The organism is Saccharibacillus sp. O23 (assembly GCF_002205895.1).
Classification (GTDB): Bacteria; Bacillota; Bacilli; order Paenibacillales; family Paenibacillaceae; genus Saccharibacillus.
This window is the reverse complement of the sequence record NZ_NJDE01000004.1, coordinates 57,672-173,014: the sequence shown is the minus strand read 5'-3', so window position 1 is coordinate 173,014 and position 115,343 is coordinate 57,672. Positions and strand designations below refer to the sequence as shown.

General features: G+C 55.1%; 96 protein-coding genes (2 of these 96 cut by a window edge). 70 read left to right on the top strand and 26 right to left on the bottom strand.

All coding sequences use genetic code 11. The annotated features are described in order from the left end of the window. The 6 genes from CDO73_RS07175 to CDO73_RS07150 form a co-directional block, all read left to right on the top strand. Positions 1–409: the 3' portion of a DUF1266 domain-containing protein gene (locus CDO73_RS07175; RefSeq protein ID WP_088487831.1), read on the top strand. Its footprint begins 263 nt before the window's first position; only the last 409 of its 672 coding nucleotides appear in the window; its start codon lies off the left edge, out of view; it ends in the stop codon at positions 407–409. A gap of 156 nt (positions 410–565) precedes the next feature. Beyond that, positions 566–1,069: a GNAT family N-acetyltransferase gene (locus tag CDO73_RS07170; protein ID WP_373446971.1), complete on the top strand. Its 504-nt coding sequence runs from the start codon at positions 566–568 to the stop codon at positions 1,067–1,069. A 92-nt stretch (positions 1,070–1,161) separates the two neighbouring features. Continuing rightward, positions 1,162–1,764 carry a DinB family protein gene (locus CDO73_RS07165; RefSeq protein ID WP_088487830.1) on the top strand — a complete coding sequence of 201 codons (603 nt, stop codon included), beginning with the start codon at positions 1,162–1,164 and terminating at the stop codon, positions 1,762–1,764. A 252-nt stretch (positions 1,765–2,016) separates the two neighbouring features. Further along, positions 2,017–2,577 (top strand): ECF-type riboflavin transporter substrate-binding protein, encoded by a 561-nt coding sequence (locus tag CDO73_RS07160; protein ID WP_088487829.1) that lies wholly within the window; start codon positions 2,017–2,019, stop codon positions 2,575–2,577. Between the two features lie 128 nt (positions 2,578–2,705). Beyond that, positions 2,706–4,412, top strand: coding sequence for an ABC transporter ATP-binding protein (locus tag CDO73_RS07155; protein WP_088487828.1), 1,707 nt, complete (start codon positions 2,706–2,708; stop codon positions 4,410–4,412). Continuing rightward, positions 4,412–5,242, top strand: coding sequence for an energy-coupling factor transporter transmembrane component T family protein (locus tag CDO73_RS07150; protein ID WP_088487827.1), 831 nt, complete (start codon positions 4,412–4,414; stop codon positions 5,240–5,242). Before CDO73_RS07155 ends, CDO73_RS07150 begins: the two co-directional genes overlap by 1 nt. 85 nt (positions 5,243–5,327) lie before the next feature. Here CDO73_RS07150 and CDO73_RS07145 read toward each other — a convergent pair whose 3' ends face one another. After that, positions 5,328–6,086: an SDR family oxidoreductase gene (locus tag CDO73_RS07145; RefSeq protein WP_088487826.1), complete on the bottom strand. Its 759-nt coding sequence runs from the start codon at positions 6,084–6,086 to the stop codon at positions 5,328–5,330. 177 nt (positions 6,087–6,263) lie between these two features. Between CDO73_RS07145 and CDO73_RS07140 the strand changes: the two genes are divergently transcribed. Both CDO73_RS07140 and CDO73_RS07135 read left to right on the top strand, forming a co-directional pair. Beyond that, complete coding sequence (locus CDO73_RS07140) at positions 6,264–7,283, top strand: AraC family transcriptional regulator (protein ID WP_088487825.1); 1,020 nt, start codon at positions 6,264–6,266, stop codon at positions 7,281–7,283. 119 nt (positions 7,284–7,402) lie between these two features. Beyond that, positions 7,403–13,633, top strand: coding sequence for a metallophosphoesterase (locus tag CDO73_RS07135; protein ID WP_088487824.1), 6,231 nt, complete (start codon positions 7,403–7,405; stop codon positions 13,631–13,633). 109 nt (positions 13,634–13,742) lie between these two features. Here the strand turns inward: CDO73_RS07135 and CDO73_RS07130 are convergent, their stop codons facing one another. Further along, entirely contained in the window at positions 13,743–14,645 is a 903-nt protein-coding gene (locus tag CDO73_RS07130; RefSeq protein WP_088487823.1) for an ArsR/SmtB family transcription factor, read from the bottom strand. A 276-nt stretch (positions 14,646–14,921) separates the two neighbouring features. On the opposite strand from CDO73_RS07130, the gene CDO73_RS07125 reads away from it, so the two are divergent. The 13 genes from CDO73_RS07125 (at position 14,922) to CDO73_RS07065 (ending at position 27,558) form a co-directional block, all read left to right on the top strand. Further along, the gene (locus tag CDO73_RS07125; protein WP_373446970.1) at positions 14,922–16,181 is read left to right on the top strand and encodes an extracellular solute-binding protein; all 1,260 of its coding nucleotides are present in this window, start codon (positions 14,922–14,924) and stop codon (positions 16,179–16,181) included. Positions 16,182–16,299: 118 nt separating this feature from the next. Beyond that, positions 16,300–17,178, top strand: coding sequence for a carbohydrate ABC transporter permease (locus tag CDO73_RS07120; RefSeq protein ID WP_088487821.1), 879 nt, complete (start codon positions 16,300–16,302; stop codon positions 17,176–17,178). 32 nt (positions 17,179–17,210) lie between these two features. Continuing rightward, positions 17,211–18,092 carry a carbohydrate ABC transporter permease gene (locus CDO73_RS07115; RefSeq protein WP_088487820.1) on the top strand — a complete coding sequence of 294 codons (882 nt, stop codon included), beginning with the start codon at positions 17,211–17,213 and terminating at the stop codon, positions 18,090–18,092. A gap of 118 nt (positions 18,093–18,210) precedes the next feature. Beyond that, entirely contained in the window at positions 18,211–19,197 is a 987-nt protein-coding gene (locus CDO73_RS07110; protein WP_088487819.1) for a glycoside hydrolase family 43 protein, read from the top strand. 168 nt (positions 19,198–19,365) lie between these two features. Beyond that, complete coding sequence (locus CDO73_RS07105; RefSeq protein ID WP_088487818.1) at positions 19,366–20,175, top strand: TIM barrel protein; 810 nt, start codon at positions 19,366–19,368, stop codon at positions 20,173–20,175. Next, positions 20,172–20,849 carry a response regulator transcription factor gene (locus tag CDO73_RS07100; protein ID WP_088487817.1) on the top strand — a complete coding sequence of 226 codons (678 nt, stop codon included), beginning with the start codon at positions 20,172–20,174 and terminating at the stop codon, positions 20,847–20,849. The genes CDO73_RS07105 and CDO73_RS07100 overlap by 4 nt, the downstream gene beginning before the upstream one ends. Then, positions 20,846–22,252, top strand: a complete 1,407-nt coding sequence (locus CDO73_RS07095) for a sensor histidine kinase (RefSeq protein WP_256972598.1) — start codon at positions 20,846–20,848, stop codon at positions 22,250–22,252. The genes CDO73_RS07100 and CDO73_RS07095 overlap by 4 nt, the downstream gene beginning before the upstream one ends. A gap of 193 nt (positions 22,253–22,445) precedes the next feature. Next, positions 22,446–23,564, top strand: coding sequence for an ABC transporter permease (locus CDO73_RS07090; protein WP_088487816.1), 1,119 nt, complete (start codon positions 22,446–22,448; stop codon positions 23,562–23,564). After that, entirely contained in the window at positions 23,561–24,340 is a 780-nt protein-coding gene (locus tag CDO73_RS07085) for an ABC transporter ATP-binding protein (RefSeq protein ID WP_256972597.1), read from the top strand. Before CDO73_RS07090 ends, CDO73_RS07085 begins: the two co-directional genes overlap by 4 nt. 128 nt (positions 24,341–24,468) lie before the next feature. Further along, positions 24,469–24,666 carry a hypothetical protein gene (locus tag CDO73_RS07080; protein ID WP_088487815.1) on the top strand — a complete coding sequence of 66 codons (198 nt, stop codon included), beginning with the start codon at positions 24,469–24,471 and terminating at the stop codon, positions 24,664–24,666. Positions 24,667–24,734: 68 nt separating this feature from the next. After that, complete coding sequence (locus CDO73_RS07075; protein ID WP_088487814.1) at positions 24,735–25,571, top strand: endonuclease/exonuclease/phosphatase family protein; 837 nt, start codon at positions 24,735–24,737, stop codon at positions 25,569–25,571. A 304-nt stretch (positions 25,572–25,875) separates the two neighbouring features. Further along, entirely contained in the window at positions 25,876–26,634 is a 759-nt protein-coding gene (locus CDO73_RS07070) for a MerR family transcriptional regulator (protein WP_088487813.1), read from the top strand. A 186-nt stretch (positions 26,635–26,820) separates the two neighbouring features. Beyond that, positions 26,821–27,558 (top strand): Bax inhibitor-1/YccA family protein, encoded by a 738-nt coding sequence (locus tag CDO73_RS07065; RefSeq protein WP_088487897.1) that lies wholly within the window; start codon positions 26,821–26,823, stop codon positions 27,556–27,558. Between the two features lie 153 nt (positions 27,559–27,711). On the opposite strand, the gene CDO73_RS07060 is transcribed toward CDO73_RS07065, so the two are convergent. The 4 genes from CDO73_RS07060 to CDO73_RS07045 all read right to left on the bottom strand — a co-directional run bounded on the left by CDO73_RS07060 (position 27,712) and on the right by CDO73_RS07045 (position 32,035). Beyond that, positions 27,712–28,776, bottom strand: a complete 1,065-nt coding sequence (locus tag CDO73_RS07060) for a hypothetical protein (RefSeq protein WP_088487812.1) — start codon at positions 28,774–28,776, stop codon at positions 27,712–27,714. A gap of 71 nt (positions 28,777–28,847) precedes the next feature. After that, the gene (locus tag CDO73_RS07055; RefSeq protein WP_088487811.1) at positions 28,848–29,441 is read right to left on the bottom strand and encodes a hypothetical protein; all 594 of its coding nucleotides are present in this window, start codon (positions 29,439–29,441) and stop codon (positions 28,848–28,850) included. Positions 29,442–29,665: 224 nt separating this feature from the next. Next, a complete protein-coding gene (acsA, locus tag CDO73_RS07050; RefSeq protein ID WP_088487810.1) occupies positions 29,666–31,423 on the bottom strand; it encodes an acetate--CoA ligase in 1,758 nt (585 codons plus the stop codon). Between the two features lie 222 nt (positions 31,424–31,645). Continuing rightward, the gene (locus CDO73_RS07045) at positions 31,646–32,035 is read right to left on the bottom strand and encodes a tautomerase family protein (protein WP_088487809.1); all 390 of its coding nucleotides are present in this window, start codon (positions 32,033–32,035) and stop codon (positions 31,646–31,648) included. 240 nt (positions 32,036–32,275) lie between these two features. On the opposite strand from CDO73_RS07045, the gene CDO73_RS07040 reads away from it, so the two are divergent. Together CDO73_RS07040 and CDO73_RS07035 are read left to right on the top strand one after the other, a co-directional pair. Then, complete coding sequence (locus CDO73_RS07040) at positions 32,276–32,908, top strand: GNAT family N-acetyltransferase (RefSeq protein WP_088487808.1); 633 nt, start codon at positions 32,276–32,278, stop codon at positions 32,906–32,908. 58 nt (positions 32,909–32,966) lie between these two features. Further along, on the top strand, positions 32,967–34,148 hold the full coding sequence (locus tag CDO73_RS07035) for an acetoin utilization protein AcuC (protein ID WP_088487807.1): 1,182 nt from the start codon (positions 32,967–32,969) through the stop codon (positions 34,146–34,148). Positions 34,149–34,521: 373 nt separating this feature from the next. On the opposite strand, the gene CDO73_RS07030 is transcribed toward CDO73_RS07035, so the two are convergent. Further along, on the bottom strand, positions 34,522–35,613 hold the full coding sequence (locus CDO73_RS07030) for a helix-turn-helix transcriptional regulator (protein WP_088487806.1): 1,092 nt from the start codon (positions 35,611–35,613) through the stop codon (positions 34,522–34,524). A 233-nt stretch (positions 35,614–35,846) separates the two neighbouring features. Here CDO73_RS07030 and CDO73_RS07025 point away from each other — a divergent pair, with 233 nt between their 5' ends. From CDO73_RS07025 to CDO73_RS07000, 5 genes are all read left to right on the top strand, one after another. Then, the gene (locus tag CDO73_RS07025; protein WP_088487805.1) at positions 35,847–36,908 is read left to right on the top strand and encodes a class I SAM-dependent methyltransferase; all 1,062 of its coding nucleotides are present in this window, start codon (positions 35,847–35,849) and stop codon (positions 36,906–36,908) included. Beyond that, complete coding sequence (locus tag CDO73_RS07020; RefSeq protein ID WP_088487804.1) at positions 36,905–38,095, top strand: saccharopine dehydrogenase NADP-binding domain-containing protein; 1,191 nt, start codon at positions 36,905–36,907, stop codon at positions 38,093–38,095. The genes CDO73_RS07025 and CDO73_RS07020 overlap by 4 nt, the downstream gene beginning before the upstream one ends. A gap of 133 nt (positions 38,096–38,228) precedes the next feature. Then, positions 38,229–39,653: an NAD-dependent succinate-semialdehyde dehydrogenase gene (locus CDO73_RS07015; RefSeq protein WP_088487803.1), complete on the top strand. Its 1,425-nt coding sequence runs from the start codon at positions 38,229–38,231 to the stop codon at positions 39,651–39,653. 222 nt (positions 39,654–39,875) lie between these two features. Continuing rightward, positions 39,876–40,298 (top strand): MaoC family dehydratase, encoded by a 423-nt coding sequence (locus CDO73_RS07005; protein ID WP_088487801.1) that lies wholly within the window; start codon positions 39,876–39,878, stop codon positions 40,296–40,298. Between the two features lie 192 nt (positions 40,299–40,490). Further along, on the top strand, positions 40,491–41,729 hold the full coding sequence (locus CDO73_RS07000; protein ID WP_179218613.1) for a DUF418 domain-containing protein: 1,239 nt from the start codon (positions 40,491–40,493) through the stop codon (positions 41,727–41,729). A gap of 201 nt (positions 41,730–41,930) precedes the next feature. Here the strand turns inward: CDO73_RS07000 and CDO73_RS06995 are convergent, their stop codons facing one another. After that, a complete protein-coding gene (locus tag CDO73_RS06995) occupies positions 41,931–42,482 on the bottom strand; it encodes a helix-turn-helix domain-containing protein (RefSeq protein WP_088487799.1) in 552 nt (183 codons plus the stop codon). A 189-nt stretch (positions 42,483–42,671) separates the two neighbouring features. Here CDO73_RS06995 and CDO73_RS06990 point away from each other — a divergent pair, with 189 nt between their 5' ends. Continuing rightward, positions 42,672–43,460, top strand: a complete 789-nt coding sequence (locus CDO73_RS06990; RefSeq protein ID WP_088487798.1) for an SDR family oxidoreductase — start codon at positions 42,672–42,674, stop codon at positions 43,458–43,460. A gap of 196 nt (positions 43,461–43,656) precedes the next feature. Next, on the top strand, positions 43,657–46,779 hold the full coding sequence (locus CDO73_RS06985; RefSeq protein WP_179218612.1) for a chitobiase/beta-hexosaminidase C-terminal domain-containing protein: 3,123 nt from the start codon (positions 43,657–43,659) through the stop codon (positions 46,777–46,779). 167 nt (positions 46,780–46,946) lie between these two features. On the opposite strand, the gene CDO73_RS27150 is transcribed toward CDO73_RS06985, so the two are convergent. The 3 genes from CDO73_RS27150 to CDO73_RS06970 all read right to left on the bottom strand — a co-directional run bounded on the left by CDO73_RS27150 (position 46,947) and on the right by CDO73_RS06970 (position 48,449). After that, positions 46,947–47,579: a DUF2538 family protein gene (locus tag CDO73_RS27150; protein ID WP_256972595.1), complete on the bottom strand. Its 633-nt coding sequence runs from the start codon at positions 47,577–47,579 to the stop codon at positions 46,947–46,949. Positions 47,580–47,667: 88 nt separating this feature from the next. Beyond that, positions 47,668–48,042, bottom strand: a complete 375-nt coding sequence (locus CDO73_RS06975; protein ID WP_143536090.1) for a hypothetical protein — start codon at positions 48,040–48,042, stop codon at positions 47,668–47,670. A 29-nt stretch (positions 48,043–48,071) separates the two neighbouring features. Continuing rightward, positions 48,072–48,449 (bottom strand): hypothetical protein, encoded by a 378-nt coding sequence (locus CDO73_RS06970; RefSeq protein ID WP_143536089.1) that lies wholly within the window; start codon positions 48,447–48,449, stop codon positions 48,072–48,074. 261 nt (positions 48,450–48,710) lie between these two features. On the opposite strand from CDO73_RS06970, the gene CDO73_RS06965 reads away from it, so the two are divergent. After that, a complete protein-coding gene (locus CDO73_RS06965; RefSeq protein WP_088487794.1) occupies positions 48,711–50,204 on the top strand; it encodes an MDR family MFS transporter in 1,494 nt (497 codons plus the stop codon). A gap of 139 nt (positions 50,205–50,343) precedes the next feature. Here the strand turns inward: CDO73_RS06965 and CDO73_RS06960 are convergent, their stop codons facing one another. From CDO73_RS06960 to CDO73_RS06950, 3 genes are all read right to left on the bottom strand, one after another. Continuing rightward, a complete protein-coding gene (locus CDO73_RS06960) occupies positions 50,344–50,910 on the bottom strand; it encodes a flavin reductase family protein (protein ID WP_088487793.1) in 567 nt (188 codons plus the stop codon). A gap of 85 nt (positions 50,911–50,995) precedes the next feature. After that, the gene (locus tag CDO73_RS06955; protein WP_088487792.1) at positions 50,996–51,349 is read right to left on the bottom strand and encodes a hypothetical protein; all 354 of its coding nucleotides are present in this window, start codon (positions 51,347–51,349) and stop codon (positions 50,996–50,998) included. Continuing rightward, on the bottom strand, positions 51,340–53,016 hold the full coding sequence (locus CDO73_RS06950) for a DUF6138 family protein (protein WP_088487791.1): 1,677 nt from the start codon (positions 53,014–53,016) through the stop codon (positions 51,340–51,342). Before CDO73_RS06950 ends, CDO73_RS06955 begins: the two co-directional genes overlap by 10 nt. A gap of 283 nt (positions 53,017–53,299) precedes the next feature. Between CDO73_RS06950 and CDO73_RS06945 the strand changes: the two genes are divergently transcribed. The 8 genes from CDO73_RS06945 to CDO73_RS06910 all read left to right on the top strand — a co-directional run bounded on the left by CDO73_RS06945 (position 53,300) and on the right by CDO73_RS06910 (position 60,435). After that, positions 53,300–54,340: an SMI1/KNR4 family protein gene (locus tag CDO73_RS06945; protein ID WP_088487790.1), complete on the top strand. Its 1,041-nt coding sequence runs from the start codon at positions 53,300–53,302 to the stop codon at positions 54,338–54,340. An 84-nt stretch (positions 54,341–54,424) separates the two neighbouring features. Next, the gene (locus tag CDO73_RS06940) at positions 54,425–55,156 is read left to right on the top strand and encodes an alpha/beta hydrolase (protein ID WP_088487789.1); all 732 of its coding nucleotides are present in this window, start codon (positions 54,425–54,427) and stop codon (positions 55,154–55,156) included. A gap of 119 nt (positions 55,157–55,275) precedes the next feature. After that, on the top strand, positions 55,276–55,920 hold the full coding sequence (locus CDO73_RS06935; protein WP_143536088.1) for a hypothetical protein: 645 nt from the start codon (positions 55,276–55,278) through the stop codon (positions 55,918–55,920). A gap of 153 nt (positions 55,921–56,073) precedes the next feature. Continuing rightward, a complete protein-coding gene (locus CDO73_RS06930) occupies positions 56,074–57,108 on the top strand; it encodes an SPFH domain-containing protein (RefSeq protein ID WP_088487787.1) in 1,035 nt (344 codons plus the stop codon). Further along, a complete protein-coding gene (locus CDO73_RS06925; RefSeq protein ID WP_256972594.1) occupies positions 57,105–58,106 on the top strand; it encodes a diacylglycerol kinase catalytic domain-containing protein in 1,002 nt (333 codons plus the stop codon). Before CDO73_RS06930 ends, CDO73_RS06925 begins: the two co-directional genes overlap by 4 nt. Before the next feature lie 130 nt (positions 58,107–58,236). Continuing rightward, positions 58,237–58,941 (top strand): hypothetical protein, encoded by a 705-nt coding sequence (locus tag CDO73_RS06920; protein ID WP_088487786.1) that lies wholly within the window; start codon positions 58,237–58,239, stop codon positions 58,939–58,941. 69 nt (positions 58,942–59,010) lie between these two features. Then, positions 59,011–59,298 (top strand): hypothetical protein, encoded by a 288-nt coding sequence (locus CDO73_RS06915; protein WP_088487785.1) that lies wholly within the window; start codon positions 59,011–59,013, stop codon positions 59,296–59,298. A gap of 249 nt (positions 59,299–59,547) precedes the next feature. After that, on the top strand, positions 59,548–60,435 hold the full coding sequence (locus CDO73_RS06910; RefSeq protein WP_088487784.1) for a fumarylacetoacetate hydrolase family protein: 888 nt from the start codon (positions 59,548–59,550) through the stop codon (positions 60,433–60,435). A gap of 148 nt (positions 60,436–60,583) precedes the next feature. On the opposite strand, the gene CDO73_RS06905 is transcribed toward CDO73_RS06910, so the two are convergent. Further along, entirely contained in the window at positions 60,584–62,140 is a 1,557-nt protein-coding gene (locus tag CDO73_RS06905) for an ABC-F family ATP-binding cassette domain-containing protein (protein WP_087797204.1), read from the bottom strand. 130 nt (positions 62,141–62,270) lie between these two features. On the opposite strand from CDO73_RS06905, the gene CDO73_RS06900 reads away from it, so the two are divergent. The 3 genes from CDO73_RS06900 (at position 62,271) to CDO73_RS26690 (ending at position 64,197) form a co-directional block, all read left to right on the top strand. After that, positions 62,271–63,695, top strand: coding sequence for an SMI1/KNR4 family protein (locus CDO73_RS06900; protein WP_088487783.1), 1,425 nt, complete (start codon positions 62,271–62,273; stop codon positions 63,693–63,695). Beyond that, entirely contained in the window at positions 63,692–63,919 is a 228-nt protein-coding gene (locus CDO73_RS06895; RefSeq protein ID WP_088487782.1) for a YuzB family protein, read from the top strand. Before CDO73_RS06900 ends, CDO73_RS06895 begins: the two co-directional genes overlap by 4 nt. A 119-nt stretch (positions 63,920–64,038) precedes the next feature. After that, a complete protein-coding gene (locus tag CDO73_RS26690) occupies positions 64,039–64,197 on the top strand; it encodes a hypothetical protein (protein ID WP_179218611.1) in 159 nt (52 codons plus the stop codon). Positions 64,198–64,334: 137 nt separating this feature from the next. On the opposite strand, the gene CDO73_RS06890 is transcribed toward CDO73_RS26690, so the two are convergent. Both CDO73_RS06890 and CDO73_RS06885 read right to left on the bottom strand, forming a co-directional pair. Beyond that, complete coding sequence (locus tag CDO73_RS06890) at positions 64,335–64,880, bottom strand: hypothetical protein (RefSeq protein ID WP_088487781.1); 546 nt, start codon at positions 64,878–64,880, stop codon at positions 64,335–64,337. A gap of 395 nt (positions 64,881–65,275) precedes the next feature. Then, positions 65,276–68,599 carry an alpha-mannosidase gene (locus CDO73_RS06885; RefSeq protein ID WP_088487780.1) on the bottom strand — a complete coding sequence of 1,108 codons (3,324 nt, stop codon included), beginning with the start codon at positions 68,597–68,599 and terminating at the stop codon, positions 65,276–65,278. A gap of 340 nt (positions 68,600–68,939) precedes the next feature. On the opposite strand from CDO73_RS06885, the gene CDO73_RS06880 reads away from it, so the two are divergent. The 6 genes from CDO73_RS06880 (at position 68,940) to CDO73_RS06850 (ending at position 79,899) form a co-directional block, all read left to right on the top strand. Next, positions 68,940–70,928, top strand: a complete 1,989-nt coding sequence (locus tag CDO73_RS06880; RefSeq protein WP_256972593.1) for a sensor histidine kinase — start codon at positions 68,940–68,942, stop codon at positions 70,926–70,928. A 48-nt stretch (positions 70,929–70,976) separates the two neighbouring features. Then, entirely contained in the window at positions 70,977–72,635 is a 1,659-nt protein-coding gene (locus CDO73_RS27145; protein WP_256972592.1) for a response regulator transcription factor, read from the top strand. A gap of 469 nt (positions 72,636–73,104) precedes the next feature. Beyond that, positions 73,105–74,034 (top strand): ABC transporter permease, encoded by a 930-nt coding sequence (locus CDO73_RS06865; RefSeq protein ID WP_088487779.1) that lies wholly within the window; start codon positions 73,105–73,107, stop codon positions 74,032–74,034. A gap of 18 nt (positions 74,035–74,052) precedes the next feature. After that, positions 74,053–75,000 (top strand): carbohydrate ABC transporter permease, encoded by a 948-nt coding sequence (locus tag CDO73_RS06860; protein WP_088487778.1) that lies wholly within the window; start codon positions 74,053–74,055, stop codon positions 74,998–75,000. A gap of 48 nt (positions 75,001–75,048) precedes the next feature. Next, on the top strand, positions 75,049–76,566 hold the full coding sequence (locus CDO73_RS06855; RefSeq protein ID WP_088487777.1) for an ABC transporter substrate-binding protein: 1,518 nt from the start codon (positions 75,049–75,051) through the stop codon (positions 76,564–76,566). Positions 76,567–77,088: 522 nt separating this feature from the next. Beyond that, on the top strand, positions 77,089–79,899 hold the full coding sequence (locus CDO73_RS06850; protein WP_088487776.1) for an endo-beta-N-acetylglucosaminidase: 2,811 nt from the start codon (positions 77,089–77,091) through the stop codon (positions 79,897–79,899). Positions 79,900–79,915: 16 nt separating this feature from the next. Here CDO73_RS06850 and CDO73_RS06845 read toward each other — a convergent pair whose 3' ends face one another. The 8 genes from CDO73_RS06845 to CDO73_RS06810 form a co-directional block, all read right to left on the bottom strand. Further along, positions 79,916–82,324, bottom strand: a complete 2,409-nt coding sequence (locus CDO73_RS06845) for an FtsX-like permease family protein (RefSeq protein WP_088487775.1) — start codon at positions 82,322–82,324, stop codon at positions 79,916–79,918. Next, a complete protein-coding gene (locus CDO73_RS06840; protein ID WP_088487774.1) occupies positions 82,293–83,087 on the bottom strand; it encodes an ABC transporter ATP-binding protein in 795 nt (264 codons plus the stop codon). The genes CDO73_RS06845 and CDO73_RS06840 overlap by 32 nt, the downstream gene beginning before the upstream one ends. Before the next feature lie 167 nt (positions 83,088–83,254). Then, entirely contained in the window at positions 83,255–84,814 is a 1,560-nt protein-coding gene (locus CDO73_RS06835) for a sensor histidine kinase (RefSeq protein ID WP_088487773.1), read from the bottom strand. Beyond that, entirely contained in the window at positions 84,805–85,515 is a 711-nt protein-coding gene (locus CDO73_RS06830; protein ID WP_088487772.1) for a response regulator transcription factor, read from the bottom strand. The genes CDO73_RS06835 and CDO73_RS06830 overlap by 10 nt, the downstream gene beginning before the upstream one ends. 90 nt (positions 85,516–85,605) lie before the next feature. Beyond that, positions 85,606–86,334, bottom strand: coding sequence for a peptide-methionine (S)-S-oxide reductase MsrA (gene msrA / locus CDO73_RS06825; protein ID WP_218821617.1), 729 nt, complete (start codon positions 86,332–86,334; stop codon positions 85,606–85,608). 109 nt (positions 86,335–86,443) lie between these two features. Continuing rightward, on the bottom strand, positions 86,444–87,694 hold the full coding sequence (msrB, locus tag CDO73_RS06820; RefSeq protein WP_218821616.1) for a peptide-methionine (R)-S-oxide reductase MsrB: 1,251 nt from the start codon (positions 87,692–87,694) through the stop codon (positions 86,444–86,446). A 59-nt stretch (positions 87,695–87,753) separates the two neighbouring features. Further along, complete coding sequence (locus tag CDO73_RS06815) at positions 87,754–88,293, bottom strand: redoxin family protein (protein WP_218821615.1); 540 nt, start codon at positions 88,291–88,293, stop codon at positions 87,754–87,756. A 34-nt stretch (positions 88,294–88,327) separates the two neighbouring features. After that, positions 88,328–89,056 carry a cytochrome c biogenesis protein CcdA gene (locus CDO73_RS06810; protein ID WP_088487769.1) on the bottom strand — a complete coding sequence of 243 codons (729 nt, stop codon included), beginning with the start codon at positions 89,054–89,056 and terminating at the stop codon, positions 88,328–88,330. Positions 89,057–89,297: 241 nt separating this feature from the next. Between CDO73_RS06810 and CDO73_RS06805 the strand changes: the two genes are divergently transcribed. The 17 genes from CDO73_RS06805 (at position 89,298) to CDO73_RS06730 (ending at position 110,567) form a co-directional block, all read left to right on the top strand. Continuing rightward, the gene (locus CDO73_RS06805; RefSeq protein ID WP_143536086.1) at positions 89,298–91,958 is read left to right on the top strand and encodes an AraC family transcriptional regulator; all 2,661 of its coding nucleotides are present in this window, start codon (positions 89,298–89,300) and stop codon (positions 91,956–91,958) included. Between the two features lie 109 nt (positions 91,959–92,067). After that, the gene (locus CDO73_RS06800; protein WP_088487767.1) at positions 92,068–92,373 is read left to right on the top strand and encodes a YtxH domain-containing protein; all 306 of its coding nucleotides are present in this window, start codon (positions 92,068–92,070) and stop codon (positions 92,371–92,373) included. Between the two features lie 127 nt (positions 92,374–92,500). Next, entirely contained in the window at positions 92,501–92,806 is a 306-nt protein-coding gene (locus CDO73_RS06795; protein ID WP_143536085.1) for a hypothetical protein, read from the top strand. A gap of 33 nt (positions 92,807–92,839) precedes the next feature. Then, positions 92,840–92,977 (top strand): stalk domain-containing protein, encoded by a 138-nt coding sequence (locus CDO73_RS26450; RefSeq protein ID WP_143536084.1) that lies wholly within the window; start codon positions 92,840–92,842, stop codon positions 92,975–92,977. Positions 92,978–92,997: 20 nt separating this feature from the next. Then, positions 92,998–93,774 carry an RNA ligase family protein gene (locus CDO73_RS06790; protein WP_088487765.1) on the top strand — a complete coding sequence of 259 codons (777 nt, stop codon included), beginning with the start codon at positions 92,998–93,000 and terminating at the stop codon, positions 93,772–93,774. A gap of 410 nt (positions 93,775–94,184) precedes the next feature. Further along, positions 94,185–94,811, top strand: a complete 627-nt coding sequence (locus tag CDO73_RS06785; protein ID WP_088487764.1) for a hypothetical protein — start codon at positions 94,185–94,187, stop codon at positions 94,809–94,811. 434 nt (positions 94,812–95,245) lie between these two features. Beyond that, entirely contained in the window at positions 95,246–95,515 is a 270-nt protein-coding gene (locus tag CDO73_RS06780; RefSeq protein WP_088487763.1) for a CPCC family cysteine-rich protein, read from the top strand. A 65-nt stretch (positions 95,516–95,580) separates the two neighbouring features. After that, positions 95,581–96,138, top strand: coding sequence for a hypothetical protein (locus CDO73_RS06775; protein WP_088487762.1), 558 nt, complete (start codon positions 95,581–95,583; stop codon positions 96,136–96,138). A 220-nt stretch (positions 96,139–96,358) separates the two neighbouring features. After that, positions 96,359–96,685 (top strand): hypothetical protein, encoded by a 327-nt coding sequence (locus CDO73_RS06770; RefSeq protein ID WP_088487761.1) that lies wholly within the window; start codon positions 96,359–96,361, stop codon positions 96,683–96,685. Positions 96,686–96,732: 47 nt separating this feature from the next. Then, complete coding sequence (locus CDO73_RS06765; protein WP_088487760.1) at positions 96,733–97,032, top strand: hypothetical protein; 300 nt, start codon at positions 96,733–96,735, stop codon at positions 97,030–97,032. 18 nt (positions 97,033–97,050) lie between these two features. Beyond that, a complete protein-coding gene (locus tag CDO73_RS06760; protein WP_088487759.1) occupies positions 97,051–97,569 on the top strand; it encodes a hypothetical protein in 519 nt (172 codons plus the stop codon). Between the two features lie 250 nt (positions 97,570–97,819). Further along, positions 97,820–98,788 carry an ABC transporter permease gene (locus CDO73_RS06755; protein WP_088487758.1) on the top strand — a complete coding sequence of 323 codons (969 nt, stop codon included), beginning with the start codon at positions 97,820–97,822 and terminating at the stop codon, positions 98,786–98,788. Between the two features lie 31 nt (positions 98,789–98,819). Continuing rightward, a complete protein-coding gene (locus CDO73_RS06750) occupies positions 98,820–99,695 on the top strand; it encodes a carbohydrate ABC transporter permease (RefSeq protein WP_088487757.1) in 876 nt (291 codons plus the stop codon). 30 nt (positions 99,696–99,725) lie between these two features. Continuing rightward, positions 99,726–101,348 carry an extracellular solute-binding protein gene (locus CDO73_RS06745; RefSeq protein WP_088487756.1) on the top strand — a complete coding sequence of 541 codons (1,623 nt, stop codon included), beginning with the start codon at positions 99,726–99,728 and terminating at the stop codon, positions 101,346–101,348. Between the two features lie 82 nt (positions 101,349–101,430). After that, complete coding sequence (locus CDO73_RS06740; protein WP_088487755.1) at positions 101,431–104,175, top strand: heparinase II/III domain-containing protein; 2,745 nt, start codon at positions 101,431–101,433, stop codon at positions 104,173–104,175. Positions 104,176–104,482: 307 nt separating this feature from the next. Beyond that, entirely contained in the window at positions 104,483–107,776 is a 3,294-nt protein-coding gene (locus CDO73_RS06735; RefSeq protein WP_088487754.1) for an alpha-mannosidase, read from the top strand. 172 nt (positions 107,777–107,948) lie between these two features. Continuing rightward, positions 107,949–110,567: a diadenylate cyclase gene (locus CDO73_RS06730; protein WP_179218610.1), complete on the top strand. Its 2,619-nt coding sequence runs from the start codon at positions 107,949–107,951 to the stop codon at positions 110,565–110,567. Positions 110,568–110,702: 135 nt separating this feature from the next. Here CDO73_RS06730 and CDO73_RS06725 read toward each other — a convergent pair whose 3' ends face one another. Further along, positions 110,703–111,503, bottom strand: coding sequence for an SDR family oxidoreductase (locus CDO73_RS06725; RefSeq protein ID WP_088487752.1), 801 nt, complete (start codon positions 111,501–111,503; stop codon positions 110,703–110,705). Positions 111,504–111,767: 264 nt separating this feature from the next. Here CDO73_RS06725 and CDO73_RS06720 point away from each other — a divergent pair, with 264 nt between their 5' ends. From CDO73_RS06720 to CDO73_RS06700, 5 genes are all read left to right on the top strand, one after another. Next, on the top strand, positions 111,768–113,015 hold the full coding sequence (locus tag CDO73_RS06720) for a DNA polymerase IV (RefSeq protein WP_088487751.1): 1,248 nt from the start codon (positions 111,768–111,770) through the stop codon (positions 113,013–113,015). After that, complete coding sequence (locus tag CDO73_RS27140) at positions 113,012–113,356, top strand: YolD-like family protein (RefSeq protein ID WP_088487750.1); 345 nt, start codon at positions 113,012–113,014, stop codon at positions 113,354–113,356. Before CDO73_RS06720 ends, CDO73_RS27140 begins: the two co-directional genes overlap by 4 nt. 58 nt (positions 113,357–113,414) lie before the next feature. Then, positions 113,415–113,822, top strand: a complete 408-nt coding sequence (locus tag CDO73_RS06710) for a YhjD family protein (protein WP_088487749.1) — start codon at positions 113,415–113,417, stop codon at positions 113,820–113,822. Positions 113,823–113,943: 121 nt separating this feature from the next. Then, positions 113,944–114,996: a phosphotransferase gene (locus CDO73_RS06705; RefSeq protein WP_088487748.1), complete on the top strand. Its 1,053-nt coding sequence runs from the start codon at positions 113,944–113,946 to the stop codon at positions 114,994–114,996. 206 nt (positions 114,997–115,202) lie between these two features. Next, positions 115,203–115,343: the beginning of a MarR family transcriptional regulator gene (locus CDO73_RS06700; RefSeq protein ID WP_088487747.1), read on the top strand. The gene runs 375 nt beyond the window's last position; only the first 141 of its 516 coding nucleotides appear in the window; the start codon lies at positions 115,203–115,205; its stop codon lies beyond the right edge, outside the window.

Here is a 115,343-nt window from a genome sequence, read left to right as displayed (position 1 = left end):
TCAGCGGCAGGCTTACGTCGAAAGTTATCGGGAGCGCGAGCAGTACGGAGAGCTGTACACCGTGAATCTCTACATGGATCGGCTTACGCCTGCGGGAATCGCGGCTTGGGATCTGGGACGGCTGGCTTTTTATCTTCGCTGCGCGAGGTTGGAACAATACATCACCGAAGCCGAAGAAGAAGCTTATCTGCTGCATACGGCGGTTCGCGCGCGCTTTTCCTACAGGAGTTGGCCGGATTACGCGGTGGCTTATATGGCGGGACGCCAATTCTGGGCCGGTGACTTGTCGGAAGAATGGTCGGAGATCAACTACGGCATTCTGCGCGGCCTGCTGACGGAAGAATCGACGCCTTGGCGCGAGCTGGAATGGGAGATCGATTTGCCCGAACCGCCGGTATTAGTACCTTGACCGCCTTGAATCTAAGGTTTGAGCCTTTCGGAAACACGCACGGTTCAAGCGGGTTTCCGGAGGGCGTAACCTAACCTCTTAAGCGGTCAAGGTATTGGATTTTTGATACGATCGCAGCGGAATTTCCGAACACGCTGCATAAACGGAGGGAAGCCCATGACAACCGAACCGACGATTACGATCGAACCTTACTTTGCCGAAGGCGAACGCCCGGAAGCGGTCTCCGCGATGATTCTTCATATCCAACAGAACGAATACGGCATCCCGATCACGTTGGAGCAGCAGCCCGACCTTATGGACATCGAGACTTTTTACCGGCAGGGATCGGGCAACTTCTGGACGGCGATCGCCGAAGGCGAAGTCGTCGGCACAATCGCGCTGCTGGATATCGGGCAAGGACGGTCGGCGCTGCGAAAAATGTTCGTCAAAAAAGAATTTCGCGGCGGAGGTCTGTCCGTCTCGCGGCGTTTATTGGATACGGCCTTTGCTTGGGCGAAAGAACGCGGAGTGTCGGAGATCTGGCTAGGCACCACCCCCGCGTTCAAAGCGGCTCATCGTTTTTACGAAAAAAACGGATTTGCCGAAGTGTCGAAAGCGGAACTGCCTTCCGGTTTTCCGGTGATGGAAGTCGACAAGAAGTTCTATCGAAAGACCGTCTAGCGATCGGAATTTCGAAGAACGATGCGATCGAATCGGCGCTGTCTTTGACCTGACCCGCGAAATCGCGGGCCGAAAATACGGGAGGGACCAGCATGAACGCGAACACGCGAAACGAAGTGTTATCATGGATACACGGGATCGAAGACGAGTTGAATCAAACGCAAAACGACTTGAACACATGGTTCGACGGCGAGCCGGCGTTATTGGCGTATACCCCTCGCGAAGGTTGGAGTGTGCCGCAGATTCTGGAACATGTATCGCTGACCAATCATTATCTGCTGATTCTGATCCGCAAAGGTCGCGCCAAAGCGCTTGAATTGGCCGCCAAGCCGGGCAAACTCGAAGCGGCGTTGTCCGAATTCCGGCCGAACGCGGCGCGGCTGGACGCGATCGCGGATCCCGGCGCGTTCGAATGGATTCGCCCGGAACATATGGAGCCGACCGGCACGGCGAATTTGGATGAAGTATCCGGGAGACTGGACGACCAATTCGCGGAATGTCGGCAGGCGCTGTCCGATCTGGCGCGCGGAGAAGGGCTGCTGTATCTGACGACGATGACGGTCAACGGTCTCGGCAAATTGAACGTGTACGAGTACGTCATTTTCCTGTGCCGGCATGCGCAGCGGCATTTGGAGCAGCTTCGCAAGGTGGAGCGGGAGTATCGCCGGACGCAAGAACCGGATAAACTCCGTTAAAGAACGCGCATCCGCCAGAGATCGAACAAGCGGAAGCGGACATCGATAGACGATCGGGAATTTCCCGGTCGCCTTTTTGTTTGCATGGCGTTATTTTTCGTATTTTTATGCATACCTCATAAATCCTATGAATAAAATAAGGATTTCGCAAAAAACGATGGCGCTCCGCGGAATCTCCCGGTATAATCAACGCAAAGAAAGCAAGTCGTTCTCGGCGACCTGCTTACGAATCAGAAGAAAAGAGGGGAAGTTATGCAATCTTCGAAAGGATTTTCGGTCAAAACGATCGTGGCGATCGGGATAGGCGCCGCTTTGTTTATCGTGCTTGCGCGTTTCGGATCGATTCCGACCGGCATTCCGAACACGAATATTCAAACGAACTACGCGATTTTGGCTTTGTTCGCGCTGCTGTACGGCCCGTGGGCGGGACTCTTGATCGGATTGATCGGTCATACGTTGGCCGACTTGATCTCCTACGGCGCGCCTTGGTTCAGTTGGGTGATCGCTTCGGGCGTAGCCGGCTTGGTGTACGGGCTGCTGTCCAGAGGGATGCGTATTCACGAAGGCGAATTCGGCGTCCGCGAGATCGTTCGGTTCAATATCGCCCAGATCGTCGGCAATGCGATTGCCTTTTTCGCCGTCGCGCCGGTGCTGGACATCTTGATCTACGCCGAACCTTCGAACAAAGTGTTCACGCAAGGTTTCGCCGCGGGCGGGATGAACATGGTCACTGTCGCGATACTGGGCACGCTGCTCGCCGTCGCGTATTCCAAGACGCGAACCAAGCGCGGAAGCTTGACGCGGGAAGCCTAGCATGTGAGAATTGAAGCAGAAGCAAGCCGAAGAAAAGCCGGTGCATCCAGCCGGCTTTTCCTTGTGTTCGCGCCTTTTTTGCCGCTTGGCGCAAAAAGGGGAAGATCGGGAACGGGAAAGGAAACACGATGAGAAAACCGGTGATCGAATTCGATCGTTTTACGTTTCAATATCGCGCGCAGAGCGAACCGACGCTGCACGGGATCGACCTGACCATTTTCGAAGGCGAAAAAGTGCTGGTCGTCGGTCCTTCGGGATCGGGCAAAAGCACGCTGGCGCATTGCATCAACGGCTTGGCGCCGCATTTTTATCCGGGAGAACGCTCGGGAAGCCTGAAGATCATGGGCGAAGACGCTTCGGCGCTCGGAATCGCGGAGCTGTCGGACACGGTCGGCACGGTGATGCAGGACCCGGACGGGCAATTCGTAGGCTTGACCGTGGCGGAAGACATCGCGTTCAAGCTGGAAAACGACGGCGTGTCCCGCGAAGAAATGATTCGCCGCGTCAGAGCGGCGGCCGAAGAAGTGGAAGCGGAAGCTTATCTGAACGCTTCGCCGCAGGAACTGTCGGGCGGACAGAAGCAGAAGACGACGTTGGCCGGAGGTCTGGTCGGCGGCGCGCCGATTCTGCTGTTCGACGAGCCGCTGGCCAGCCTCGATCCGTATGCCGGACGGGCGACGGTCGAACTGATCGATCGTTTGCACCGCGATTCCGGCCGTACGATCATCATCGTCGAACATCGGCTGGAAGAGATGCTGCATCGTCCGGTCGACCGGATTATCGTAATCGACGAAGGACGCATCGCCGCCGATCTGCCGCCCGACGAGCTGCTGTGTTCCGGGCTGCTCCGGGAGAAAGGCATTCGCGAGCCGCTGCATCTGGCCGCGCTGCGATACGCGGGCTGCGCGTTGAGTCCGGAGATTCGGCCGCGCAGCGTAGAAACGGTCGATCTGGAAAAAGGAGGACGCGCGGAGCAGCTCCGCCGCTGGCACGACGCCAACGCTCCCGCGCTCCGGCCGACGGACCGCGAGCCGCTGCTGGAGATCGAAAGACTGACGTTCGGTTACGATTCCGCCGATCCTGTCGTCAACGACGTTTCGCTGACCGTGGGCCGCGGCGAAATCTTATGCATAGCAGGGCGCAACGGAGCAGGCAAATCGACGATCTCCCGGCTGATCTGCGGGTTCCATCGTCCGCAGTCCGGTACGATCCGGCTGGGAGGACGCGATATCACGCGCGATACGATTCGCGAGCGGGCGGAAACGATCGGGTTCGTCATGCAGAATCCGAATCATATGATCTCCAAGCCGCTGTTATACGACGAAGTGGCGCTCGGGCTCGTCAACCGCGGCGTGCCGGAAGCGGACATCCAAGACCGGGTGCACGAGACGCTGCGCGTATGCGGCCTGTATCCGTTTCGGAGCTGGCCGATCTCGGCGCTGAGTTACGGACAGAAGAAGCGGGCCACCATCGCGTCGATTCTGGTGCTGCGCCCCGATATCCTGATTCTGGACGAGCCGACGGCGGGTCAGGATTTCCGCCATTATAACGAAATGATGAACTTTCTGCTGAAGCTTAACGCGGACGGGATGACGCTGATCCTGATCACGCACGATATGCATCTGATGTTGGAATACGGACAGCGCGCGGTGATCTTGTCGGAAGGCCGCAAGATCGCGGAAGACGCGCCGGCCCGGATTCTGGGCAACGCGGAATGGACGGAAGAAGCGCATTTGCAAGAAACCTCGCTGCATCGTCTGGCGCGCCGCGTCGGCATTTCGCCGGAAGACGAGTTCGTATCCCGATTCATACGCGCGGACAGGGGGATGAACTGATGGCGGCCAAGCTGCTTGCTTATTCCGATACGGGATCTCCGGTCCATCGCCTGAACGGCGTGACCAAACTGGCGGTCTTTCTGCTGATCGCGGTGACGGGCATGGTCATCTACGATACGCGCTGTCTGCTGGTCATGCTGGCGATTTCGCTGTATGTCTTTTTCTTGTCGAAAGTGCCTTTCAAACAGTATTCGTTCGTGCTCTATCTGATCATCGTTTTCTCGGTATTGAATCAGCTGGCGATCTTCTTGTTCGCGCCCGATCAGGGAACGGTCATCTACGGAACTCGCCACGAGCTGCTGCCGATCGCCGGACGGTACTCCGTGACGGCGGAGCAGCTGTTCTACCAGTTTAACGTGCTGCTGAAATACGCCGTGGTCGTGCCGCCCGCGCTGTTGTTTCTGCTGACCACCGATCCCAGCGAGTTCGCGGCTTCGCTGAACCGGATCGGCGTGCCGTACAAGATCGCTTACGCCGTCTCGCTGACGATGCGTTATATCCCCGACGTTCAGCAGGAGTACGTGAATATCTCGACGGCGGCGCAGGCGCGAGGCATCGATTTGTCGAGAAAAGAAAAGCTCGGCCGGCGATTGAAAAATATGATCTCCGTTCTGCTTCCGCTCGTTCTGGCGACCTTGGAACGGATCGAGAAAGTCAGCGCGGCGCTGGAACTGCGGGGATTCGGCAGAGGCCGCAAACGGACCTGGTACAAAGGACGTTCGCTGACGCGAAAAGATTGGATCGTGTTGGCCTGCGCGGTTCTGCTGTCGGCGGCGGCTTTCGCGATCACGTTCGGGAAAGGGTCGAGATTCTACAATCCGTTCGTCTAACCTCTATTTCATACCAAAACAGACTCGGCCATCGGGCGGCGCGAGTCTGTTTTAGTGCATCCTAAATTCGCTTCTTGCTTGTCCGTCACACGAAACCGCCGTTTACGCGCAGCGTCTGCCCCGTGATCCAGCGCGCTTCTTCGCTTGCCAGAAACAGCACGGCGCCGGTGATGTCTTCGGTTTCGCCGAGACGACCGAACGAATTCATGCCGACGATGCCCGCCACCTGCTGCTCCGATTTGCCTTCGAGAAACAGCTCGGTATTGACCGGACCCGGCGCGACGGCGTTGATCGTGAGGTTTTTCGGGCCCAGTTCTTTGGCGAGTTGGCGGGTAAACTGCTCGACCGCGCCTTTGGTTCCCGCGTACACGCTGTAGCCGGGGAACATCGCGCCCGCGACCGACGTCGAGAAATTGATGATCCGCCCGCCCGGATTCAGATGCTCGGCCGCGGTCTGGCAGGCGAAGAAGGTACCTTTGACGTTGACGGCGAACTGCCGATCGAACTCTTCTTCGGTGACCTGCGCTAACGGGACCGTATGCATGATTCCCGCATTATTGACCAGAATATCGATGCCGCCGAACGTCTCGACCGTCTGTTCGAACAGCGCGCGGATCTCGGCCACCCGGCTGACGTCCGCTCGGATCGCCGCGGCCCGTCCGCCTTGCTCTTCGATCCGCCGGACCACTTCTTCGGCTTTGCTTTGACTGCCGCTGTAGTTGACGACGACGTTGGCTCCGGCGGCGGCGAACGCTTCGGCGATTCGGCTGCCGATGCCGCGCGACGAGCCGGTAACGATTGCCGTTTTGCCCGCGAACGCGCCGGAATGGAAAGTAGGATTCATCAAAAATTCGCTCCTTTTGCAGATGGAATAAAGGCTTGGCGTGCTTATACCCGTATTATGCGCGGCTTGAAGCGCAAAGCGGTAGAATGATTCCCGACGATCCTTGCCTAATCCTCTAGAAAAGCGCATGATGGAAAAAGAACATCGAATTCTATTCGCAAGGACGGGGGGAATTGCATGCCGCAGGATACGCAAGATAAGCAGCATCCAAACGCGGAGGATCGTTTACGAGATCAGACAGAAAGTCGTTCGATCGACGAGCGCAACCGAAACGGGAACCGGGAGCTGACGCAGCTGCTGCTGCGCCATGCGCCGCAAGAAGGACCGCAGACGACCGCGATTCCGGAACTACGCCTGATCCGCCAGACGGGAACGCAGCTTCTGGTCCATTCTCTTTACCGTCCTTCGCTGTGCATCGTGGCGCAGGGGGCGAAGCAGGTGGTCGCGGGCAAGCGCAGCTATACGTACGATCCGTCTTCGTATCTCGCGACTTCCGTCGAACTGCCGATTCAGGGAAGAGTCGTTCAAGCTTCGCCGGAAGCGCCTTACTTGAGTTTGCAGCTCTATTTCACGGCGGATCAGATCGTGCGGCTCGGCGGAGGGACGGCAGGTTCCGAACCGCTGGGCAAAAGGGTAGCGGAACCTGCGATCGGTCTCGGACGGATGAACGAGGCTTTGACGGAGGCGACGCTGCGGCTGGTCCGTCTGCTGGATACGCCGAAAGACATCGAAGCGTTGGCGCCTCTTGCCGTCAGCGAGCTGCTCTACCGCGCCCTGCAAGGCGAATTGGGCGGAATGATCCGACGCTTCGCGGCTTCCGGCACGTCGGCGCAGCGCATCGCGGGCGCGGTACGCCGTCTGCAAACCGAATACGACCGGACGCTGAGAGTCGAAGAACTGGCGGCGCAGGCGAATATGAGCGAATCTTCGTTTTATGTCCGTTTCAAGGAGACGACGGGACTGACGCCGATTCAATACCAGAAACGGATCCGGCTTCAGGAAGCGCGGCGTCTGCTGCTGTCGGAGACGGGGGAAGCGGCGGACGCGGCTTACCGCGTCGGTTACGAGAGCCCGTCGCAGTTCGGCCGGGAGTATGCGCGCATGTTCGGATTGCCGCCCGCGCAGGATATGAAGCGGATGCGGGAGGCGTTGATGGCTTGGGATTTAAGAGAGAGCTATAGGAAAAAGGATAAATAAGAAAATTCAAATGAGATATATTTTGATGGTTTGAGAATAGTGTTATGATATAGGTGTTTAGAAGAAATTACACGCTTGATAGGTATAGATAGTTACTTTTTATTGAAGGAGAAATTCAAATGAGAATTGTACATATTTCGGATTTTCATTTATCGAAAAACGATGTTTTTAACACAAAAAATGTAATTATGAAGGCTTTAGTTAAAGACTTGCTGGTCTACCATGAGCAAAAAAAGATTGATCTTATATGTTTTACTGGCGATGCCATCGACAAAGGGGGACAAAGCTTTGGAAATGCCGAACAAGCATTTGATACTTTTAAAGATTTGGTCATTCAGCCCTTGCTTAGTGAACTTAATCTAGAAACCAAACAATTTGTTTTTGTTCCAGGCAATCATGATATTAATAGAAATGCTGATAGTCAAATAGTTGAGAGCGGGTTGATTAAAGAACTACATGATGTTAATTCTGTAATGAATTTCATGAATAGCGAAAATAACGAAGGGACGAAAAGGTTAAATGAGTTCAAAAGATTTGAGAGAGAATTCCATAATTATAATTTAGATCATATAACTAACTATCAATCTAACTATATATTAGAAGCTTGTAACAAAAAGATTGGAATAACCTGTTTTAATACGTCCTGGCGTTGTTATGATAATCAAGATGATGGGAAAATTTTAATGGGAGTCCAACAAATTTATAATTCGAATGCGATACTAGAAGATTGCGATATTAAAATTGCATTAATGCATCATCAATTTACTGCGCTTCAAGACTTTGATATTGAAAGCTGTGAAGCATTAATGCAAAAGGAATATGATATTATTTTAAGTGGTCATGTGCACACAGGAAGCCATTCTCAGAGAATCACAGTAGTTGGCGAAGCCTTTAGTTGTGTTGCAGCAGGGAACATGTCTTCTAACATTTGGAATGAAAGCAAAAAATATGTGAACGGGTATGCTGTAATTGACTATTTTGATGATGAAAAAAGAATAGATGTATATAGCAGAGAATTTTCTGATACGAGAAATGAATTTATAGAAAATTCGAAAAATACTCAGAAAAATGGAAAGGCTGAGTATTATTTAAACAGTTCGAATTCTAAAAGTAAAAAAAAACAGGATATGAGTCTAACTAAACTTCATCTTTTAGATACACCCGTATCATTAGAAAATACCGATAGTAACAGCAGTTTAGCCGAAGGTTATATAATTGATAAAGAGAAGACATCTATAGAGTTGCACAATGATGAAAGTGATTATGTTTTTTTTAATAGTTCTAAGTTTTATAACAACCTTAGTAGTATCTTTAGACAAACGGAACAGCTTGATGTCTTAAGCAAAATCAATAATTATGTTTTAATGATTGATCGCTTATTATATGTAGAGCCTCAAGTCTTACAAATCAAAAAATTAATTGAAGAGTTCGAAACAAATCAATTTTTAAATAACTTAAATGTTTCATCTATATTTGAGTTGCTGGAAATTTGGTATGGAGTAATATTTAATTTAATTAATCCCAAAGAAAACATAAATCAAAATACTCTTCAAAAAGACAAAATTATTCACTTTATTGATTTAGTTTCAAGTCAGTTCGAAAAGAATGCATGCAACGAAAGAGTTAATTATCTACTTAACAAGAGTAAAAATACATTCGCAAATATTAAGTCACAAAACGATGTTTGGATTTCTTACGAAAATAAGGATACCGTTTTCCAAGAAATTATAATGAACTTCACGGTTCCTGTAATTATTTTTTATGAAGAAATTAAACTTAAACTTTCTAATCAAAAAATTGGTTCCAATATGCTTTACGAGAATTACAATTTGTTAGAACTGATCAAATCAGAATACTATGATCAAAAATTCACAGAGTATAGAAGGGATTCAGAATATCAAAATGTTATCGACGCTTTGAAGGCAAATAAAATAGTGCTTTTGAGAGGTGCTAATGAAGTAGGTAAAACTCATATAATTTCGTGTGTACTAAAAAAAATAAAATTAAATAATACATGTAATACATTGGTATATTCATTCAAGTATTCTAATAATTTTACTGAATTTACTAAAGCGATCGTGCAACAATGCAACGATTATATGGTCAATAAGCTATCAATCTCAAGCATAGAATCCTACATAAATAGAAATTTTGAAAATGATTTTGACGATGTAAATAGACCATCTAAGTTTGAAGTTTTAAAAAGGTATTTTGCTGAAGCTGTAAAAAGATTAGTTACAGAAACAGGAACTGTGATTATAATTATTGATTCAATCGAAATGCTGCAAGATCAAAAAAATATAATCAATGAACTATTAAACTTATGTCCTGAAGAATGTCGTATTTTACTCTCTACTAGCGATAATGAAGATTCGTATAGTTATGATCACAAAATAATAGTAAATGATTTGAGTAGAGAAGACATACCCGTTATCACTGGAATAAAAGAAGAAGATGAGTTAGAAAAAAACTTGAATGTCCTTTTTTTTGAAAAGACTAAAGGAAAGGTAAAAAGTATAAATAGGCTTCTTTTAGCTCTTGATAAAAGTGATGGAAAGAGCAAAGAAATTGTAATAGAAGAATTCGAATATCAATTTAGTGAGGTTCCTATATATCAAGAACTTGCTGAGTATGATTCTTCGAATGAGGTGTTTGAGGAAATTCTATTGATGCTCTCGATATCAAAAGGAATTCAAGCTCTTCATATTGAACAAATTCAGTCGTTTATTAGGCATAGAGGTAAGCTCCACAGACTTCCGCACATAAATAGAGAATTAAAGAAGATTCAGAATTATATTAGCGAAATAAGATTTGATAGAATAACTTTAGTTGATAACCAATTTGCTGAATACATCTTAAAAAAACATTTTAGTCGTATTGACGTAGAGGAATTTATAAATTATTTATTTGAATGGATGGCAACTGATAAAACTACAAGCATTGATTTTACAAGCGAATTCTTTAGAAAGATGAAAAATCATTCTATTATTCCTGAAAACAATTTTAATAAAGGTATTGATATTTTCTTAAAATCTGCTAATGATGCACGTTTATTCTCTGTAGGTTTTGATCTATATTCTCAAAGCGAACAAGAACCATTTAATGATCTTTCTCTAAAGTTAATCGAAAAAGCAGCTTTCAATAAATATACAGAGGCTCTGTCATTTTTAGGTTTTATATACTCTTTAGGTAAAGGAGTGGGGAAAGATACTCGGAAAGCACTGGATTTTTTAGAAAAAGCAGTTGAGTTAGAGGATTCTAAAGCTATGTTGGTTTTAGGCTGTATGTTTTTAGATGGAGATGAAGTAGACGAAGATCTAGTAAAAGGGGAGTTACTACTTAGAAAAGCAGCAGAGTTTGAAAATCAAGCTGCAAAGCTAGAACTAGCTATAAGACTTCTTCTTGGTAAAACAATACCTAGCGACATACCAACTAGTGATAAGATTTTTCAAGAATTGTTAGAAATGGAGAATGAATGGGCGCTTTATATAATGGGTACGCGGTATTTTCAAGGTGAGGCTGTAGAGAAAAACATTGAATACGGTAAAAATCTTCTGGAAAGATCGATCAAGAAAGGCAATCGTGTGGCGAAAATTAATTTAGCAGAATTCTTGATAACTGAAAATAAAGACCCCGAATTAATAAAGCAAGGAGAAAATCATCTTCAAGAATTGATGAATGAAGGTTATGATAATGCTTTGATGCTTTATTACAATCTGCTGAAACATGGGAAAGGAATAGATAAAAATATTCCCAAGTCACTTGAGATATTAGATGAAGCAAGAAAGAGTAAATCTAAGAAAGCAGATCTAGAATACGTGAGACTATTATTTGAAGGCGTGTATATTCCTAATGATATTCTAGAAGCTCAAAAAATATTAGATGATCTTGTTTCTTCTGATTTTTGTGCTGCGATGGCCTATAAAGCGGATCTTTTGATCGATGGAAAGTATTACACCCAAAATACGGAATTAGGTTTAGCTTTACTTACTAAAGCAGCATCAACTGAAGAGATCAAATATGGTAATCTTCTCGCACTAAGATATATTCAAGGTTATAATGTTCCGCAAGATATTGAAAAAGGAATGGAGATATTTGAGTCATTAATCAAAAAAGGGGCCTCTTCATCAAAATATCTATATGCGAGAAGTATAATTAGTTTAAAACAGCTCAACAAAAATCAAATTCTCGTAAAAAAAGCAATAAGCTTACTGAAAGAGGCTACTTTCTATGGCCATGTAAAAGCTTTTACTTTTCTGGGTGAGCTCTATGTAGAAGGAGAATTTGTCGAAAAAAATATAATCAAAGGAGAAGAGTTACTAAAAAAAGCGGCAGAGTCTTTAGATCCAGAAGCGCTTAGAGAGCTAGGACATTATTATATTATTGGCGATGAAATTCCTAAAGACATCAAGAAAGCTGAAACATTATTGGTACAAGCTTCGGAACTAGGAGATTTGATCGCTAAGACTATTCTTGCAAATAATATTTTGTTAGGAGAAAGTTCGCTTTATGATACTGATCAGGCAGTTGAAATGTTAGAAACTGCTGCTGAGAAGGAAACGAATGCGCAACGGATTTTAGGTTCTTACTTATTAAATGGAGTATTTATGAAACAAGACGTTGAGCGAGGAAAAAATTTATTAAAGATTGCCATGAATGAGGGCGATGCCTCAGCGAAATTAAAATTAGCTCGAATATTGTTGGATGGAAAAATTGTAAAAGGAAAAATAGAAGAAGGAGAAAAACTACTAATTGAATTGGTGGAAGAAAAAGACGAAGAAGCCGAGATTGAATTCGCTGAAAGATTATTTAATGGAAAAGGCATTGGTAAAAATGTCGCAAAGGCAATAAGCTATTTAGAAAGTATTTCGGAGAAAAATCTTGATGCAAAGCATAGATATGCTTGTAAATTATTGCTAGGCAGTCATGGAGTGGTGAAGAATGTTTTTAAAGGAGAAAAATTACTAAGAGAAAGTCTAGAGAAAGGACAAGCAGATTCTAAGAGAGTATTAGCGGAATTAGTGATCAAAGGAATTATAAAGAGTGAAACTATAACGTCTGCCATTAAAATACTAGAGGAATGTGTAGAAAACCACGATCCAATAGCGATGAATTCACTCGGAAATATATATTTAGAGGGAAGCGAAGTAGAAAAAGATATTGACAAAGCAACGACTTATTTTGAAATGCTTTTAAAGGAAAAGAATCAAGCTTTAAAAGTAGACTATGCTATGAGACTTTTGGAAGGGCGAGAAATAAATTCCGATTTTAAAAAAGCTATTTCTATCCTTGAAGAATGTTCGCTTAAAGGGAACTTGAATGCTAAATATGAGTTGGCCTTAATTTATATTCAAGGAAGCTATAATCAAGCTCACTTGGAGTCAATGGGAATTGAGATGATTTTACAACTATACCATAATGGTTATGCCGAAGCAGAGCTTTTTTATGCTAAAAATATATTATATGGAAATTATTTTGATGAGGATGAGGAAATAGCAATAGAAATATTCGAAAAGCTATGTGAAGATGATTATAAAAAAGCTATAATTTCTTATGCAGAAATTTTGATTAACGGATATTACGTGCCAAAAAATGTTTTTAAAGCTGAAAAATTATTAAAACAATTAGGAAAGATAGATAACGATCAATCAAGTTACTTGCTCGGGAAATTTTATTTAGAACAGAAAGGTGCTAGAAAACAAGTAAAAAACGGAAAATCATACTTGCAAAAAGCATCATCTCAAAATCTTCCTATTGCTATGCTTGAATATGGAATAATGTTAAAGAAAGGACTTCGATTTAATAAAGACGAACGAAAAGGGAATCAGTTGATAGAAACAGCTATAAGAAAGGTTAATGTACAGGGTTTGCAGAATTTAGGAATTGCGTCTTATAATTTAAAAGAGTATGAATTGGCCACTCGCTTGTTCGTAAATGCTTATGAAAAAGGAGTGGAATCGGCAGGTGTATCGCTTGCTTATTTATTAAGAAGGAACGAAATTCAAGGAGATTGTTTGTATAACAACATTTTTTCATTATTACAATCTAGTCTTTTAAGTGGTAGTGATACAGCTATTATCAATTTAGCATTATCATTAGCCGAAAATCAAAATAATGAAGAAGATTGGATCAAAGCCGATTTAATTGTGCAATCTTTGGGATATTGTTATGAGGCAGTAGATTGGTGGTTAGGTGTTTTAAATAGTCATAATGACATTGAAGGAAAACTAGTATTAGGATGGTTAGCCAAGCATAAAAAAATAGAAAAACATCATTTTATAAATGTTGAGGAGTTTCTGACAGAGGCTTCATCGAAATGGGAATTCGCATCTTGGTTGCTAGATAGATAAGAAATTTTCAGCCAAAGAGTCCTATATTCACTAGTTGTGAATATAGGGCTCTTTAGTATAGGTGCTCTTTTACTTGAAGTACATCATAAGTTTCTGTGAAACTAAGCCCTTACAAATAATACATCTTGAACAAAATATCTTGATTGTGATTCCCGAACTTCTTGCCGAAGATCGTCGCGCCGCCGACGTTCTCGGCGTCTTCTTTGACTTCGATGCGCAGCGTCCAGCGGTCGCAGTTCGTGTCGAGATCCGCGATCGAAATATCGGACATCGGATCGCCGTCGACGTAGGTGCCGTGGCCGGTAATGCGGATCGTCTTGAGCAGGCCGTACTGGTTCAGGTTATGCGGCCACCATTCGGGGGTAAGCTTGCCTCTCGTGTCGGCGAAGTCGCCGGGGCTGGTCCAAGTGCCGAGTTCGATGCCGTTGAGCGTGAACGTGATATCCGAAGGCCAGACATCGTTCGAGAACGGAAACTCCGAAGACAATTCCATGCTGATTTCGAACTGCTGAAGCTTTTCTTCTTTTTTGAGAAAGTTCGCGACGCTGTACTGCACGAATCCTTGAGTGAACCACAAGATTTCCGCTTCCATCCGTTTCGGGTCCATGAAGTACTTCGGATCGTCGACCGGACCGATAAAGTCTTTTTCGGACGCCAGCCCGCAGGTCGGTTTGAGATCGAAGTCCGTGTAATGCCCGACCGGAACGGAAGTTTCGTAAGAATCGAAAGAATGGAAGATCTTTTTCGGAAAGTTGATTTCGATATGGTCCACTTTGAGAATCGACAATTTCTGAAGCCCCGACTTGCCCGGCACTTTCTCCGTCTTGATGATGCCCGCGTCTTCCAACTTCTTAATGTGCTTGATCACGATCGGACTGCTGATCCCCAACTCCTGAGCCAACTCTTTGATATTCATCTTGTTTTTGGACAACAACTGAATGATCTTGATGCGCACTTCGCTGGCCAACGCTTCATAGACGACGAGGGAGGACTGATCGATTTCCAACTGCATCTTATCCCACTTCTTTCGCTTGGTTTCGGTCATTCGAGTAAGGTTTTCAAAAGTCAAATTAATAATACCATAAAGATTATTAATATGTATATAAATTAATGAAATACGTACTCTTCAAACAAAAAAGCGATTACAAGAAGAATTTAAGTTAATTATAATGTTAACTAAGATCATATAAATTAATTAAAGTTTATCAAAAAGTTATTGACACCGTTTTCAGATTGGCGATATACTAAACACGAGTTAAGGGCTTGCAAAGACAGGAGGAGAATGGTTTTGAAGAAAAAATTGGGGGCACTCATAACGGGCACGGCCGTAGCGGCTTCGCTGCTCGCAGGATGCGGAAGCAGCAACGCCAACGATCCGAATACGATTACGTTTTGGACGCCGTTGACCGGCGACGACGGCGCGTACATGGACAATCTGGTGAAGGAATACAACGCGACCAACCCGGCGATCAAAGTGAAGCATGTGGTAACTTCCGACATGTACACGAAGATCTCTACCGTGCTCAGTTCGGGCAAAGGGGTTCCGGATCTGGCGATCATTCACGCCGACCGCGTACCGGGTTACGTGAAACAGAAGCAGCTCGAACCGATGACGACAGTCATGCAAGCGCAACCAGAGTTGAAGGAAGCCAATTACCTTCCGCAAGCTTGGGGAGCCGGCAATATCGACGGTACGCAATATACGATTCCTCTCGATATTCACAGCAACGTCATGTATTACAACAAGGACCTGCTGAAGAAATACGGAGCAGAGAGCTTCCTTGACGACAACAACGTCACGATCGACGAGATTCTGAGCCTGAAAGGCAAACTGCCCGCGGACGAATATGCCGTCAACGACGCGCTTGTCGGTTGGGTGCTGCTCGGTCAGATCCAGAATCTCGGCGGCGATATTCAGCAGGACGGCAAGCCCGCGGTCAACACGCCGGTCATGAAACAAGCGATCGAAGATATCAAGAAGATCAACGACGCGGGCTTGATGACTCCGTTCGGCGAAGACGGTTACCTGATGTTCCAATCCGGCAAAGTCTTGTTCTCGACCGACGGCACGTGGAGTTCCACGGCGCATGCCAAAGTCGAAGGCTTGAATTTCGGCGTGACGAACGTCTACTCCGCAAGCGCGGACAAATTCACGAACCGCGCGTCTTCCCATATGTTCGCGATGTTCAATAACGAGAAGCGTACGGACGAGAAAGAAAAAGGCGTGGCGGCGTTCTTGGAATTCATCCGCAGCCATTCCGTCGAATGGGCGAAAGCCGGCCAGATTCCGGCAAGTAAAGAAGTCGTCGAAGGCGCCGATTTCAAAAATTACATGCAGTCCTTCTTCACGTCGGACGAGAAAGAGACGAAGTCTCTGTACATCTATACTTACGAGTACTATCCGTACATCGCGGAAACGGTCGACAAATACGTCGGCGATCTGATCCGCGGCAACGTGCCGATCGACGATACGCTGCAAACGATGCAGAAAGAAGTCGAAGACAAGATCACGGAAGCGAACGGCGCGGCCGCGAAGAGCGACAAGTAATCGCGGCAAAAGGAACGAAGCGATATGCCCGATCCGGGCATATTGCTTTTTCCGAGCGGCAAGGCCCGGAAGCCGAATCGCGGATTCGGGGCAGCCTTGAGAGGAGAATGGAAAGCTTATGAAAAAGAAGCTGAATTTGGCCCCTGTTTTCTTCGTGGGACCGCATCTGATTTTGTTTCTCGTGTTCGTCGTCATTCCGACGATCTACGGCATCTACGTTTCGTTCACGCAGTGGAATCTGGCCGGCTCGCCGAACTGGGTCGGATTCTCCAACTACAGCACCATCTTGTTCGATACGTCGTCGACGTTCCATACCCAGTTCTTCAACGGTCTCAAAAATACGCTTCTGTTCGTCCTGTTCACCGTTCCGCCGCTGATTATTCTTCCGCTGGCGATCGCGGTGGCTTTGTCCCACAAAAAAGTCAAAGGCAAAACGTTGATCCAGTCCGTATTGTACGTGCCGGGCTTGATCTCCATCTCGGCCTCGGCTTTGATCTTCGCGCTGATCTTCAACAAGCAGCTCGGGATTACCGCCAACGTATTCGGTTCGACGGTGGCTTGGGCTACCCATCAACCGTTTGCTTGGATCACGATCATCGTCCTGACGATCTGGGGCGGGGTCGGCGGCAACATGATCATCTATCGCGCTTCGATCAGCGGCGTATCGGAAGAATTGTACGAATCGGCCGAGCTTGACGGCGCAGGTTCGATTCGCAAGTTCTTCAGCATCACGCTGCCTTCGATCAACTTCCCGTTGATCTTCACGTTCGTCATGACGACGGCCGGCGCCTTCAACGTGTTCGGCCAACCGCTGATGATGACAGACGGCGGTCCTCAGCAGAGCACCTCGGTGCTGATGATGTATATTCGCCAGCTTGCGTTCGGCAGCGGGGAATCGATCGCGGGGATGGCCTCGGCCATGGCGGTATTGCTCGGCCTCGTGATTCTGGTCATCTCGGCTCTGCAGTACTACGTCATGAATCGCAACTCGAACTGATCAAGGAGGAGTGCACCGTGTCAAATTCGGTCATGGATTTGGATAAAAGCGCGCTGGCCGTCAGCCGGAAGCGCGCGAAAATCAGCGTTTCCCAGATTGTCGCTTACGTATTTCTCGGATTGCTCTGCGTCATCTGGATCATTCCCGTCATCTTCGGGATCACGACTTCGTTCCGGTCGCAGACGGAAGTCGTCAGCACCGGGTTCCGTCTGCTTCCGGTCAATTGGATCATGGACAACTATACGGCCATTCTGGAGAATACTTCGACCGCGCCGATCATGCGCTGGTTGATGAACTCGATCGTGATCGCGACGTCCCATACGCTGCTTGTCGTCGTGGTCATCTCGATTACGGGTTACGGCTATTCGCGGATGAACTTCAAAGGCCGCAATGCTTTATTCTTCACGCTGCTGGGCATTTCGTTTTTCCCGGGCGTCGTCAACTTGATTCCTTCGTATAAGATCATCGACGCGCTCGGCTGGGTGAATACGTCGTGGGCCATGATCATTCCGGGCCTTGCGGGGATGGGAAACATCTTCCTCGTGCGCCAGTTCATGATGGGCATTCCCAAAGACCTCGACGAATCGGCCAAAGTAGACGGAGCCAGCCATTTCCGGATCTATTTCTCCGTCATTCTGCCCTTGATCAAGCCGGTCCTGATCGTCTGCGCGCTGTTCTCGTTCACCGGTTCGTGGAACGACTTCCTCTGGCCGGTCATCGTCTACACGGACGTGGACAAGATGCCGGTAACGGCAGGTCTTCTGCTGCTGCAAGACATCTACGGCAACTACCGCATGATCGGTCAATTGATGGGTTCCGCGATTCTGGCGATCATCCCGACGCTGCTGCTGTTCTTGTTCGCGCAAAAATATTTCGTCCAGTCGATCAACTTGAATTCGGGCATCAAAGGCTGACCCTCAGCCTTTGCGCCCGCCGAAATTCGCATTTTAATCAAACGCAACCTTATACCTATACACAGAAACTCGAGGCGGGCCGCCGGTCCGACCATCGAGTCGACAGGAGATGCAAACCATGACTTATACCGACCTTCCCAATCCTCTGATCGAACAGAGAGCCGATCCTTTCGTCTATAAGCATACCGACGGCTACTATTATTTCACCGGCTCGGTGCCGGAATACGATCGCCTCGAACTGCGGCGTTCGGCGACGCTGGAAGGACTTCGCGGCGCAGAGCCGAAAAATATCTGGCATAAGTACGACAGCGGACCGATGAGCGCCAACATCTGGGCGCCGGAGATTCATTATATCGACGGAAAATGGTACGTGTATTTTGCGGCTGCACATACATCCGAGACCAAAGAAGGCCTGTTCGACCATCGCATGTTCGTCATCGAAAACGATTCCGCCAATCCGCTCGAAGGCGAATGGGTCGAAAAAGGACAGATTAAAACCAAATGGGAATCGTTCGCGCTCGACGCCACTTCGTTCGAACATCGCGGCACGCGTTATTACGTATGGGCGCAGAAAGATCCCGAGATCGACGGCAATTCCAATCTGTACATCTCCGAGATGGAGAATCCGTGGACGCTGCGCGGCGAACAGGTCTGCATCTCGACGCCGGAATACGATTGGGAGAAGATCGGATTCTTGGTGAACGAAGGTGCGGCGGTGTTGAAGAAAAACGGCCGTTTGTTCATGACCTTCTCGGCCAGCGCTACGGATCACAACTACTGCATGGGTCTGCTGACCGCCGACGAGAACAGCGATCTCATGAATCCGGCTTCGTGGGTCAAAACGCCGGTGCCCGTATTCGTGACCCACGAAACAAACGGACAATACGGACCGGGACATAACAGCTTCACCGTGTCCGAAGACGGAACGCAGGATCTGCTCGTTTTCCATGCGCGAAGCTATAAAGAGATCGTCGGCGATCCGCTGTACGATCCGAACCGTCATGCGCGCGTTCAAGCGATCGCTTGGAACGAGGACGGCACGCCGAATTTCGGCGTCCCGAGACCCGATACGCAGACCGGCGAATTGGCGGAGACCGGCCGCTAAGCGGCATTGATCCGGACAAGCAAGACCCTCTGCACGGCAGGAACCTCGCGTTCCCGGCCGGCGAGGGTCTTTTTGCGCGCCGAAAGAAACGGCTTTGTACGGCGGACTCGTTTTCGTTAAGATAAGAAAAGAGAAGCAAGCACGCCGGCGTGCAGGAGGAGAACAACCATGCGTACAGGAATGCGATTGAAAGGCGGCATCGACGAACGGAGTTTTGCCGATCGGTTAAGTTACGATCCCGAGATCGTCGAGTTGTATCTGACGGAGCAGGATATGGAGCGGACGGAACTGATCCGCGAGCGGATTCGCGAGCTTCGTCGCAGAGGCATCAAAGCGTATATGCATCATCCGTCGAAATATCGCGGCGAATATCTGGACATCTTAAGCGAAGAACCCGCGATGCATGATTATTACCGGGCGTCGACCGCCGAGCTGCTGAAGATCTGCCTTGAGGAAGACGCCCGATGCGTGATCCACGCTCATTACGTCGGCATGGGCAAGCTATCCGACGAACGCGAAGCGACGCTGCGGCTGCGTGAAGCGGTTCAAGCGATTCCCGGCTGGAACAGCGGAAGGCTGCTCTGGGAAGATTCCACGGAAGGGCTGTTCTGCTACAGCAATCCTTATCTGATCGACGAGCTGATCATTCCGCTGAACCTGCCGCTCAACGTCGATGTCAGCCATACGTTTATCGGATTCCGCGGCGACAACGACAAGTTGTGCGAAGTCTTGGAGCGAACCGCGCCGTATGCGCGTTATTACCATCTGGTCGACAGCATGGGCCAGCGGCACGATTCGCTTCCGCTCGGCGAAGGACGAATCGATTGGGCGCGCGTGAAGCCGTATGTCGAAGGCAAAGATTATATTTTCGAGATCAATCTGCCCGGAGACCATACGGACTGCGCGCCGATGGCAGACAGCGCCGTTTATTTCTCGAAGATCGGCACGGGAAAGAACGATGAAGGAGGCCGAGCATGAAAAAAATACTGATCGCCGACGACGACGGCCATATCCGCGCGCTGCTTCGCGCCGTGCTGACGCAGGAAGGCTACAAGGTGATCGAAGCGAAAGACGGGGACGAAGCGGCGCGGCTCATGGCCGAAACGCCGGTCGATCTCGCCGTGCTGGACGTGATGATGCCGGGGCAGAACGGACTGGATCTCTGCACGGAAATCCGTTCGCTCTACGATATTCCGGTCATTCTGCTGACCGCGCGCGAGCAGCTTGCCGATAAGGAAGCGGGTTACGCGCACGGAACGGACGATTACATCACCAAGCCGTTCGAACCGAGAGAGCTGCTGTTTCGCATGAATGCGTTGTTCCGACGTTATTCGCTCGCTTCCAGCGAGAAGATCCGCTTGAACCGGCTGACCGTCGACCGCAAAAATCATGAAGTGACCGACGGCGAAACGACGCTGCTGCTTCCGCTCAAAGAATTCGAGCTGCTCGCGCAGTTGGCCCAATACCCGGGACGTCTGTTCGAACGCGGCGAATTGATCCGTCTGGTCTGGGGCGCGGATTACGAAGGCGACGAGCGGACGGTGGACGTGCATATCAAGCGGCTTCGGCAGCGCTTCGCCGACTATGAAGACGACTTTGCGATCCGGACGGTACGCGGCATCGGCTATAAGCTGGAGGTGCGGCGCAAGTGAAAAGGCGGTGGACGACCGGACGCGCGGGCAAAAGTCTCTATATCCGCGTGTGCTTGACAACGCTGCTCGCCGTGACGATCGGGGCGATGCTCGGTTTTCTCGTCTCCAACGTGTATTATCACGCGCAGCTTAAGCCGTTCAACGACGCGAAGCTGACGAAGATCGCGTACGAAGTCCGCCGGATGGCCGAGCTTCGCCCGGATGCCGCGGAGGATTATCTGAAAAACGCGGCAGGGCTGGGTTACGAGCTGTACGTGACGGACGGCGGTGATTACGAAGCGTTCTACGGACGGGCATTCCGCGAACATGACTTAAGCGCCGAAGCGGTACGGGAAGTCGTAGCGGGCGGAGAATATCACGGCGTAGCGGATTTCCCGAACCGTCCTTTTATTACCGGGTTCTTCGATAACCGTCTGGGCAATACGGTCGGCGTGCCGCTTACGCTCGAAGGGCGGCAGGCGGCTCTGTTCCTGCGTCCCGACGTGATCCTGCAGTTCGGGGAGCTGCGGAGCTTCTTCGCGATGATCGGGGTGTTCACGATCGTGTTCAGCATCGCGATCCTGCTGATCGCGACGCGTTATCTGGTCAAGCCGATTACCCGGATGACGGCGGCCACGCAGCGGATCGCGGACGGACGTTACGATATCGAACTGCCGACCAAGCGGCGCGACGAGATCGGCCAATTGGCGGGACATTTCATGACGATGAGCCGCAGCCTTTCGCGGCTCGAAGAATCGCGCCGCGAATTCGTGGCGAACGTCTCGCACGAGATCCAATCGCCGTTAACCTCGATTCAAGGATTCGCGTCGGAACTGGCTTCCGCGGATCTGCCCGAAGCGGAGCGGCGGCGGTTCGCCGAGATTATCGGCGAAGAAAGCCGGCGTTTGTCCGCGCTCGGCCGCCAACTGCTGCTGCTCTCGTCGCTCGACCGGATGGAAGACGGACTCGTGCGCAACCCGCTGAATCTGAAAGCGGAGATCCGCCGGACGATCGACGTGCTGGACTGGCAGCTCAGCGAAAAAGGCTTGGCGCTGCGGTTCGCCGTGCCGGACGATCTGCTCGTCATGGGGGATGCGACGCTGCTGGATCAGGTATGGATCAATCTGCTGTCCAACGCGGTCAAACATATTCCCGAAGGACGTTCGATCTCGGTCACGGCCGAAACCGAAAGCGGCGAGCACGTTCTCCGGTTCTCCGATACCGGCGACGGGATCGCGCCGGAGAAACTGCCGCTGCTGTTCGACCGGTTCTATCGGGGCGATCCGTCGCGTTCGGGCAGCGGAAGCACGGGATTGGGGCTTGCGATCGCGAAAAAGATCGTCAACCTGCACGGCGGTACCATTACGGTCGAAAGCGAGATCGGACAAGGCTCGACTTTTGTCGTGCGGCTTCCGAAGCTGTAGACGCGCCGAAGCCGATCGACCGAACCGACCGGCCGATCCGTGCAAGCAGGCGTGATTTGTAATTTGACGTTCATACTCCGTTCATTTTCCGGGACTAGACTAAGGGCACGGATCGAGAGAACCGCGACTCGGGCAGACGGATTCGGCAGGCCGAACGGCTCGCCCCGGTCGATGAACTGGAGGGAGAACATTTATGTTTTTGGCGCTTCGAGAAATACGCTTTTCCCGAACCCGTTACGTGCTGATCGTGACCATCATGCTGCTGGTATCGTTCTTGGTCTTGTTCGTGACCGGACTTGCCAACGGGCTCGGCAACGCGACTTCGTCGGCGGTCCGCAATATGCCGGCTGATCATTTCGTCGTTCAGAAAGACTCCGACGACCGCTTCGCGCGTTCTTCGCTCAACAGCAAGCAGATCGAAGAAGCGAGGGCCGTCGCCGGAACCGAAGGGTCGGAACCGCTCGGCGTGCAGATGACGACCGTAACCAAGAAAGACTCCGACAGCAAGATCGATATTGCGCTGTTCGGCGTTCGAGCGGACGGTTGGGTCGTGCCGAAAGCGGTCGAAGGCGATACGCTGACGGATTCGGGCAAAGGCCGGGTCTTGGCCGACCGCAATCTGGCCGAATCCGGCGTGGCGATCGGCGACACGATCGTCGACACCGCGACCGGCATGGAATGGACGATCGCCGGATATACGGAGAATCAATCTTACAGCCATATGCCGGCGCTGTGGATGAACGACGCCGATTGGGCGGCTTACCGTTCGGAACTGATGGAGGCGCGCGGCGGCGAGCAAGACACGTCGTATAACGCGATCGCGCTGCGGGTCGACGGCGATCAAGTCAAGCAGTTGAACGCTTCGCTTACGGACGCGAGCGTCATCTCCAAATCGCAGGCGATCATGGCGATTCCGGGCCACAAAGCCGAGCAGTCTTCGCTGCTGATGATGATCGCGTTCCTGTACGTGATCTCGGCGTTCGTGCTGGCCGTGTTCTTCTACGTCATCACTATTCAGAAGACCGGCCAATTCGGCATCCTCAAAGCGATCGGAGCGAAGACCCGTTATCTGGCGGGCAGCGTCGTCGCGCAGATACTCGTCTTGTCGATCGGCAGCCTGGCCGTCGGCGTGGCGCTGGTGCTGGTCATGAAAGCGATGCTTCCGGCCGCGATGCCGTTCTCGCTCGGCGGAGATACGATCCTGCTGAGCTGCGGATTGTTCTTGGCCGTCGCGCTGATCGGCGGATTGGTCTCTGTCGTCAAAGTCGCCAAAACGGACGCGCTCGACGCGATTGGGAGGGCTGGAGCATGAGTACGAACACGATGCAGAAGCAAACGAAAGACGCGGCGGCCGTAACTTCGGCTTCCGCGAAGCAGCAGCGGACCGGCGCGGGAACGCCCGCGCAGCCTGCGCAGGCCAAACTGCGCCTGAGCGGCGTGGCGCATCAATACGGCGACGGCGAATCCGTGCTGAACGTGCTGGACGGTCTGTCCTGCACCGTCTCGGCCGGCGAATTGGTAGCCGTGGTCGGCCCGTCGGGCTCGGGCAAGAGCACGTTCTTGTCGATCGCCGGAGCGCTGCTGACGCCGAGCAGCGGCGAAGTGCAGATCGGCGGCCGCAGCCTGGCCGGCCTGAACGCGCGCGAACTGGCCGATCTTCGCCTGCACGAGATCGGTTTTATCTTCCAAGGGGCCAATCTGCTGCCCTACCTGAAGGTGGAAGAACAGCTTCGCTTCGTGGCGAAGCTGGGCCGAGCGGATAAGCAGCAGGCCGCCCGCCGGGCGGACGAGCTGTTAGAGCGGCTCGGTCTGACGGCGCGCCGCCGTCATTACCCGGATAAGCTCTCCGGAGGCGAACGCCAGCGCGTCGCCGTGGCGCGGGCGCTGATGAACGATCCGTCGGTCATCTTGGCCGACGAACCGACGGCGAGCCTCGACGCCGATCGCGGGCGCGACGTGACCCGCCTGCTCGCCGAGCGGGTCAAAGCCGAAGGCAAAGCGGGCGTGATCGTGACGCACGACGAACGGATTCTGCCGTACTGCGACCGCGTGCTTCGGCTGGAAAGCGGGCGGCTGCGAGAAGACTGATCGGAAGCCCGCGCGATTTATTCGCTCAAGAAAAGAAAAAGACGAAACGTTCGCAAACAACGGACTTTCGTCTTTTTTGCGTGCGTATTCCGAATGAGTTAAAATGGAAATAAGAAGGAGGTTTTTCTATGACTGAAAACTTGGACAAGAAAAAATGGGGCATCTTGGTCGCGATCGTGCTGCCGCTCGGGATACTCGGGATGATCTTCCTTCCAAACCCTTATCGCGGCTGGGTTGTGCCGGTATTTCTAGTACTGTTTTGGGCAAGTTATTATATATGGGTCGGCTCGGAAAAGCGCAAAAAGAAACTCGCCAAAACGAATTGAAAGGGGTATCATAACATCGTAGAAACGTTTCGATCATTTGGATAACCATTATTCGGGGGGACGGAAACATGAGTCGACAGGCAGGAACGGAATCGTCGGGGAACGAACAAATCTTGAAAGTCATGACTTTTAATCTGCGGACGTATACGGCATATGATGCCGGCAACGAATGGGCGCAGCGCGCGCCGTGGGCGGCGGAGACCATCGCGGCTCACGCGCCGTCGATCGTGGGGGTACAGGAAGCTTATCTGCTGATGTTGGAAGAACTTCAGCCGGACCTGCCGCATTACGGCCGGATCGGCGAAGGCCGCCGCGGGGGAATCGAAGACGAATACTGCGCGATTTTCTATCGGCAGGATCAGTTCGAAGTGGTGGAAGAAGGACAGTTCTGGCTGTCGGAAACGCCGGAGGCGGTCGCTTCGCTCGGTTGGGACAGCGATTATCCGCGGATCTGCACATGGGGACGTTTCCGCGATCTGGAATCGGGCGAAGAACTGCGCGTCTACAATACTCATCTGGATCATATCGGCGAGCGCGCGCGGATCGAAGGAGCCAAGCTTGTCGCTTCGAAGATGCTCCGGCATGCGGCGGAGCATCCGGACAGCGCGGCCGTATTGATGGGCGATATGAACGGCGAACCGTCCGACGCGCCGCTGCGTTATCTGCGCGGCGAGCTGCCGGAGCAGGGGCCCGTGCCGGACTTGCAGGATGCGTATACCGAGCTGGAAGGCGAATCGGGACGCACCTTCCACGATTTCCGAGGCGGAATCGAAGGCGAGCCGATCGATTATATCTTTGCGGCCGCGCCGCTTCGCGTACGCCGCGCGGAGATCGATCGCCGCGACTTCGGCGGCAAATATCCGTCCGACCATTATCCGCTGATCGCCGAGCTTACGCGGGGATAACCGGCGCCGCGCCGATTCGGCGACCGCCGTGCGGTCGCGGAACACGGAGAGGCGATCGGCAAGGGCAGCAGCGATTTAGCGAAAAACGTGTCCGTTCGGCCGTTTCGACCCGATCGAACCGCTTCGCATGACAGTTCTTGCCGCCGTCCCGCTGCTTTTCGATTTTCGGGCTGTCCGTTCGCGCGAGTGTACCGCGCGAACGGACAGCTTTTTGCGTTACCGAAAATTCCGACGAAAAAGCGCTTGACCCTCACGTTACGTGATGATTTATGCTCGAAGCAGAGCAGAAAGGAGGGAGACGATCTTGGGGTTTAGAGTCAAAGAAGCATCGAAGCTTGCGGGGGTCAGTATCCGCACGCTGCATCATTACGACGAAATCGGCCTGCTCAGACCGGAAACCGTATCGAAAGCGGGCTATCGGCTGTATGCCGACCGCGATCTGGAACGGCTTCAGCAGATTTTGTTTTTCCGGGAGCTTGGATTTCCGCTCAAGGAGATCGGCCGGATGCTGGATCATCCCGAGTTCGACCGGTTGGAAGCTCTGGAACTTCAGCGGAGGATGCTGCAAGAGAAGATGGAACATACGCGCCGCATGATCGCCAATATCGACCGAAGTCTTTTGCATGCCAAAGGAGAGATCGAAATGACGAACGAACAACGATTCGAAGGACTCGATTTTACGAATAACCCGTACGAACAGGAAGCGAGAGAACGATGGGGCGACGCCGCGATCGACGAATCGAAGCGCAAGCTGGCAAGCCGAACCGGAACGCCCGAACTTCAGGCGGAATTGCAGCAGGAATGGGATCGGCGGATGCAGGCTTTGGCCGAAGCGCGCCGCGAAGATCCGGCTTCGCCGAAAGCGCAGACGCTGATCGGCGACTGGTACGATTTCCTGCGCAATTTCGGCACGTATTCGTACGAAGCGTTCGCCGGACTCGGCCGGATGTACGCGCAGGACGAACGGTTTACGCAAAATATCGATAAATATGGCGAAGGCTTGGCGAAGTTCATGAGCGAAGCGATGGGCGTGTATGCTCGGGATCGCGGATTCGCAGGGTAAGACGGACGGTTCGGTCTTCGCAGACGAGGCCGTTCGGGCACAAACAGCGGCGCGGCAGAAAGGGCAAAACCCGGCTGCCGCGCTTTTTTGCCGAGTTCAAGCCCAAGTTCTGTTACCTTATGCTTCTTTTGACGTATAAGGAGACAGAGAAGGCAGCTGTTCATTACGAAAAAGAGGATGGTACAGATGGAATCGAGAAACCCGGTATTCGGCAAAAAAATGTTCGACCGCGCGCGAGAAGACCTGATCGGTTCGGGAGCGATGTCGCTCGGCGGCACGGTGCATAAAACGTTTATCCTGCTGCTATTGTTGATCGGAGGCGCGGCGTATACGTGGTACCGGTTCGATCAAGGGCAGGACGTGTACGGCATCATGATCGCGGGCGTGGTATTAGGATTGATCGCGGCGCTGGTCACGAGTTTCGTGCCGAAGATCGCGTTTATTACCGCTCCGCTGTACGCGATCTTCGAAGGTCTGGCGCTCGGCGCGATCTCGGCGGCGTTCGATCTGGAATATCCGGGTATCGCGCTGAACGCGGTGCTGATCACGGTCGGGACGTTATTCGCGATGCTGCTGCTCTACGTGACGAGAATCGTGAAAGTCACGCCGGGATTCCGGACCGGAATCATCATGGCGACGCTGTCGATCATGCTGGTGTATCTGTTCGATTTCGTCTTGGGCTTTTTCGGAGTGAACGTGCCGTTCATTCACGAATCCGGTCTGATCGGGATCGGCATCAGTTTGTTCGTGGTCGTGATCGCGGCGCTGAACCTGCTGCTGGATTTCGACTTCATCGAGCAGGGCACGCGCTCCGGCGCTCCGAAGTTCATGGAATGGTACGGCGCATTCGGCTTGATGGTGACGCTGGTCTGGCTGTACTTGGAAGTGCTGAAGCTGCTGTCGAAGTTCGCCAAACGGGACTGATTTTCTGTCGGAGACAGCAAGCGGAAAAAGAAACTTATCTACGCTGAAAAGGAAAGTCAGCCGACCATACGAAAAGCCCGAATCCGCATAGCTGCGGGTTCGGGCTTTGTTTGGCGATTCCGCGCGAAGATCCGTTTGCAACCGCCGAACTATTCAAGGCTTTTTCCGGCTATGGAATTCCGCGACGGCCGCGGCCAGCTTGCTCCTAGCCTGCACGAGTTCGCTCGGCGTGCTGCCGCGCTTCACCACCAGATTCGCTTCGTTGATCGCCCGGCGCAGATCGCCGAAAGCGGAAGCCGGATACTGGCCGGAACGGATGCCTTTGGGCAGATCGAGCAGTTTGCGCGCGGCTTCGAGCTCGGCGGCCAAAACGGCCTGCGGATTGCCGGAGGTCGGCAGCGTCTCGTAAGCGGACTTGACCTGCGCGAACGCGGATACGACCGCCTCTTGATCGCCGGAAGTCGCGAGCACGGCCTCCAAGCGCGAAACGGCATCGTCGAACCCGGCCGTCTGCGCTTCTGTCAGCGTGCCGGCGGTAAGGCGGTTCAGCACGTCGGTCCGATATTGGAACGTCTGCGCGAAGATCTCTTTCCGTCCGCTGCGGCGGTCTTCGAGATCGGCTCTGAAGTTGAGATATTTCCAGAAGATCTCCCAAGTCTCAGGCTCCCAACGCGAATCGGCGGTCAGCGCGTAGATCCGATCCCGCATCAGCGCGATCTCGTTCATGGCGTATTCGGCATCCGCTTCGCTCCATTGTCCCGGTTCGCTGCCGAATTCGAGATACAGATGAAGCTGCAATTCCATTTCGAACAAGGTGTCGTCGATGCCGTAATCCCCGTTGCCGATATACAAATCGATCGAAGGGAAGCCGTCGAACTTCTGCAAAGCGGCCGTCAGCTCTTCGCGGGTCGCGGCCGGATCGAAGGCGGCGTCGAACGCGTCGAGGCTGTCCTGCTTGAATACGGGATAATAAGGTTCGTAATCGTAGCCGTTTTTGTAAAATTCGTTGAACGCATACATGGCTCTGGCTTGCTTGAGCAGCAGCGAACGGTTCTCGTCGTCCAATCCGATTCCGGACGGCGGACGAATCTCGGAAGATTCGGCGGAAACGGACGGAAGACTTCGCGGCGCGGCGGCGGCGAGAGAGCCGAAAAGCAGCAGGACGGCGAGCAGCGAAACGGCCAACCGGCCGGATTTTTTGCGGACCGAAACGTTCAATAAATTCCCCTCCTAATCGAATAAAAATCGAAGGTGCGTAGACCATGCGATTCGTCTGTTCGTCTGTTCGTCTACGGATTCGGATGAGCGTAAAATTCTTCGGCTCCGATGATATATTCCTTGAAAATGGCATCGCGGTTTTCCCCGGCATTGACTCTGGCCAGAAGGGCTTCGTTTTGCTGAATATAAACATCGAGTTTTGCTTGCGAATATCCGCCGGGCGCGTCGCTTACAGGGAAATGCATGTAGAGATAGGTGAGTATTTTATGAAGGATGTACCAAGTGTCGGGGTTGCCTTTTTCGATATAATCGTCGAGGGAAAACTGGACGTATTTGAGAGCGCGGGACAACTGCGAAGGCGTGGAGTTCGCGCTTTGCGCGATCGAGGTCGTCTCGGAGATGATCCGGTCCGCATATTTCATTTGATAATCATCGCTTAACGATCCCCACATCGAAGACGGAGACATGCTGACGGACGCACGTTCGAATATCGAAATTTCGTACAGAAGCTGTTTACGGGCGGGATCGTCGGGCGAAGCGGGAGCTTCGCCTGCCGCATGCGCGATTCCGACGGACAAGGCCGGCGGCAGCGGAGCAAGCAGCAGCGGCAGGGCCAAGGAGACCGTAACGAGGCTCAGCAGCGTCTTTTTTTCTAACCTATTCAATTGGACATTCCTCCCGAAACTATGTATTTTAGTGCTTTAATAAACAAAAGGTTTTTCTTAGAAACATAAAAAGTAAAAAATAAAATCATATTCCATATCGGAAACAGATAAGATGGGTCGAACCGCGCGAATATGCCGTTATGCAAACGAAACAGCCCGTCCGCCGGGTCGGCAGAACGGGCTGTTTCTCATGTATGATAGGGCGACGCCGCGATCTTTTCCGGTCAATCTTCGATCGTCGACAAATCTCCGGCCGGAAGCTTAAGTTCCCAAGCCTTCAGCACGCGCCGCATGATCTTGCCGCTTCGGGTCTTCGGCAGTTTATCCTTGAATTCGATCTCGCGCGGGGCGGCATGGGCGGACAAGCCTTCTTTGACGAACTTGGTGATCTCCGCTTTGAGTTCGTCCGTCGCTTCGTAGCCTTCGCGCAGCGAAATGAACGCTTTGATCACTTCGCCGCGCACCGGATCGGGCTTGCCGATCACGCCGGCTTCGGCCACGGCCGGATGCTCGACCAGTTTGCTCTCCACTTCGAACGGGCCGACGCGCTCGCCGGACGTATTGATGACGTCGTCGATCCGGCCTTGGAACCAGAAATAGCCGTCTTCGTCCATATAAGCGGAGTCGCCGGAGATATACCAACCTTCGATCCGCGTGTATTCTTCGAACTTGGCGGGGTTGTTCCAGATCTTGCGCATCATGGACGGCCACGGCGTACGGATCGCCAGATTGCCCATCCGCAGCGGCGGCAGTACCTTGCCTTGATCGTCGATGATCGCCGCTTCGACGCCCGGAATCGGTTTGCCCATCGAACCCGGCCGGATATCCATCGACGGATAGTTGCAGATGAGCTGCGCGCCCGTCTCGGTCATCCACCACGTATCGTGGATACGCCGCTGATAGACCCGGTGTCCCCAACGGATGACTTCGGGGTTCAGCGGTTCGCCGACGCTCAGCACATGGCGCAGCGAAGACAGGTCGTAATCTTTGACGGCTTCGTCGCCCGCGCCCATCAGCATGCGGAAAGCGGTCGGCGCGCTGTACCAGACCGTGACTTTATAGCGCTGAAGCGTCTCGTACCAATCCTGCGGACTGAAACGGCCGCCGCGGATCACGTTGGTGACGCCGTTCAGCCACGGAGCGAAGATGCCGTACGAAGTTCCCGTTACCCAACCGGGGTCGGCCGTGCACCAATAGACGTCGTCCGGACGCAGATCGAGCACGATCCTTCCGGTATAAGCATGCTGCACCATCGCGCCGTGCACATGGTAGACGCCTTTGGGTTTGCCGGTCGAACCCGACGTGTAATGCAGGATCAGTCCGTCTTCGCGGTCGACCCATTCGATCTCGGCTTCCGTCGAAGCTTCGCGCATCAGCTTATTGAAGTCGGCAAAAGGCGAATCTTCCGGCAGCATGCTGCGGTCTTCGGCCGTCTCGCCGGTCGTCGACGAATCGACCAGAATCACATGCTTCAGCTCCGGCAGCTCGTGCGCGGGCACGCGTTCGGCCAGCTTCGGCGTGGTGATGATCGCGACCGCGCCGCTGTCCTGCAGGCGGTCTCGCACGGCCGTTTCCATGAACGCTTCGAACAGAGGACCGGCGATCGCGCCGATCTTGATGATGCCGAGCAGGGCGAAATACAGTTCCGGCGTGCGCGGCATGAAGATGAACACGCGGTCGCCTTTGCCGATGCCGAGGCTTCGCAGCATGTTGGCGGCCCGGTTCGATTCCTGCCGCAATTGCTCGAACGTATACGATTCGCTGCGCTGCGGGTCGCTGTAATGCAGGGCGATTTTGTCGCCCAAGCCTTCCTTCGCATGCCGGTCGATCGCTTCGTACGCCAGATTGATCCGGCCCGTCTCGTGCCAACTGAAACGCTTCTCTTCGTCCGCCCAATCGAACGCGCGCCGGGCCTCTTCGTAGTCGCCCAGATTGGACGTTTGCGTTTCGACGCCAATGATTTCTACCGTGTCCTTTTCCATAAGAGCCTCCAGTCGCCAAGAGAATAAGGGTTGCTGCCAAGCAAGCTTTCTTACAATCCTTACAAATGTAGCGCTTACAAGTAAAACGGTAAACGATAAAGCCGCGATGCGCAAGAGCGCGCCGATCTCCGAAGCGAAGAACGGCGCAGATCTCGGTTCCCTAACGTTTCCGGGCATGCATCGAATTTTCTGTATTATAACACAATCGCAGGCAAAATAAATTTACACGTTGACGCGGTAATTCAGCTTCAATTCGTCGCCCGGCACGCCGCGTATGCCCCAGTCGGATGCGGGGGTCTCGAAGATCGCGATCTCCAGATCGTTCGGGTGCAGACCCAAGTCTTCGGACGCGCGCTTGAACAGCAGTTCGATCAATTTCTTTTTGCTTTCCGCGGAACGTCCTTCGAACAGGCTGATCTCGATAATCGTGTAAGCTTCGGAACGATCGTCCGGAAACACGAAATCTTCGCGGTCCATCGGGAAAAAGCGATGAAACTTTTTCTCGGCAGGCAGCTTCAGCGCGTCCGTCATGCACGAATGCACGATCTCCGACAGCCTTTTTTTGTTGGCGTTCAATATTTCCCCGACGCCGTAAATCTTTACTTGTCCCATATTCTCCGCTCACCTTTCTCTTCTCGTCTCGGCTGGTCTTTTGCTTGCAAGTTTTGCTTGATTTCTCGTATACGAGTATAGCCGCTTGCGCCCGCGTTGTCATCCTTTGCGGCGGAGATGGCGTTCGCGAAGCAAACACGCTATGATAAAACCAGAATAAGGAATAAGCCGGGCGCCGATCCGCCTTACGGTTGCGGAGAGTCCGGTTCGACGTTTGCCGTCCGGGCGAAAGGAGGCCGCATGGAGCATATCAAACTTTTCTGCGAAAACACGATCGGAAGCTCGGAAGAACCGTTGGTCGTACAAGGGCCGATTCCGCCGGAGCGGTTGAAAAAGATGACGCTGCATCCGCAGCTCGACGCTTTTCGCCGTCCGAACGAACAGCACGAAGCTCTGGTCGAAATCGCGGAGCTGCCGGAAGGACGGATCGTGGCGGCGACTTCGGGCGATATCGTGGTCGGTTACGTGACGTTCCATTATCCCGACGAGTACGAACGCTGGTCGGAAGGGAAGATGGACGATCTGGTCGAACTCGGCGCGATCGAAGTTGCAAACGATTACAGAGGCCGAGGGATCAGCAAAAAACTGCTCGAGATCGCGTTTCGCGGCGGGCAGCTCGACAACGTCATCGTATTCACGACGGAATATTATTGGCATTGGGATCTGGAGAGCACGAAGCTCAGCGTCTGGGATTACCGCAAGATGATGGAAGACCTGATGAAGAACGTGGACATGGTCTGGTTCGCGACGGACGATCCGGAGATCTGCAGCCATCCGGCCAACTGTCTGATGGTGCGGGTCGGCAAAAAAGTGCCGCAGGAGTCGGTTGAAGCGTTCGATCGTTTGCGTTTCCGGCAGCGGTTCATGTATTAGGTAGGTTAGTTTGACGGATGCGTACAGAAACCGACAGCCGGAAGGAGGGAGCCGCAGCATGCGGGATGCCGTTTATATGTTTCATCCGAACTTTCTGAATTACGTATTTCATCAGGATCACCCGTTCGATCAGCGCCGAATCACGTTGACGCGGGATCTGCTGCGGACGGCGGGAGCTTTCCCGACGGAAGCGGAAGTGCTGCCGGTGAAGGACAGTCTGGACGAAGAACTGCTGCATGCGGTGCATGTGCCGGAATACGTCGAGCGGGTCAAAGCGCTGAGCGAACCCCGTCCGAGCGACGGAGCGATCGGCGACGCGCATAAATACGGACTGGATACCGAAGACACGCCGTATTTTCCGGGCATGCACCGAAGCGCGGAGATCGTCGCGGCGGCTTCCGTGGAAGCGGCGAAACTGGTTATGGAAGGCCAGACCCGGCATGCCGTCAATCTGGCGGGCGGGCTGCATCACGCGATGCCGCAGCGCGGTTCGGGTTTCTGCGTCTACAACGACGCTTCGATCGCGATCTCTTACATTCGGCAAAAATACGGCGCGAGGGTGCTGTACGTCGACACGGACGTGCATCACGGCGACGGGGTGGAAATGTCGTTCTACAGCGACCCCGGCGTCTATACGTATTCGATCCACGAGACCGGCAAATATTTGTTTCCCGGTACGGGGCTGGTCGAGCAGCGGGGCGAAGGCGAAGGGTTCGGCTGCACGGTCAACCTGCCGATGGAACCTTATACCGAAGACGATTCTTGGTTGGAGTGTTTCGGCAACGTGCTGGGCGACGTGCTGAACAAAGCGAAGCCGGACATCATCGTCAGCCAACACGGCTGCGATGCCCACGCGCTCGATCCGATGGCACACGTCCACTGTTCGATGAAGATCTACCGCGAGATGCCGCGCATGCTGCATAAGGCGGCGCACGATTATTGCGACGGCCGTTGGGTGGCGCTCGGAGGCGGAGGCTACGATATCTGGCGGGTCGTGCCGAGAGCTTGGGCGCTGCTGTGGATGGAGATGAGCGAACATCCGCTGCTCGAGCGGATCGACGCCGATCCGCATCTGTGCCTGCCGGAAGAATGGCTGCGGCGTTGGGGACCGAGAAGCCCCGAAGAACTGCCGGAGACTTGGCTCGACGATACTTCCCAGTGGAGCCCGATGCCGCGGCGCGCGGAGATCGAAGCGAAGAATCGGAAGGCGGCGGAGCTGGCGGCGATGTATTTGCGGTGAGAAAAGAAAAGCCGTTTGTTTCACTGACTTGAAACGAACGGCTCAGGCTGCCCTCGAAAGTCACGTAGGCGCGTGAAGCGAGCCGGCTCCAAGAAGAATTCGTTTCAGTCGCTTGTTGAAATCGAGAAAGGAATTGAATGTTCAGCGGAATTTTCTCGATTTCAAAGGCGAACGCTATCGCTCTTCCACTGAATTCTTCTCTCCACCGTCTCGCTTCTAGCTACGATTGCACTTTCTTGAAACGTTGAAGCCGTTTGTTTCACTGACGTGAAACAAACGGCTTTTTGAGTTGGATAGGATAAGAAGTTGGCTGATTCGGGAAGGTCGAGGCAGCATTGATCGAAAAATGCATGAATCGCCGCCGATTCCGAAGCTAGTTGAATCGCGAATACAGCTGCCAGACCAATTCGCGGCGGCTTTTGGTCCCGGTCTTGCGGAACACGGATTTCAGATGATCCTGAAGCGTATATTCGGACATATGCAGCGCCAGCGCCGCTTCTTTGCCGGAGAGGCCTTGAACGATCCGGTCGACCACTTCGCGCTCGCGCTCGGTCAAACCGAATGTCTCGGCGAGCACCGGCAAAATATCGGCCGGTCTGGCGCGCTCGACGGTGACGGCGAGCTGGACTTCGCCGGACGGGGTCTCCATCCGGCTGGCGCGGATGCCGACGTAGCGCCCGCCGGGCACGGGGACGCAGACCCGTGCGGCCGGATCGGCGCAGGAGCCGTCCTGCGGAGACGGCGACAAAGCGCGGGTGCAGACCGCGCGGACCGGACGCGGCATCACGTCCGGTTCGATCTGCTCGGCGCCGCGCAGCACGGCGAGCCAGCCTTCGGCCGAGGGACTCGCGGCCAGCAGCCGCAGGCGGTCCGACAGCACGAATACGCCGGATTCGCGCGGCAGCGGAAGCGGCTGCCCGGCGTCGTTCTCCGGCTCGTCGCCGCCGGGGAACGACGCCTGCCGCAGATAAGCGGCCATCTGCGGCAGCAGCGCCGCGACGAGGCGCACTTCGTCCTCCGAGAACGGAGGACGATCGGGCCGGCGCAGCAGCGACAGATGGCCGCAGCGCCGGCCGCGCGCCGTCAGCGCGGCGCGCAGTTCGTCGCCGAAACCGGCCGGCGACAGAATATCGCGGTAGCGGGCGCTCCGCTCGGGCCGGCCGCCCGAGGCCAGTACGAGGCCGGCGGCCGGAAGCTTCGCGGCCGCAAGCTCGTCGTAGCGGTTATAATCTTCGCCGCGGTATTCGTAATCGAACAGGCGGGGATGAATCGCTTCGACGACCGAGTCGGTTACCGAGCCGGTGCTCAGCCCGGTATCGCCGTCCACGCCGGTAAAACAAGCGCCGTCGAACGGTACGGCGTCCGCGAGCAGCGACAGGCAGGCGCTGCGGTAAGCGCGCGGGGACGGATGCCTTTCCGCGACCCGATGCAGCTTGCCCGATAGGCGGCTTATCGTATGATCCATGACCTTCCTCCTTGCAATTCCCTGATTTCTGGGATAGGCGCTCCGCCGTTTCTTCGGAATAATGAAAAGCGAGTTCGAGCCTGCCGACTTCATTATCCGTTATCCGACCCTGCATTTTCAACGTCGGGCGGAAACGGCGCGGCGTTTCGCTCGCGAACGGGCGATATCGCCGCGATCGGCGTCCGTGTCGCCGGATCGGCATCGCTGCTCGAACCGGAAAGGAGCGGTCGATCATGCAAAATCAATCCAAATATAAAGCTGAATCCGATAAGTTCGAAGGGCAGGGAATCCTCCGCTCGGCTGCGCGAGGATCGGCCGGCGCGATTGTCGGGTCCGACGCCGGATCGAATCCGGATTCGCGCTGGGAAAGTTCGCAGGCGGCTGCGTATTCGTCCTCGATTCCGGCCAAAATCCCGGGGTACGCGAATTTGTACGAGATGGGAGCGCGTCTGCTGAGCGCCGCCCTGAACGCGCGCGCCGAAGCAGTAGAAGAAGATACGGACGAGGAAGCCGAAGATCGGAACCCCCGCATCTTGATCGTCGGAGCGGGAGGCGGACAGGAGTTGGAGACGTTCGGCCGGGCGGAACCGGATTGGCGCTTTGTCGGCATCGATCCGTCGGCGGTCATGCTGGAGCAGGCCCGTCTGCGAATCCGCGGTACCGGCATCGAGAGCCGGACTGTGCTCGTTCAAAGCGAACTCGATCCCCCGGATCGGCAGCCGCTGCCCACCTCATCAAGTTCCGCCGAAGGCCATGCAGCGGCGCACGGATCGGTCCGGCTCGCTTGCGCGAAGAGCGGGACGGGCGCAGCCGCGCAGCCGGCGAGTTCCGATTCCGCAGAGCGCGAGACCGGTAGCGCGCCTTTTTTATCGCCCGCATCGGCCGAGACGGAGACGCGCGAATCCTTCGGCACGACCGCGTACGACGGCGCGGCCTGCATGCTGGTGCTGCATTTCGTAAGAGGCACGGACGCCAAGAAGAAGATGCTGCGAGCGATCGCCGAGCGGCTGAAGCCGGGCGCGCCGCTGCTGATCGCTTCGTTGAACGCGGATCTCGCTTCGCCGGCCTATTCGACGATGATGGAAGCTTGGCGTCTGCATATGCGCGCCGGCGGCGTCCCGGAAGAAGATTGGCGGCGCTTTGCGGCTTCGCTCGGTCCGCAGTCCGACCCGATTCCGGCCGCGGAAGTCGAATCCCTGCTCGAAGAATGCGGATTCGTTCGTCCGCAGCGTTATTTCGGCGCTTTTCTGATCGACGGATGGTTGACGTTTCGAAACGGAGGTGACGGGAAATGAACCATGAGCAATCGAACGCTTCCGTCAAAACGGACATCGTCGTGATCGGCGGATACGGAAGCGTCGGCCGGACGATAAGCCGGCTGCTGGCAGAACGTTTCCCCGGCCGGGTCTACGCGGCGGGACGCAATCTGGACGCGGCCCGGCGCTTTGCCGAAGAAACGGGCGGCGCCGTGAAGCCTCTGCATTGGGAGGTCGGTCCGAGCGCCGAAAACTGCGATTTGTCCGCCGCGGCCATGATCGTCATGTGCCTCGATCAGCCGAACACGGAGCTGATCCGCCGGTGTTTGGAAGAAGGCACGCAATATCTCGATATCACGGCCGAAGCCGATCTGCTGCATCAGGCCGAAGCATTGAAAGTGCCGAATCCTCGCGCCGCCGCTTTGCTTAGCGTCGGTCTGGCGCCTGGGCTGACCAACCTGTTGGCCGCCAAAGCGTCCGCGGCGCTGGAGCGAACGGAGCGAATCGAAATCTCGCTGCTGCTCGGACTCGGCGAAAGTCACGGCCGCGCCGCGATCGAATGGACGATCGACGGGATGGGCGCTCGTTTTGACGCGCCGGGCGCTCGTTTTGACGCGCCGGGCAGTCGATCGCCGCGCGGCGTCCGCTCGATGACCGACGGGCGAACCGCCGATTTCGGCGGCGAACTCGGCCGCAAGCGCGTCTATCGCTTCCCGTTCTCCGACCAATGTACGCTGCCCCGCACATTGGGCATCGTTGATATCTCCACGCGTATGGGCTTCGACGTGAGCGGCGTCTCCCGAACCGCTTCGGCGCTGCGCCGCCTCGGCGTCTTCGGGCTGCTGCGCTGGAAGCCGCTGCGCTCGGCTTCCGTCGCTCTGGCCGGCGCGCTGCACGCCGGCAGCGAACGCTTCGCCGTTCGCGCAGACGCCTACGGCCTGCGAAACGGCCGCCCGGCCAAAGCCTGCTGCACGATTCGCGGCGTCCGCCAATCGGATATCACTGCCCGCGTCGCGGCTTACGCGGCCGAAATGCTGGCCTCGCGCCCCGACCTGCGCGGCGTCCTGCATCTGGAAGAGCTGCTGGACGCGGATTCCGTCTGGTCCGCCGTTCGGACGCCGGAAGCGTCCGCGCTGGAATTCGAAGTGTCCGGCGGGCCTGCATCCGGCCGGTCCGAGGCAGCGCCCCGCGCCGCCGGAAGCCGCGCTTCCGATTCCGGCGATTGATTGGGCGCACGGTCGCACGGTGTATAATAACAAGGAAGCGGTTCGGCGAAGCGCCCTTCGCCGCGTTCGAGACCGGATCTCGACAGAACGGGCGGCTTCGCGGCCGACAGACTCAGGAAGGTGGCGCATACGCATGCAAGGCAAACTGTTGATCGGCGGCAGATGGATCGAGACCGCCGAGAAGATCGAAGTACGGAATCCGGCGAACGGAGAAATCGTCGGTTACGCGGCGCGCGCGACGGAAGAAGACGCGCGGGCGGCGGCGGAAGCGGCTGATGCCGCGTTTCCCGAATGGGCGGCGCTGGCCGCGCCGCAGCGCGCCGAGCTGCTGCTCCGATGGCATGCGCTGATCGCCGAGCATCGCGAAGAACTGGCGCGGATCATGACGCTGGAGCAGGGCAAGCCGCTGCGCGAAGCGGCGGGCGAGATCGATTACGCCAACAGCTTCATTCAATGGTATGCCGAAGAAGGCAAACGGGTGTACGGCGAGACGATTCCCGCTTCGTCGTCGAATAAGCGCTTGTTCGTGATCAAGCAGCCGGTCGGCGTGGCCGCGATGATCACGCCGTGGAATTTCCCGGCTTCGATGATTACGCGCAAAGCCGCGCCCGCGCTGGCCGCGGGCTGCACGGTGGTGATCAAGCCGTCCGAAGAAACGCCGTTCACGGCGCTGCGGCTGGCCGAATTGGCGCAGGAAGCCGGAATTCCGGCCGGCGTCGTCAATATGGTGACGGGGAACCCGGGCGAGATCGGCGGCGTCTGGCAGCAAGATCCGAGAGTGCGGAAGCTGTCTTTTACCGGATCGACCCGGGTCGGCAAAGAATTGATGAAAGGCGCGGCGGACACGATGAAAAAGCTGTCGTTGGAATTGGGCGGGCATGCGCCGTTCATCGTGACGGAACATGCCGATCTGGAACGCGCCGCGGACGGCATGATCGCGTCCAAGTTCCGCAACGGCGGGCAGACCTGCGTCTGCACGAACCGGGTCTACGTTCATGAGAGCGTCGCGGCCCGGTTCGAAGAATTGGTCGCGGCCAAAACGGCGGCGCTGCGAGTCGGCAGCGGCCTCGACGAAGGCGTCGATATCGGTCCGCTGATCAATGCCGCGGCCGTCGACAAAGTGCTGGCGCAGATCGAAGACGCCCGGGCCAAAGGCGCTCGCGTGCTGGTCGGAGGCGGACAAGGCGAGCAGGCGGGCAGCGGGCATTTCGTCCGTCCGACGCTGATCGCGGGCGCGACCGACGATATGCTCTGCATGAACGAAGAGACGTTTGGCCCGCTCGCGCCGATCGCGACGTTCCGCACGATCGACGAAGCGATCCGGCGCGCGAACCGCAGCCCGTACGGACTGGCCGCCTACGTGTTCACCGAGCGGATCGGCGAAGCGGTGAAGATCGCGGAACGGCTGGAATTCGGCATTGTCGGCCTGAACGATCCGCTCCCGTCGACCGCGCAGGCTCCGTTCGGCGGGTTCAAGGAAAGCGGACTCGGACGGGAAGGCGGCCGTTACGGCATCGAAGAATATCTGGAAGTCAAATATATTTCGTTAGGGCTGTAGTCCGCGAATCCGTCGTCCGGCGGCGCGTCGGTAAGGCTTGTTCGGCGCGCCGCCGAACGCTTATGATAGAAGGGTGAACCGGACAGACCGATCGGAAGCAGAAAAAAGCGGCATCCCGGAGAAGCGGGAGAGCCGCTTTTTCGCGCGCGAGTTCGCTTTCAAGCCGGCGTTCCTTCGTTCTGCCGTCCGGTCCGATCTCGAAACGTCGAAGGAGGCGAATCCATGAAATTTAGCGAATTTACGCTCGGCCGAGTATTCAAGACGAAGTCCGTGACCGTGACGCCGGAGAGCATCACGGAGTTCGCGGCCGTTTACGATCCGCAGTATATGCATCTGGACCCGGAGAAAGCGGCTGAGGGCCGCTTCGGCGGCATTATCGCGTCCGGCATTCAGACGATGGCGCTGTCGTTCAAGCTGTGGGTAGAGACGGGCGCTTACGGCGAAGAAGTCGTGGCGGGAACCGGAATGAACGATATCCGTTTTATCAAGCCGGTCTATCCGAACGACGAACTGAGGGTCGAAGCGGAAGTGATCCGGCTCGACGAGCGCCGCAGAAGCGGCATAGTGACGGTGAAGCTGACGACGTTCAATCAGAACGGGCAGCAAGTATTCGGCGGCGAACTGTCCGCATTGGTCGATAAGTAACAAAAAAGCGATCTTTTTGCGTTTTCATGCGTCTATCAGATAACAAACTTGTCATGCGATTGTTTCTTTAGAAGGAGGAGCGATTCGCTTGGCCTCTCTACAATGGATAACGTAATTCTACATATCTTGCCCGGGAGGCCGATTCGACGCCCGAATCGGAGCCTGGGCGGCAGAGAAAGGTTTGATCGACGCATGACTCAAGATAACACCGCGGAAGACGTTTCGCGCAAAACGCCGCATCTGAAAGCCGGCTCGGGCACTCCCGCCGGGCGCATCAACGTGCTCGACCAGCTTCGCGGCGTGGCGTTATTCGCCATTTTCCTGTGCAATCTGATGCATCTGACCGGAGCTTCGCTGGACGAAGGGGATCAAGTCGGCAATTTCCTCTGGAAAACGATCGACGTCTTGTTCGGCAACAGCTCGCGCCCGCTGTTCTCGTTCATGTTCGGCATCAGCATGATGCTGATCTTCGACGCCGCCGTTCGCAAAGGACGCCGTCCTTATCCGATGCTGCTGCGCCGGATGGCGCTGCTGCTCTTGTTCGGAGCGCTGCACGTCTTTGCGATCTGGGACGGGGATATCTTGTTCATGTACGCGCTGGACGGATTTATGCTGATGCTGTTCCTGTGGATGCCGAAGCCGCTTCTTCTGATCGCGGCGTGCGTGCTGTTTCTGTTCTCTTCGTACGAACTGCAAACGGCGATGCCTCCCGCGCTTCTGAACGCGATGCAGACGATCTCGCCGACTACGCTGCTGTACAGCGGCGTTTCTTCGCTGCCCGATCAGGACGCGCTGTTCTCGAATCCTTATTTCGCCACGTCGTTCGGCGAATTGGTATTGGCGATCGAACATCTGAGCTTCTTCCTGTTCGGCATGTACGCGTATCGCAGCGGATTATTCGTCCGTCTGCCTCGACGTCCGAAACTTTCCGCTTCGGCGGGAGCGATTCTGCTGCTGGCGGGCTGGTTCGGCAAATACCTTTACGACAGAGGCACGGACGACGTATGGCTGACCACGCTGCATCCGGTCGCCTGCTTCGCGGTCACGATCGGCGCGGTACTGCTGATCGTCGGACTGGCCGGACGCGAAGGCTCGCGATCTTCGCGGCTGTTGGAGCCGTTCCGGTCGGTCGGCCGCATGGCGTTTACCAACTATCTGATGCAGTCGCTCGTCTTCGTGACCTTGTTCAAAGACTCGGGCGAAGGATTCTTCGCTTCGATCGGCGTGATCGGCAGCCTGCCGATGGCGGCCGTCGTGCCGATCGGAATCGGATTTTTCGTCTTGCAGATGATCGTCAGTCATTATTGGCTGCGCCGATTCCTCTACGGTCCGTTCGAGTGGTTGTGGAGAGCGGGAACGAATCTGGGATGGCCGCCGCTGAGAAGAAAAAACAATCGGGCGTCGAACGCCGGAGAGACGCGTTCGGCTTGACGTTCGCGCAGACGCGATAACGAAGAAAGGATGACCGGAATGAATCAGCAGGAATACGGGGTTATCATCTCGTCGTTCGCGACAAGCAGCTGCTGATCGGCCGGCGCTGATCGTCCGAATAGAAAAAGCCGTTCCCGCCCGAACGATCTTCGGCTGCGGAACGGCTTTTTCGGTCGGATGCTTCGCTGCTGTCGTCAATAATCAGATCGGTTCCGCTTCGCGAGGACTGTCGGTGTATACCGAGATCAAGATCACGGCCGGCTCGCTGCCCGAGTTCCAGACCCGGTGAGGCACGGCCGCGTTCCAACTGAACGTGTCGCCTTCGCCGAGCTCGTAGACGTCTTCGCCTTGCTGCGCCGTGACGGTTCCGCGCACGACCAAGTGAATTTCTTCGCCTTCGTGGGCATGAGGAAGTTCTCCCGATGCCGCGCCGGGGGCCAATTCGGCGAGCGTCATCCGTAGATGCGGGGTCCGTCCGATATGCGACAGACCGACATGCCGCGCCCCGGCAGAAGTCGGGATGCGATCTTGTTTGCGAACCACCTGCATGCGTTCTTCTTTGCGAAGAAGGAGATAGGTCAGCGGAACGTCAAGCGCCTCGGCGATTTGCTCCAGCGTAGAGATTGAAGGAGACGTTTTGTCGTTTTCCAATTGGCTCATGAAGCCTTGGGACAGACCGGTAGCCGCACAGATCGAAGCGATGGTGATTCCTTTGCGTTTGCGGATGGTCCGGATGTTCGAACCCAGTTCCATCTTCATCGCTCCTTTCGCGTATGGATTGAATGAGTTGACCTTTTGTTTCATTATCCTATCAAGTTTCTTGCTTGTTTGCCAGAGGATCGTCGTCTCGGATCGGCGAATGCGAAGGACGAGCGTAATACGGGTATACAATAAAGAAAGAAACGGATGAAAAAGAAGCGAACGGAAAGGAAGGGTTCGATCATGGATCTGGGATTGAAAGGGAAATCGGCTTTTGTGGCTGCCGGAAGCAAAGGGCTGGGACGCGCGACCGCGCTCGAATTGGCCAAAGAAGGAGCGAACGTGACGATCGCGAGCCGCAGCGCGGAACATCTGTCCGAAGCCAAGCGGGCGATCGGGGAAGCGACGGGCGCCGAAGTCGCGACGGCGGTCATGGACGCGAGCAAGGAAGAAGAGATTCGCCGCGCGATCGAAGAAGCCGCAGAGCGCTTCGGCGGCTTGGACGTGCTGATCTGCAACGCCGGCGGTCCGCCGGGAGGACGTTTCGACGAGATGACGGACGAAGATTGGCAGAAAGCGTTCGAGCTGAACCTGTTAAGCACGATCCGAATGATTCGCGAGGCGCTTCCGCATATGCGCAAAGCCGGCGGCGGCCGGATCGTCAACCTGACGTCGACTTCGATCAAGCAGCCGATCGACGGATTGATCTTGTCCAACGTGCTGCGCGCGGGCGTCAATGCGCTGACGAAGACGCTGGCGACGGAGCTTGCTCCGGACGGGATTCTGATCAATACGGTCGCGCCGGGCCGGATCTTGACCGATCGGATTCGCGAACTGGACGAAGGTCGTGCCCGGAAGACCGGACAATCTGCCGAAGAAATACGCGCGGACAACGAAAAGCAGATTCCGCTGGGCCGGTTGGGACAGCCCGACGAATTCGGCCGAATCGCCGCTTTTTACGCTTCTTTTGCCAATACGTACGCGACCGGTCAAGCGATTCTGGTCGACGGAGGCAGCGTCAAAGCGCTGTAAAAGGCGTCGAATGAATTCGAAGCGGCTGCGAACTCGAAAGTTCGCGGCCGCTTTTTGCTGTTTTTCCGATCTCCATTTTTTTCAAGTAAATCGGCGTATCTTTCAAGTTGATAACGCTTACATTCTGATACCTTAAATGCGAAAGGAGAAAATATGTTATCATGCCCAAGAAACCGATCGAAAAAGGAGAGAGAATATGCAGAAAAGAAAGCATTCCCGGCTTCGCCGGACCGGACGTTCGTCGCTGATTGCGCTGCTCGGCTTATCCCTTGCCTTTCCCGTATGGGCTCGGCCCGACGCCGTTTCGGCAGCTTCCGCGAGAACGATCGAAATCGATGCCGGTCAGGTGATCAGCCAAGATTTTCTGGGCGTCGGCGTCAATTTGATGCCGCAATCGCTGATGGCCAAGACTCTTAGTTACGGCTATTCGGACGCGCATTGGGAAGTGGACCGCAAAAGAATCTTGACGGCCCAGCCCAAAGTAGCGAGGGTCTGGTTCCAGATCGACTGGATGGAGCCGCAAAAAGGGCAGTACGATTGGGAAAGCGAAGAGATGCAAGCCGTTTACGCGTATCTTGACGCCTTCAAGGAAGCGGGAACCGAAGTGGAACTGAATTTCGGTTGGAAAGTCGGCAGCCAAGCTCAGGCTTGGTTCGGCATTCCCGGACAGGAGCCGACGACGAGCGCGCCGGCCGATCTCGACGCTTACGGGCGTTCCGCGTCCGCGCTGCTGAGCGAACTGCTGGACGAACGCGGTTACGATAACGTCAAATACTTAACGTTTTACAACGAGCCGAACGGAAGTTGGGATTTCGAAGCGCCCGGCGACCAGAAAGCGTATTACGCGCAGATGGCGACCAAAGTCAGCCAGCAGCTCGAGCAGGACGGCCTGCGCGACCGGATTCAGATCTGGGGACCGGAAGAAGTCGACGCGCCGGCGTGGACGGCTTATATGGAGCAGAACGCGGGAGAACATTTCGACGCGTACAGTTTCCACGTCTACGGCGCGGGATACGACACGTTGGACGACGCGATCAAGCTGCGCACGGACGTCGCCGGCGGCAAACCGGTGCATCTGACGGAGTTCGGCTGGCGTTACGACGATATCAGCGGTTGGGACGCGGGCTTCGCGAACAACGTGATTCAAGCGGCCGATTCCGGAGCCAGCTCCGCGCTGGTCTGGCAGATGACGGGGACGTGGACGACCGATCCGCTGGGCGACGTCAACGGCGCTTATACGATGTGGGACTCGAACGTGTTCGGTCTGAAGCCGAACCGGACGTTCTATGCCGCTTCGCTGCTCAGCCGCTACGTGCCCGAGCACAGCACGGTCATCGCGGCGAAGACCGACGCGGACGACGTGCGCGCGGCGGCGTTCAAGACCGCGGACGGCGATTACGCGGTGCTCGTCGAGAGCAAAGGCGGCGAAGCCAAAGAGCTGACGTTCGATTTCGGCGATACGTCGGTGAACAAAACATTCTATAAACACGAATATACCGACGGAGTGCCGCTCGAAGGCAACGCGATCGTGCCGGGCGTCTCGGGCACTTTCCAAGCCGGAAGCTCGTTCGTCGATCCCGCGACGGATTCGGATTATTCGTTCGCGGTCTACACGACCGAAGCGCCGCAGGCGCAGGTTGCCGTTACGCCGGTCGATCCTTACGTGGCGGGCGGAGAGAGCGTGACGCTCGGCGCGAACGTGATCGACGGCAGCGGAGGCGTGACTTGGAGCGTGCTGGGCCAGAACGCCGGTACGATCAACGCGTCCGGCGTCTACACGGCGCCTTCGATCGATACCGAGAAATGGGTCGCGGTTCGCGCGCAGAGCACGAATGATCCCGACGCTTACGGCATCGCGCTGGTTAAAGTCACGCCGAAAAAAGAAAGCGGCCGCGCGGAAGCGCCGAGCTTCAGCTTGAAACACGGCCTCTATCCGTCGGCGGAAGCGGTGCGCCTGCAAAGCGCGACGCCGAACGCTCAGATCCGTTACACGACCGACGGCAGCGAGCCGACGGCTTCGTCTTCGCTGTATAACGGACCGATCCTGCTTCCCGAAGCGACGACTTTGACGCTCAAAGCGAAAGCTTTCGCGTCCGGGCTGCAAGATTCGGCGGTCTCGTCTTCGTTCTACCGCACGAGAAGCATGGCTTCCGGACCGGACGGTTACGCGTTCGCGGGCTACGAAGGCGATACGATCGCGTTCAGCGGAACGAAAAGCGTCGCTTACGGCGCGGACGGACGTTTCGTGTACAAAACGCTGACCGGAGGCGCGACGATAAGCGACGCGACGTTCGGCGGCGACCCGGCTCCGGGCTTCGAGAAACGGGGTTACGTCAGTTCCGCCGTTCCGGCTTCGTATCCGGTCGTAACCGTCATCAACGCGGGCTTCGAACGTCCGGGAACGACGGGCGCTTCCGGCGGGCCGATGAATAACGGCTGGTCGTTCAAGACCGAATCGGGCGTGCAGGCGAATACCAGCCCGTTCCAACCGTCGCCCGCGCCGGAAGGCAAGCAGAGCGGTTATCTCAAGACGACGAACGGCGTCGCGGGCGAGTTCAGCCAATCGGTCTATTTCCCGGCCGGGCGTTACGAATTGACGTTCCAAGCCGCCAAACGGGCGGGCTACGGCGACCAGACGTTCGACGTATGGTTCGATAATGCGAAGATCGGTTCGTACAATATCGCAAGCAGCACGTACGCCGCGTATAACACGGACGCGTTCGAAGCGGCCGAAGGCAAACACCTCATCCGGTTCGTCGCGACCAAGAAGACCGGCGATAACGCCGCGTTTATCGATACCGTAGCGATCGCGCCGACGGACCGAGAACTGCCGGGCACGCCGGTCGGCGGAGCGGAACTGAGCAATTCCGGCTTCGAAACGCCGGTCGTGACGGGAGCGCGTTTCGGCTTTACGGCCGACGGTTGGGCGTTCGACAACCATTCCGGCATCCAACGCAACGGCAAGCCGTTTTATGCGCCGGATGCGCCGGACGGTTCCCAGACCGCTTATCTGAAGACCGATTCGTCGGGAAGCGGAGTCTTCGGACAGAAAACGAACTTCGCGGCCGGCACGTACCGGATCTCGTTCCAAGCTTCGCAGCGCCCGGGGTACGCGGGCATTCAGAAATTCGACTTGTATGTAGGCACGGCCAAAGTCGGATCGTTCCAGCCGGCTTCGGCCGCGTTCGAGCCGCTGCAAACCGAACCTTTCGCGGTAGCGGCGGGCGAACATGAAGTCCGGTTCGTCGCGACCTCGACGAGCGGCGACAACACGGCGTTTATCGACGGGGTGGAGATCGAAGCGGTCGCCGGAGAATGAAGGCCGCATGACGCGGAATAAACGGGCACGTTAAACGAACGGAAAAAGGAGCCTGTTAAAAGGCTCCTCATCGTATCCATGAACCCGACCTCCGTCAGGAGAGTCGGGTTTATTCGGCGTTCCATCCGAAAGTACGCCGAAGCAGGCTCCGGATTTCAGACCTTATCTTACTTGCTGATTCGCTCGATCGCTTCAAGCTCTTTCGCGGAATAATATTTTTTATCGTCTTCGGTTAAATAAAAAGCTTCGGGTTCTTCCGAAACTCTTACGATAATAGATTCAAAATCATGCTCGTGAAATTCGGTATACTTTTCATTGTAAAAATAATCGCTCTGTCTTAAATCGTGACGGATATGATAGGGGTATATCCCGGTTCTAAGATTATCCGTGATTTGTCCTGCTCGCAGCTGCAACGATTGCAAGAATAGTTTATGCGTTTCGTCATCAGCATGATCAAGCCGGCTCATCGAGTCGAGGCAGTGAGAACTGTCCGTAAACCATTCAACCGTCGACCTAACCAATCCTTGATAGGAAACGGGAAGCTGTCCGACGATTTCGGATTCGGGGTGATAACCCTGTTCGTCGTAGTCGTCTTCTCCGATCCATTCGCCCCAGCACCATCCGATCGGCGTTTCGGACTCGCTCCAGTCGACTCTGTCGTAAATTTCGGGACAGGCAGTAACGTAACAAGCCGCCGCATATCGCGGATTGTCGCAAGCATTAAATCTTTGCAAAAGTCGAATATAGTTTGCCCTGTGTTCTTCGGAAGCAAACCAGGCGTTTTCTAAAGTCGTATTCATTATTCATTCACTCCTACTCCAAGCTATCGGCCAAAAAATCGGACTGGACACAGCGACTCTCTTCGTTCGTTAAAGGCTCTTCTTGTTTTTACCGGAACGTATACAAGAAACAGCCGATCGACCCGCCCAGACTCGACAAAGAGGAGATGAGGCCGACGACTGCCGCCGCTCTGCTGCCGGTTTCGTGAATTTTCGCCAGCGAAAAAGCGAATGCGAGCAGGATCGGGACGAGATTGAAGAAAGGGATAGGGCAAAACAAAAGCAGCGCCTCGCCCGGCAGACGACCTTTTTCGACGGAGACAAGAAGCGCAAGAAAGATTAAAGGAGCAGCAAGGCTTAACAGTCCGAACACGGCGCCCAAGTCGGCCAACGGCGACAAAGCGGCCCTTCCCCGCCGCGGCGGCCGGGCCTCCTCTTCAGAGTACAAAGAACGACCGCGAACTTCAAGATCTGTCGGTTTCACGAAAATCATTCCGCCTTCTATGTAAAAGATTACATCCAAGAGAGATAACTGACGAACAATCCCGCCAAAGCAAGCGAGCTGGAGCAGATACCGATGATCGAAATAAGACGCGTGTCGGGATACTTAACGACGGCAAGAGAGAAAGCGAGTCCCAAAGCGGCAAAAACGACATCGCCGATCGTCAAGAGAGGCATAATCAAAAAATCGAAAGCGGCTTTTGCCAGCCAATCATCGGGATCGGCAAGGGTTTCGTTTCTCTCCAGCCAAATGCCAATGAGCAAGATGCAAGCGAGCAGTCCGAAAGCCAGCGCGATCAAGGCGACGGCTTCGTGCGCAGAGTCAAATCTGGTTCTTGAATGCGCAGACGAAGACTTTTCCGGAGGTAGACGCGGTTCGACAGAGAACATGATAAGCCTCCAATAGGTGAAAGATAGCAAGCATCGGCTTGTTTTTTCCATTATACGCGAATGCGCCCAAATCAAAAGTGTCGGATCAGAGACGATAAAAAAGCAAATTCGTCATCGGTATGCCTGTATTGACATAAAATTCTGCTTGACACTGACCGACGAGTCATTTACGCTTGTAAAAGATTTGCTTGAACCGCCTGCATCCTGGGTTACGGCTAGTAGCGGATTTCAACACATAACGAAAAAGGCTGGTGCAAACAAATGAATACGGCAAATACCAAATGGGTCGTAGCCGGGCTGCTGCTGAGCATCTTGATGGCGGCGATGGACAATACGATCGTCGCGACCGCGATGGGGACGATCGTCTCCGATCTCGGCGGATTAAGCCAATTCGTCTGGGTCACGTCCGCTTATATGGTGGCGACTATGGCCGGGATGCCGATCTTCGGCAAACTCTCCGACATGTACGGGCGCAAACGTTTCTTCGTGTTCGGATTGATCATCTTCCTGATCGGTTCCGCGCTGTGCGGATTGGCGCAGACGATGACGCAGCTCAGCTTGTTCCGCGCGATTCAGGGAATCGGAGGCGGGGCGCTGATGCCGATCGCGTTCACGATCATCTTCGATACGTTCCCGCCCGAGAAGCGGGGCAAGATGACGGGCCTGCTCGGCGCGGTATTCGGTCTCTCCAGCGTGCTGGGACCGCTGCTCGGCGCTTACATCACCGATACCATCGGTTGGCACTGGGTCTTCTACGTCAACGTGCCGATCGGGATCGCGGCGCTGATCTTCATTCTTCTGTTCTACAAAGAGTCTTCGGAACACCGTAAACAGCAGATCGACTGGGCCGGCGCGATCACGCTCGTCGTCTCGATCGTCGCGCTCATGTTCGCGCTCGAATTGGGCGGAGAAGACGGTTACGGTTGGGGTTCGCCGAAGATTCTAGGCTTGTTCGCCGTGTTCGCGGTCTTCTTTGCCGCTTTCGTGTTCGCGGAACGCAAAGCGGCCGATCCGATTCTTCCGTTCTGGCTGTTCAAACGCCGTTTGTTCGCTTCCGCGCAAGCGCTGGCTTTCTTGTACGGCGCGACGTTCATTATCCTGACCGTCTATATTCCGCTGTTCGTTCAGGCGGTATACGGCGGTTCGGCGACCAATGCAGGCTTGATTCTGACGCCGATGATGCTCGGTTCGGTTGCCGGCAGCGCGATCGCGGGCATTTTCCAAGCCAAGATTCCGTTCCGCCGCCTGATGACGGTCTCCGTGATCTCGTTCTTCGCCGGCATGGCGCTGCTTGCTTTCATGACGCCGGACACTTCGCGCATTCTGCTGACGATCTATATGATCCTTGCGGGCTTCGGCGTCGGCTTCTCGTTCTCGCTGCTGCCGACGGCTTCGATTCACAATCTGGAGCCGCGCTACCGCGGCACGGCCAACTCGACGAACTCTTTCCTGCGTTCGTTCGGGATGACGCTGGGCATCACGGTCTTCGGCGCGATTCAGAGCAGCGTGCTGGCGAGCCGGTTAAAAGACGCGTTCGCCGGTCAAGAAGGAGCCGCGTCCGGCTTCGGCGGCGATCTGCGCAGCGTCTTCCAATCGGACGTTCGTTCGAAGATCCCGCCGGACGTCCTGAACAAGATCGTCGACGCGATGTCCGATTCGATCACGGCGATGTTCCTGTACGCGCTGGTTCCGATCGCGCTGGCCGCGATCGCCGTCGCTTTCATGGGCAAAGCAAGCGCCAGCTCGAGCGAATAAGATTCGGTTTCGACTCGAAAAACCGCTGCTTCATCCTCGGGATGAAACAGCGGTTTTTGGCATACCCGGCCTGCATGGGAAGCGGAATCCGGACGCCGCCTCCCGTGCGAATCGGAAGCAGATACGATACTCGGAGCGGTTATCGGCGATATTTGTTCCACAATTGCATCCGATCGCGCAGATCGACGTATTCGCCGTCCGCATGGAAAGAACCGTCTCCGTTATGATGCAGCGTCCGGCGTTCTTCGCGATTCGGATCTACCCAGACGTTCAGAGCCCGAAGAATGACGAAACCGTCGTAATCGCCGGACATTCGCCGATCGAAAATCTCGCATTCGATATTGACCATGCATTCCGCGATCAGGGGAGCCCGTACGGATTCGGCGAGAAGCGGGGTCAGGCCGAAACGTTCGAATTTATTGATCCGCCGACCGGAACAGTTTCCGATGTCGACGATGGTCTCGGCCATGTCGAGGGTCGGAACGGCGAGCACGCATTGCCCCGTATCGTGCAGAGCTTCGTAACTGTAGCCGTCCGTACCGATGACCGCGCCGATCAGTCCTCGTTTATTTTCGATGATCATATGAAAACTCAACGACATGACATTGGCGATTCCGTCGAAACTGCGGGTCGCCACCAGCAAGGTCGGCCCGCCTTCCAACAGCCGGTGCATTTGATTCACAGGCAGGTTATCGAAACGATTCATCCAGCATCGCCCCTTCCGTAGGCCGCCGCTAGGCGTCCTTCTTTATTCATGGACGAAGCGCAAGAGAATGAAACGCCGTTCGGCGTCAATTCGGAGGATTCAGCGCGAGCACGCAGATCCGGGCTGCCGAAGGCAGCGGTCGAACCGTCCAGACGCCGAGTTTCGCCAGCAGCACAGCCGACTTGCGCGGATTCGACAAGTCGCTTCCGCCGAAGCTGCCCGAGAGGCCGCCGATCTGGAATCCGAAATCTCCGATCGCGGCCGGAGAGGCTTCCTGCGGCGGCTCCAACCCGTAAGTCTCTTGAAGCCGGCGCTGTTCCTCCGGAGAGATCCGGGTTCCCGACGCGCCGTCGGAAGCCAGAGCGGAAACCGGCGTAAGCGAGAAGACCAGCAGCGCCGAGCAGAGGATCGATAAGGCCTTTTTCTTTTTTATTCGCATAAAGCCATCAAAGCCTCCCGCATTTCCGGATCGGCTTTTTTGGCGCTGCGGAGCAATTTCTCTTCGCCCCCGAACAGCCGGTACAGGATCAGCTCGCGCTCATGCTTCTCCAGAGGCTCCAGTCGACGCTGCAGCATTCGGGCCGAGTCCGGCGTCGCGATCGGATGTTCCTTCAGCGGCCGAGCGCTCTGGCCCCCGCCCAGCAGGATCTCGACGAAAACGGGCATGGTGTTCTCGTCGAGTCCGCGCGCTTCGAAGAAGACGGACGGATAATCGTCATGCGCCGATTGATGCTCCGTGTCCACGAGCCGCATATAACGAATCAGCAGTTCGTCGTATTCCGAGCCGGCAAGACCTAAGCCGAGCACGGCGTAAGTGCCGGGCATCACGGACTTTTCGCCGGGCGAGACGTCGTTGTACCAAGCGAATTCTTCCATCGCGAGCTGCGCGTATTCCGCGATCAGAGGGAAAAGGGCCGGATAATGCAGCGCATTGGCGAAAAAGCGGTGCAGCGGCGATTTGGCGAGCTTTTTGATCGGAAGCAGGCGTTTCTCCGTACTCTTGAGCTTGAGCGAGTAAGAACGGGGGAAACCTTGACGCAGCAGGTCGCGCAGATATTCCAAAGCTTCCCGGTAAGCTTCTTCGTCCTCCGTCTCGAGTTTCAATTCGATCGTTTGCAGCACGTCGTTGGCTTGTCCGCGAAACGAATTGCCTTTGCGCGCGCTTTCGATCATGCCGCTTCCGTTTCGCAAATAACGTTCCGCTTGTTCCGATCCCAGCTCGCGCGCGTAATTCAGATAGTCCGAACGCCGCTCCGGTTCGGACGGTCCGATCTTGAGCGCGACGTAGAGGAACAGTTCCATCGCTTCCGGATCGACTTCCGGACGTTGATCTTCGGGCAGCGGATCGAACTTCCATGAATAATCGTCGTGCGCGCGGCAGTAGATCGGGAGAAAATACTCTTCCGACCATCCGATCAGCGCCCGAACATATTCGCGCCGCCAAGCCGCCAGCCGTTCCGGCTGCGCGCGAAACTTGTTTTCCAGCGCGGCGGACAAAGCTTCGATTCGCCGCGGATCGGGAACGCGGCGGCCTTCCGGCAGGAAATCGGGATTCACGAGCAGCCGGGCGAAAAAGAACCCGTCTTCGGGTTTCGGTCGCGCGGGCGGTTCCGATAAGACTTTGGTTTGAACGAAACGTTCCAGTTCCTCTCGCAGCGCTTCTTTTTTCTGTTCGTCGACCGACGAGGCTTCCAGCTTCAGAGGCGACTCCTCTTCAAACCGCGGGAATTCCAAACGGCATTCGAAGCGGTAATGGAAAAAATGCGGGCCCATCTCGCCGGATCTTCGCAGTTCGTCCAGCCTTTGCAGCAGCGCCGGCCAGAATTCGCGTTCCAGCATCTCGTCCGTCACTTCGTCGATATAAGCACCCAATTCGAAGGTGTACGCGTCGCTTCTCCAAGAGAACGGCTCGTATACGTCGATCGCCAGATCGAGCGGAGGCTTGCCGTATTTCGGAAGCATGCGGGTCATCTTCAGGTAGCGCATGATTCCGTCTTGCAGCTTGCTCCAATCTTTGATGCCGTCGATTCGTTTCTTCTCCTTCCCGTAGATCTCCATAAGCCGCTGCCACGCGTCTTCGAGCAGCCTCTCCGCCAAGACGTTCATTGGGTTCATCCTTTCATTATGTAAAAAATAACCTGAAAAAGAATGCGAAAATAGGTAATTTGGAATTTTGCACAAGTCGCGTTAAAGAGTTACAATCAAGCGGTGGCAGAAACGGGAGCCCATTCCAGCCATTGCTAACGGAAATTATAACATAAGCCGCCCGCAAGCAAGAAGCGAACGGGAACGGCATAGATCGTTTCAGAACCGGACAGGGGACGCGAAGCGGAGAAGACGACTGCACGTTCGCGGTCGGCTGCCCGATCTTGGGGGAGGGGAATACGAAGTGAAGAAGCAGGTTCAATTGGATCGAATCGTTTGGAAGCTGAAAATGGCCGCCCGGCGAGACGAAGCCTTGAAAGAATTCGGCGCGGCCCGGCATGGTTACCGAATGAACGAAACGCTTGACGCGACGCAAATCGCGAGCTTCGAGGCAGCCGCGGGCGTAACGCTGCCGGAAGAATTTTCCGAGTTTTTGCAGGTTGTCGGCAACGGAGGGGCAGGTCCGTATTACGGCGTTACGCCGCTCAAGCTCGGAGAACGCGCGGATCGACTGAGAGCGGATTGTCTGTTGTCTCCGGATATGTCGCAGGCGAGATGGAACGAATTGACGGCTTTTCTGGAAGAAACGGCACTGTCTAGAGCAGAAAAAGAGCAGCGTTTGAACGAGTTGTACGGAGGACTGCTCGAGATCGGCGCGATGGGCTGGACCTTCGAGATGAGGTTGGTATTGACGGGCCGTCATCGCGGTCGAATCGTTTATATTGATCGGACCCATCAGATCCCTTATTTTACATACGAAGCGAATTTTCTGGAGTGGTACGAACGTTGGTTGGACGAGATCATCGGGGGCTACGATACGGGTTGGTTCGCGATGGAACGTTCCGAAGGCGATCGGGGCATGGTGGACTTCTATCTGTCCAGTCTGGAAGAGAAGGTCAAAGTCAGCGCCATTCAAGGCATGCATAAGCTCAAAAAGCTTAAGCCCGAGACGATCGATTTCTTGTCGGAACAGTGCGAAGAGCGTTCGGCGGCCGTAAGGATCGCGGCGCTCGAGGTCCTCTCGCAGAAAGAATACGCGGCGGCGATTCCTTTCTTGGCGCGCGCGCTCGACAGCAAGCTGGCAGAAGAACGGTTGAACGCCGTTCGGCAGATCGGAATCCGCAGCGACGCGGAATTGGCCGCGCTGTTGGAGCGAAGGCTGCCCGAATGCGGAACGCACGCGAGAGAGCTGTTGGAACGCAACGCACGCGACGAGAATGCCGAGATCCGGGAAGAAACGCAGCGCTTGTTAAGCAAATTCAGAGTGAAAGTGAACAAGTCGTGAATATCCCGCTTGCTTTGCTCCTGTCCTTCGATTCGCGTTATAATAACAGGAAGAACGGAATCGAAAAGGACGGGAGAGGATCGTATGGAGGCCTGCCTGCTGATTCACGGTTTTACGGGAGGCGTGCACGAGATGGCGCCGCTTGCCGAGTTTCTGACGATCAAAGGATTTCGGGTCGTGACATTTACGCTTAGCGGGCACGGCGGAAGCCGCCGCGATATGCAGGATGCAGGCAGCCGGGAATGGATCGCGAGCGCGGAAGAAGAGTTGAAGACGCTGCTCGACGAACACGAACAGGTTCATCTGATCGGGTTTTCCACGGGAGCGTTGATCGCGACGAGACTGGCCGCTTTCTACAAAGAGCGGATCGCTTCGTTGACCCTGCTGTCCGCGCCCGTATTTCCGCTTCATCCGCCGGCGATCGCCCGAACGCTGATCCAGCCCAAGATGGTCGGCCGGTACATCCGCAATTTCTTCGCCGTGCCGCCGAAAGCGACCCGGGAGTTCTATCGGATCGTCGACGAGTCGCTCGAATGGTACGAAGACGCGATCGCGCCGGCGCTGGTGGTGCAGGGGGCGAAAGACCATCTGGTCAAGCCGCGCAGCGCGCCTTATCTGCACGAGCATCTGGGTTCCGCTCATAAACGCCTGCTTGTTCTTTCCCGCAGCGGTCATCTGGTCTGCCATTCGGCCGATCAGTTGGAGCTGTTCGACGCGGTACTGGAGCATCTGCTTCAAGTCATGAACGGACGGCCGGTAGGCGAATCGATCCCGACTGCGGCTCCCGATTCGCGCAAGCAGCCCGAGATGATTTGAACGATCGTAGCCTGGCTTGAAACGGAGCGAAGCCGGAGTTTTTGGCGTCGCTCCGTTTTGTGCGTCCGAACGATCGGGAGCGCGAAGAGGGAAATTTTTTTGATGATTACGAAAAGACGGTGAACGAAATCGAAACCTATAACGAACAAGTTTTTTTGAAAAATTCCCAATTGCAGCCGTTGATCGAACGGAATCTGCATGAACTCGAACAGATTCAGATCCGCTGCGAACGCGAAAATCTGGACCGGGCAGAGAGGTTTCACGTGTATGGAGACCAGCATAAAAAGCATATGCAAGCCGTCAAACAGCTGGACGCGGAGAGAGCCGAAAAAGAACTGTTGGATTATATCGCCATAAATCTGAAATCGGGTGAATGGACGCATTATGAATATTGGCTGAGACTTATCGACATTTTCCCTTCGCCGCGTTATATCGAATATTTGGTGGAGATTCTGAACTCGAAGAACAAGGACTACCTGCATTACTGGGCGATCGAGTATATCAAATACATGGAGCCGGAGATTTCCGATCCTTGGCTGCCCGAACTGAAAAAGTTGGCCGATCCGATCAATCCCGATTGGAGTGACGAAGAAGTCAAAAACTATTTCGAAATGCTGGCTTGGATGGACGAAGACGCGGAAGCTTTCTTTTTGACGCTGAAAAACTCCGCGAACCCGAGCGCCTCGCATCATATCAATCTTTGGTTGGAGACGTACGAGGCGGACCGGCAAGAAGACGAGGAAGACCAAAAAACGAATACGTGAGGCCTGAAGATCCGAATATTTTCTGTTCGGATTCTTTTTTTGGTTAATCTTCGTAACTTTTTGTTAATATCATATTGATAATATCAAAAATACATGATATAGTTTCATTAAAGTCAAAACGACAATAACAAAAAAGAAAGCGGGGAACCCCTTATGTTCGGATTCCGTTTTGCCAAATTCCAGCCCAGCGAATACGTGATGAAAATCAAGAACGGACGGGTAGTCAAAGAAGGCGTCGGTCTGGCATTCCATTATTATGCGCCGACCACTTCGGTGGTCGTGGTGCCGGTCTCGTCGATCGACGTGCCGTTCATGTTCGACGAGATGACGAGCGATTACCAGAAGATCACCGTGCAGGGCCAACTGATCTACCGGATCGCCGAATACCGCCGGATGACCGAAGTGCTGAACTACACGTACGATCTGAAAAAGAACCGTTACCTCTCGGACGATCCGGCCCTGCTCAGCCAGCGCGTCGTCAATATCGTCAAAGTGCGGATCAAACGAGGGCTCGCCCGAATGCCGCTTCGCGAAGCGATTCAAGCCAGCGAGACGTTGGCTCAGAACATGCGGCGGGAACTGGCGAACGACGAAGAATTGGCCGCGCTCGGCGTCGAATTGATGGGGCTGTCGATCCTCGCGATCCTGCCGAACAAAGACACGATGCGCGCGCTCGAAGCCAAAGCCCGCGAAGAGATTCTGCAGGATGCGGACGAAGCGTTATACCGCCGCCGCAACGCCTCGATCGAACAAGAACGGGCGGTCAAAGAAAACGAGCTGAACACCGAGATTGCCGTCGAAACGAAAAAGCGTCAGATTCGCGAAACGCAGTTGAACGCCGAACGCGCCGTCAAGCAGAAAAGGCACGAGATGGAAGAAGAACAGCTCCGCTTCGATATCGACATGGAAGGACGCAAGCAGGATCTGATCGGGCTGGAAACGTCCAACCGCAAAACGGCGGCCGACGCGAAAGCTTACGAGCTGACCGTCGTCATGAAATCGCTCGAAAGCGTCGATCCGCAGGTGCTTCAAGCGATGGCGAATATGGACATGAAACCCGATAAGCTGATCGCGCTCGCGTTCCGCGAATTGGCGGACAATGCCGGCAAGATCGGCCAGTTGAATATCACGCCGGACCTGCTGCAAGGCTTGATGGGCGAGCCGGCGAAAGGAGCGGGCCAACGATGAGCTTTTTCGGCAGAGCAACGGGGAATCGGCAGGCGTCGCAAACGAAGGGGCAAGGAGCGGCGGGACCCGAAACGGAAGCGAAGATCATTCTGATCAAACGGCGCACGCGGCTCGAAGAACTCGTGATCCGATACAATACGATTCAGCAGGCGCAATTCTACGTGGAACGGTTGGGCGCGGATTTCGGGGATTATGTCCGCGAAGACCGGGTATATCGCGCGGCGTTGGTCCAGGCTGCGGAATCGCTCGGAACGATCGGACGCGTGCAGGAAGTGGAGCGCGAGCATGTTCCGAATTTCATTTTCGGAGAGCGCGACGTCGTGGTGGTGCTCGGTCAAGACGGATTGGTGGCGAACACGCTGAAATACGCGACCCATCAGCCGCTGATCGGCGTCAATCCCGATCCGCAGCGCTGGGACGGGGCTTTGCTGCCTTTTACGGTCGGCGATCTGCGCGCGGTCGTAGGCGATCTGCTGCAAGGTAAACGGCCGATCAAAGAAGTGCGTCTGGCGCAGGCCGAGCTTAACGACGGGCAGGTATTGTACGCGGTCAACGATCTCTTCATCGGGCGGCGCACCCACGTATCGGCCCGCTACGAATTGAAGCTTAACGAAGCGGCGGAGCAGCAGTCTTCCAGCGGCATTATCGTATCGACGGGCATGGGTTCGACCGGCTGGCTGCGCAGCGTGCTGGCCGGAGCCGCCGGGATCAGCTCCGCCGCCGGAGGCAGCGTTCAAGCCCTTGCGCCGGACGCTTCGTTCGGCTGGGATTCGCCTTATCTGTACTTCAGCGTGCGGGAACCGTATCCGAGCCGTTCCACGTCCGCGAATCTGGTGTTCGGACGGATCGACGAACGCAGTCCGCTGCGGATCGTGTCCCAGATGCCGGAGAGCGGCGTGATCTTCAGCGACGGCGTGGAAGACGATTATCTGGAATTCGGTTCCGGCGTCGAAGCTTCGATCACGGTGGCGGAGCGTCGAGGTAGATTGGCGGTATGATCGACGACATTCGATAAACGTTCTTCGAAATCATCGAAGAGCGTTTTTTGTTTTTTGTCGATAATGGGTATATATGGAGTATCCCTGACAGATGCAGATTTCGACAACCATAGAGAAGGGAGCGGCTTCCATGACAGATCAAGATTCGACCAAGATTTACGTGCTGCTCAAATTCGGCGAGAAAATATTCATGGAGAAATTTCGGCGCGGACAGCTTCATTTTCAATGTCTGAGCGCGTTCAAGAACGAAGAACCGGACGAGAGCGGACGCAACGATCCGTTCGAAGCCGCCTCCGCGGTCTATAATCCGGGCAATTATAAAGTGTACGTCGGCGGGAAACCGCTGGAAGACGTGGAAGGTCCGATCGTGCTGCAGGAAAACGAAGCCGATCGGCAGTATTCGCTCAGCTTGCACGGCATTACCAGCGAAACGGTAAAGCGCCACGCGAACGGAGAAGAACGACATCTGATCCATCCGCGGAACGAAAATTTCGGCGGTTACGCGGTCGTGATCACCAACCCCAAAGAATTCAAGAACCGGGTAGACGAGGCTTGCCGGAAACAGGGTTTCGGCCTGCGCGAAGGCTTGGTCGCTTATCACGAACTCGAAAACTTCGGCGGCCGCTGGGGATATTTCCGTAAGCCCAAAGAGTACGAATACCAATCGGAGTACCGGCTGCTGCTCGATCTGGAAACGAAAGACGAAGATTATATTCTGGAGATCGGCGATATTTCCGATATCAGCGAAATCGGTCCGTATCAAGACCTTATCCCGAGAATTCGGGTGAAAATCCGAGAAGAAGGCGGCGAACTGCCGGAAAGCGAAGAAGATTAAGCAGCTGCGGAAAAAGGCGGGACTCGACAAAAGAACATATGTTCGATATACTGAGAGGAGACCTTTTACATGGAGATGCATACTATGAATGATGAATTTCTGAAGGACCTCCACGAGCTGGAACGCAGCGACGAAGATCGCTCCAAGCTGTTGATGAAAGGGATCAAGAAAACATTGGCCGAACGCCAGGCGGCAGGCCGACTTGAGCGCTGGTTCAACCGTAAACGGAAACGCAAAGTCGAAGCTTGGCATGCCGCGTCCCGACCGAAAGATCCCGAACCGAAACAAGAGGAGCGGCAGGCTCCCTTGAAAGAGAATGCTTATCGCGAGAACCGATACGAGACGAGAACCGAATAAGCAGCCGATAACTATCCGATTCGTGTCAGACGCGCGTATAGGAACAGCATCCTTTCCGTCACGAACGGATCGGATGCTTATTTTTTCGGGCCGCGTCGATTCGGCGTTCGGCAGGATCGGGGAAGAGCGCAGCGAAGAACGAATCGGACGTTTTCTTTTCCGCTGCGGCTGACGTATGATGGAAAAGAAGCCGGCGGAAGAAGGAACCTTCCGCCGCAGATTCGACGATTGCGGGAGGATGATCGACACATGAGATTCGCCAATATCGAACGGCACGGCACTTCGGCCGTGGCCGTGATGACGGAAGACGGACGCGCGCTGCTGCTCAGCGCGTTGGCTCCGTGGTTGGACGGCTGGACATTCCCGCCCGCTTCCACGGACGAATTGATCGCTTCGCCTCGCAAAGCCGAAGAGATCGCCGCCGCTTGGAAGCGGGCGGCGGAAGAACGGGCGGAATTGGCCTACGAAGAAGAAGTTCGCTTCCTGCCCGCGGTGCTGAACCCGGGCAAGCTGATCTGCATCGGGCTGAATTACAAACGCCATGCGGAAGAGACCGGGATGCCGCTGCCGGACAAACCGGTCGTATTCGGCAAATTCGCCGATTCCCTGACGGCTCACGGCAGCGTCATTCCGTATCCCCGGGCGACCAAGCGGCTCGATTACGAAGCGGAACTCGCGATCGTGATCGGCCGCACCGCCGTCGACGTCGCGGAAGAAGAAGCGCTCGACTACGTCTTCGGCTACTGCTGCGCCAACGACCTGTCCGCGCGCGATCTTCAAGGCCAGTCGAGCCAATGGCTGCTCGGCAAGACCGGCGAAGGCTTCGCGCCGCTGGGTCCGTACATCGCGACGTCGGAAGAGATTCCCGATCCGAACGCGCTCAAGATCGGCACGCGGGTCAACGGGGTTACGGTACAAGACTCGAACACGTCGGACATGATCTTCTCCTGCCGGGAACTGATCTCGTTCCTGTCGCGGCATATGAAGCTGCGTCCCGGCGACGTCATCCTGACCGGAACGCCGGAAGGCGTCATTCTCGGCAAACCGAAAGAAGAGCGGGTCTGGCTGAAACCGGGCGACGAGATGACGATCTTCGTCGAAGGGCTGGGCGAGCTGACGAACGTCATCGGCGACTAAGCGAGACGGTTCCGGTCTTCTGCGATCCGTATCGAGTGCGCGTTCATGCAGCGTTTCCCGCGCCCGAGGCTGAAACGCGCAAAAAAGGCTCCCCGAAGGGAGCCTTTTGCATAGCTTTCGCTCTTTTTAAAACTTTTCGGAAACGTTCTTAGAACACTTTGGTCGTCCACGATTCGCAGTTCCAAGTCTCGGTCACGATATCTTTGTAGAATTCCGGTTCGTGGGAGATCATCAGAATCGTGCCTTTGTACGCTTGCAGAGCGCGCTTCAACTCGTCTTTCGCGTCCACGTCCAAGTGGTTGGTCGGTTCGTCGAGCACGAGGATGTTCGTTTCGCGGTTGATCAGTTTGCACAAACGGACTTTGGCTTTTTCGCCGCCGCTGAGTACCGTGATTTTGCTCTCGATGTGTTTGGTGGTCAAGCCGCATTTGGCCAGCGCCGCGCGCACTTCGAATTGGCTGAGCGAAGGGAACTCGTTCCAGATCTCTTCGATGCAGGTATTGGAGCCGTCGCCTTTCATTTCCTGTTCGAAGTAGCCGATCTGCTGGTGTTCGCCGCGTTCCACGGAGCCGGAGATCGCCGGGATCTCGCCGAGGATGCTGCGCAGCAGCGTCGTTTTGCCGATGCCGTTGGCGCCGACGAGCGCGATCTTCTGTCCGCGTTCCATCTTCAGATCGAGCGGACGGGACAACGGTTCGTTGTAGCCGATGACCAAGTTCTTCGTTTCGAAAATCACTTTGCCCGCCGTACGTCCGACTTTGAAGTTGAACTGCGGTTTCGGACGTTCTTGCGCGAGTTCGATGACTTCCATCTTGTCGAGCTTCTTCTGACGGGACATCGCCATATTGCGGGTCGCGACGCTGGCTTTGTTGCGGGCCACGAAGTCTTTGAGCTGCGAGATTTCCTGCTGTTGGCGTTTGAACGCCGATTCCAACTGCTGCTTTTTCATCGCGTAGACTTCTTGGAAATAATCGTAGTCGCCGACGTAACGGTTCAGCTCTTGGTTTTCCATATGGTAGATGATGTTGACGACGCTGTTCAAGAACGGAATATCGTGCGAGATCAGGATAAACGCGTTCTCGTATTCTTGCAGATAGCGCGTCAGCCAGTTGATATGCACTTCGTCCAGATAGTTGGTAGGCTCGTCGAGGAGCAGGATATCGGGCTTCTCGAGCAGCAGCTTGGTCAGCAGCACCTTGGTGCGCTGTCCGCCGGACAGATCGTTGACGTCTTTGTCCAGACCGACGTCGGTCAGGCCGAGGCCGCGAGCCGTCTCGTCGATCTTCGCGTCGATTAGATAGAAGTCCTGCGCGGTCAGCGTGTCTTGGATGGTGCCGACCTGCTCCAGCAGTTCTTCCAGTTCTTCCGGCGTGACTTCGCCCATGCGGCCGTACATATCGTTCATTTCCTGCTCCATGTCGAACAGGTATTGGAAAGCGCTTTTGAGCACGTCGCGGATCGTCAGGCCTTTCTCCAGCACGGCGTGCTGATCGAGATAGCCGACGCGGACGCGTTTGGACCATTCCACTTTGCCTTCGTCCGGCTGAAGTTTGCCCGTCACGATGTTCATGAACGTGGACTTGCCTTCGCCGTTCGCGCCGATCAAGCCGATATGTTCGCCTTTGAGCAGGCGGAAAGATACGTCTTTAAAGATCGCCCGGTCGCCGAAGCCGTGGCTCAGTCGTTCTACATTTAGTATACTCATTAATGAAAGACACCTTTTTCTGTTAGATTTCGTTTAGACATTTTTCCGTTTCATTATAAAAGGTAACGGCGTGCAACTCAATGGAAACCTAAAAATCCATTGAATGTTTTCATGGACAAAGGAGGCAATCATGCATTTTCGCGGAAAAACAGAAGCAAACGACAGGGCGAGCGAGCTGAGGGTCTACGACGAACAGATCGCCCGGATTCGGCAGAAGCTGCTTCGAGCCGCGCAGGCTGAAGGCAGCGGCAGCGTGTTCGGAGCGAGTTCGCACCAGTATCGAATGAACGAGCCGATGACCTTGACGCAGCTCGGGAAGCTCGAAGCCGAATGGGGAGTGGCGCTGCCCGATCCGTTCGCGGCTTTCCTGGTCGGGGTCGGCGACGGAGGAGCAGGACCGTATTACGGCGTCTATCCGTCTTCGCGCATCTCGCCCGATCTCGACCGTCTTGCCGAACCTTCGACTTTCCGTTTGGATCGGACTTCGCAGGATTGGATGTCGCCGCCCGCCGAACAAGACGAATGGGACGACGATATGGACGACGAAGCTTATGACGCGTTCTGGGCGAACCTGCTGCGGGGCACGATCGAGTTCGGCACGATGGGCTGCGCCAACGAGCTGCTGCTGATCGTCAGCGGCGAACATCGCGGGAGAGTCGTATATATCAACATGGATTCGCCCAAGGTTTTTTTCGCTTATGAAAAAAACTTCCTCGATTGGTACGAACGCTGGTTGGACGAGGTGATCGGCGGCTTCGAGATCCATTGGTTCGGCACGACTCCGGGCGGCAGCGAAGCCGACTTGGTCGCGGCTTTCCGGCAGGCGGACAGCGGCGAAACGCGCGGCGATCTGTTTCGGGCGCTGCTGCGGCTGCCTCGTCCGAGCGAAGCGGTCATTCGTCTTGCGGAAGACGCGCTCGGCGACCCGGCAGAGCAGGTGCGTGACTGGGCGCTGACGCTGCTTGCCAAGCGGGCGCCGCAGCTGGCCGACCCGCTGCTGATGAAGCTGCTGCGGAGCGAATCGCCGGAAAAAAGGCGAACGGCGGTGCAGCTGATCCATTGGTACCGCAAAGAAGCGGCCGGCGAATTCGCGGAAGAACTGATCCGGCTTGCGCCGATCGAAAGCGATGCGGAGACGTTCCGTTTTATCGGGTACGTGCTGGAAACGGCGGAGATCGAGAAGTTTCCGCTGCTGCTGCCGGCTTTCCGTAGTCCCGACCCGGAAATCCGCAAAAACACAGTCTGGCAGGCGGGCAGTTGCGAACACAAAGCGGAGTATGTCGAAGAGTTTATCGCGGCGCTGGGCGACCCGGATCCTTGGGTACAGCATTCCGCCGTGCAGGCGACGAACGGCTTGACGGATCTTCGGCTGCTGCCCGCTTATGAACGTCTGCTTGTGCAGCATCGCACGGACGAATATTATATTCCCGGCAATATCCGGCAGGCGCTGGCGAAATACGAATTCGGTACGAGCGAAGAGATCGAGCGCGGCGTACCTGCCGAATTGACTCGGGTGCGCGGAATCCTGCGTGCTCTAACGGAGGAACGAACATGAAGATCAAATTTTGCGAAAAGAACCTCGACCGTTTCTCGAAACCGGCGTACAAAGAACTCAAAGGCAAATACGACGACGTCAAAGTCAAAAAAGATTCCTGCCTCAAAGAATGCAAGCTGTGCCGCAGCGAGCCGTTCGCGATCGTCAAAGGCGAGATCGTGCGGGCGGAAACGCCGAAAAAGCTCGTCAAGAAGCTGGAAAAGCGGATCGCGGAGCAGGCATAAAGCCGCTCGGGGCCGAGGCGGTTTGACGAAAAACGGAACTTTCTGCCCGATCGCGGCGTATGAACCAAATCGGCGGACGCCGAGCAAGCCGATCATGCGCATACAGGGAGGAAACGAATATGCAAACCGTCAAAAAAGTGTGTAAAGCCGTGTTCTTCGTGCCGCTGGCGATCATCGCGGGAATCGTCGACAACAGCGGAAGCTGGATCTTGATGGAAAAAGACAGACGCCAAGAGCGACATGACGACGCGTATAGACGGATGGAAGGGATTCGTTAAAGCGCGCAAGCTAACGGGATACACTTTTATGTTGCAAAAGAAGTCGTTCCTAGTGAGTTGACCGTGTTAAATCTAAGGTACCTCGCCTTATTTGCGGTCAGCTTACTCGCGGAGCGGCTTTTTTTGTTGGGTTTGTTTTATTCACTCGATTTGAATTTTTGGATCTTTTCTATAAAACGGCTCAGATTATACGTTTTTTCGTCATCATAGTTATTTGTGGTGATTCGGTTATCTTCGGTGACTCTCAATACGCCTTGTTCGCCCCAAGTAAAACCGGCTTCATTCAAGAATAGAACGACTTTATCGCCCTTGTGCAGGGCTCTGACTCCCGATTCGTTATAAGTGACGATCGCATTTTCCTGATTAGCTGCACCTTTAATAAGCTCCTCTACTTGTATTTTCACCTCGGTTACCGTTTCTTCAAGGAATTTTCCTTGGTTTGTATCGTCCGTATCGAATCCCGTATTGACCGGAATTTTGATTGTTTTTGTCTTTTCACGTCCTACGACGGTTCCGTAGACAATTTGCGAGGCTTGATCCGTCATTTCTTCAAGCGAAAATGCCGGATAGGTGGCCTGCTCCTGTATAGCAAACTTTCCATGATGCATGGCATAAGACAAGTATAGAGCCGCAGCGATACAAAGGAGTAGAAAAGCGGCACTTAAAATGACTTTCTTCTTCATCGTAGGCTCCTCCTAATTAGGCCGTGTACGCAAACTTAACGACGTGCATCTTTAGCCGCCTTTTCGCCCTCCCCGGCGTCAGTGCCCCTTGACGTGCCCCGGCACGCCTTCGGAACCCTTCCTTGTTGAGAACGAAAATTCGCCTAAATCTGCCTCCTTCGAAGTTTGCCTACACGCCCTAGCGAATCTCGTTTTTTGCATGGATATCCAATTGACGCAAAAGAAGAGCGGAAAGTTGAATAACGAAATCATGATTGAGGGTTACGAAACCAAAGAACCCCCGAAACCGCAATCCGCGATTTCGGGGGCTCTTCGCTTATAAGTCGTATCTTCTAAATCTTTGTTCATCTTGCTCCGGCAGTTGTAGTTGCTCCGGCAGTTCTAGGCTGCGATCTTTAAGACCGCAGCTCGAGCGCGAACGTACGAATCTCGTAAGGCTCCAGCGTAAACGATACAGCCGGACCTGTGCCGCGTTCGCCTTCCGGCCGCTCCATCAGATCGCATTCCTGCCAAGAAGCGACGGTCAGATCGCTCTCCAGCACCAGCCGTTGACGGCTGCCTGAGAAGTCGTGCACGCGCACGATGACGGAATCGCCGGCTTCGGAACGCTTCACGGCGGAGATCATCGCCGTCGGCCCGAAAGGCGAGACGGGAGCCGCCGCTTCGCCCGAAGCCGCTCGGCCGACGCGGTCTGCGGACAAGCGGAACATCGACAGCGCGGACTGCGCGGGCGCGCCTTCGGACGCGCGCAGCGGATGGTTCAGCGCCCAAGCGCTGCGCACGGTGCCGCCGGCCAGCCAATCGCCTTCGTGCGGCAGCAGCGCGTACGTGAATTCGTGAGCGCCTTGATCGGCTTCGGTATCGGGATGCTGCGCGCATTTGATCAGCGACAGCCGCATCACGTTGTCTTTGATATCGTAACCGTATTTGCAATCGTTCAGCAGGCTGACGCCGTAGCCTTTGTCCGACAGGTCGGCCCATTGATGGCCCACGGTCTCGAAACGCGCCATATCCCAGCTCGTATTCCAATGGGTCGGGCGTTTGACGTTGCCGTACTGGACGTCGTACGTCGCTTCCGTGGCGCGGACCTGTACGGGGAAAGCGGCTTTGAGCAGCACGCGGCGTTCGTGCCAGTCGGCCTTCGTCTTGAAGTCGATACGCCGATCTTGGGCGTAGACGATCAACTGCTGCTCGATCCGCGAAGCGTCCGTTTCCCAGACGAAAGTGATCGCGCAGCGCAGCGGCCCGTTTTCCGAAACCGATACGCGGGTCAGATTGTCCAATTCCCAAGACTTCTGCTGATAGAAAATGTCCACGTCCCAAGCTTCGTGCGCCAGCGGTTTGTCTTCGAACAATTGCAGCACGTTGCCCCGCTCTCCGCGCGCCAGCACTTCGCGATCCGCCGAACGGTCGTACAGCCGCGTAAGCTGGCCGCGTTCGTTCCAATCCAGTTCGTAGAACGGAGTCGAGATGCCGTTTTCGCGCAGGGTGAACGGAGATTCCGGCTGCGCGTCTGCGGAAGAGGCCCCGTTTTGCGACGTTTCGTTCAAGTCCGCCGTGCGGAATCCGGCTTCGCTTCCGCCCGGCTCGAACGTCAGCTCGGCGTAGCCCATCGAAGGCACATTACGCGCTTCGACCTGCCAGACGCCGTTCGCAAACTGCGCGTTCAGCGTTTCGCCGAGATGGTTTTTCCAGCGGCCTGCATGTTCGAAAGCGCTGCCCGAATCGTTCGGATTCCCGCTGCCGTCTGCCGCCGCGCCGAACGCCGGAATCTCTACGAGGCCGTTTTCCGTCCACGGCGAAGCGTTCCAGACGGTATAACGTTTGGCCGCGCCCGCGGCATCTTCGTTACTTTCCACGGCCAGCAGTCCACGTTCCGCTTCTTTGCGCGTTTCCAACCCGAGCCGCTCCGCTTCCGCGTATTCGATCGTGCTATCCTCGTACACTTCGCGGATCGAAGAGCCGGGGATGATGTCGTGGAACTGGTTGCGCAGAATGATTTTCCAACCTTCGTCCAGTTCTTTTGCGGCATACCGATTCCAGTCTCCGGCAGCGACCGCGCTCAGCGCGTTCAGCCATTCGCTTTCCCGGTACAGCAGCTCTAACTTGCGGTTCATGCGCTTGTTATACGCTTGGCTCGTATACGTGCCGCGATGGTATTCGAGATACAGTTCGCCGTCCCACGTATGCACGTAGCTGTCGGTATTCGCGACCGTCTCGCGAAGCTCGCGGAAGTAATCGCCCGCGCTGCCGGTCTTCATCTTCGGCATGCCCGGCATCCGGTCGATCCGCCGCCGCATCTCCAGCATATTGCGGTTGACGCCGCCGCCTCCGTCGCCGTAACCGTAAGAAAGCAGCAGCTTCTGGTTCATTTCTTTGTCGCGGTACGCGTCCCAGCTTCCTTTGACCGTCTTGGGCATGATGTTGCCGTTGTACGTATAGAACCACGAACCCGGCTGCGACCACGGCTCCGTCGTGGTGATGAAATGGGTCAGAATCTCCGTGCCGTCCATTCCGCGCCACATGAACGTATCATGCGGCATCCGGTTGTATTGGTTCCAACTGATCTTGGTCGTCATAAACGTGTGGATGCCGGACTTTTTCAAAATTTGCGGCAGGGCCCAACTGTATCCGAACACGTCCGGCAGCCAGAGATAATCGCATTCCGCGCCGAATTCTTCCCGGTAAAATTTCGTTCCGACGAGGATCTGACGCACCAAAGATTCGCCCGAAGTCAGATTGCAGTCGGCTTCGAGCCACATCGCGCCGCCGGTCTCCCAGCGTCCTTCCGCCGCGCGCTTTTTGATGTCTGCGTACAGCTCGGGGTAGTCGTTTTTGACATAGTCGTAGAGCTGCGGCTGCGTCTGAAGAAACGTATACTCGGGAAAAAGTTCCATCAAGCGCATGACGGTGGAGAAGGAACGGGCCGCTTTTTCCCGGGTATGCTTGAGTCTCCACAGCCACGCGACGTCGATATGGGTATGGCCGACCGCCGTGATCTCGACCGCCGAATGTTTCTCCATGCCGTCGATCGCGTCCGAGAGGAAGTCGCGCGCCGCGCGCAGCGATTCGTAGAACGATTCCGAACCCGGCGCGTGCCAATCGATCAGCAGCAGGGAACGGTCGGCGGCTTTGAGCAGCTGCGCGCGTTCCGGCAGGTTGGGATCGAGCACTTCGATCGTCTCGGACGCCGCCAGCAGCGTGTAGTAATAATCGTCGGCCGCTTCGTCGAGCCAGCAGACTTCCGCGAGCCGGATGCCGTGCGTCTGATCGCGCTGCACGCCGCCGCCTTCGAGCCCCGACCACAGCCGAAGCGTGAGCGGAAGGGTGGAGCCGGCCGTTTCTTCGTTGAAAAAGACTTCCAGATGGTTGGAATCGACGCCTTGATACGGTTTGCCGTGCAGATAGAACAGCGATTCGAATCCGGAATTGTTGCCGCCGCCGGTCTCGCCCAGATCGAAACGTCCGAGAATGCGGCGTCCTTGCCATTCGGCGGGAATCTCCGTTTCGGCGTGCAGCCACAGATACAGATCGCGTCCGCTCCACGTCTCGCCGACTTTCAGCGTACCGTCATAGTCCGCGACAGACGGAACTTCGGGATTGATCTCTTGACGGATATCTTCCAGAGAGCGGAACGCGGGAATCGGCATCCGGTCCCGGTAACGGTAATCGGACAGCTCGTGCAGACGGGAGCGCAGTTTGGCTTCGGTCAAAAACATAGAAAAATAACCTCCTTCGGATAGTCGGACGAATGGTTGGACGGTCGGAGGCGAGCAGGCATGCAAAAGGGCCGGGAGGACTCGCCGCGTGCGGGGAGATGCCGGTTCTTCGGGGTTCAGCGGGATCTTAGGGGATCTTTAACGTTATTATAGGCACAAAAATAAAGCGTTTCAAAGAGTCGTTCGCGACAATAGACTATGCAAGATTGCGACATGAATGCCGGAATCGCGAAGCCCGATTTCGCAAGCCGTTTGCCGAGCGCGGACGCCGATGGTACACTGGGCGCAGCAAACGGCCGCTCGGCGTTCCGCGCTTCGGAGCGGCAGGAAGGGGAAATAAATGCGGGGGCTTCACGAGTTTTACCGCAATCATCTGAAACGCAAAATGTTCAACCGGATCGTGCTGCTGTACTCGCTCGTCGCGGTGATGCTGTTCGCGGTCGCGGCCGGGCTGATGCATCAATACCAGCTTCAACGGGCGATTCGCGAAGAAACGGACGCCAATCTCAAAACGACCCACGTGCTCGGTCTCTACCTGAACAGGCAGTACGAAAATTTGCAGGGCATGCTTCAGCAGGTGTATAGCGACGGCACGGTCAGCGACGACATGGTGTATTTTCTCGATCACGATTACGAAACGTATCTCGGACATCGCCTGAACGCTTTCGCGAGCAGCGCCGGTTCCAGAAATCGGACATTCGATCTGGTCATCAAAAATTACCTGGAGCAGGATGCTGCGGTGCGCAGCGTCTCGGTCTACAGCTATGCCGAACGATTCTCGATGTACGTGGGGCGGACCAGCCGCAGAATCGATTTCGACAGCGGTGCCGATCCGGTCTGGAAAGAATGGGCGGACGGCGGGCGTGCGGGATTTCGCGGCGTGCCTGCGTCGGGGCGAATTCCCGGCGACTCGCAGGATGACGAAGGCTACGCCGAGCAGGATGCGGCCGTCGAAACGGATTCGGGCGGGGCGGTTCCCGCCGTTCCCGGCGCTTGGGCCGAAGACGTGCCGAGAAGAGACGCGGCAGGCGTCCCGGAAGAGCGGACAGAAGCGCAGTCGGGGCAAACGGGCGGAGACCGTTACGTCTACACGCGGGAACTTCAGGACCCGTGGACGCTGCGGCGCATCGGACTGATGGTCGTCGAATTCGACGCGGCCAAGCTGGATGCGCTGCTGCAAAGTCAAGCGCCTGCCGGCAGCGGTCAGATTCTCGTCTTGGCGGCAGACGGAACGGCGATCTACGATTCGGAAGACCGCTATGCCGGACAGATCTATCCTTATCGCCCGGATGCTTCGGGAGAAACGGAACTGCCGGGCGATGCTTTTCGCACCAACGAACTCGGGGTGGCGGGTTCCGGACTGTCGGTGCTGGGCGTGGTATCGGAAGCGGCCGTCGATCGGAGCATGGCGGGGTTGACGGGGATGCTGATTCTGGGGACGGTCTTGTTCGCCGCGGCAAGCATCGGCTTCGCGGCCGTCATTATCCGTTCCCATTCCAAAAAAGTGCGCCGGATCATCCGTTCGACCAGCCGAATCGGCGCGGGCGACTTGACCACACGGATCGAGATGTCCGGCGAAGACGAACTTCAGCAGATCGCGCAGCGCATCAATGCCATGTGCGGACAGCTCGAGACGTATATCGATCAAGTGTATACATCGGAGATTCGGCAGAAGAACGCGGAACTGGCGCTGCTCCAATCGCAGATCAATCCGCACTTCTTGTACAACACGTTGGAATCGATTCGAATGAAAGCGTATTCTTCGGGAGCGCAGGACGTTGGCAAGATGATCTACAGTTTGTCGGTGATGTTTCGCAGTTTGGTCAAAAAAAGCACCGTCGTCAGCGTGGGCGAAGAAATCGAGATCTGCTCGATGTATCTCGATTTGTTCCGCATCCGTTACGAAGGGCGCCTGGAAGCGAAGATCGAAGCGGACGAAGCCGCCAAGGGCTGCCGGATCGTCAAACTGCTCGTGCAGCCGATCGCCGAAAATTACATCGTGCACGGGTTCCGGCCGCTGGACGACGATAACCGGGTAGCCGTCAGAGCGAAGGTCCGGAACGGACGGCTGACGATCGCGGTCGAAGACAACGGCAGCGGGATCGCGCCGGATCGCCTGGCGGAGATCCGCTTGATGCTCGGCGGAGGCGCGCCCGCGCCGGACAAAGAACATCGTTCGATCGGATTGATCAACGTCCATGAACGGATTCGGATGAATTACGGCGAGTCTTACGGATTGACGGTGGACAGCGAGGAAGGGCGGGGCACGGTCGTACGGATGGAACTTCCGGCGATCGGCGAGGAGGCTTCGGCGAACTTGCAGACTTGACGAAGCGCAAGCTCGAAGCCGAAGGAACAAACGAAAGGAGAACACGAAATGCGAACGGTATTTTTCGTCGACGACGAGCCGCTGATCGCTCAAGGGTTGTCGTCGATCACGGATTGGGAGCGTTACGGGCTGTGCCCGATCGGCCATGCCGGAGACGGCATTCAGGCTTTGGAGCGGCTCGGCGAACAAGGGGCCGATCTGGTCATCACGGATATCATGATGCCCCGGATGAACGGGCTGGAACTGATCGAAGAATTGAAACGGCGTTATCCCCGGACGCGTTATATCGTGCTCAGCGGTTACGAAGAATTCGAATACGTCAAGATCGGCATCCGGCTCGGGATCGAAAATTATATCCTCAAGCCGATCAATATCGAAGAGCTGGAAGCGACGCTGATCCGAATCGGCGAAGTCTGGGAACGCGAAGAACTCAGCTTCGTTCGGCAGGAGGAAGACCGCCGTCTGCTGCGCGGCAACGTGCTGGCCCGCTGGACGGAAGGGACGATCGAACGCGAGGAGCTGATCCAGCGGGCGGAACTGCTGGGGATTCCGACCGATTGCGCGGCCTATCGGGTCGACGTGCTGCGGCTGCTCGGCTGCGGGGCGGAGCCGAGTGCAGAACGAATCTCGAACGAGGGCGGAAGCGGAAGCCACTCGACGATACGGGCGGCAGCGGAGTCGGCTGCCGCCCCAGAGGGAGGGAACGCCTCGGCTAAGGCTGAATTCGCCGACTCGCCGGCGGATCGGCTCGACCTCGCGCGCCTCGCCGACAGCTGCGAGGCGCTGCTCTTGGCCGCCGAGCCGGGCGCGGCGGCGATCTGCTTCGCGGATGCGGACGACGATATCGTCTGCATCCGCTTCAGGCGCGCGGCCGAGCCGCCGCGCGCCGACCCTTCCGGCGCTTCGCGGCCGGAAGAGCCGTTGGCCGAGGCCGCGCGGGAGCTCGGCCGATTGGCCGGAGCCGCCGTCTGGCTGGCCGGCGGCGGGGAGACGCCGGACATCGTCGGCGTCCGCGCCTGCTTCGCGCAGGCGAAAGGGCAGTTCCGGCGCCTGCTCCCTGCGGGAGAGCAGCCGCTTTGGGTTACCGGGCCGGATACGCGGCCCGGCCCGATGCCGGCCTCTTCCCGCACTTGGGAAGAGGCGCTGCTCGGCAGCCGCGCGGAGGCTGCCGGACTGCTGCCGCGCCGCGAGCCGGCGAACGCGGCCGTGCGCCTCATGGTGGAGGCGGTCCGCGAAGCCGGCGGACCGGCGGAGCCGGATTACGCGGAGCTGTACGCGCCGCTCCAGCGGATCTCGACGCTGGAGCAGCTTCGCGAGCATGTCCGCGACACGATCCGGCGCGCGGCCGCCGGACCGGAAGCGGCGAATCCGGAGGGCGCCGCGCACAGCGCACATGTGTCGTTTCTGCTGGAGCGGATCCGCGACCATTACGCGGAAGAATTGTCGCTCAAGACGCTGTCGCAGCGGTTGAACCTGCATCCGAATTATCTGGGACAGCTGTTCCAGCAGGAGACCGGCAGCAATTTCTCCGATGCGTTGAACCGCCGCCGGATCGAACGCGCGACGTCGCTGCTGCTGCATACCGACCGGCGCACGGCGGAGATCGGCGCGGAAGTCGGTTATCTCGACAATTCGTATTTTTATCGGCAGTTCAAGAAATATACCGGCTTGTCGCCGACCGAACTGCGTCAGATGTACGGCGATTGAGCGCCGGCGCGAGAGCCGCGCCTTAAACGCGCAAGGTCCGGCGGCCTGTCGAACCCTGGAGTCGCCCCCGCGAATTCGTCGAATTTCCCGAGACGAAGCCGAGCTGCCGCCGCCGTTTTTCACCCGAAAAGCTCCTGCTTAGGGGCTTTTCTTTGATTTGTCCATCTAAATCTAGCATTTTTCGACTTGTTGGAGATAGCGCTTTCAACCAGAATTGAAAGTGTCGAAGGCGAGCATCAAGCGGCTGCCGAACGCTGCCGATTCGAACGAAGTTTTCCCGAGTATCGCGGGAAAAACGCGATCCGCAAACGGCGCGAAAAAAGCGGCGGCAGCGCGGTAAAGCCGATCTTAGGGGATCCGCATCCGCGCCACCGGCACGCGAATCGCATACGACAGGCTCGGCCTATATCGTCTGCCGGCGTATCGTAGGCGCATTCATCATTCTTTTATCGAGCGAGGAGGAATTCCATTGGCGGCTTTTTGGAAAAAGGTCGTCCGCAACCGAGCGCTGCTGCTGCTCGTGCTGCCGGGGACGGCTTGGTTTCTGATCTTCGCCTATCTGCCGATGTTCGGCGCGGTACTGGCGTTCAAAGACTTCCGGATCAGCCCGGACGGTTTTTTCGCCAGCGTGCTGAATAGCGACTGGGTCGGCTTCAAAAACTTCGAGTATCTGTTCCGGACCAGCGACGCTTACGTGATCACCCGCAACACGATCTTGTACAACGTCGCCATGATCATACTCGGTCTGATCAGCGCGGTCGGTTTCGCCGTGCTGCTGAGCGAGCTGCTGAACAAGCGGATGGCCAAAGTGTATCAGACCGGCATGTTTCTGCCGCATTTTCTGTCGTGGGTCATCATCAGCTACTTCGCGTTCACGTTCCTGAGTCCGGACAAAGGCGTGCTGAACCAGCTCGCGGCCTATTTCGGAACGGACAGCGTGAGCTGGTATTCCGAACCGAAATACTGGCCGTTCATCATTTTGTTCGTCGGCATCTGGAAAGGGATCGGCTACAACAGCGTCATCTATCTCGCGGCGATCACGGGCATCGACAAGTCGTATTACGAAGCGGCGACGATCGACGGAGCGAGAAAATGGCAGCAGATCCGCTATATCACGCTGCCGCTCCTGCGGCCGCTGATGATCATCTTGACGATCTTGGCGATCGGCGGCATTTTCCGCTCGGACTTCGGGCTGTTCTATCAGCTTCCGAAAGACTCGGGCGCGCTCTATCCGGTCACCAACGTCATCGATACGTTCGTCTACCGGGGCCTGATGAACATGGGCGATATCGGCATGAGCACGGCGGCGGGACTGTATCAATCGCTGGTCGGCCTGATCTTGATCCTGACCGCCAACTACATCGTCCGCCGGATCGACCGCGACCAAGCGATTTTCTAAGAAAGGGGAACGTCTATCATGGCTCAAACGGCGATCAAACCGCGCGAGATTCCGGAAAAAAAGCGCAAAAAACGCGACTACAACGCGATCTCGCCGCTCTGGAACGTCTTGTTCAATATCATCGTCGGACTGTTCGCCTTCTCCTGCGTTTTCCCGTTCCTGTTCGTTATCATGATCTCGCTTACGGACGAACAGACGCTGGCGCTGGAAGGGTTCAGCTTATGGCCGAGCCGGTTCAGCACGGAGGCGTACCGGTACATTTTCCAAGCCGGGAACGATCTGCTGATCTCGTTCGGCGTGACGCTGTCGGTCACCGTGATCGGCACGCTGCTGACGCTGGCGCTGGTCACGACTTACGCGTACGCACTATCGAGAAGAAGTTTCGAATTCCGCGGCTTTTTCAGCTTTCTGGCGTTCTTCACGATGCTGTTCTCGGGCGGCATGGTGCCGGGGTATATCGTGATGACCCAGTTCCTGCATCTGCAAAATACGATCTGGGCGCTGATTCTTCCGCTCTCGCTGAGCGCGTTCTCGATCATCGTCATGCGGACCTTTTTCCAGACGACCGTTCCGGACGAAGTCATCGAATCGGCGAAGATCGACGGAGCCGGCGAGTTCCGCGCTTTCTTCAGCATCGTGCTGCCGATCTCGCTGCCGGGCATCGCCACGATCGGATTGTTCAGCGCGTTGGGCTATTGGAACGACTGGTTCAATGCCCTGCTGTACTACAACAAGCCGGAACTGACGCCGCCGCTGCAGTATCTGCTGATGCGAATCGAGAAGAACATGGATTTCTTGACGCAGAACGCCAAATATCTCGGCAATTTCGACGCGGCGGCGGCTCTGCCGACCGAGACGGTCCGGATGGCGATGGTCGTGCTGGCGACGCTGCCGATCGTCATGGCCTATCCTTTTTTCCAGCGTTATTTCGTTCAAGGTCTCACCGTCGGTTCGGTCAAAGGCTGAATCGTACATATTCATAGCTTGATCATTACAAATATGGAGGGGTCACGAATGGCAAAAAGAAAAACGTTCCCGATGCTGCTGTCGCTGTTAATGCTGATGTCGCTGCTGGCGGCATGCGGAAACGGCGGGAACAAAACGGCCGAACCGGCCAAAGAAGCGGCCGCGGTGCAAAGCGACGGAACGGTCGATGCAGCCAAGCTCGATCCGGTCACGCTCAAACTGTATCTGATCGGCCCGACGCCGACCGATCTGCCGAAAGTGCAGGACGAAATGAACAAATATCTCAAAGAAAAGCTCAACACGACGCTCGACATCTCCATGATCGATTGGGGCGATTATACCCAGCGCATGCAGGTCATCACGAGCTCCGGCGAGAATTACGATATCGCGTTCACCAGCGCATGGGCTTTCGATTATCTGCCGAATGCGGCCAAAGGCGCTTTCCTGCCGCTGAACGATCTGCTCGGCACCTACGGCAAAGGCATCACGGAGACGATCGATCCGCGTTTCCTCGAAGGCAGCCGAGTGAACGGCGTCAACTACGCCGTGCCGAACCAGAAAGAATTGGCGTCGCAGGCCGTATGGCGGTTCAACAAAAAGTACGTCGACAAATACAAACTGGATATCGACAGCGTCATGACGCTGGAGAGTCTGGAACCGCTGCTCAAAACGATCAAAGAAAACGAGCCGGCCGATATCACGCCTTTAGCCGTACCGAAATCTTTTAAACCGCCGCTTCCGTTCGATTTCCTGATCGGCGACGAGATTCCGATCGGCATGTATCTCGATACGCAAGACCATAAGTACGTCAACGCGTTGGAAACGCCGGAGTTCAAGCAGGCGCTCGATACGATGCGCAAATATTACCAAGCCGGTTATGTCCGCGAAGACATCGCTACGCTGGAAGGCATCGACAACATGAAAACCGGCAAATGGCTGGTCGACAAAGAAATCACGCAGCCGTACGCCGATCTGGGCTGGTCGCGCAGCGCAGGCTATGATATCGTCAGCCGTCCGATGCAGAAGCCGGTGATCGCGACGGGTTCCGCCGCCGGTTCGATGATGGCGATCTCGTCGTATTCCAAAAATCCGGAGCGGTCGATGATGTTCCTCAATCTGCTCAATACCGATCCGTATCTGCGCAACCTGATCCAATACGGCATCGAAGACGTGCATTACAAGAAACTCGAAGGCAATTATATCGAAGACCTGCCGGCGATGCAGGAAAACTACGCCATGCCGGGGTTCGCGCTGGGCAACCTGTTCTTGACGTATCTGCACGAAGGCGATCCCGAAGACAAATGGGCGCAGTTCGAAGAATTCAACAAATCCGCGGTCGTCGCGCCGACGTTCGGTTTCAACTTCGATACCGCGCCGGTCAAAACGGAAGTCGCTTCCGTCACCAACGTAGCCAAAGAATTCATCCCGGTGCTGTTCACCGGATCGGTCGACCCGAACGAATATCTGCCGAAAGCGCAGCAGAAATTCAAAGAAGCCGGCATCGACCGCGTGATCGAAGAAGCCCAGAAGCAGTACGACGCTTGGGCGGCGGAGCAGGGCAAATAGCAGGCAGATCCTTCTGCCGAACGGAATAATGAATCGGCTTTTCAAGCACGGAAGAACAAAACGGCTGTACCGTTTGCTCTTTCGTGCTTCTTTTTGTCAGAACGTATAGGCGAACTTATGTGAGCCCGCTTCGAATCGAGATCAAAGCCGAAATCGAGGTTTTTGGGACTTGCTTATGCGCCAAGTTGTAAAAGGTACAACTTGTGAAGCCGCAAACCGCCCATTCCGCGCGTGAAGCTGCAGTTTCTACAACATTCTCGCCAAAATCGATCGAATTCTGCTTGAATCCGGCGAAAATGTTGCATTTTATACAACCCGACGGTTCGTTAGTGCGGTAAAAAGGCGATATTGTTGTAAAATCTACAACTTGCCTCATCTTGCCTCATCAAGAGCGCAGCGAACGATTTACAGCTTTCGCCGAGCCGGAGGACGAAAAAGCAGCTAAAGACGCTCGTTATTAAGTTTGCGTATACGCCTTAAAACGCAAACAACCTAAAACATCCGGAAGGAATGAGAACCGATATGAAGACCAAAAGACAAAATCCCGTGTTGAATACTGCTGCCGATCAACGATCCCGCGAGGCATCCGCCGCTTCGAAATTCGCCCCGACGTTCGTTTGGAAAAAGACGCTCGGAACCGCCGCGGCTTCGCTACTCGCATTCTCCGTGCTGGGGTTAGGGCCGTCCGCCGAAGCGGCGCAGCCGTATTCGTCGTATTGGTATCCGAACACGCTGCTGGAATGGTCGCCTTCTTCCGATCCCGACGCGCCGTTCAATCGAGGATCGATCCCTTTGGAAAACAAACGGATTCAAGGCGAACCGGTCAATCCGAACGCGGACAAAAAGGCTCAAGTCATCGCGCTGTCGGCCATGTATCCGAGTACGAGCGGCGCGCCTTCGCAGGGATCGGACGTTTTTCACACTTATGCGTTCGGGTTCTGGCAGTATATCGACAAGCTGGTGATGTGGGGCGGTTCGGCAGGCGAAGGAATCATCGTGCCGCCGAGCGCCGACGTGATCGACGCCGCGCACAAGAACGGCGTTCCGGTGTACGGCACGGTCTTTCTGCCTCAGACGGAACACGGCGGAAAGATCCAATGGATGCGCGACATGCTCAAGCGGGATACCTCCGGGAATTTCCCGGTCGCCGACAAGTTGATCGAATCCGCGCGGTATTACGGCTTCGACGGTTGGTTCATCAATCAGGAGACGCAGGGAGGAACGGCGCAGGACGCGGCGGATATGCAGGATTTCCTGAAGTATTTGCAGAAGATCAAAGATCCGGGCATGGAGATTCTCTGGTACGATTCGATGATCGAATCGGGTCCGGTTCGCTGGCAGGGCGCGCTGAATACGCAGAACGACGGCTTTTTCCAGCAGAACGGGCAGAAGGTGGCGGACGCGATGTTCCTCGATTTCCGCTGGCAGTCTTCGAGCTATCTGCCGGCATTCCGTTCTTCGCCGGCCGCGGCGGAAGCGCTCGGGCGCAGCCCTTACGATCTGTTCGCCGGCATCGACGTGGAAGCAAACGGGAGCGGCGGACGGTATAATTGGCCGGAACTGTTCCCGGCCGGAGGAGCGAAGGTGTCGCTCGGGCTGTACCGGCCGGATTGGGCGTTCAAAAGTTCGTCGGGACAAGAAGATTATCTGGAGCGGGACGAGCGGTTCTGGACGGGACCTGCCGGCGATCCGAGTCTGGCGTCCGCGATCGACCCGGCCGATCCTTACGCTTGGCGCGGCATCGCGGCGAATATCGCGGATAAGAGCGTCGTGACGGGGCCGGAATTCATCACGCATTTCGGTACGGGCAACGGCCGCATGTTCGCGGTCAACGGGGAAGTCGTGCGGGAAAAAGAATGGAGCAACCGCAGCATTCAGGATATTCTGCCGACTTGGCGCTGGATGACCCGCGCCGAAGGCGGCGGTGCGGCGCTCGAACCTTCGCTCGATTTCGAACGCGCGTATTACGGCGGCAGTTCGCTGAAGCTCGAAGGGAATCTCGCAAAAGGATCTTCCACGACGGTCAATCTGTACCGGACGCAGATTCCGGTCGACAAGACGATGGAAGTGTCGGCGGTGGTGAGCGAATCGTCCAAGAACGCTTCCGTGCAGATCGGGCTTTCTTTTGCAGACGCGCCCAACGAATATGTTTTCTTGGAACCGAAAAATTGGCAGTCCGCAGGCCGGGACAAATCTTGGCAGCGCGGCAGCGTCAAATTGAATGCGTACAAAGGCCGTACGATCGCGGGTATCGCGCTGAAAATCGAAGGCAAAGCGAACGACGCTGCTTACCGGGCGCAGATCGGGGAGCTGTCTGTACGCACGGTCAGCGACAATGCGCGCAAGCCGGATGCAGTAAAGGCGCTGTCCGTGATCGACAGCGATTTCCAAGGCGGCATCTACGGAGATGCGAGATTGAAATGGAATGCGCCTTCCGGAAACGAGAAGCCGGCGTTCTATCAGATCTACCGCGAGCAGGCGGGCGGCAAGCGCGAGCTGGTCGGCGAGACGCCGAACACCGTCTATTACGTGCCGGAGATGCGCCGCGCCGACGGCGAAGACAGGGCGACGTTGGTCGTCGTGCCGGTCAACCGCCATTACGAAGCCGGCGCGGAAAGCCGCGTTTCCGTGCTGTGGCCGGCTTACCCGGCGCCCAAAGCGGGCTTCGAAGCCGATCGCACGCTGATCGCGCCGGGCGAAGCCGTACAGTTCGCGGATCGTTCGTCGGAAGTGACGACGGAATGGGCGTGGAGCTTCCCGGGCGGCGAGCCTTCTTCCAGCAGCGAACGCAGCCCGAAAGTCGTGTATCCGCAGGCGGGCGAATACGAAGTGACGCTGATCGCCAAAAATAGGGTCGGACAGGACACGCTGACGCGGAAAATGATTACCGTCACGGAAGAAGCGGCAGGCGGCGTATCCGATCTGGCGCGCGGCGCTTCGGTGACCGCATCGGGCTTCACCAATAGCGGCGAAGCGCCACCGATGGCCGTAGACGGCGACGACAAGACCAAATGGTGCGCGGTCGGCGACGGTCCGCATACGCTGACGGTCGATCTCGGCGGCGCACGCAAGATCAGCGAATTCGTGCTCAAACACGCCGAAGCCGGCGGCGAACCGGCCGCGTTCAATACGCGGGCCTTTACGCTGCGGATCAGCGGCGACGGCAAGAATTGGACCGACGCCGTTAAGGTCACGGACAATGCAGCCGGTCTGAGCAAACACGCGATTCCGCTGACGACGGCGCGCTACGTGCAGCTCGTCGTCGACAAGCCGACGCAGGGAGGCGATACGGCGGCGCGGATTTACGGGCTCGAAGCGATGGGGTTGAAATAAACCGTTCACCGCCGCATCATTCGACGACGAGAATCCGCGGCGAGGTCTTGCGGATCAGCCCCGAAGACAGCCAAGATCCTATGGCCGCAGCCGGGATGCTGAGGCAGGCGATCAGGATCACGCCGCCGCGATTGAACACGAGAGGCAGATCCACCATGCCGTAATTGGACAAGACGTTCTCCAGAATCATCGGGAGCGCATAGACGCCGAGCACGATGCCGAGCAGCGCTCCGATCGTCGCCAGAACCGAGATGCCGAGCGCCACCGAACGGCGGATATTGCCCGAAGACATGCCGACCGATTTGTAGATGCCGTACGTTTTGATTTCTTTGCGGATATTGATCAGGCAGATGCTGTAGATGATGATCAAGGTCACCGACACGAACAGCAGGCCCATGAACGACATCGGAAGAATCAAGTTGGCCGCCGCTTCGCTGAATACGGAATCGAGCAACGTCTTCTGGGTAGCCGCGCTGATAGACCCGGAATATTCGCTGTTCAGCTCCTGCACGACCGCATCCGAGCGGCTCGGATCGTTGAGATTGATATACGCGACGTCGGCAGCGCTATAAGCCGGATCATCTTCTTGCACCGTCGCGGCGAGAATCCGCACGGAATTGGACGAGTTAGCGACCGATTGATAGATCCCCGTTACCGTCAGCGTATGCGGTCGGCCTTCGACGTACAGCTCGACTGTATCCCCGAGATTTTTGTTCAGCGATTTGGCCACGTTGACCCCGATCGCGATCTCGTTTTTGTTGACGGGATTCTGACCTTCGAGTACGGCGAAGCCGATATCGCTGTAACGCCCTTCGACGATGCTGATCACGATACTTAACGGATCGATGTTCTCGCCGTCGGCCGTCGACTTTTCGGCTTCGACGACGCCGGTCACGCCGTTATGCCACGATACGTTTTTGATCCGGTCGTCTGCCGACAGCCGTTCTTCGAATTCGCTTTTCGAGAAAGTCGAGGGATTGAAGACCCGGACCGTAATATTGGAATCGTCGTATCCCCATTGAGGCGACGTCTTCTGGATGTTCATGACGCTGCTGAGCACGATATAGCCGAGTACGAGCACGGCCGACGTCACCATAGCGAGAATCATCATAAGCGAAGACGTTTTGACATTTTTGAGAATATTGCGCGTGCCCACTACCCATACCGCCGGAAGTCTGCCGAAGCCGAACAGCTTCCGTCCGGAAGCGCCGATTCCGCGCGATTCGCGTCGGCTGTCGCTCTCGGACATGCCGTAACGGATCGCTTGCACCGGCGCGATCTTGCGCGCGCGTCTGCCGTACATCCATACGCATAACAGCACCAGCAGCAGAATCAACGCGCCTGTCCATGCCGCCGCGTTCATGCCGCTCAGAGGAAGAGGATCGTTCTCCGTCTTGAGATAGGAGAGCGTGCTGTCCACGATCAAGCGGGACAAAAAGCGGCTCAGGATCAATCCTGGTAGGATGGCGATCACGGACAGGAACGCGTATTGGATGAGATACACGCCGATCGTCCGCCGCGAAGTCATTCCCAAGGATTTGAGCACGCCGATCGTCCGATACTGCGTCAGAATCGCGTCCGCGATCGTGAAGCCGATCGTGAACAGCGCAATCGCCATCATGACGATCGCCAAGAAGATCATGACGAAGCCGATCACTTTGTTAAGGATCAAATAGAACGAAGAAATCTCGTCGAAGCTCATCACCGTTTCCAGGTAAGGGGAGCCGAGCGATTGTTCGAAAGAGGTCCAGTAGCTCTGGCGATCCGAATAGTTATCGTAGCGGATGCCCATCATATACGAACCCGCGGCGTTCGCAGTCGAAGGGAGCGCTTGATAGTCGGAGTCGTTCATCCAAATGCGCGACTCGGTCGAGAACGGTCCTCCGTAAGGGATATCCACGACGACGGCCGACACGTTCAAGTCCACGTTTCCGCTGTCCGTCTTGAAAGACAGCGTATCGCCGACGGAAATATCGTGGGAATACGCCAGCGAAGTCGGAATCCAGACCGTGCCTTTTTCCGGGGTCGCGCCCGGAGTTCCTTGCGCGGTCAACAGTTCGTCCACGCCGAGAGGAGGCTCGGGGGTATCCATCATGAACAGCAGCAAGTTCGGAATATCGTTCCCTTTGTAAGAAACGCCGGCGAGCGTACGATAAGCCAGTAGCTTCGATACTTCGACGCCCTGCTGCGAACTCCAGAACTCGTGGATCCGCTGCGGATCTTGCAAGCCGTTATCCATCCGCAGAACGTCGTGCGAACCGTTCGTTTTTTTGTGCATGTTCGTGAATAAATGATCGGTATTGGAGATCAGAATAACCGAAGTCGACAGCAGCAAGGTCGATAACAGGATCAATAAAGCGATCAGGAAATTCTGGGTTTTGCGTTTGCGCAGATTAGCGAGACAGAGCTTCCATACGGCGTACATGGCGCTGCTCCTTTCCCGAGATGAAAGCGAAAATGGCTTCTTCTCGGCCTGCGGATGTTTGTTCGTCGTATTTGTCGAAATCCAGAACGCCGGATACTTTGCCGTCGCTTATGTAAATCAGCCGATCCGCTCGGCAGGCGGCTCTGATGTCGTGCGTAACCATGACGACGGATTGGCCTTTGCGGTTGAGGTCGGTCAGAATATCCAGCACGGCCTGTCCGTGTTCCATGTTCAGGCTGCCCGTAGGCTCGTCCGCGAAGACCACTTCCGGATCGTTGATCAAAGCGCGGGCGATCGCGGCGCGCTGCTGCTGTCCGCCGGATGTCTGAGCCGGCAGCCGATTTTTTTGCGCCGCGATATCCATTGCCGTCATCAAAGTTTCCGTTTTTTGCCGCACTTCGCCTTTTTTGCCGCCGGCGATATAACCGGGCAGCGCGATATTTTCCGCGAAAGTCAGATCGGGTACCAGATTGATGCTCTGGTAGACGTAACCGATCTTGTGCGTGCGGAATTCCGAGAGCTGCTTCTCGTTATAATCGTCGATTCGCCGGTCCCGAAAGTAAACTTCGCCCGTCGTGATTCCGTCCAGACCGCTGAGCATATACAGCAGCGTCGATTTGCCCGAACCCGAGTTGCCCATAATAACGGTGAAGTCGCCTTCGTACACGTCCAGATTGAGATTTTTGATGGCATGAAATTGTTCGCTGCCCGTCGAATACGTCTTGCAGAGATTCGAAGCGCGAAGAATGATCGGTTTGTTCATGGCTATGCCTCCCGTATATTGGCTATGTCCTTACTTTAGCAAAACGATCTTTCGCAATTCTGACAGAAATCTTAATAAAGTCTTACATCGTTAAGATTTAAAAGCGGCGAACGCCGAAACGCCGCGATCGCGGCGCTCGAAAAAGCCGCCCGAATACCGGGCGGCTGTCAGCAAAGCGGGAGGGTGAATCGGAAAACGGTGCCGTTTCCTTTGCGGCTTTGAAAAGAAAGCGAACCTCCGTGGGCTTCGATAATCGTTTTGCAAATCGACAAACCCAGCCCGTTCCCGTCGTTCTTGCGGGCGGAAGGCGGTAAAGAATCCGTCGAACTCGAAAAATTTTCGCCGGAGGGCGCGGTTCCTTTGTAAGCCCGTTCGAAGATAAACGGCATATCGACAGGATCGATTCCCGTTCCCGTGTCCGCCACGTCCACGCGGATAAAACCGGGCTCCAGTTCGAAGCCGATCGAGATCGTGTCGCCGGAACGCGTATGCTTGAGCGCGTTGGAGACCAGATTCGAGATAACCTGTTCGATTCGGTTGACGTCCGCGCGAATCAATACGTTCGGGATGCCGAGCGTCTCGGCTGCGGGATCGCCCGGCTGCGAGGTGTGCAGGCTATGAGCGGAAGGTCCCCGATAAGCGACCCCGGACGAAGTGATATCCCGTTCGATCGTGCGCAGAATATCCCGAAACGCTTCTCCGCTGTATATTTCCGTAGGCGTAATCGAGATCTGCCCCAGTTCGTTTAAGGCATGCACCAACAGATCGTCGGTTAACCGGACCATGCGGTCGGTATGCGTCCGCATCACCCCGATATAATCGAGTACCTCGTCCATATCCGCGCATAATCCTTCTTCGATCGCTTCGATATAGGCTTTGAGCGCCGTCAACGGCGTTTTGAGGTCGTGGGAAATATCGGTGACCAATTCTTTATGCATGCGTTCCCGGCGCGCGCGTTCGCGGTGCAGATACAGAATCTCCAAACGCATCTGATCGAACGCGGCATACAGTTCTCCCATTTCGTCAGGCTCCGGATATTCGGATTTCTGATCGTATTCGCCTTTGAGAATGGTTTCTGCCGCTTGTTTAAGCGTATTCAGCGGCTCGACGGTCCGGCGCTGCAGCTGCCGACGGAAGCGAAAGATCGTCCAAGCCAATATCGCCGATAGAACGGCCGATACCGTCAGAGGCCATATCCAGGCTTTGTTTGGGTCGGGCGCCGCCACGCGCGAAGCGTCCAGCGTAAACAAAGCACTGCCGGTCTGCATGCCGCCGGCGTCTTCGACGATCGGGAACGCGATCTTCACGCGCTCCGCGTCGCTCGAGGCGGATAGATCGTAATGCAGCGCCGTGCGCAGATCGACCGAGTCCGATATCGCATCCGCGTCGGAGAGGGACGGCGCCGAATCCCGCGCAGCGGGCAGAGCCGAGTCGAATAACACCGCGCCGCTCAAGTCGACCAGCATCAGCTCCGCTCCGATTCGCCGGCACTGTTCGATCAGCGCTTCGCGAGCCTCGCGGTCCGTTTTGATCTTCTCCAGTCCCGTTTGTTCCAACTGAAATCGGATATCCCCGGTTGCCAGCCGCGCTTGGTTGATCGGAAGGCGATCGGAAGAAGAGGAACCATCCGCCGCGGTGGCAATCAGCCACAGGACGCTGGCGAAGATCAGCAGCAGTTGAACCAGCACGAACAGGGTCTTTTTGCGAATCCACTTTCTTAGGTGCATAACTTATAACCTACGCCCCACACCGTTTTGAGATAGCGAGGGTCGGAAGGTTGATCTTCGATCTTTTCGCGAACGCGGCGCACGTAAACGCTGACCGTATTGTCGTCCACGTATCGATCGTACCCCCAGACTTTATCCAGCAGTTCGGTTTTGGAGAATACCCGGTTCAGGTTTTCGGCCAGCACGAGCAGCAGGTCGAATTCTTTGGCGGACAGCGAGATATCTTGTCCGCGAACGCGGACGCGATGTTCGGTCTTCTCGATGGACAGCTCGCCGATCCGGATCGAAGCATCGGCGCGCTCCGGCGGAGAGGCGGCCGCAATCGCGATTTTGTCGTGACGGCGGAAGTAGGCATTGATGCGCGCGAGCAGCTCGCTAAGAGAGAACGGTTTGGTCATGTAATCGTCCGCGCCGAATCCAAGCCCCAGTACCTTGTCGGTGTCGCTTCCGCGAGCGCTGAGAATCAGAATGGGCGTTTCTTTCGTTTGGCGAATGCGGCGGCATAACTCGAGCCCGTCCGTATCGGGCAGCGTCAAGTCGAGAATGACGTAATCCGGTTCGAGAAGATCGATCATATGTAGGCCGTCCGCTCCGTTATCGGCAACGGCGACTTCGAGTCCGTGTTTTTCCATATAGTTTTTGACGATGCGGGAAATATCGCGTTCGTCTTCGATCACTACGATTTTTCGACTCTGATTCATGCGGATACTCCTGTCTTTATTCCGATTTACTTCACTTTACCAGAATAATTTAACAAAAGATTCTCCTTTGGTCATTTTTCTTCTCCCTGTTCAAGAATTATCCAGCGCGTGCAGATCGATCGAGCAGTAGCCGTTCGGATTTTTCTCCAGATAATCCTGTTGGCTCTCGGCGGCGATCACGAAACGTGCGAGGGGCAGCGTTTCGGTCACGATCGGTTGATTGTATTTCGTTTGTTCGCGCCGAAGCGCCGCTTCGATGACCGGAAGATCGGCCTGATCCGTATAATAGACGCCCGAGCGGTACTGCGTGCCGATGTCTTCGCCCTGCCGGTTCAAGCTGGTGGGATCGATCACGCGGAAAAAGTCGCCGAGCAGTTCGGATAGCGGCAGACGGGCCGGATCGTAGGTGACGCGCACGGTCTCCGCATAGCCGGAAGGCGGCACGTCCGGCGCGTTCGGCGGCGTTTCGGAGAAATCGGCGGAAAGTTCGGAAGATACCGATTTCGCGGAGTCGAGGGGATCGCTGCCGGATTCGTCTTCGGAACCTTCCGCTGCGCCGTAAGCATAACCGACCGTCACGTCGGCCACTCCGTAGAGCCGCGACAGATAAGCTTCGACGCCCCAGAAGCAGCCGCCGGCCAGATCGATGGTTCGAAGATCCGCTTGCGAATAATCGACGTCGGCGTTGGGGTTGGCGAAAGCGGCCGGAGAATCGGGATCGGGGCGGCTTTGCGCTTCGCCGTTGGTAGACAGCGCGGCATATACCAAGAAAATCGAGGCGACGGCGAAAAGGCCTATCATCCAACGTACGCGTTTCATTTGAACGGCCTCCTTTTTTACGAATAAAGCCGCACCCGATCTTACTCGTCGGGTGCGGCAATACGGCATAAATAAAAGCAGCTTGCATGGAAACGAAGAAGCCGGGACGTTATTTCGCTACGCTGATCAGATAACCGTAACCTTCCGCGTTCATATCGGCCAGCGGCACGAACCGGATCGAAGCGCTGTTGATGCAGTAGCGTTTGCCGCCGCGATCCGCCGGGCCGTCGTCGAAGACGTGACCGAGATGGATATCGCCGGAACGGCTGCGAACTTCGGTACGGACCATATTATAGGCGGTATCTTCTTTGTACGTCACGACTTCCGGGAGGATCGGCTTCACGAAGCTCGGCCAACCGCATTGGGAATCGTATTTGTCTTCGCTGGCGAACAGCGGCTCGCCGGTGGAGACGTCGACGTAGATGCCTTTTTCGTACGTATCCCAATACTCGTTGGAATAAGGGTGTTCGGTGTCCTGTTCCACGGCGACTTTATATTGAATATCCGTCAGCAGCTTTTTGAGTTCTTCGGGACTGCGTTTCGGATAGTCGGCAGGGTCGATGACGATATGACCCGCGGCTTTCGTGGCGGCGGCCGACTTGGTGCCTGCCGAAGTCACGCCTGCCGCGGACGTGTCGTTTTCCGTGCCGGAAGTTCCGTTCGGATCGGCCGGGACCTCCTGATCGTTCAAGATGCTCATATCGATATGGCAGTAACCGTTCGGATTTTTCTCCAGATAGTCCTGATGGTATTCTTCCGCTTCGTAGAAGTTCTGGAGCGGCAGCACTTCGGTCACGATCGGTTGGTTGTAACGCTCCTGTTCCTTGGCGATGACGGATTCGACCACGGATTTCTCGCTGTCGTCCGTGTAATACACGCCGGAACGGTATTGGATGCCGCGATCGTTGCCCTGCTTGTTTTTGCTGGTCGGATCGATGACTTTGAAAAATTCCGTCAGCAGTTTGTCCAGCGAAATGCGCGCCGGATCGTAGGTGACTTCGACGGTTTCCGCGAATCCGCGTTTACCTGCCACCACGTCTTCGTAAGTCGGGTTCTCGCCGGTGCCGTTGGCATAGCCCGATACCGCGTCCTGCACGCCGTAGATGCGCGCCATATATGCTTCGACGCCCCAGAAGCAGCCGCCGGCAAGATAGATCTTTTTCAGATCGGACTTGGAATAATCGACGCCTTCGTTCGGATTTTTGATACTGGCGGCCGTTACGTGTCCTCCTGACGAAGCGGACGCGCCGGAGGCGTTCATGCCGCCGAGTCCCGACGTCGAACAGGCCGAGACCAACAGCGCCAGAACCACCAGCGACATCAAGGAGAGCCAGGCGGCGGGCCGGGTTCTTTTTTTCATGCGCGAAACCTCCTTTTAGTAGAAATAAGAGTCTGAAAATGAGAGTTTAAAAGGAAAAGTTACGGGATGTCGTTGAAATTGGCCGCGATCATCGCGTTGTCGTTATGCCCCGGCACGGTCTTCGCCAGATTGCCGTTCGAATCGATATAAAACGAAGTCGGATAAGCGCGAACGCCGAACTGCTGCGCGTATTTGCCGCCTTCGTCGAGCAGGACGGTCGTGTTTTTCTCGTCGAGACCCGAGAACCATTTTTTGAAATCGGCTTCGGACTTTTCGCCTTTGAAATTCGGGGCGACGATGCTGATGACTTTAAAATCGTTGTCCTGACCGGCCAGCGTGTTCAGTTCGTCCATGCCGGCGAGGCAGATCGAGCACCAAGAAGCCCAATATTTAATGTAGACTTTTTCGCCTTTGAAATCGGCGAGCTTGACGTCGCTGCCGCTCAGGTCTTTGAGATCGAACTGCGGCGCGGCGTTCGCGCTTGCCGAAGACGCGCTGCCGGACGCGGACTTCTGAGCCGATTGGCCGCAGGCGGTCAGCAGCGACACGGCGCAGAGCAGCGAGAGCAGAGGAAGCCAGACTTTTTTGACGGAACTCAAATGGGTCATCTCCTTATAAACGAATTCGAAACGGTCAAGATTGGAACGCGGCGGTAAGCACCGCCAAGTTATTGGTCATCAGCAGGATGCCCATCGCGATCAGCACGACGCCGGACGCGATCTTGATCTTGCCCATATGCTTGTACAGCTTCTTGATGCGGCGCAGCAGGAAATCCGAGAAGACCGCCAACAGCAGGAAAGGCACGGCCATGCCGACGGTGTAGACGAACATCATCCAGACGCCGTAGCCGGCCGAACCGCCGCCCGCGGCTACGCCGAGCACGGCGGCGAGCACGGGACCGATGCACGGCGTCCAGCCGAAGCTGAACGTCAAGCCGAGCAGGAACGCGCCGAGCCAGCCTTTTTGCTTATTCGCGTCGAAGCTCAAGCGTTTCTCTTTCTGCATGAACATCAAGTTCAGCAGGCCCGTCTGATGGATGCCGAACACGATCACGGCCGCGCCGCAGACGATCATGAACCACGAACTGTTGATCACGCCGCCGAGCGCGCCCGCGCCGAAGCCGAGCAGCAGGAACACGACGGACAGTCCGAGGATAAACAGCAGCGTCCGGCCGATCAACCGAGGATCGACGCGGAAACGGGAAACGGCGGCGTCGCCGGATGCGGAAGCGCGCAGCCGATCCGCTTCGGAACCGCCGAGGAAAGCGAAATACACGGGCAGCATCGGGAAGATGCACGGCGAGAAAAAGGAAAGCACGCCGGCCGCGAGCACGCTTCCGACATATAAAGATTCCGGTGCCAAAGAAGCGTCACCTCCGATTTGGATTTGCGTTCTTACATCTAAAACTTGTTTACGTCTTATTGTACGCAAAAAGATCAAATTTGGATTAGTTTTTCGAAATATTTTTATACAAAAATTAGGAAACCGTAAATGGGTAGCTTTCGGAGAGGCATAGGGAGGCTTTTTTTGATAAAAGAACCGCAAAAGGATTGCGCGAGGTGAGAAAATATGTAACTTTAGAAGGAGATTAGGAGGGTTGCCCGTGTCCAGAAGTTGGTTCAACCGGCTGACGTTTTCTTACCTGCCCATTCTCATCATCGTGCCGGCGGTGCTCATGCTCCTGTTTTTTGCCGGATCGGCGGAATTGTCGAAACGGGAAACGGCTCGGGCCAACGAAGTCTTCTCGCGTCAGGCCGTGCAATCGCTCGATTATTCGTTCCGTTCGATCGGCGAGATGATGAACCGGGAGATCGTGTCGGGCGAATTCGACGCGTTCTTCTCGTCCTCGGCGAATCCTTATCTGGCGGCCAACGAAACTTCGACTCGGCTGGTACGGCTCAAGCTGACCAATCCGTTGATCGATTCGCTCTACGTGTATCGGGTATCGGACGGAACGGTGCTCGGCAATCTGTCGATCGGCCGTCTGGAAAATTTCGCGGACCGAAAATTCGTCGAACAAGCTTCCGAAGGAGCGTTGCCTACCGGATGGTCGGAACCTCGGGAACTTGCGCTGCCTGGCGGCCAGCCCAAGACGGTCGTGACGTTGACGCGAGGCATTCCGCTGCTGACGGGCGAACGCGGGCTGATGGTCGTGAACGTGTCGCTCGATTCGGTGCGGGATCTGCTGCGGGAGATGATCGGAGAAGAAACGAGTTTTATTCATCTGTATACGCCGGAAGGCAAGCTGATGTTGGGAACGGAAGCGGAACTGGCCGCGGCGGCGGCGATCGCGACAGAAAACGCCGAAGCCGTGGCGGCGGTCGAAGAAAAAGAATTGTCTTCGGTGACTTCGTCTTACACGGGTTGGGAGATTCGCAGCGGGTTGTCGGACGGCTCGCTGTCGGCGGTTCTGATGAGCGTCTGGTATGCGTGGATCGCGGGAGCGGCGCTGATCGTGATCTTGGGCGTCGCTTGGACGGCGCAGGTGTCGCGGCGCAATTACGAGCCGGTCGTGCGGCTGCTTCAACGGCTGGACGCGCTGCCGCCGGGCACGATGGAAGCCGCGGCGGCTCTGACGGAAGCGGCGCAGCTCGAAGAAGCGGGAGCGTCTGCGGCTGCCGAGTCCGGCGGCTCGGAAGGAGCAGGCGGCGAAGCGGCGCATTCGGCCGCTTCGGACACGAAATCCGAGCGTGCCGAACGCAGAGGACGAAAGTCGCAGCATCCGGACGAATTCGCCCGTATCGAATCGACATTGAGCGCGATGATCGCGCGGGCGGAAGCGGATCGGCAGCGCCAGCAGGAAGACATCGTGTATCGCCGCCGGGAATTTTTCCGCGAACTGACGGACGGGTCGCGGATCGTCGGCGCGGAGGAATGGGCGGCGGAAACGGCCGCGTTGGGGGTTTCCGCCGCTTCCGTTCAAGATCCCCGCTTCGGCCGCGCCGCCATAGGCTTGCTGGAGATCGACCGGCCGGACGAATTCAACCGGGCGTATTCGGAGCGCAGCCGCGAGCTGCTGCGTTACGCGATCGTCAGCGCCGCGGGCGAACTCGCCGCGCTGCGCGGCGCTTCTCTATGGGCCGAATGGCTGCCCGGCGGGAGGCTGGGGCTGCTGCTGCGCTTTGCGGACTTGGCGGGCGGAGCGGAGAGCGGCGAAATCCTGCCGCCTGGGGAAGATCGGGCGGAAGCGTTGATCGGCGCAGCGTCCGAGCGGCTGGCCGGCCAAGCGGCGAACGGGGCGTCCGGCGAGAGCGAAACGCCGCAAATAGGCGATTCAAGTCAGAGCGGCGCAAGCGAAGCGCCGTTCACGGTCGGAGCGAGCCTGCCTGCGGGCGCGGCCGAAGACGCCGGCGCGACCGTAGGCGTCGGGCCGGATGCCGTAGGGGCCGCGGCGGCGTTCGCGGCCGAATTGGGATCTTGGGTCGCCGCGCATCTGAAATGTACGGTGACCGTGGCATTGGGCGACGAGCTCGCGTCGCCGGAAGAGATCGCGCGAGGCTTCCGAGAAGCCGCCGAAGCGATGGGGTACAAGTCGACGCTCGGCGGCGCGCGGGTCATCGTCCGCAGGGATCTTCGCCGGGGAGCGGCGGCGGAACTGTACGGCGTGCTGCGCACGATCCGCGAATTGGCGCAGGCGTACCGCATGGGCGAAGCGGTCTGGCAGCAGCGGCTCGACGAGCTGCTGGGCGAGCTGCGCGCCGAGCCGCTGTCCAAGGACGACTTGTCCGCCCTGATGAACGTCTTGGCTTATCAACTGCTGCGCGAGATGATGGAACTGCCGGGCGAAGCCCGGGAACTCTGGCGCAGCGAAGCCTCGCCCCGCTTGAGCGCGGCGCTCGAGCATTACGATACGCTCGACGATCTGGAGAGCGCCGTGCGGAATCTGCTCGGCGAATATGCCGTGCGGCTTCGCCTGCTGCGCGAGAGCCGCAGCAGCCATGTCACCTTGCAGGAAGTCCGGGCGTATATCGACGCCAATTACAGCGACCCCAATCTGTCGCTGTCGTCGATCGCCGACCGGTTCGGGCTGAGTTCCAGCTATCTGAGCCGGCTGTTCAAAGACGCGTTCGGCGAGAACTTCGTCGATTATCTCGCCGGCGTGCGGATCGACGCCGCGCGGCGTCTGCTTCGCGAGACCCAATCGCCGATTCAGGAGATCGCGATCCAAGTCGGCTACGCGAACTATATGTCGTTCAGCCGGGCATTCAAGAAGATCGTTTCCGCGACGCCGGGCGAATACCGGACCCGAAGCCGAACGGAATAATGTTGACAAGGTACTACAGTGTGAAGGCAAACGCCGCAAGAGTGGGTAATACCTAAGAGAGAAGCAAAGCAGCAAGCCTACTATCGGAGAAACGAGAGGAGCAACCCCTATGCCAGATACAGAAAAAAACGCCATTATCGTCGGTGCCGTCGCCGGCGCATTGATCGGAGCCGGTCTTGCCGTACTCGTCGCCGCTCAGGAAGGCGCTTCCTTGCGCGACAAATTCATGAATACCGTGAATTTGCTTAAAGATCAAGGACAGATGATCAAAGAGCGCAGCGGAGAACTGCAAGAGAAGAGCCAAGAGATCAAAGGCCTGCTCGCCGAGTCGATGGACGTCGTCAAAGAGTTCAAAGAAGAAGCGACTTCCGCCGCATCGGATATCAAAAGCGAAGTGCAAGGGTTCCGCTCTTAAGTCGCGATCGGGCAAGATCCGTTCTGCTCCGACTCGTTCAACCGTAAGCCCGCTTCCGTATATTTCGGAAGCGGGCTTTTCATTTGCGTAGGATTTGCATATATTTAGAAGAAGAGGTGATATTGTGTTGAGAAAAACGATAGCGGCCGCTCTCGTGCTCGCTGTTTCGTTCCAAACGTCGAGTGCGTTCGCGGCAGCGTCTCCCCGATTAACGGCCAATTCGCAGAACTACTCGGCCGATTCGTACGTGATCCGGGACAATCGCGTCTATTGCGGCATCGAAACGCTGTCCGGCATGATGGGCGCCCTGAACGGTTGGGTGTTCAAAGACGATCGCTCCGCGAGCTTTATCACGCATTTCTCCGCGAAAGGCGACTCCGACGAATTCTATACGTGGTTCGGCGGTTCGAACAAAGTCGAGATCAGATCGTAGATCGGCGGCCAAGAAAAGGTCAAAAGCCTGACGATGGAGCATAAGACTGTTGTCGCCCAAAACGGAGAAATCCTGATCCCGCTGCGCGATGCCGTATCGGCGCTGGGCAAACAGATCGTGTGGGATCGCGAATCCGGCAAGATCACGGTTATCGGCCGTATCGCTTATTAAACGAAAAAGGAGCTTTGTTCATGGACCTCAAAAAGATCAATTCTCTCACCAAATACCCCAGCATTCTCACGTATCATGAACTCGGCGAACGCGGGCGTCTGAACGACGCGTTGACGGAAGGGCAAGGATTCTCGGAGTCCGCTCAGGCGTATGTATACGAGAAGGTGGACGGAGAAAACTCGCGAATCATCCTGCTCCGTACCTCTGACGGCGACATCGATTATCTGATCGGCTCCAGAGAAGAGTTGTTATACGCCAAAGGCGATCGAATCGGCAATCCGTACGGCAATATCGCGGAATTTCTGAAACCGTTAGCCGAGCAATTGACCACAAGCTGCTTGGCGGACGAGGATTGGGCGCTGGCCGTGATCTACCAAGAATCGTACGGCGGCAAAACGAAAGCGTCGAAAAATTATTCGGATCGCAAAACGCAGAGCTATCGGGCCTTCGATCTGTTTACGCTGGATGCGCAAACGTTGGAGGAACTCTTAAGTTTGCCGCCGGAGAAAATAGCCGAGTGGCGCGAACACGGGAACCAGCCTTTTTATGCGGATGAAGCTAAGCAAGCCCTATTCGAACGCTTGGGCTTGCAAGCCGCACCTCTACTGGAAACCGTGCACGGCGCCGATTTCCCGACTTCGCTCGAAGATACGTTCGCTTATCTGAAAAAGTTCGAGACGACGCAGGTGGGCATCGACTCCGCCGGCCGCGCCGAAGGGATCGTGGTCAGAACGGCGGATCGCAAGTTTATTCGGAAGATTCGTTTCGAAGACTACGAGCGGACGTTTCGGAAATAAAAGTAATTAGCAAATAGGAGGCCTTGGGAATGAAATTTCTCAAGGTTTTTTATTTTGGTTAAAATTCTTTTTCGGTCGATAAATGGAATAATTTGTTTTTATATTTTTTGCTAACTCGGTTATGCTTTTTGCGTAAATATCCTACATTTTAGAAAAAAAGGGGATGAAGAAGCTTGAGAGTTTGGAAAAAGAATTTGCTTCTTTTAAGCACAGTGCGAATTAGGAGGAAGTTGATGGTGGGCTGGATCTGCATTTACAAGGAAATTTAAAGGCGCAGATAATGTACGTGCAAAAGATGGAGAGACAGGAACCAAAATTCAAGCCCACTCTACTATACACAGTGAGAAGAAGATTTGGGAAAAATATATTGAACCGATCTTGAAATTCAATTAACAGCTGAGGAGGTCACTATGCATCTATGGCTACGGCTTCTAATCATAATAGTTTTATTGTTTAGCGCTTCATCCTTTTTGTGGTTTCTTCTAGGTTCAACAGCATATTTTCAACGAGGAATGGATATCATTGGAACATCGGTATTTTGGAGTTTGGCTGTTCCTGTGCTTTTTTTAGTTGGAGTATTTACTATAATTCTTATTAAAGGATGGAATGTTACAAGTGGAGGACAGTATGCTGTAGTTTTTATTGGATTGTTAATATCTTTAATACTATCCACCTCCCTGATGCAAAGTGTAAGCACATATGGTTGGGATAAGGAAAAAATCAAAAGTGACTCAATCCAAGTTACTGCAGATAATAAGTTTGAATATCGGATTGATTTAATTAATTTATTTCAAAGAAATAGTTCTGCGATGTTGTACTTAAAAGATATTGGTACAGGAGAGGAAAGGTATATTCCTGTTGATATTCAAACAAGCGAAATTGTTGGACTTGGAGTAAAAAGGTTTAATCATTGGATTATGCTTGAACCTACGAATACTAAAGCGCAATACATCCTGTATACTACAAAAGAGCTTGGCATACCTGAAGAAAGATTTAGAATAGAGATCTTATCAGGTACATCCAGCCGCTTAAATTAAATTTTATCAATCACAATGCGATCAATCTCTGTGTTGTGGTTTTTCTCTACTTCATTGACGTACTCCAACCCCGGCACGCCTTCGAAAAAGTTTCTTGCGTAGAACAAAAATTCAACTAAATCTACTTCCTTATGAATTTGAAGACACCGAAAGGGTAGAATTCGAAGCCATAAACAAAGAGTATTGTTTGGATATTTTTGTCTCGCCCCATAACCCAGATTACCGGATTTGCTCTTATCCTCTTATAAGGAGGATGGGAAATGAACAACGGAAAATGAAAGACTATCAACGAAGGTGCACCTATCTCCAAAAAAATGGCTGCTCCCGATCTACATAAGTTAATGAGGGAAGTCGCGGCATACGTTAAAAGTAGGATTAATGCCGCATAAGAGCAAGTACTCTATGCGGCTGTTTTGGAAGGAGAATGAGTCAGAATGTTGAATGCTGAACGAATGGCTTGTCCCTGCTGCGGCTACTTCACCATTGAAAGCGACGATGAAGTGATCGTGGAGATTTGCGAAGTATGTTTTTGGCAGTATGACTTTGTGGCTCATAAGTATCCGGATCGAAATATCGGGGCGAATCATGTGTCACTAAAAGAAGCCAGAGAAAATCATCAAAAGTTCGGAGCTTGTAAAGCCAGCGTTCTGAGCCATGTCAGAGCACCCGAAAAAGAAGAGCTTCCGGAGAATAATCAGATCTAATAAATGGTGGAATTATTATGCAGTATTATGATTATGCTTTTATTTGTAACTAGGAGAACTTGCTTATGCCAAAAAAATTAATAACTATTTTTTTTATAAGCTGCATCGTTTTGATGACTGCCTGTACACAAGAATCGCAAGTAAATAATTTGAATGCCTCAGACATTATTGAACATACAGCCAACGCAAGCGGAGAAGCACGTGAAGAAACTTCTGAAATCGTACAAGAATTGCTAGGTACTTGGAAGATAGAAAAGGTTTATGCCTACGGAGTCGGAGGATCAAGAAACGGCGAAGAAGACGTCAAAAACCTTCTTGGCGCAAAGGTGATTTATGAAGCGGATTCGATGAAATTCGGAGATCAAGATCCAGTCGGGCCTATCTTTTATCAAATTACAGGTTCTAACGAGTCGGATTTTTCCACAGGCAAAGATTGGCTTGAGAAAAGCACAATAAATAATCATTTAGACGTAGATAAAGTCATACAAATTAGCGTTTTTAAAGATGATCGCTATCGATACATGTATTTCGGTGACGGGAATACTATTCTGCGACTCGACCAAGGAAAATTTGTATTGAACCATGACGGCGATCTTTTTTGGCTGACTAAAGTGTCTGCGTAATAGGGGAAGATCTTTGAGATTTCAATTTTTCAATTAAGCCTGAATTTGAATCGGGAAAAGAAGAAGCAGATGGGGCTAACACCTATTATCTTCTGCAAGAGGTCAAAAAAGCCGAACGGAAATGCAACTGCAACTGGATTTCTTTCTTGTTAAAAAATAAAATCAAATTCGGCAAGTCGCTTTAACATATGTGAATTACTTATAAAAAGGAGACCCAACGATGACCTCTTTACATATTAAATTTGCTTATAATACCTTGAGAAAAGATTTCGAAGCGACAAGCAAAGGCTATAGAGGCGATATATTTTTGGTTCAAAACGACCAATGGTATCAAATCAATGCGTATACGATCTTAAGGTTACAACAAGATTTTGATACCGAATTAGAATATTCCGGGTTCTATACGCCCGATCCGAATTTGATCTTTGTAGAGGAAGCCAGTATTGAAAATATCCTTTTCACATTAAAAAAACTGCAAAAAGAAGGAGTTTTCAAACAGTTCGTTCCAAGTTCGGATGAGCAAGTGCAATCGTATTTTTCTAGTTAGAATGCGTGTTGTCGTCAACAAAAGTCGGAACAAAAGAGTCTTTGGGAGTGAACCCTATAAAAAGGTTAAGATATTACAGCGTGACTTACTTAATCGGTCTTCTGATCTCTTGGTACGGAACCGGGTTCCCGGAGTGGTATTACTGGATTCCTGTTAAAATCGTAGCGATTTTTGTAATGCTGGTGGCGGGAAATGGAATTTATTATATTGCAGAAGAGGGCGTACATTTTCTTATAGCTGGCTGTAAAATGATCAAATATATTTTAATTTCATTTGCGATCCTATTTATTTTCGCTTTTATACAGCACATTTTTCGAATCGATCTTGCTTTCATCGTAGGGATTTAAAATAAAAAGGGAGGCTGCATGAACCTAAACCTATGGACAAGTTTTATCGAAATCGTCAATTTGCATGACTGCAAAGACGAAACTTATTTCAAAAACATTGTAGCTTGGCTGAATCGAAACACTTATTATTTTTCCGACGATCTTTTAAAACGACATAGACTGGATGCTCTGCTGGCTACCGATCCTGCGGAATATGAAGTTCGATCCTGCGGATATTCGACTTTGGCTAATTGGAAAGGCATAGAAGAGTCGGGGATCAAAAGAATGAAATTGGACACTTTTCTTATGCTGGTGAGCGATGATCTGTGGGAAATGTTTCCGACGAAGCGGCAGCAATGCGCACATTGTGACGTGGACGAGATGAGATATGTGGTCATCCGAACCGAAGATCAAGATCGGGAAGAGCTTGCTCTGGAATGTATCCAATGCGGGGATTTGGAGTATTGGGACGGAAGGGAATTACAAGCCAATATACAAACCATTCGACCCGCCACAAAAAGCGACAGATTAGACTTGCGTTTGCGATTCAAAAGGTAGTACCTTGACCAACCCAAGCCTTTAAAATGCTGATCCTCGATCAGGGTTTTAAAGGCTTTTTACGTACCAAAGCAAATTTCGAAACCTCTTCAAAAAACGTGAACCCCGCGCCGTTACCGGCTTCCTCGCTCTTCTTCGTATCCAATTGCAAAAAACGTTACCCGCTCGAAACCTGACGATTGCCCAAATTCGCGACTTCCATTTACAGTAAGTGCACAAAGCATTCCCCAATCCACCCGGAGGTGACGTTATGGGCAGCCTCGATATCAGGGCGCGCAAAGCCAGCGAGAAAGAAAGTCGAATGAGAGCGAGAAGCGCCCTCGGCAGACGCCGAAGATGGAATATGAACAAACCGCTGCTCGTCATGTTCCTGCCGATCGTCGTCTTTTTTATTCTATTCAAGTACGTGCCGATGTTCGGATTTGTGATCGCTTTCAAAGATTACAACTTCGCGGACGGCATATTCGGAAGTCCGTGGGTGGGCTTCGACAACTATAAGTATCTGTTCCAGAATCCCGATACGCTCGGCATTATCCGCAATACGTTAATGCTGAGCGCGCTGACGGTGTTCGTCGGATTTCCTTTCCCGGTCATCTTGGCGATCCTGCTTAACGAAGTCCGACGCTCTTGGTTCAAACGTTGGGCGCAGACGCTGTTGTATCTTCCGCATTTCCTCAACTGGGTCATCGTCGGCGGTCTGGTGCTGATGATGTTCTCGATCGAGACGGGTTTCGTCAATAATCTGCTCGAACGTCTAACCGGCAGCGCGTATCCGTTCTTGTTCAAAGAAGGTTCGTGGATTACCATCTTCGTCGCTTCCGGCATCTGGAAAGGGGCAGGCTGGTCGGCGATCATCTATCTGGCGGCGCTGACTTCGATCGATCCGAGCCTCTACGAAGCGGCGGGCATGGACGGAGCGGGCAAATGGAAGCAGATTCGCCATATCACGCTTCCGGGTCTGATGCCGACGGTCATTCTGATGTTCATCTTGGGGATCGGCAACGTGATGGATGTCGGCTTCGACCAAGTCTACGTCCTTCAGAATCCGGTCGTGATTAACGTAGCGGAAGTCATCAGCACATGGAACTTCAAGGTCGGCCTCGGTTCCGGACAGTTCAGCTACGCGACGGCGATGGGACTCTTCGAATCGTTGATCGGGCTGACGTTGGTGCTGATCGTCAACGGAATCGCCAGACGGTCGGGACGCGGATTATGGTAACAGGCTGCGGCAAAGAAAGGGGAGAACGTCCATGAAGCCGACCAACGGCGAGAAAGTGTTCTACGGAGTCAATTATTTCATTCTGGCGCTGGCCGCTTTGAGCTGCCTGCTGCCGATCATCCATATCGTGGCGCTGTCGCTCAGCGGCAACGAAGCGATTACCCTCGGCAAAGTGGGATTGTGGCCGGTCGACTTCACATGGACGGCTTACAGCAAACTGATCGAGGACACGAATATCGGCGGCGCTTTTCAGAACAGCTTGATCATCACGCTCGTCGGAACGGCGCTGAACATGGTCTTCACCATCCTCGCGGCCTATCCGCTGTCCCGCAAACATTTTTACGCGAGACGCTTCATGACGCTGGCGATCGTGTTCACGATGCTGTTCACGGCAGGTTTGATCCCGAATTATCTGCTGGCGAAATCGCTCGGGCTGGTCGGCAATTACGGAGCGCTGTGGCTGCCGGGACTCGTAAGCGTATACAACCTGCTGGTGCTGAAGTCCTTTTTCGAAAATATTCCCGAAGAATTGGAAGACGCGGCGAGAATCGACGGAAGCGGGGAGTGGCGCATCATTCTTCAGATCGTGCTGCCGCTGTCGGTGCCGGTCATCGCGACGATCGCGCTCTTCTACGGAGTGGCGCATTGGAATTCGTTCTTCAACGTCCTGATCTACATCAACGACCCCGAGCGCTTCAATCTGTCGGTGCTCGTGCAAAATATGATCCAGAGCCAATCGCTCATGTCGGAACTCGCGATGCTCGACCCGGACGCGTTCCGCAAGCTGACGCCCGAGTCGATCCGTTCCGCCGGGATCATCGTCATGATTCTCCCGATGCTGGTCGTGTATCCTTTTTTGCAGAAATATTTCGTCAAAGGCATGCTGATCGGTTCGGTCAAAGGGTAAACACATTCGTCTAGAGAGAGGGGAAAAAGAATGAGCGCAAAACGTTGGAGCAAAACGATGACGGGCGGAATCGCGGCGGTGGCGGCGCTGTCGATGGTACTGAGCGGCTGCGGAGGCAAAGAAAAAACGGAAGGCGCGGCGGACGCGAACGGAAACAAAAAAGAATCGATCTCCGTGTCCGTCTACGACCGGGGTCAGATTCCGAAAGAAGAAGGCACGTACGCCGATAACCGATGGACCAAATGGATCAACGAGAACGGGCCGGTCAACGCCAAATTTGTGCCCATTCCCCGCAACGAGTCGCAGCAAAAATACAGCATGCTGTTCGCTTCCGGCGACGCTCCCGATCTCGTGCTGGAGTACGATACGGATTTCTTGAATTCGCTGTGGTCGCAGAAGCAGCTGCTTCCGCTCGATGATCTGATCGCGGAGCACAGTACCGAATACAAAGCGCTGCTCGAGAAAGTGCCGGCGCTCAAGACGCTTGGAACCAAGCCCGACGGCAAATTGTACGAGATCGGCATGGTGACCAAACCGGAAGTGCTCGGCGCGATGGTTATCCGGCAGGATTGGCTCGACAAGTTGGGTCTTCAAGTGCCGCAAACGATGGACGAACTGTATGCGGTAGCCGACGCGTTCGCCAACCAAGATCCGGACGGCAACGGCGTCAAAGACACGTTCGGCATCAACCTGAGCCAATTCGCGACCTACTATATCGACGCGATGTTCCAGAACGAGATGTTTATCATCCAAGACGATCAGTTGATCCGCCAATTCGACCGCATCAAGCCGGCGTACGATTTCAAGAAAAAGCTGTTCGAAGGCGGCATCGTGGACAAAGATTTCCTCTCGGACAAAAACGGCCAGAAAGCCGAACAGGACTTCGCCAGCGGCAAATTGGGCATCTACCTCGCGTATCGCGGCGTGATCAGCAAGAACTTCGACACGCTCAAAAATACCGATCCGAATGCCAAAGTGACGGCGATGGCGTTCCCGGAAAGCGAATTCGGCCGTTTCGGTCCCGACTTCAATCCGGCGATCCAGATGACCGGAGCCGTGAACGCCAACGCTAAGAATCCGGAAGCCGTCATGAAATACATCGACTTCATGGTGACGCCTTCGACGGTCGAGACGCTGACGAACGGGATCGAAGGCGAGAATTACGCCAAAGAAAGCGACGGCAGCATCAAACCGATCGACGAGAAGAAAAACGAAACGCAGATGGGCTACCTGAACGATTACCGCATGTTCATGCCGAAATACATCCTCGAAAGCAACAGCGTGGACGGCCGCATGCTCAACTCGACCGATCCGATCGACAAAGAATGGCTGGCGGTCTCGGCGGAAATGGACAAATTGTATCTCGATCCGGAACATCCGCACCCGGGCTTCACGCACGCCAAGTTCCGTCCTTCGCTCGATAAAGCGATGACGACGACCTTCAACGACGGTTGGAACAACATGAACGACACGATGGCCAAAGCGATCGTCAGCGGAGATGCCTATACGGTCGATCAAGGCGTCGAAGACGTGAAGAAATCGTGGTACGCGTCCGGCGGCCAAGCGCTCGAAGACTGGTACAAGCAATGGTATCAGGACAACAAAGATTCGTGGATCTTCATGAAAGACCTGTACACGATGAAGTTCGAGTAGAACATTCCGATTAAATGAACAGATTCGAACCTGCGGCTTCGGGTGCCTTCGTGCTCCGAAGCCGCTTGACGGAGGTGGGAGAATGCTGCTGTACGACGGAGAAACGCTGGCCCGAAGCCGTAGACTGATCGAAACCGTGCCCGCGATGACGCGCGGCTGGAACAAGTTCGCCGCCGAGATGTCGAGCCGGGACGACCGCTGGTCGGAAGAAGCTCGGGAGAAGGTGGCGCTGCTGAGAGAACGCTGGAAACGGCTCGGCGGCAGCAAACTTTTTTCGCTCGGCAACGAAGTGCGGGAACTGGCGAAACAAGCGCAGAATCTGGCTTACTATGCTCGGATGACGGGAAGTTCCGAAGCGGAGCGGCGGGTGCGGAGCCTGCTGGCGCTGCTCGGCGAAGAAGAGCGCTGGGTGTATCAAAGCGGCGGCGGTCGGAATTCGGACCTATGGACAGCGGATATCGGGGTCTATCTCTCGGCGGCTTACGATGCGGTGCGATCGGGCTGCACGCCGCAGGAGCGTTCGGCGATCGAAGATATGCTGTACGAGAAAGCTTATCTGCCGCTGTATGAGGACTGGCTGCATCCGGTCAAAAAGATCCATGCGCTCGACACGATGGGCCATAACTGGTGGATCGTATGCGTATCCGCGGCGGGACTGCTGATCTTGACGCTGGGCGATCGCGTGCCGCACGGCGAGGACGCGCTGCATGCCGTGACCGAAGGCCTGCGCGAATGGTTCGCTTATCCGGGCAACGTGCTTCAGAACAAGCAGGCCAATTTCGGGCCGGACGGCGATTATGTGGAAACGATGGGGTATCTGGATTACGCGTTGGGCAACTTTTTCGTATTCGAGACGGCTTACCGACGCCGAACGGGAGACGAGACGCTCGGCGAACTGCCGGTATTGGCGAAGATTCCGGGCGTGTATCTGGAGACGATCTATCGGAAAAAGACGCATGCAGAGGAGGCGGAGCGGGATCGTGCGGGGGAGGTCGGCACCTTCCATTTCGGCGACGACGGCGATCGGCGCAAACATGCGTACGTCTGGCTGCGGCTCGCGGATCTGACGCGGCGCGGCGAACTGCTCGGACTGTTCGCCGATATCAAAGGCGATCCGGCGGAAGCGGCGGAATTGGCTTTCTACCCGGAAGGACTCGAAGAGCTGCCGCCCGTATCGGACGAGACCGAAGGCATAACGGTTCTGGAACATTCCGGCTACGGATTCGTGCGCTGGCAGAGCGGCGGACAGCAGATCGTATTGGCGGTCAAGACCGGAGAGAGCTGGAACCATAACCATCTGGACGCCGGTACGTTCATGCTGACCGTCGGCGGAGCCGTGTACGCCGACGATTCCGGCCACTGCGCGTATTCCAAGCCGCTGTATAACGGCTATTACCGGCAGTCCGCCGCGCATAACGTCGTGCTGCTCGACGGCCGGGGCCAGCCGCCCGCGCTGATCGAAGAAGGAACGAAGTTTCCCGGCTCGATCCCCGACTGGCTGGACGCGCCGGATTACAAATACTTATTGGCGGACTGCGTCGGTCCTTACTCGGGCCTGTACCGCCGTTTCTATCGGCATTTCCTGTGCCTGGAAGGAGCGATGATCGTGATCGACGATTTGCAGTCGGAACAGGGCGGCATGTTCGAATGGCTGCTGCATATGCCGGCAGGCTTGAAGATTACGACCGGCACGGCGGAGCCTAGTTTGTCGATCGCCGGCAGCAGCGGCGAGATGAAGGTGCTGCATCCGTATCCGCGGCGCAAAGAATATGCGAAGCGCGCCGGTTATTTGCATGCTCCGCCGCGCGAAACGGGGCGCGAGGACGAATTCCCCGAAGCGGACTACGCCGGCGTCCGCTCGCGGTCTGCCGACGGACGGATGAAGTTCGTCAGCGCGTTTCTGCTGCCGGAGCGCGGGGAGCGGAAGACGACGGTACGGCGTCTGGAAGCCGGAGAAAGCGCGGCATACGGCGGCCAAGAAGCGGATAGGGATACGGCGGCCGGGAAGTTGTCCGGCAGCGAAAAGGAAGGCGGCGCGAACATGGCCGGGATGCTGCGACCCGGATCGAATCCGTCGGAAAGCGTCGGCGGCGCGCATAAGGTTGGAGCGACCGATTCGTCGGCTGGCAGGATAGAGGGAGACGACACAAGGGTCGCCGGAATGTCTTACGGCTTTGAAGCGAAAATGTTAGGCGAGCACGCGGCTTCGCAGGCGGAAGAACTGGGTGCGGCTTTCGGCGAGGCGCTTTCGCCTCGCGAAGATCCGGGCGAAGACGTGCAGGCGCTGCGTCTGGAGCGCCCCGATGGTGCGATCGTCGACGTGTTCGTCAACCTTCGCGCCGACGGCCGCGTCATGCACGAGAATGCGCACGCCGTATTCGGCGGACTGGAAACGGACGCGTTTCTGTGCACGCTGTCCTACGGCCGAGACGGCCGTCTGCGGCGGGCGACGCTGCATAACGGCAGCTATCTCAAGCTGAACGGCCGCTGCCTGTTCAGCTCTCTGCTCAAAGCAAGCGCCGCGATCAGCTATCGCGGCGGCGAAGTCGAAGTCGGCGCGTCGCTGTCCGCCGACGCTTGGTGCTATTTTTCTCCGGTGCCGCCGGAGCAAGCGGCGGGCGAAGCGGGCGGCGGCTCCATGACCCCGCCGGAACGTGAAGCCTACGTGCGGCAAGCGAACGCCGCCGCCCGGTCTGCAAGCCATCCGTCCGGGGAAGCCGACGTACGCTTCGATCCTCTTTCCGGCTTATGGAAACGCAAGATGCCGGCCGGGCGCTCAAGCTTCCGCCTGCCGTTAGGCGCTTCGGCCTCGCAGCCGATCGAATAAGTCCGAAAATCCCTCTAAATCATCGGTTTTATAGATAAACAAGCCGATAAGTCCATATTTCCGTCTAAATATCTCATTTAATCGGCGAAATCGCGAAAAGAGAAGAAATAAGCGGATTTTTGGACTAGTTTTTGCTTTAGCATTCGTTTTCGAGAAAATAAGCGGAAAATTGGACTTAACCGCATGATGATCGCATAAGGTTCGCTGCCGTTCTCGCTGTCTCGACGGACTAAGGCGCGGAGCGACTGCCGAGCCGCAGATCCTGAACTCCGCGATCCCGCCCACTACCCGAAGGAGGCTCACGCTCATGTTCATGACCGAAGACAAGTTGAAAGCGCGGCTGGAAGAACTGGAACGGCTCCGGCATCGGCCGCTGCTGACGTTCGAACACCTCGAGATTCTGCCCGATTCCGAAGAAGAGAATGCGGCGATGCCGCCGGCGGACGAGTCGCCGGAATGGAGCGCCGTCCCGCTCGGCGAACGCTGGATCGGACGCGACCGTTATTTGTGGCTGCGGTTGGAAGCCAATCTGCCGAACACGCCGCCCGGCCATCGGTTGGTCGGCGTGTTCGATTTCGGCCGAACGAGCCACGGCAGCAATCAGGGATTCGAATCGCTGCTGTTCGCGAACGGCAGCCCTCGGCAGGGCGTCGATTCCAATCACCGCGAAGTGTTCCTCGACGATCTGGCGGGAAGCCCGGTCAAGCTGCATTTCCGGCTGTGGTCGGGACTTGAAGGCGGCGGACCGAAGACGCCGCAGGAGCATACGCTGTCCCGGGCCGAGATCGCGCTGCTGCATATCGCGGCGGACGATCTCTATTATACCGGCCGGGCGATGCTGGAGACGGCCGTGCTGCTCGGCGACAAACGCCCGGAGCACGGCGACCTACTGAACGCGCTGAACCGGTCATTGAATCGGCTCGATTGGTCGCGGCCGGGTTCGGACCGTTTTTACGAATCGGTCTCGGCGGCGTCGGAAGAACTTCGGGAGCGGTTGGACGCTCTGCGCGAAGCTTACCCGCAGTCCGTCGAGCCGGTGACCGTCCGCTGCGTCGGGCATACGCATATCGACGTCGCTTGGCTCTGGCGGCTGCGGCATACGCGGGAGAAAGCGGCGCGTTCTTTTTCCACGGTGCTTGCGCTGATGAACGATTATCCGGATTACGTGTTTCTTCAGACGCAGCCGCAGCTCTACGCCTACATCAAGCAGGATTACCCGCAGCTCTACGAACGGATTCGCGAACGGGTCGCCGAAGGACGCTGGGAAGCGGGCGGGGCGATGTGGCTCGAAGCGGACTGCAATCTGACGTCGGGCGAATCGCTGGTGCGGCAGATCCTGCGCGGGACGCGCTTTTTCCGGGAAGAATTCGGGGCGGAGAACCGTTATCTCTGGCTGCCGGACGTATTCGGGTACAGTTGGGCGCTGCCGCAGATTTTGCGCAAATCCGGGATCACGTCGTTTATGACGACCAAGATCAGTTGGAGCCAATACAACCGGATGCCGCATGACACGTTCGTCTGGCGGGGAATCGACGGTTCCGAAGTGCTGACGCATTTTATCACGACGCCGGAGATCGAATTTCCGCACGAGACCTATTATACGTACAATGGGTATATCGTCCCGGCAACGGTGCAGGGGATCTGGGAACAGTACAAGGATCGTCAGATGAACCGCGAACTGCTGCTCTGTTACGGATACGGCGACGGAGGAGGCGGAGTCAACCGCGACATGCTGGAGATGCGGCGCAGATTGGAGCATATGCCGGGACTGCCGAAGACGGTGACGGGTCGGGCGGACGGCTTTTTCGAAAAATTGGAACGGACGGCGGCGCAAACGGAAGGGTACGTGCATACGTGGGACGGCGAGCTCTATCTGGAAAATCACCGGGGAACCTACACGAGTCAGGCTTGGATCAAAAGAGCGAACCGTAAACTCGAGCTTGCGCTGCGGCGCTCGGAGATGCTGAACGTCGCGGCCGGCCTGTTCGGAGAACACGACGCGATTCAAGGACAGCGAATGCTGGACGAAGCTTGGACGATCGCGCTGCGCAATCAGTTCCACGACATCATCCCCGGCTCGTCGATCGGCGAAGTATACGAAGACGCGCGCGAAGAATATGCGGAAGCCGGCAGGTTGACGGCCGCGGCGGATCGGGCTTCGATCGCGGCGCTTGCCGGAACCGGGAAGCAGCCTCGCGACAGCGAAGCCTATCACGCGAACGGCGAATCGTTGTCCGGCAAAATTGTCTATACCGTGTTCAACGATTCGTCGTGGGCGGTCGCGGGGCTGGCCGAGATCGCGGAATCCGCAGCGACGGCGGAGAATCGTCTAACCGGAGCGCCCGCGCCGCAGTTTGCGGGCTCGGCTTCGGGTTCGCCCGGCGCAAACGGAGCTTCTGCCGGCGGATATTGGCAGTCGGCCGACGGACAGAAGCTGACGGCCCAACGCACGGAATCCGGCTGGTTGGTGGAACCTGGAGAAATCGGAGCGCTCGGCTTCGGGCAGATGATCTTCGTTCCCGACCGGGCGGACGAGGCCGCTCTCGGCGGCGATTCGACAGGCGATCCGTTCGTTTGGGACAATGGCACGTTGGAGACGCCTTTTTACCGCTTCGAATGGGACGGAAAAGGGAAGTTGAGCCGTCTATACGACCGCGAGCATGGGCGAGACGTGTTGGCAGAAGGCGAGACAGGCAACGTCTTGCAGGTGTTCGAAGACAAGCCGCTGCAATTTGATGCTTGGAATATCGACCTTTTCTACGGAGAGAAAATGCGTACGGTAGACGATCTGATCGGAATGCGTCTGATCGAAAACGGTCCGCTGCGCGCGTCGGTCGAATTCGAATGGAGTTACGGCGAATCGCGAATTCGTCAGGTGATGCGCGTATACGCCGCAAGCCGCCGCATCGATTTCTGCACGAAGGTCGATTGGCAGGAGCGCCGGCAGCTGCTCAAAGTCGCTTTCCCCGTCGAGATCCGGGCCGCGGAAGCTTCTTACGATATCCAGTTCGGCAGCGTGAAGCGTCCGACGCATTGGAATACAAGCTGGGATTATGCCCGGTTCGAGACGGTCGGGCATCAATGGGCGGATCTGTCGGAACGAGGCTACGGCGTCAGTCTGCTGAACGATTGCAAGTACGGTTACGACGTCAAGGATCGGACGCTGCGGCTCAGCCTGATCAAATCGGCGGAATACCCGGACCCGGAAGCCGATCTCGGCGAACACGAATTTACGTACGCGCTGCTGCCGCATGCGGGAGATTGGGCGGAAGGCAGAACGGCGCAGGAAGCTTGGAATTTGAACAGTCCTCTGACCGTCTGGAAAGGCGAAGTCGGACCGGCCGGATGTTCGTTGCTCGACGTATCGGCCTGGCATGCGCAGATCGATGCGATCAAGGTGAGCGAAGACGGACACGGATATATCGTCCGTCTGCATGAATGCGAGGGGCGAAGCGGGGAACTGCAATTGTCAGGATTGGGCGAACAGGCCGTCTGGCAAGAAACGGATCTATTGGAGCGACCGATCGGCGAAGAACAGACCGGAGAACCGAGTCGGATGCTTAAACCGTACGAGATCAAGACTCTTCGGATACGCATGTGAAATAGATTGGAATGATTCTAACAGAAAACGATTGTTGCGTAACATGTCTCCTGAAAAAGCTCGAAGAATATTCTACTCAAAAAAATGCTTGGTTTAAAATGGATTTTAAAGGTATCATTTGTAGTGTAAGCTAACGAGTAAGTAATTTTTGAAGAAAAAGGGAGACATGACTATGGCGGGGGAAAAGAAAAAAAAGGCCTTTCCAGATATCAATAAATTCCATGAGAAATTGTATCTTGACCTCGAATCGATGATTCAGAAGCTAGATGAAAATTTGGAGTTTAAAATGTATGCGTTTGTACTGAATGAAAAAGGAAGTGTTGAGAGCGCAACACGTGTCAAAACAGTACTCACAGGTGAAAAAGGCGCCAAAACCCAAATCAAGCCAGAAAAGTTGGAAAACCATTCTGAGGTATTAAAGAAACTTCGTTTACCGGACGAGTGCTGGAGCGGAGATTTAGAAGGTTTAAATCGAAATATACAGCAATACCAGTTATCGCGAACCGAACCTCTTCAGCAAAAAGAGTCATTGGAAACAGAAGAGTCGATGATTTACGGGTTACCTGATGAAGGCTCTGTTGTTGCTGAACGCAAGAGATCTATTGTGTATGCGCAATCTTTAAAATTTTCTTTGTTCGAGGGGCAAAAAGAGACTTGCTTGTATGTGATTGCGCTAGATTATGTTGACCCGGTGACACAAGAGGTTTTTTATGGAAAATCGGAGTTCTCATTTTTGAAAATGTTTCTTGACTATTATTTTAAAGATTATTATGTCGAAACTACGCTAGAATCACTCAAACATTTAGAACCGAAATATAAAGAAAGTCCCCGTGATTTTTTGCAAAGACTTGCCAAAATGTTCTTGGGTAAAATGCAAGCGATTTTGGAAAATGAAAAGACTTTGGCTTGGACTGCATCCGGTAATAATCCGATAGGAAATCAAATAGCCATGCTTGAAGGATTGCAAGATCAGTATATATTCAGTACGCTTATGGATAATCTAGAAGGCATTTCGACCCGTACTTACGAAGGCGAAAGTCCTTTTGGATGCTTGTTACTTATACCGTCTGAGCTACTGGAAGGGCAACATGAACTGATTGATTACGCGATTGAATTCGATCGAAGTGATCAAAGTATTCCTTTGGAAGATAGCCGTCGGATTCGTAAATTACTTGAATTGACCAGCAATAAGTCGGATTTGTTTTTGATTTCCGATGGAAGAAAGATTCATGGCATTGGTGAAGTGGATTGGGCAGTATTAAAAGAAACTCAAAATATCGTATTTCGGATTGATTTCAAAGGATTGTCTAGGTATGAAATAGCGCTGCTCAATATTGAGTCTACGGAAAATACGGACAAAAAATGGGAAGTTAAAGATGGAAGAAAAACTTTTACAATGACGACAAGCTTGAATATTATTTCTAACAAGCTAATGGGGGTTGCTTTCCGAAATCCTGAAATCAGCCAACAAAGCTTTGAGCCAGAACTTCTTTATCGTACACTCAAAGCACAATTTCGCAATGATCATGCTGAAGGAGAAGTAGCGAAAGATATTCAATTCGCGCGCTTGGCACAAGTGATTCTTGAAGCATCAAAGCAAAAAAGCGGAACGATGGTGGTCATTACGGATCCAGATACGGCTGTCGATGAAGTCAAGCGTTTGCGAAAACAATCTACTCCAGTTATCAAGAAGTTGATCGATCCACAATTTATTAGTCAACTCACCGCCATTGACGGCGCAATTTATTACGATACTCGCGCATACTGCCATGCGATCGGCGTTATTTTGGATGGTGTAGTTACTGAAGGCGTTGGAGATGCCAGCAGAGGGGCACGTTTCAATTCTGCATACCGGTATTTGGAGAAATTCAAAAAAGAGGATAAGCAATGCGTAATTGCTATTATTTCAGAAGATGGGATGGTTGATTTAATTCCAGAACCTGAAAGTGAGAAAGTCAATCGAAAACGTATCGCAGCATACTTGGAATATATCGAAGAAACTTCTGAAATCGATGATAAAATAGTGGTTTACTATGACAGGTTTTTACTAGGCGAAAGTGGAGATTCGGAGATCGAAGTAGATTCGACGCATTTATTTTTAATAGGTGATGCATGGTATAATAAGGAAAACCATTTTCAGTCAGTGAAATATTACACAAAAGGATTAGAGAACAAATTAGAGTTTGAAGTTGAAGTGAGGAGAAAGCTTGGGATCTCATATTATAATCAAAGCCTTTCACTGGAGCAGGAAAGAAAGAAACAACTTTTAGATCAGGCACTTAATCAATTTGAATTGATCTTGGATTATTGTGAAGCTAACAATAAATCGATGTCATCACACAACTATAATATGATGGGGGTCATTTTCAGTAGTCTGGCTAAAAACGAGGGAAATAAAGGTTTTTATCTTGAAGCAGAAAAATATTATATAAAAGCGATTGAGAAAAAAGATAATGCCATGTTTCGTTTGAATCTTATGAGGACAGAATTTATAGAAAATAAGTGGAAAGAAGCGTTGAATAGTTACCTGAAAGCAGAATTGCTTGATTTTGATTATGTTAACTCACACAAAAATAGAGAATTATTTATCCAACGTATAAAAGCAGAAGCCCAAAAGGATCATGAATATTTAAATTTTGCTCTAAAAATGTATGCAAATATTGAAGATCAAAAAATCCGTGAAAAAAGCGTCTTATTTCAAAGATTACAAGATATCGCTTCCGAAAATCTAATTTCTTCTAATCAACAAGCATTTGACTTACCAGATGATAAGTCGCAGGATGTTAATTAGAAGGTAAGCATTTAGTGATCAATGTCTGATAAATCAGAAAAGACGCATTTTATCTAGTATAGGGATGAAAAAAGAAAAAAGCAGTCTATCCACAGCGCGAAAGTGCGTCACGGATTGAACTGCTATTTTTCTATATCAGATCTTCTTCTCCCAAAGTTCCGCTTGATACGTCTTCACCTGCTGCTCGGACGCTTCCGGCCAGACGGTACGGAAATCGTGTTTGTCCTGCGGGATGATCTCGACCATCTTGTCGATCATGTCCTGCGGATCGAACTGCTGGGCCAGCATCTGCTCGCCTTTGAGCAGATCGGAACGTTTGGTGAAGTTGGTTTTTTCGTCGTACCATTTTTCTTTTTCTTCGAACATCATATCGTTGAAGCCCGTCTTGTAAGGTCCCGGGTTGATCGTCGCGACCTGCACGCCGTAGTTTTCGAGTTCCTGCTGAAGCGCTTGGGCGAGGGCTTCGAGCGCATGTTTGGACGCGCAGTACGGGCCGAGGAACGGATTGACGCTGAGTCCGGCGATCGAACTGGTGAACACGATTTTGCCTTTCTTGTTCGCGACGAATTTGCGCGCCGCGATCTGGGCCAATTCGATCGCGCTGAAGAAGTTCGTCTCGAACACCTGACGCACGTTTTCGACAGGCACTTCGGCGAACGGGCCGGTATGACCGATCGCGGCGTTGCTGACGAAGATGTCGAAATCGTGTTCTTCGACCTGCGCGCGATCGAGCGGATTGTTCACGTCCAATTTGAACACTTGAATATCCAGCTTCTCCGATTCGGCGTACTGCCGGAATTCCGGCACCTGCGAGATCGTTTCGACGGTGGCGATGACTTTGTGGCCCGCGCGGGCCAGCCCGATCGCCGTTCCTTTGCCGAGACCGCTGCCCGCCCCGGTGATGAAGATCGTCTTTTTGTTCGAGAAAATAGCCATGTCGTCTTCCTCCTTCTGTAGTGGGAACTCGGCTGCGAAGATCGCGCTCGAATCGCGGCCGTTCGGATCGGAAACATCTTATTCGTTTTACCCGACTGCGGATTCCCGAACCAAAGGAACCGCAAAAAGAATGTCCGCGTGCCGGATAAAATCCGTTTACAGAACTGATGTTCGGTGTATAATGAATGTAGAATCCGCAAAACGGAAAAAGGTTCGAACGAAAAGAAGCCTGACGGCGGTCGGAATCGATCGGAGGGACGAAGCATGAAGACGACGAAGAGGATCGTCATGCTGGCCGATATGGAGAGTTTCTATGCCGGCATCGAAAAATCGGCGCGGCCCGAATGGCGGGCGCTTCCGCTCGCGGTAGTCGGGGACCCGGCCGTGCGTTCGAGCGCGGTACTTGCGGCTTGCGCTATTGCCAAAAGGCACGGAATCCGTACCGGCGAACGCTTGGATGCCGCATTGTCCAAGTGTCCGGAACTGATCGCGGTGCGGCCGCATATGCAAACTTATATCGAAGTGTCGGCGCTGATCGTCGGCATTCTCGAACGTTATACGGATCGGGTGGAGCCTTATTCGATCGACGAGATGTTCGCGGAGGTGACGGGATCTCTGTCGCCTTACGGCAAGGAGCCGGAAGAACTGGCGCGTCTGATGCAGGCCCGCATCGCGCTGGAGACCGGCGTGCAGGCCCGATTCGGGATCGGGGCCAACAAAGCGCAGGCCAAGCTGGCTTGCGATCTGGCGGCGAAAACGTCCGACAGCGGCATCTGCGCCGTACATACGCAAGAAGATTGGGAAAACAAGATCTGGCCCGAGCCCGTGGGGCGCATGTGGGGCGTGGGACGCCGGATGGAAAAGCATTTGCAAGGCATGCGCATCTTGACGATCGGGGAACTGGCCCGTACGCCGCCGATGAGGCTGCGGGCGCGTTGGGGCGTTAACGGCGAAGTCTTGTGGCGCGTGGCGAACGGGCTCGACGATTCGCCCGTATCCCCTTGGACGGCAAAAGAGCAGCGCGAGATCGGCACGACGATCACGCTGCCTCGGCTCTATGCGTCGATCGAGGAGCTCGAGACGGTGCTGCTCGATCTCTGTACCGAACTCGGACGGCGCGCCCGCAGGATGGGCCGCATGGGCACTTCGCTGTCCGTCGGAGCTTACGGCGAAGGCGGTTACGGCCGAGCCGAGGGATTTCGTCGCAAAACCAAACTTCGCGACCCGAGCGATATCACGGCGGAACTGTTCGAAGCCGCCCGCCGGCTTCTTCGCGAACGCTGGAACGGTCTTCCGGTCCGGCGGATCGGCTTGTCGCTGTCCGGCTTGAGACCGTCGGAAGTCTATCAGCCTTCGCTGTTCGAAGATCGCGAAAAACAGCGGGCGATCGATCGCATGATGGACGAGATCAAAGACCGGTTCGGCGAGACGGCCATCGCTCGGGGACGGTCTCTGGCGCCGGGCAGTCGGGCCAAAGAACGCGCGGAGAAGATCGGAGGACATTACAAATGACCAAGAAGCTGCAAGGCAACGGATTATGGGAATCGAGCCGGATGATTCTGCCGGAATACCGCGAACGCATCCTGCGCGCGTCCGACGAGCACCACGGCAGGCGGCCCGACGCGATTCACGAAGACGAGCGGGAACGGATCGACGAAGCGGTCAAACGGTCGCTGGCGTCGGGGCTGCCCGTTCGTTTACGGCTGCGAAAAGCAGGGGCCGGCAGCTTATGGACGGAAGGCGTCGTAACCGACGCGAGTCCGATGCAAGGCGCGCTTCGTTTGAGCAACGAGGACGGCGTCCGGCGCATTCTCTACGCGGACATCGTCGGCGCCGAAACCAAAGAAGATTGAGCGAACCGCGCCCGCGCTGTCGGAGTGTTGCAATCGCGGGTCAAAGGAGCGACGATTCATGAAAACGACGGAAAGAGCGACGGAGGAAGACCTGATCTTGATTCGGGCGATGCTGGAGCTGCCTTATTTGATCAAGGTGCTCGATGCGGACATCAAACGGATCGAAGTTTCTTCGCTGCGCACGCGAGCCGCGCTGACGCGTCAGCTCGACCGGCTACGCGAGGAGACCCGGCACGAGATGCGGGAAGTGCGCTACAATTTGCGCGCCCGCGGAATCAAGATCGTGCGGCAGGAACGGCTCGAAGACCGATTGAGCGCCGATTATGTCTGCCGGGGGCATCATGACCGGATGACCCTGATGTGGAGCCGGGTAAAAGCGGACGTCGAAGAACTGACGGCGGCTTGTTTGGACGTGCGGCCTCCCCGGCGGATTCCGCTGGGCGAAGAGCAGGAATCGAACGCTTAGAGCACGTGCGGCTCGTCCCGTTCGCTCGAGCAGCCTTGTGTCGATTTTCTTCCGCAGGCGCTTCCTATCGTCCGGCGCATGCCGATATAATGAAAGCATTACGCGCGACGGGAGCGAGAAGATGACGACAGAAACGGGAAGAGCGGGCGAAGCCGCTCCGGGAGTATTGGAAGAAGCGATCCGGCGATATTGGCCGGATTATGCGGGGACGCCCGAAGCGGGGGCGAAAGGATGGAACAACACGACGCGGTTCGCCGAACATGACGGCAAGCGGTATGTGCTGCGCGTTTACGAGACGCACCGGGAAGCGGACCGGATCTTGTTCGAGCACGAGGTGCTGCTGAAGCTTGCCGAGGCCGAGCTGCCTTATCGGACGCCGGTGCCGCTGCGCGAGAGCGGCGGGGCGGGTCAGACGCTCGTCCGGCTGGAGGACGGCAGCGGCCGTTACGCGTGCTTGTTCGCGTATATCGAAGGCATGCGGCCCGCGGACGAGGATACGCGTCCCATGCGCGCGTTCGGCGCCGCCGCCGGCAGGCTGTCGCGGGCGTTGGCGGCGATCCGGCCGGAGCGCGCGCCGGCTTATCGCCCGTATTACGAACTGGGCGAGGCTTATCCGCTCTGCGGTCCCGAGCGGGTGCGCGCGTTCTGCGCCGAGCCGCCGGCCGCGCTTGCGGGCGTGCGGGCGCAGCTCGGTCTGTTGGCGGAAGCGCATGCCGAGATTCTGCGCGAATTGGACCATCTGCGCGATCTGCCGCATCAATTGGTGCACGGCGATCTGAACGCGTCGAACCTGTTGGTCGATGCCGAATCTCCGGAGCGTCTCGTCGCGCTGCTGGATTTCGAGTTCTGTACCCGCGATGCGCGGGCGATGGATCTGGCCGTCATTCTATCCGGACTTCCGGACGACGAGCAAGCCGTCGCGGCGTTTCTCGAAGGCGTCGCCGCCGAGCTGAGATTCGATGCCGAAGAACTCGAAGCGATTCCGCTACTCATGAGGCTGCGCAAAGTGGACGTATTCTTGCATTTTCTGACCCGCTATCTGGAAGGGACGGACGGACCGGACGTGTTGGAAGAACAAGCCCGTTCGCTGGCGGAGGATTTGGTCCGTATGCGCGACAGCGAGCCTTGCCGGGTTCGTTCATTGAATGCGCTGCGATCAGATGTTTTGCGCTAATTGAGAATGTAAACCGGCTCGCAAAGCCAAACGCGAGCCGGTTTTCTTATATTTGCGGCCTTTTTCTCGAAAAAAAGAAAAAAGAATTTTAAAAATTCTAGTTGATTATCATTCTCAATTAAGATATATTGAGTTCATCGGGAAACGAACAAAGTCAACCGCTTTCCTTTTTACTTTTCATATTCCGTAAGCAAGGAGCGAATATCATGGAAACCAATACATACCGTTACCAGACAGCACCCGGAGAGTTGTACGGCCAGATCGTCGACTTTTTGCATCGATACGAGAATCATAGACAAACCGAACCTTCGCGGCTGCGCGCGATGATGGAAGACGAAGAAACGGGC

Coding starts and splice junctions, on each gene's coding strand:
- CDO73_RS06860 (WP_088487778.1), top strand. CDS start 74,053: ATGGCTCAAACGGCGATCAAACCGCGCGAGATTCCGGAAAAAAAGCGC.
- CDO73_RS06730 (WP_179218610.1), top strand. CDS start 107,949: ATGGCGGGGGAAAAGAAAAAAAAGGCCTTTCCAGATATCAATAAATTC.
- CDO73_RS06940 (WP_088487789.1), top strand. CDS start 54,425: ATGGAGGCCTGCCTGCTGATTCACGGTTTTACGGGAGGCGTGCACGAG.
- CDO73_RS06840 (WP_088487774.1), bottom strand. CDS start 83,087: ATGAACAAACCGATCATTCTTCGCGCTTCGAATCTCTGCAAGACGTAT.
- msrA (WP_218821617.1), bottom strand. CDS start 86,334: ATGAAACGCGTACGTTGGATGATAGGCCTTTTCGCCGTCGCCTCGATT.
- CDO73_RS07145 (WP_088487826.1), bottom strand. CDS start 6,086: ATGAATCCTACTTTCCATTCCGGCGCGTTCGCGGGCAAAACGGCAATC.
- CDO73_RS07120 (WP_088487821.1), top strand. CDS start 16,300: ATGAAAAAGAAGCTGAATTTGGCCCCTGTTTTCTTCGTGGGACCGCAT.
- CDO73_RS06955 (WP_088487792.1), bottom strand. CDS start 51,349: ATGCGAATAAAAAAGAAAAAGGCCTTATCGATCCTCTGCTCGGCGCTG.
- CDO73_RS27150 (WP_256972595.1), bottom strand. CDS start 47,579: ATGAATACGACTTTAGAAAACGCCTGGTTTGCTTCCGAAGAACACAGG.
- CDO73_RS06960 (WP_088487793.1), bottom strand. CDS start 50,910: ATGAATCGTTTCGATAACCTGCCTGTGAATCAAATGCACCGGCTGTTG.
- CDO73_RS07025 (WP_088487805.1), top strand. CDS start 35,847: ATGCAAAATCAATCCAAATATAAAGCTGAATCCGATAAGTTCGAAGGG.
- CDO73_RS06855 (WP_088487777.1), top strand. CDS start 75,049: ATGGCAAAAAGAAAAACGTTCCCGATGCTGCTGTCGCTGTTAATGCTG.
- CDO73_RS06965 (WP_088487794.1), top strand. CDS start 48,711: ATGAATACGGCAAATACCAAATGGGTCGTAGCCGGGCTGCTGCTGAGC.
- CDO73_RS07040 (WP_088487808.1), top strand. CDS start 32,276: ATGGAGCATATCAAACTTTTCTGCGAAAACACGATCGGAAGCTCGGAA.
- CDO73_RS06755 (WP_088487758.1), top strand. CDS start 97,820: ATGGGCAGCCTCGATATCAGGGCGCGCAAAGCCAGCGAGAAAGAAAGT.
- CDO73_RS07115 (WP_088487820.1), top strand. CDS start 17,211: ATGGATTTGGATAAAAGCGCGCTGGCCGTCAGCCGGAAGCGCGCGAAA.
- CDO73_RS06780 (WP_088487763.1), top strand. CDS start 95,246: ATGTTGAATGCTGAACGAATGGCTTGTCCCTGCTGCGGCTACTTCACC.
- CDO73_RS06830 (WP_088487772.1), bottom strand. CDS start 85,515: ATGAATCAGAGTCGAAAAATCGTAGTGATCGAAGACGAACGCGATATT.
- CDO73_RS06850 (WP_088487776.1), top strand. CDS start 77,089: ATGAAGACCAAAAGACAAAATCCCGTGTTGAATACTGCTGCCGATCAA.
- CDO73_RS06900 (WP_088487783.1), top strand. CDS start 62,271: ATGCATTTTCGCGGAAAAACAGAAGCAAACGACAGGGCGAGCGAGCTG.
- CDO73_RS07075 (WP_088487814.1), top strand. CDS start 24,735: ATGAGTCGACAGGCAGGAACGGAATCGTCGGGGAACGAACAAATCTTG.
- CDO73_RS06775 (WP_088487762.1), top strand. CDS start 95,581: ATGCCAAAAAAATTAATAACTATTTTTTTTATAAGCTGCATCGTTTTG.
- CDO73_RS06885 (WP_088487780.1), bottom strand. CDS start 68,599: ATGTTTTTGACCGAAGCCAAACTGCGCTCCCGTCTGCACGAGCTGTCC.
- CDO73_RS06785 (WP_088487764.1), top strand. CDS start 94,185: ATGCATCTATGGCTACGGCTTCTAATCATAATAGTTTTATTGTTTAGC.
- CDO73_RS07105 (WP_088487818.1), top strand. CDS start 19,366: ATGCGTACAGGAATGCGATTGAAAGGCGGCATCGACGAACGGAGTTTT.
- acsA (WP_088487810.1), bottom strand. CDS start 31,423: ATGGAAAAGGACACGGTAGAAATCATTGGCGTCGAAACGCAAACGTCC.
- CDO73_RS06750 (WP_088487757.1), top strand. CDS start 98,820: ATGAAGCCGACCAACGGCGAGAAAGTGTTCTACGGAGTCAATTATTTC.
- CDO73_RS06790 (WP_088487765.1), top strand. CDS start 92,998: ATGGACCTCAAAAAGATCAATTCTCTCACCAAATACCCCAGCATTCTC.
- CDO73_RS06720 (WP_088487751.1), top strand. CDS start 111,768: ATGAAGACGACGAAGAGGATCGTCATGCTGGCCGATATGGAGAGTTTC.
- CDO73_RS06995 (WP_088487799.1), bottom strand. CDS start 42,482: ATGGAACTGGGTTCGAACATCCGGACCATCCGCAAACGCAAAGGAATC.
- CDO73_RS07155 (WP_088487828.1), top strand. CDS start 2,706: ATGAGAAAACCGGTGATCGAATTCGATCGTTTTACGTTTCAATATCGC.
- CDO73_RS07170 (WP_373446971.1), top strand. CDS start 566: ATGACAACCGAACCGACGATTACGATCGAACCTTACTTTGCCGAAGGC.
- CDO73_RS07090 (WP_088487816.1), top strand. CDS start 22,446: ATGTTTTTGGCGCTTCGAGAAATACGCTTTTCCCGAACCCGTTACGTG.
- CDO73_RS07005 (WP_088487801.1), top strand. CDS start 39,876: ATGAAATTTAGCGAATTTACGCTCGGCCGAGTATTCAAGACGAAGTCC.
- CDO73_RS06925 (WP_256972594.1), top strand. CDS start 57,105: ATGAGCTTTTTCGGCAGAGCAACGGGGAATCGGCAGGCGTCGCAAACG.
- CDO73_RS06895 (WP_088487782.1), top strand. CDS start 63,692: ATGAAGATCAAATTTTGCGAAAAGAACCTCGACCGTTTCTCGAAACCG.
- CDO73_RS07035 (WP_088487807.1), top strand. CDS start 32,967: ATGCGGGATGCCGTTTATATGTTTCATCCGAACTTTCTGAATTACGTA.
- CDO73_RS06985 (WP_179218612.1), top strand. CDS start 43,657: ATGCAGAAAAGAAAGCATTCCCGGCTTCGCCGGACCGGACGTTCGTCG.
- CDO73_RS06835 (WP_088487773.1), bottom strand. CDS start 84,814: ATGCACCTAAGAAAGTGGATTCGCAAAAAGACCCTGTTCGTGCTGGTT.
- CDO73_RS07165 (WP_088487830.1), top strand. CDS start 1,162: ATGAACGCGAACACGCGAAACGAAGTGTTATCATGGATACACGGGATC.
- CDO73_RS06990 (WP_088487798.1), top strand. CDS start 42,672: ATGGATCTGGGATTGAAAGGGAAATCGGCTTTTGTGGCTGCCGGAAGC.
- CDO73_RS07015 (WP_088487803.1), top strand. CDS start 38,229: ATGCAAGGCAAACTGTTGATCGGCGGCAGATGGATCGAGACCGCCGAG.
- CDO73_RS07110 (WP_088487819.1), top strand. CDS start 18,211: ATGACTTATACCGACCTTCCCAATCCTCTGATCGAACAGAGAGCCGAT.
- CDO73_RS07030 (WP_088487806.1), bottom strand. CDS start 35,613: ATGGATCATACGATAAGCCGCCTATCGGGCAAGCTGCATCGGGTCGCG.
- CDO73_RS06740 (WP_088487755.1), top strand. CDS start 101,431: ATGCTGCTGTACGACGGAGAAACGCTGGCCCGAAGCCGTAGACTGATC.
- CDO73_RS06725 (WP_088487752.1), bottom strand. CDS start 111,503: ATGGCTATTTTCTCGAACAAAAAGACGATCTTCATCACCGGGGCGGGC.
- CDO73_RS07065 (WP_088487897.1), top strand. CDS start 26,821: ATGGAATCGAGAAACCCGGTATTCGGCAAAAAAATGTTCGACCGCGCG.
- CDO73_RS07045 (WP_088487809.1), bottom strand. CDS start 32,035: ATGGGACAAGTAAAGATTTACGGCGTCGGGGAAATATTGAACGCCAAC.
- CDO73_RS07020 (WP_088487804.1), top strand. CDS start 36,905: ATGAACCATGAGCAATCGAACGCTTCCGTCAAAACGGACATCGTCGTG.
- CDO73_RS06735 (WP_088487754.1), top strand. CDS start 104,483: ATGTTCATGACCGAAGACAAGTTGAAAGCGCGGCTGGAAGAACTGGAA.
- CDO73_RS07140 (WP_088487825.1), top strand. CDS start 6,264: ATGCCGCAGGATACGCAAGATAAGCAGCATCCAAACGCGGAGGATCGT.
- CDO73_RS06890 (WP_088487781.1), bottom strand. CDS start 64,880: ATGAAGAAGAAAGTCATTTTAAGTGCCGCTTTTCTACTCCTTTGTATC.
- CDO73_RS06910 (WP_088487784.1), top strand. CDS start 59,548: ATGAGATTCGCCAATATCGAACGGCACGGCACTTCGGCCGTGGCCGTG.
- CDO73_RS06970 (WP_143536089.1), bottom strand. CDS start 48,449: ATGTTCTCTGTCGAACCGCGTCTACCTCCGGAAAAGTCTTCGTCTGCG.
- CDO73_RS06950 (WP_088487791.1), bottom strand. CDS start 53,016: ATGAACGTCTTGGCGGAGAGGCTGCTCGAAGACGCGTGGCAGCGGCTT.
- CDO73_RS07130 (WP_088487823.1), bottom strand. CDS start 14,645: ATGCAGTTGGAAATCGATCAGTCCTCCCTCGTCGTCTATGAAGCGTTG.
- CDO73_RS27140 (WP_088487750.1), top strand. CDS start 113,012: ATGACCAAGAAGCTGCAAGGCAACGGATTATGGGAATCGAGCCGGATG.
- CDO73_RS06905 (WP_087797204.1), bottom strand. CDS start 62,140: ATGAGTATACTAAATGTAGAACGACTGAGCCACGGCTTCGGCGACCGG.
- CDO73_RS06800 (WP_088487767.1), top strand. CDS start 92,068: ATGCCAGATACAGAAAAAAACGCCATTATCGTCGGTGCCGTCGCCGGC.
- CDO73_RS06770 (WP_088487761.1), top strand. CDS start 96,359: ATGACCTCTTTACATATTAAATTTGCTTATAATACCTTGAGAAAAGAT.
- CDO73_RS07150 (WP_088487827.1), top strand. CDS start 4,412: ATGGCGGCCAAGCTGCTTGCTTATTCCGATACGGGATCTCCGGTCCAT.
- CDO73_RS07135 (WP_088487824.1), top strand. CDS start 7,403: ATGAGAATTGTACATATTTCGGATTTTCATTTATCGAAAAACGATGTT.
- CDO73_RS06745 (WP_088487756.1), top strand. CDS start 99,726: ATGAGCGCAAAACGTTGGAGCAAAACGATGACGGGCGGAATCGCGGCG.
- CDO73_RS26690 (WP_179218611.1), top strand. CDS start 64,039: ATGCAAACCGTCAAAAAAGTGTGTAAAGCCGTGTTCTTCGTGCCGCTG.
- CDO73_RS07160 (WP_088487829.1), top strand. CDS start 2,017: ATGCAATCTTCGAAAGGATTTTCGGTCAAAACGATCGTGGCGATCGGG.
- CDO73_RS26450 (WP_143536084.1), top strand. CDS start 92,840: ATGGAGCATAAGACTGTTGTCGCCCAAAACGGAGAAATCCTGATCCCG.
- CDO73_RS06845 (WP_088487775.1), bottom strand. CDS start 82,324: ATGTACGCCGTATGGAAGCTCTGTCTCGCTAATCTGCGCAAACGCAAA.
- CDO73_RS06880 (WP_256972593.1), top strand. CDS start 68,940: ATGCGGGGGCTTCACGAGTTTTACCGCAATCATCTGAAACGCAAAATG.
- CDO73_RS07100 (WP_088487817.1), top strand. CDS start 20,172: ATGAAAAAAATACTGATCGCCGACGACGACGGCCATATCCGCGCGCTG.
- CDO73_RS07085 (WP_256972597.1), top strand. CDS start 23,561: ATGAGTACGAACACGATGCAGAAGCAAACGAAAGACGCGGCGGCCGTA.
- CDO73_RS07000 (WP_179218613.1), top strand. CDS start 40,491: ATGACTCAAGATAACACCGCGGAAGACGTTTCGCGCAAAACGCCGCAT.
- CDO73_RS06915 (WP_088487785.1), top strand. CDS start 59,011: ATGGAGATGCATACTATGAATGATGAATTTCTGAAGGACCTCCACGAG.
- CDO73_RS06710 (WP_088487749.1), top strand. CDS start 113,415: ATGAAAACGACGGAAAGAGCGACGGAGGAAGACCTGATCTTGATTCGG.
- CDO73_RS06930 (WP_088487787.1), top strand. CDS start 56,074: ATGTTCGGATTCCGTTTTGCCAAATTCCAGCCCAGCGAATACGTGATG.
- CDO73_RS07080 (WP_088487815.1), top strand. CDS start 24,469: ATGACTGAAAACTTGGACAAGAAAAAATGGGGCATCTTGGTCGCGATC.
- CDO73_RS06705 (WP_088487748.1), top strand. CDS start 113,944: ATGACGACAGAAACGGGAAGAGCGGGCGAAGCCGCTCCGGGAGTATTG.
- CDO73_RS06920 (WP_088487786.1), top strand. CDS start 58,237: ATGACAGATCAAGATTCGACCAAGATTTACGTGCTGCTCAAATTCGGC.
- CDO73_RS06760 (WP_088487759.1), top strand. CDS start 97,051: ATGAACCTAAACCTATGGACAAGTTTTATCGAAATCGTCAATTTGCAT.
- msrB (WP_218821616.1), bottom strand. CDS start 87,694: ATGAAAAAAAGAACCCGGCCCGCCGCCTGGCTCTCCTTGATGTCGCTG.
- CDO73_RS27145 (WP_256972592.1), top strand. CDS start 70,977: ATGCGAACGGTATTTTTCGTCGACGACGAGCCGCTGATCGCTCAAGGG.